The sequence below is a fragment of the Rummeliibacillus sp. JY-2-4R genome (assembly GCF_053847205.1).
In genome coordinates, this window is sequence record NZ_CM132623.1 from 2364533 (window position 1) to 2479875 (window position 115343).

The 115343-nt window shown below is 32.2% G+C and carries 121 protein-coding genes, 12 pseudogenes and 1 other annotated feature (2 of these 134 running past the window's edge); of the genes and pseudogenes, 32 read left to right on the forward strand and 101 right to left on the reverse strand.

What is annotated here, in order from left to right; genetic code table 11:
• The 7 genes from ACWV26_RS11430 to ACWV26_RS11460 form a co-directional block, all read right to left on the reverse strand.
• On the reverse strand, positions 1-83 hold the 5' portion of the coding sequence (locus tag ACWV26_RS11430) for a hypothetical protein (RefSeq protein ID WP_455894877.1). Its footprint begins 2917 nt before the window's first position; the window shows 83 of its 3000 coding nt (coding positions 1-83); its start codon is at positions 81-83; the stop codon falls past the left edge of the window.
• A gap of 376 nt (positions 84-459) precedes the next feature.
• Positions 460-1509: a hypothetical protein gene (locus tag ACWV26_RS11435; protein ID WP_455894878.1), complete on the reverse strand. Its 1050-nt coding sequence runs from the start codon at positions 1507-1509 to the stop codon at positions 460-462.
• Positions 1510-2506: 997 nt separating this feature from the next.
• Positions 2507-3982, reverse strand: a complete 1476-nt coding sequence (locus ACWV26_RS11440; protein WP_455894879.1) for a hypothetical protein — start codon at positions 3980-3982, stop codon at positions 2507-2509.
• Positions 3983-4375: 393 nt separating this feature from the next.
• Positions 4376-4999: a hypothetical protein gene (locus tag ACWV26_RS11445; protein WP_455894880.1), complete on the reverse strand. Its 624-nt coding sequence runs from the start codon at positions 4997-4999 to the stop codon at positions 4376-4378.
• 294 nt (positions 5000-5293) lie between these two features.
• Positions 5294-6034: a class I SAM-dependent methyltransferase gene (locus ACWV26_RS11450; protein WP_455894881.1), complete on the reverse strand. Its 741-nt coding sequence runs from the start codon at positions 6032-6034 to the stop codon at positions 5294-5296.
• Positions 6035-6221: 187 nt separating this feature from the next.
• Positions 6222-6911 (reverse strand): VOC family protein, encoded by a 690-nt coding sequence (locus ACWV26_RS11455; RefSeq protein WP_455894882.1) that lies wholly within the window; start codon positions 6909-6911, stop codon positions 6222-6224.
• Positions 6912-6972: 61 nt separating this feature from the next.
• Positions 6973-7800, reverse strand: coding sequence for an MBL fold metallo-hydrolase (locus tag ACWV26_RS11460; protein ID WP_455898236.1), 828 nt, complete (start codon positions 7798-7800; stop codon positions 6973-6975).
• Positions 7801-8211: 411 nt separating this feature from the next.
• Here ACWV26_RS11460 and ACWV26_RS11465 point away from each other — a divergent pair, with 411 nt between their 5' ends.
• Complete coding sequence (locus tag ACWV26_RS11465) at positions 8212-8631, forward strand: SMI1/KNR4 family protein (RefSeq protein ID WP_455894883.1); 420 nt, start codon at positions 8212-8214, stop codon at positions 8629-8631.
• Between the two features lie 46 nt (positions 8632-8677).
• Here the strand turns inward: ACWV26_RS11465 and ACWV26_RS11470 are convergent, their stop codons facing one another.
• From ACWV26_RS11470 to ACWV26_RS11485, 4 genes are all read right to left on the reverse strand, one after another.
• Positions 8678-8929 carry a hypothetical protein gene (locus tag ACWV26_RS11470; RefSeq protein WP_455894884.1) on the reverse strand — a complete coding sequence of 84 codons (252 nt, stop codon included), beginning with the start codon at positions 8927-8929 and terminating at the stop codon, positions 8678-8680.
• A 124-nt stretch (positions 8930-9053) separates the two neighbouring features.
• The gene (locus ACWV26_RS11475; RefSeq protein WP_455894885.1) at positions 9054-9509 is read right to left on the reverse strand and encodes a DinB family protein; all 456 of its coding nucleotides are present in this window, start codon (positions 9507-9509) and stop codon (positions 9054-9056) included.
• Positions 9510-9522: 13 nt separating this feature from the next.
• Positions 9523-10296 (reverse strand): Cof-type HAD-IIB family hydrolase, encoded by a 774-nt coding sequence (locus tag ACWV26_RS11480; RefSeq protein ID WP_455894886.1) that lies wholly within the window; start codon positions 10294-10296, stop codon positions 9523-9525.
• A 108-nt stretch (positions 10297-10404) separates the two neighbouring features.
• Entirely contained in the window at positions 10405-10884 is a 480-nt protein-coding gene (locus tag ACWV26_RS11485) for a hypothetical protein (RefSeq protein WP_455894887.1), read from the reverse strand.
• An 808-nt stretch (positions 10885-11692) separates the two neighbouring features.
• Between ACWV26_RS11485 and ACWV26_RS11490 the strand changes: the two genes are divergently transcribed.
• Entirely contained in the window at positions 11693-12187 is a 495-nt protein-coding gene (locus ACWV26_RS11490) for a hypothetical protein (RefSeq protein WP_455894888.1), read from the forward strand.
• A 349-nt stretch (positions 12188-12536) separates the two neighbouring features.
• On the opposite strand, the gene ACWV26_RS11495 is transcribed toward ACWV26_RS11490, so the two are convergent.
• Positions 12537-13106: a hypothetical protein gene (locus ACWV26_RS11495; protein WP_455894889.1), complete on the reverse strand. Its 570-nt coding sequence runs from the start codon at positions 13104-13106 to the stop codon at positions 12537-12539.
• 285 nt (positions 13107-13391) lie between these two features.
• Between ACWV26_RS11495 and ACWV26_RS11500 the strand changes: the two genes are divergently transcribed.
• Positions 13392-13910 (forward strand): N-acetyltransferase family protein, encoded by a 519-nt coding sequence (locus ACWV26_RS11500; protein WP_455898237.1) that lies wholly within the window; start codon positions 13392-13394, stop codon positions 13908-13910.
• Positions 13911-14448: 538 nt separating this feature from the next.
• Here the strand turns inward: ACWV26_RS11500 and ACWV26_RS11505 are convergent.
• The 8 genes and pseudogenes from ACWV26_RS11505 to ACWV26_RS11540 all read right to left on the reverse strand — a co-directional run bounded on the left by ACWV26_RS11505 (position 14449) and on the right by ACWV26_RS11540 (position 21596).
• Positions 14449-14946: pseudogene (locus ACWV26_RS11505) on the reverse strand (kinase).
• Between the two features lie 1506 nt (positions 14947-16452).
• A complete protein-coding gene (locus ACWV26_RS11510; RefSeq protein WP_455894890.1) occupies positions 16453-16650 on the reverse strand; it encodes a hypothetical protein in 198 nt (65 codons plus the stop codon).
• A gap of 450 nt (positions 16651-17100) precedes the next feature.
• Positions 17101-17598 (reverse strand): hypothetical protein, encoded by a 498-nt coding sequence (locus ACWV26_RS11515; protein ID WP_455894891.1) that lies wholly within the window; start codon positions 17596-17598, stop codon positions 17101-17103.
• A 122-nt stretch (positions 17599-17720) separates the two neighbouring features.
• Positions 17721-18140 (reverse strand): hypothetical protein, encoded by a 420-nt coding sequence (locus tag ACWV26_RS11520; RefSeq protein WP_455894892.1) that lies wholly within the window; start codon positions 18138-18140, stop codon positions 17721-17723.
• A gap of 168 nt (positions 18141-18308) precedes the next feature.
• Positions 18309-18650, reverse strand: coding sequence for a hypothetical protein (locus tag ACWV26_RS11525; protein ID WP_455894893.1), 342 nt, complete (start codon positions 18648-18650; stop codon positions 18309-18311).
• Positions 18651-18878: 228 nt separating this feature from the next.
• Positions 18879-19316 (reverse strand): N-acetyltransferase family protein, encoded by a 438-nt coding sequence (locus ACWV26_RS11530; protein ID WP_455894894.1) that lies wholly within the window; start codon positions 19314-19316, stop codon positions 18879-18881.
• A 230-nt stretch (positions 19317-19546) separates the two neighbouring features.
• Positions 19547-19918, reverse strand: a complete 372-nt coding sequence (locus tag ACWV26_RS11535; RefSeq protein WP_455894895.1) for a hypothetical protein — start codon at positions 19916-19918, stop codon at positions 19547-19549.
• A gap of 646 nt (positions 19919-20564) precedes the next feature.
• Complete coding sequence (locus ACWV26_RS11540; RefSeq protein ID WP_455894896.1) at positions 20565-21596, reverse strand: S66 family peptidase; 1032 nt, start codon at positions 21594-21596, stop codon at positions 20565-20567.
• Between the two features lie 220 nt (positions 21597-21816).
• Between ACWV26_RS11540 and ACWV26_RS11545 the strand changes: the two genes are divergently transcribed.
• On the forward strand, positions 21817-22200 hold the full coding sequence (locus ACWV26_RS11545) for a VOC family protein (RefSeq protein WP_455894897.1): 384 nt from the start codon (positions 21817-21819) through the stop codon (positions 22198-22200).
• A 173-nt stretch (positions 22201-22373) separates the two neighbouring features.
• On the opposite strand, the gene ACWV26_RS11550 is transcribed toward ACWV26_RS11545, so the two are convergent.
• From ACWV26_RS11550 to ACWV26_RS11595, 10 genes and pseudogenes are all read right to left on the reverse strand, one after another.
• Positions 22374-22703, reverse strand: coding sequence for a GrpB family protein (locus ACWV26_RS11550; RefSeq protein ID WP_455894898.1), 330 nt, complete (start codon positions 22701-22703; stop codon positions 22374-22376).
• A gap of 5 nt (positions 22704-22708) precedes the next feature.
• Entirely contained in the window at positions 22709-22894 is a 186-nt protein-coding gene (locus ACWV26_RS11555; protein WP_455894899.1) for a GrpB family protein, read from the reverse strand.
• A 141-nt stretch (positions 22895-23035) separates the two neighbouring features.
• On the reverse strand, positions 23036-23503 hold the full coding sequence (locus tag ACWV26_RS11560) for a GNAT family N-acetyltransferase (protein WP_455894900.1): 468 nt from the start codon (positions 23501-23503) through the stop codon (positions 23036-23038).
• Positions 23504-23740: 237 nt separating this feature from the next.
• The gene (locus ACWV26_RS11565) at positions 23741-24553 is read right to left on the reverse strand and encodes a class I SAM-dependent methyltransferase (protein WP_455894901.1); all 813 of its coding nucleotides are present in this window, start codon (positions 24551-24553) and stop codon (positions 23741-23743) included.
• 148 nt (positions 24554-24701) lie between these two features.
• Positions 24702-24932 carry a DinB family protein gene (locus tag ACWV26_RS11570; RefSeq protein WP_455894902.1) on the reverse strand — a complete coding sequence of 77 codons (231 nt, stop codon included), beginning with the start codon at positions 24930-24932 and terminating at the stop codon, positions 24702-24704.
• A 224-nt stretch (positions 24933-25156) separates the two neighbouring features.
• Positions 25157-25705: a GNAT family N-acetyltransferase gene (locus tag ACWV26_RS11575; RefSeq protein ID WP_455894903.1), complete on the reverse strand. Its 549-nt coding sequence runs from the start codon at positions 25703-25705 to the stop codon at positions 25157-25159.
• 221 nt (positions 25706-25926) lie between these two features.
• Positions 25927-26163, reverse strand: a pseudogene (locus ACWV26_RS11580) (GNAT family N-acetyltransferase); the annotation flags it as partial.
• A gap of 343 nt (positions 26164-26506) precedes the next feature.
• Entirely contained in the window at positions 26507-27481 is a 975-nt protein-coding gene (locus tag ACWV26_RS11585; RefSeq protein WP_455894904.1) for a TIR domain-containing protein, read from the reverse strand.
• Between the two features lie 15 nt (positions 27482-27496).
• Positions 27497-29899 (reverse strand): sacsin N-terminal ATP-binding-like domain-containing protein, encoded by a 2403-nt coding sequence (locus ACWV26_RS11590; RefSeq protein ID WP_455894905.1) that lies wholly within the window; start codon positions 29897-29899, stop codon positions 27497-27499.
• A gap of 346 nt (positions 29900-30245) precedes the next feature.
• Positions 30246-30497 (reverse strand): hypothetical protein, encoded by a 252-nt coding sequence (locus tag ACWV26_RS11595; protein WP_455894906.1) that lies wholly within the window; start codon positions 30495-30497, stop codon positions 30246-30248.
• Positions 30498-30671: 174 nt separating this feature from the next.
• Between ACWV26_RS11595 and ACWV26_RS11600 the strand changes: the two genes are divergently transcribed.
• Both ACWV26_RS11600 and ACWV26_RS11605 read left to right on the forward strand, forming a co-directional pair.
• Positions 30672-30920 carry a hypothetical protein gene (locus ACWV26_RS11600; protein WP_455894907.1) on the forward strand — a complete coding sequence of 83 codons (249 nt, stop codon included), beginning with the start codon at positions 30672-30674 and terminating at the stop codon, positions 30918-30920.
• Between the two features lie 193 nt (positions 30921-31113).
• Positions 31114-31272 carry a hypothetical protein gene (locus tag ACWV26_RS11605; protein ID WP_455894908.1) on the forward strand — a complete coding sequence of 53 codons (159 nt, stop codon included), beginning with the start codon at positions 31114-31116 and terminating at the stop codon, positions 31270-31272.
• A gap of 481 nt (positions 31273-31753) precedes the next feature.
• On the opposite strand, the gene ACWV26_RS11610 is transcribed toward ACWV26_RS11605, so the two are convergent.
• The 5 genes and pseudogenes from ACWV26_RS11610 to ACWV26_RS11630 all read right to left on the reverse strand — a co-directional run.
• Positions 31754-31903, reverse strand: coding sequence for a hypothetical protein (locus ACWV26_RS11610; protein ID WP_455894909.1), 150 nt, complete (start codon positions 31901-31903; stop codon positions 31754-31756).
• Positions 31900-32556: a hypothetical protein gene (locus ACWV26_RS11615; RefSeq protein WP_455894910.1), complete on the reverse strand. Its 657-nt coding sequence runs from the start codon at positions 32554-32556 to the stop codon at positions 31900-31902. The genes ACWV26_RS11610 and ACWV26_RS11615 overlap by 4 nt, the downstream gene beginning before the upstream one ends.
• Positions 32557-32701: 145 nt before the next feature.
• A complete protein-coding gene (locus tag ACWV26_RS11620; protein ID WP_455894911.1) occupies positions 32702-33199 on the reverse strand; it encodes a GrpB family protein in 498 nt (165 codons plus the stop codon).
• A gap of 895 nt (positions 33200-34094) precedes the next feature.
• A complete protein-coding gene (locus ACWV26_RS11625; protein ID WP_455894912.1) occupies positions 34095-34346 on the reverse strand; it encodes a hypothetical protein in 252 nt (83 codons plus the stop codon).
• 282 nt (positions 34347-34628) lie between these two features.
• Positions 34629-34688: pseudogene (locus tag ACWV26_RS11630) on the reverse strand (hypothetical protein); the annotation flags it as partial.
• A 287-nt stretch (positions 34689-34975) separates the two neighbouring features.
• Here ACWV26_RS11630 and ACWV26_RS11635 point away from each other — a divergent pair.
• Together ACWV26_RS11635 and ACWV26_RS11640 are read left to right on the forward strand one after the other, a co-directional pair.
• Positions 34976-35104, forward strand: a pseudogene (locus ACWV26_RS11635) (YmaF family protein); the annotation flags it as partial.
• Positions 35103-36839: a GMC family oxidoreductase gene (locus ACWV26_RS11640; protein ID WP_455894913.1), complete on the forward strand. Its 1737-nt coding sequence runs from the start codon at positions 35103-35105 to the stop codon at positions 36837-36839. The pseudogene ACWV26_RS11635 and the gene ACWV26_RS11640, both read left to right, overlap by 2 nt.
• A gap of 595 nt (positions 36840-37434) precedes the next feature.
• Here ACWV26_RS11640 and ACWV26_RS11645 read toward each other — a convergent pair.
• A pseudogene (locus tag ACWV26_RS11645) lies at positions 37435-37569 on the reverse strand (sporulation protein); the annotation flags it as partial.
• A gap of 97 nt (positions 37570-37666) precedes the next feature.
• A pseudogene (locus ACWV26_RS11650) lies at positions 37667-37930 on the reverse strand (MerR family transcriptional regulator); the annotation flags it as partial.
• Between the two features lie 428 nt (positions 37931-38358).
• Between ACWV26_RS11650 and ACWV26_RS11655 the strand changes: the two are divergent.
• On the forward strand, positions 38359-38487 hold the full coding sequence (locus ACWV26_RS11655; protein ID WP_455894914.1) for a YjcZ family sporulation protein: 129 nt from the start codon (positions 38359-38361) through the stop codon (positions 38485-38487).
• Between the two features lie 201 nt (positions 38488-38688).
• Here ACWV26_RS11655 and ACWV26_RS11660 read toward each other — a convergent pair whose 3' ends face one another.
• On the reverse strand, positions 38689-38889 hold the full coding sequence (locus ACWV26_RS11660) for a hypothetical protein (protein ID WP_455894915.1): 201 nt from the start codon (positions 38887-38889) through the stop codon (positions 38689-38691).
• Positions 38890-39420: 531 nt separating this feature from the next.
• On the opposite strand from ACWV26_RS11660, the gene ACWV26_RS11665 reads away from it, so the two are divergent.
• The 3 genes and pseudogenes from ACWV26_RS11665 (at position 39421) to ACWV26_RS11675 (ending at position 42075) form a co-directional block, all read left to right on the forward strand.
• Positions 39421-39813: a YmaF family protein gene (locus tag ACWV26_RS11665; protein WP_455894916.1), complete on the forward strand. Its 393-nt coding sequence runs from the start codon at positions 39421-39423 to the stop codon at positions 39811-39813.
• A 193-nt stretch (positions 39814-40006) separates the two neighbouring features.
• Positions 40007-41604 (forward strand): annotated as a pseudogene (locus ACWV26_RS11670) (GMC family oxidoreductase).
• A 348-nt stretch (positions 41605-41952) separates the two neighbouring features.
• On the forward strand, positions 41953-42075 hold the full coding sequence (locus tag ACWV26_RS11675; protein WP_455898238.1) for a YjcZ family sporulation protein: 123 nt from the start codon (positions 41953-41955) through the stop codon (positions 42073-42075).
• 190 nt (positions 42076-42265) lie between these two features.
• Here the strand turns inward: ACWV26_RS11675 and ACWV26_RS11680 are convergent, their stop codons facing one another.
• Both ACWV26_RS11680 and ACWV26_RS11685 read right to left on the reverse strand, forming a co-directional pair.
• A complete protein-coding gene (locus ACWV26_RS11680) occupies positions 42266-42685 on the reverse strand; it encodes a hypothetical protein (RefSeq protein ID WP_455894917.1) in 420 nt (139 codons plus the stop codon).
• A gap of 1 nt (position 42686) precedes the next feature.
• Positions 42687-44171, reverse strand: a complete 1485-nt coding sequence (locus tag ACWV26_RS11685) for an FTR1 family iron permease (protein ID WP_455894918.1) — start codon at positions 44169-44171, stop codon at positions 42687-42689.
• A 755-nt stretch (positions 44172-44926) separates the two neighbouring features.
• On the opposite strand from ACWV26_RS11685, the gene ACWV26_RS11690 reads away from it, so the two are divergent.
• Positions 44927-45244, forward strand: a complete 318-nt coding sequence (locus ACWV26_RS11690; RefSeq protein ID WP_455894919.1) for a YmaF family protein — start codon at positions 44927-44929, stop codon at positions 45242-45244.
• Positions 45245-45648: 404 nt separating this feature from the next.
• On the opposite strand, the gene ACWV26_RS11695 is transcribed toward ACWV26_RS11690, so the two are convergent.
• Entirely contained in the window at positions 45649-45945 is a 297-nt protein-coding gene (locus ACWV26_RS11695; protein ID WP_455894920.1) for a hypothetical protein, read from the reverse strand.
• A gap of 475 nt (positions 45946-46420) precedes the next feature.
• On the opposite strand from ACWV26_RS11695, the gene ACWV26_RS11700 reads away from it, so the two are divergent.
• Complete coding sequence (locus ACWV26_RS11700; RefSeq protein ID WP_455898239.1) at positions 46421-47317, forward strand: DUF1259 domain-containing protein; 897 nt, start codon at positions 46421-46423, stop codon at positions 47315-47317.
• 175 nt (positions 47318-47492) lie between these two features.
• Here ACWV26_RS11700 and ACWV26_RS11705 read toward each other — a convergent pair whose 3' ends face one another.
• On the reverse strand, positions 47493-48044 hold the full coding sequence (locus tag ACWV26_RS11705; protein WP_455894921.1) for a hypothetical protein: 552 nt from the start codon (positions 48042-48044) through the stop codon (positions 47493-47495).
• Between the two features lie 350 nt (positions 48045-48394).
• Between ACWV26_RS11705 and ACWV26_RS11710 the strand changes: the two genes are divergently transcribed.
• Positions 48395-48709 (forward strand): YmaF family protein, encoded by a 315-nt coding sequence (locus ACWV26_RS11710; protein ID WP_455894922.1) that lies wholly within the window; start codon positions 48395-48397, stop codon positions 48707-48709.
• Positions 48710-49478: 769 nt separating this feature from the next.
• Here the strand turns inward: ACWV26_RS11710 and ACWV26_RS11715 are convergent.
• The 7 genes and pseudogenes from ACWV26_RS11715 to ACWV26_RS11745 all read right to left on the reverse strand — a co-directional run bounded on the left by ACWV26_RS11715 (position 49479) and on the right by ACWV26_RS11745 (position 54008).
• Complete coding sequence (locus ACWV26_RS11715; protein ID WP_455894923.1) at positions 49479-49868, reverse strand: barstar family protein; 390 nt, start codon at positions 49866-49868, stop codon at positions 49479-49481.
• A 526-nt stretch (positions 49869-50394) separates the two neighbouring features.
• On the reverse strand, positions 50395-50823 hold the full coding sequence (locus ACWV26_RS11720) for a hypothetical protein (protein ID WP_455894924.1): 429 nt from the start codon (positions 50821-50823) through the stop codon (positions 50395-50397).
• A 153-nt stretch (positions 50824-50976) separates the two neighbouring features.
• On the reverse strand, positions 50977-51462 hold the full coding sequence (locus tag ACWV26_RS11725) for a hypothetical protein (RefSeq protein WP_455894925.1): 486 nt from the start codon (positions 51460-51462) through the stop codon (positions 50977-50979).
• Between the two features lie 305 nt (positions 51463-51767).
• Positions 51768-52070 (reverse strand): annotated as a pseudogene (locus ACWV26_RS11730) (HAD family hydrolase); the annotation flags it as partial.
• Between the two features lie 12 nt (positions 52071-52082).
• The gene (locus ACWV26_RS11735; protein ID WP_455894926.1) at positions 52083-52385 is read right to left on the reverse strand and encodes an HAD hydrolase-like protein; all 303 of its coding nucleotides are present in this window, start codon (positions 52383-52385) and stop codon (positions 52083-52085) included.
• Between the two features lie 238 nt (positions 52386-52623).
• A pseudogene (locus ACWV26_RS11740) lies at positions 52624-52794 on the reverse strand (DUF255 domain-containing protein); the annotation flags it as partial.
• 620 nt (positions 52795-53414) lie between these two features.
• Positions 53415-54008, reverse strand: coding sequence for a hypothetical protein (locus tag ACWV26_RS11745; protein ID WP_455894927.1), 594 nt, complete (start codon positions 54006-54008; stop codon positions 53415-53417).
• 618 nt (positions 54009-54626) lie between these two features.
• Between ACWV26_RS11745 and ACWV26_RS11750 the strand changes: the two genes are divergently transcribed.
• Positions 54627-54971, forward strand: coding sequence for a DUF4367 domain-containing protein (locus tag ACWV26_RS11750; RefSeq protein WP_455894928.1), 345 nt, complete (start codon positions 54627-54629; stop codon positions 54969-54971).
• A gap of 152 nt (positions 54972-55123) precedes the next feature.
• Here the strand turns inward: ACWV26_RS11750 and ACWV26_RS11755 are convergent, their stop codons facing one another.
• The 8 genes from ACWV26_RS11755 to ACWV26_RS11790 all read right to left on the reverse strand — a co-directional run bounded on the left by ACWV26_RS11755 (position 55124) and on the right by ACWV26_RS11790 (position 61708).
• Complete coding sequence (locus ACWV26_RS11755) at positions 55124-55228, reverse strand: DinB family protein (RefSeq protein WP_455894929.1); 105 nt, start codon at positions 55226-55228, stop codon at positions 55124-55126.
• 32 nt (positions 55229-55260) lie between these two features.
• A complete protein-coding gene (locus ACWV26_RS11760; protein WP_455898240.1) occupies positions 55261-56049 on the reverse strand; it encodes a lipid II flippase Amj family protein in 789 nt (262 codons plus the stop codon).
• Between the two features lie 664 nt (positions 56050-56713).
• Positions 56714-56854 (reverse strand): hypothetical protein, encoded by a 141-nt coding sequence (locus ACWV26_RS11765; RefSeq protein WP_455894930.1) that lies wholly within the window; start codon positions 56852-56854, stop codon positions 56714-56716.
• 125 nt (positions 56855-56979) lie between these two features.
• A complete protein-coding gene (locus ACWV26_RS11770) occupies positions 56980-57207 on the reverse strand; it encodes a hypothetical protein (RefSeq protein ID WP_455894931.1) in 228 nt (75 codons plus the stop codon).
• 43 nt (positions 57208-57250) lie between these two features.
• Positions 57251-58363, reverse strand: coding sequence for a GerAB/ArcD/ProY family transporter (locus tag ACWV26_RS11775; RefSeq protein WP_455894932.1), 1113 nt, complete (start codon positions 58361-58363; stop codon positions 57251-57253).
• 17 nt (positions 58364-58380) lie between these two features.
• A complete protein-coding gene (locus ACWV26_RS11780) occupies positions 58381-59604 on the reverse strand; it encodes a Ger(x)C family spore germination protein (RefSeq protein ID WP_455894933.1) in 1224 nt (407 codons plus the stop codon).
• Positions 59601-61235 (reverse strand): spore germination protein, encoded by a 1635-nt coding sequence (locus ACWV26_RS11785; RefSeq protein ID WP_455894934.1) that lies wholly within the window; start codon positions 61233-61235, stop codon positions 59601-59603. The genes ACWV26_RS11780 and ACWV26_RS11785 overlap by 4 nt, the downstream gene beginning before the upstream one ends.
• 350 nt (positions 61236-61585) lie before the next feature.
• Entirely contained in the window at positions 61586-61708 is a 123-nt protein-coding gene (locus ACWV26_RS11790) for a hypothetical protein (RefSeq protein WP_455894935.1), read from the reverse strand.
• 366 nt (positions 61709-62074) lie between these two features.
• Between ACWV26_RS11790 and ACWV26_RS11795 the strand changes: the two are divergent.
• Both ACWV26_RS11795 and ACWV26_RS11800 read left to right on the forward strand, forming a co-directional pair.
• A pseudogene (locus ACWV26_RS11795) lies at positions 62075-62278 on the forward strand (GRP family sugar transporter); the annotation flags it as partial.
• Positions 62279-62416: 138 nt separating this feature from the next.
• Entirely contained in the window at positions 62417-62800 is a 384-nt protein-coding gene (locus ACWV26_RS11800) for a VOC family protein (RefSeq protein WP_455894936.1), read from the forward strand.
• 92 nt (positions 62801-62892) lie between these two features.
• Here ACWV26_RS11800 and ACWV26_RS11805 read toward each other — a convergent pair whose 3' ends face one another.
• The 3 genes and pseudogenes from ACWV26_RS11805 to ACWV26_RS11815 all read right to left on the reverse strand — a co-directional run bounded on the left by ACWV26_RS11805 (position 62893) and on the right by ACWV26_RS11815 (position 64362).
• A complete protein-coding gene (locus ACWV26_RS11805) occupies positions 62893-63201 on the reverse strand; it encodes a cation:proton antiporter domain-containing protein (RefSeq protein WP_455898241.1) in 309 nt (102 codons plus the stop codon).
• Positions 63193-63514, reverse strand: a pseudogene (locus ACWV26_RS11810) (VOC family protein); the annotation flags it as partial. The gene ACWV26_RS11805 and the pseudogene ACWV26_RS11810, both read right to left, overlap by 9 nt.
• A gap of 446 nt (positions 63515-63960) precedes the next feature.
• Complete coding sequence (locus ACWV26_RS11815) at positions 63961-64362, reverse strand: VOC family protein (protein WP_455894937.1); 402 nt, start codon at positions 64360-64362, stop codon at positions 63961-63963.
• 413 nt (positions 64363-64775) lie between these two features.
• Here ACWV26_RS11815 and ACWV26_RS11820 point away from each other — a divergent pair, with 413 nt between their 5' ends.
• On the forward strand, positions 64776-65822 hold the full coding sequence (locus ACWV26_RS11820; protein ID WP_455894938.1) for an NADH:flavin oxidoreductase/NADH oxidase: 1047 nt from the start codon (positions 64776-64778) through the stop codon (positions 65820-65822).
• Positions 65823-67168: 1346 nt separating this feature from the next.
• Here ACWV26_RS11820 and ACWV26_RS11825 read toward each other — a convergent pair.
• The gene (locus tag ACWV26_RS11825; protein WP_455894939.1) at positions 67169-67360 is read right to left on the reverse strand and encodes a hypothetical protein; all 192 of its coding nucleotides are present in this window, start codon (positions 67358-67360) and stop codon (positions 67169-67171) included.
• A 452-nt stretch (positions 67361-67812) separates the two neighbouring features.
• Between ACWV26_RS11825 and ACWV26_RS11830 the strand changes: the two genes are divergently transcribed.
• Entirely contained in the window at positions 67813-68010 is a 198-nt protein-coding gene (locus tag ACWV26_RS11830; RefSeq protein WP_455894940.1) for a YwbE family protein, read from the forward strand.
• Positions 68011-68108: 98 nt separating this feature from the next.
• Here the strand turns inward: ACWV26_RS11830 and ACWV26_RS11835 are convergent, their stop codons facing one another.
• The 3 genes from ACWV26_RS11835 to ACWV26_RS11845 all read right to left on the reverse strand — a co-directional run bounded on the left by ACWV26_RS11835 (position 68109) and on the right by ACWV26_RS11845 (position 70392).
• A complete protein-coding gene (locus ACWV26_RS11835) occupies positions 68109-68498 on the reverse strand; it encodes a YidH family protein (protein ID WP_455894941.1) in 390 nt (129 codons plus the stop codon).
• A 350-nt stretch (positions 68499-68848) separates the two neighbouring features.
• Positions 68849-69142, reverse strand: a complete 294-nt coding sequence (locus tag ACWV26_RS11840; RefSeq protein ID WP_455894942.1) for a putative quinol monooxygenase — start codon at positions 69140-69142, stop codon at positions 68849-68851.
• A 65-nt stretch (positions 69143-69207) separates the two neighbouring features.
• Entirely contained in the window at positions 69208-70392 is a 1185-nt protein-coding gene (locus tag ACWV26_RS11845) for an MFS transporter (protein ID WP_455894943.1), read from the reverse strand.
• 108 nt (positions 70393-70500) lie between these two features.
• Between ACWV26_RS11845 and ACWV26_RS11850 the strand changes: the two genes are divergently transcribed.
• Positions 70501-70887, forward strand: coding sequence for a winged helix-turn-helix transcriptional regulator (locus ACWV26_RS11850; RefSeq protein ID WP_455894944.1), 387 nt, complete (start codon positions 70501-70503; stop codon positions 70885-70887).
• 50 nt (positions 70888-70937) lie between these two features.
• Here ACWV26_RS11850 and ACWV26_RS11855 read toward each other — a convergent pair whose 3' ends face one another.
• Positions 70938-71783 (reverse strand): aldo/keto reductase, encoded by an 846-nt coding sequence (locus ACWV26_RS11855; protein WP_455894945.1) that lies wholly within the window; start codon positions 71781-71783, stop codon positions 70938-70940.
• Positions 71784-72326: 543 nt separating this feature from the next.
• Positions 72327-72824, reverse strand: a complete 498-nt coding sequence (locus ACWV26_RS11860) for an AAA family ATPase (protein WP_455894946.1) — start codon at positions 72822-72824, stop codon at positions 72327-72329.
• A gap of 342 nt (positions 72825-73166) precedes the next feature.
• Here ACWV26_RS11860 and ACWV26_RS11865 point away from each other — a divergent pair, with 342 nt between their 5' ends.
• Together ACWV26_RS11865 and ACWV26_RS11870 are read left to right on the forward strand one after the other, a co-directional pair.
• On the forward strand, positions 73167-73487 hold the full coding sequence (locus tag ACWV26_RS11865) for a PadR family transcriptional regulator (protein ID WP_455894947.1): 321 nt from the start codon (positions 73167-73169) through the stop codon (positions 73485-73487).
• A complete protein-coding gene (locus ACWV26_RS11870) occupies positions 73474-74043 on the forward strand; it encodes a DUF2812 domain-containing protein (RefSeq protein WP_455894948.1) in 570 nt (189 codons plus the stop codon). Before ACWV26_RS11865 ends, ACWV26_RS11870 begins: the two co-directional genes overlap by 14 nt.
• A gap of 96 nt (positions 74044-74139) precedes the next feature.
• Here the strand turns inward: ACWV26_RS11870 and ACWV26_RS11875 are convergent, their stop codons facing one another.
• From ACWV26_RS11875 to norA, 3 genes are all read right to left on the reverse strand, one after another.
• A complete protein-coding gene (locus tag ACWV26_RS11875; protein WP_455894949.1) occupies positions 74140-74565 on the reverse strand; it encodes a PH domain-containing protein in 426 nt (141 codons plus the stop codon).
• 184 nt (positions 74566-74749) lie between these two features.
• Positions 74750-75364, reverse strand: a complete 615-nt coding sequence (locus tag ACWV26_RS11880; RefSeq protein ID WP_455894950.1) for a hypothetical protein — start codon at positions 75362-75364, stop codon at positions 74750-74752.
• A 161-nt stretch (positions 75365-75525) separates the two neighbouring features.
• On the reverse strand, positions 75526-76722 hold the full coding sequence (gene norA / locus ACWV26_RS11885) for a multidrug efflux MFS transporter NorA (protein ID WP_455894951.1): 1197 nt from the start codon (positions 76720-76722) through the stop codon (positions 75526-75528).
• Between the two features lie 94 nt (positions 76723-76816).
• Between norA and ACWV26_RS11890 the strand changes: the two genes are divergently transcribed.
• Positions 76817-77650: a MerR family transcriptional regulator gene (locus ACWV26_RS11890; protein ID WP_455894952.1), complete on the forward strand. Its 834-nt coding sequence runs from the start codon at positions 76817-76819 to the stop codon at positions 77648-77650.
• Positions 77651-77974: 324 nt separating this feature from the next.
• Here ACWV26_RS11890 and ACWV26_RS11895 read toward each other — a convergent pair whose 3' ends face one another.
• From ACWV26_RS11895 to ACWV26_RS11905, 3 genes and pseudogenes are all read right to left on the reverse strand, one after another.
• Positions 77975-78493 carry a hypothetical protein gene (locus tag ACWV26_RS11895; RefSeq protein WP_455894953.1) on the reverse strand — a complete coding sequence of 173 codons (519 nt, stop codon included), beginning with the start codon at positions 78491-78493 and terminating at the stop codon, positions 77975-77977.
• Positions 78494-78572: 79 nt separating this feature from the next.
• A pseudogene (locus ACWV26_RS11900) lies at positions 78573-78653 on the reverse strand (YjcZ family sporulation protein); the annotation flags it as partial.
• A gap of 156 nt (positions 78654-78809) precedes the next feature.
• Complete coding sequence (locus ACWV26_RS11905; protein ID WP_455894954.1) at positions 78810-80120, reverse strand: MFS transporter; 1311 nt, start codon at positions 80118-80120, stop codon at positions 78810-78812.
• Positions 80105-80368 (reverse strand) — a binding site (T-box leader). It overlaps the preceding gene by 16 nt.
• A 560-nt stretch (positions 80369-80928) precedes the next feature.
• Here ACWV26_RS11905 and bluB point away from each other — a divergent pair.
• Complete coding sequence (gene bluB / locus ACWV26_RS11910; protein WP_455894955.1) at positions 80929-81603, forward strand: 5,6-dimethylbenzimidazole synthase; 675 nt, start codon at positions 80929-80931, stop codon at positions 81601-81603.
• Between the two features lie 303 nt (positions 81604-81906).
• Here the strand turns inward: bluB and ACWV26_RS11915 are convergent, their stop codons facing one another.
• The 10 genes from ACWV26_RS11915 to ACWV26_RS11960 all read right to left on the reverse strand — a co-directional run bounded on the left by ACWV26_RS11915 (position 81907) and on the right by ACWV26_RS11960 (position 89489).
• The gene (locus tag ACWV26_RS11915) at positions 81907-82443 is read right to left on the reverse strand and encodes an HXXEE domain-containing protein (protein WP_455894956.1); all 537 of its coding nucleotides are present in this window, start codon (positions 82441-82443) and stop codon (positions 81907-81909) included.
• A gap of 258 nt (positions 82444-82701) precedes the next feature.
• Positions 82702-83139 carry a VOC family protein gene (locus ACWV26_RS11920; RefSeq protein ID WP_455894957.1) on the reverse strand — a complete coding sequence of 146 codons (438 nt, stop codon included), beginning with the start codon at positions 83137-83139 and terminating at the stop codon, positions 82702-82704.
• Positions 83140-83318: 179 nt separating this feature from the next.
• Entirely contained in the window at positions 83319-83597 is a 279-nt protein-coding gene (locus tag ACWV26_RS11925; RefSeq protein WP_455894958.1) for a hypothetical protein, read from the reverse strand.
• A 161-nt stretch (positions 83598-83758) separates the two neighbouring features.
• Positions 83759-84112 carry a YunG family protein gene (locus ACWV26_RS11930; protein WP_455894959.1) on the reverse strand — a complete coding sequence of 118 codons (354 nt, stop codon included), beginning with the start codon at positions 84110-84112 and terminating at the stop codon, positions 83759-83761.
• 28 nt (positions 84113-84140) lie between these two features.
• On the reverse strand, positions 84141-84422 hold the full coding sequence (locus ACWV26_RS11935; RefSeq protein WP_455894960.1) for a hypothetical protein: 282 nt from the start codon (positions 84420-84422) through the stop codon (positions 84141-84143).
• A gap of 409 nt (positions 84423-84831) precedes the next feature.
• A complete protein-coding gene (locus ACWV26_RS11940) occupies positions 84832-85281 on the reverse strand; it encodes a hypothetical protein (RefSeq protein ID WP_455894961.1) in 450 nt (149 codons plus the stop codon).
• Positions 85282-85737: 456 nt separating this feature from the next.
• The gene (locus ACWV26_RS11945) at positions 85738-86040 is read right to left on the reverse strand and encodes a hypothetical protein (RefSeq protein ID WP_455894962.1); all 303 of its coding nucleotides are present in this window, start codon (positions 86038-86040) and stop codon (positions 85738-85740) included.
• A 932-nt stretch (positions 86041-86972) separates the two neighbouring features.
• The gene (locus tag ACWV26_RS11950) at positions 86973-87923 is read right to left on the reverse strand and encodes a DMT family transporter (protein ID WP_455894963.1); all 951 of its coding nucleotides are present in this window, start codon (positions 87921-87923) and stop codon (positions 86973-86975) included.
• A 1036-nt stretch (positions 87924-88959) separates the two neighbouring features.
• The gene (locus ACWV26_RS11955; protein WP_455894964.1) at positions 88960-89082 is read right to left on the reverse strand and encodes a hypothetical protein; all 123 of its coding nucleotides are present in this window, start codon (positions 89080-89082) and stop codon (positions 88960-88962) included.
• A 260-nt stretch (positions 89083-89342) separates the two neighbouring features.
• A complete protein-coding gene (locus tag ACWV26_RS11960; RefSeq protein WP_455894965.1) occupies positions 89343-89489 on the reverse strand; it encodes a hypothetical protein in 147 nt (48 codons plus the stop codon).
• A 593-nt stretch (positions 89490-90082) separates the two neighbouring features.
• On the opposite strand from ACWV26_RS11960, the gene ACWV26_RS11965 reads away from it, so the two are divergent.
• Positions 90083-90337, forward strand: coding sequence for a GlsB/YeaQ/YmgE family stress response membrane protein (locus tag ACWV26_RS11965; RefSeq protein WP_455894966.1), 255 nt, complete (start codon positions 90083-90085; stop codon positions 90335-90337).
• Between the two features lie 377 nt (positions 90338-90714).
• On the opposite strand, the gene ACWV26_RS11970 is transcribed toward ACWV26_RS11965, so the two are convergent.
• Positions 90715-91425, reverse strand: coding sequence for a DUF421 domain-containing protein (locus ACWV26_RS11970; protein WP_455894967.1), 711 nt, complete (start codon positions 91423-91425; stop codon positions 90715-90717).
• 261 nt (positions 91426-91686) lie between these two features.
• Between ACWV26_RS11970 and ACWV26_RS11975 the strand changes: the two genes are divergently transcribed.
• Positions 91687-92445 carry a CPBP family intramembrane glutamic endopeptidase gene (locus ACWV26_RS11975; RefSeq protein ID WP_455894968.1) on the forward strand — a complete coding sequence of 253 codons (759 nt, stop codon included), beginning with the start codon at positions 91687-91689 and terminating at the stop codon, positions 92443-92445.
• 106 nt (positions 92446-92551) lie between these two features.
• Here ACWV26_RS11975 and ACWV26_RS11980 read toward each other — a convergent pair whose 3' ends face one another.
• From ACWV26_RS11980 to ACWV26_RS12005, 6 genes are all read right to left on the reverse strand, one after another.
• On the reverse strand, positions 92552-93283 hold the full coding sequence (locus ACWV26_RS11980) for a polysaccharide deacetylase family protein (protein WP_455894969.1): 732 nt from the start codon (positions 93281-93283) through the stop codon (positions 92552-92554).
• A gap of 1188 nt (positions 93284-94471) precedes the next feature.
• Positions 94472-94936, reverse strand: coding sequence for a hypothetical protein (locus ACWV26_RS11985; RefSeq protein ID WP_455894970.1), 465 nt, complete (start codon positions 94934-94936; stop codon positions 94472-94474).
• 79 nt (positions 94937-95015) lie between these two features.
• Entirely contained in the window at positions 95016-96383 is a 1368-nt protein-coding gene (locus tag ACWV26_RS11990; protein ID WP_455894971.1) for an ATP-binding protein, read from the reverse strand.
• Positions 96361-97077 carry a response regulator transcription factor gene (locus tag ACWV26_RS11995; protein WP_455894972.1) on the reverse strand — a complete coding sequence of 239 codons (717 nt, stop codon included), beginning with the start codon at positions 97075-97077 and terminating at the stop codon, positions 96361-96363. Before ACWV26_RS11995 ends, ACWV26_RS11990 begins: the two co-directional genes overlap by 23 nt.
• A 26-nt stretch (positions 97078-97103) precedes the next feature.
• The gene (locus ACWV26_RS12000; protein WP_455894973.1) at positions 97104-97340 is read right to left on the reverse strand and encodes a hypothetical protein; all 237 of its coding nucleotides are present in this window, start codon (positions 97338-97340) and stop codon (positions 97104-97106) included.
• A 67-nt stretch (positions 97341-97407) separates the two neighbouring features.
• On the reverse strand, positions 97408-98403 hold the full coding sequence (locus tag ACWV26_RS12005) for a DedA family protein (RefSeq protein ID WP_455894974.1): 996 nt from the start codon (positions 98401-98403) through the stop codon (positions 97408-97410).
• Positions 98404-98750: 347 nt separating this feature from the next.
• Between ACWV26_RS12005 and ACWV26_RS12010 the strand changes: the two genes are divergently transcribed.
• Entirely contained in the window at positions 98751-101864 is a 3114-nt protein-coding gene (locus tag ACWV26_RS12010) for an efflux RND transporter permease subunit (RefSeq protein ID WP_455894975.1), read from the forward strand.
• A gap of 225 nt (positions 101865-102089) precedes the next feature.
• Here ACWV26_RS12010 and ACWV26_RS12015 read toward each other — a convergent pair whose 3' ends face one another.
• From ACWV26_RS12015 to ACWV26_RS12035, 5 genes are all read right to left on the reverse strand, one after another.
• Positions 102090-102695, reverse strand: coding sequence for a YdhK family protein (locus ACWV26_RS12015; protein ID WP_455894976.1), 606 nt, complete (start codon positions 102693-102695; stop codon positions 102090-102092).
• Positions 102696-102751: 56 nt separating this feature from the next.
• Complete coding sequence (locus ACWV26_RS12020; protein WP_455894977.1) at positions 102752-103141, reverse strand: DUF302 domain-containing protein; 390 nt, start codon at positions 103139-103141, stop codon at positions 102752-102754.
• Positions 103142-103451: 310 nt separating this feature from the next.
• Positions 103452-104933 (reverse strand): multicopper oxidase family protein, encoded by a 1482-nt coding sequence (locus ACWV26_RS12025; RefSeq protein WP_455898242.1) that lies wholly within the window; start codon positions 104931-104933, stop codon positions 103452-103454.
• Between the two features lie 94 nt (positions 104934-105027).
• Positions 105028-106071 (reverse strand): sensor histidine kinase, encoded by a 1044-nt coding sequence (locus ACWV26_RS12030; protein WP_455894978.1) that lies wholly within the window; start codon positions 106069-106071, stop codon positions 105028-105030.
• On the reverse strand, positions 106061-106729 hold the full coding sequence (locus ACWV26_RS12035; protein WP_455894979.1) for a response regulator transcription factor: 669 nt from the start codon (positions 106727-106729) through the stop codon (positions 106061-106063). Before ACWV26_RS12035 ends, ACWV26_RS12030 begins: the two co-directional genes overlap by 11 nt.
• A 216-nt stretch (positions 106730-106945) precedes the next feature.
• On the opposite strand from ACWV26_RS12035, the gene ACWV26_RS12040 reads away from it, so the two are divergent.
• Positions 106946-108403, forward strand: coding sequence for an aldehyde dehydrogenase family protein (locus tag ACWV26_RS12040; protein ID WP_455894980.1), 1458 nt, complete (start codon positions 106946-106948; stop codon positions 108401-108403).
• Between the two features lie 231 nt (positions 108404-108634).
• Here ACWV26_RS12040 and ACWV26_RS12045 read toward each other — a convergent pair whose 3' ends face one another.
• The 4 genes from ACWV26_RS12045 to ACWV26_RS12060 form a co-directional block, all read right to left on the reverse strand.
• Positions 108635-108961 (reverse strand): four-helix bundle copper-binding protein, encoded by a 327-nt coding sequence (locus ACWV26_RS12045; protein ID WP_455894981.1) that lies wholly within the window; start codon positions 108959-108961, stop codon positions 108635-108637.
• Between the two features lie 332 nt (positions 108962-109293).
• Positions 109294-110946, reverse strand: a complete 1653-nt coding sequence (locus tag ACWV26_RS12050; RefSeq protein WP_455894982.1) for a catalase — start codon at positions 110944-110946, stop codon at positions 109294-109296.
• Between the two features lie 169 nt (positions 110947-111115).
• Positions 111116-111421: a hypothetical protein gene (locus tag ACWV26_RS12055; RefSeq protein WP_455894983.1), complete on the reverse strand. Its 306-nt coding sequence runs from the start codon at positions 111419-111421 to the stop codon at positions 111116-111118.
• Positions 111422-111592: 171 nt separating this feature from the next.
• Positions 111593-111847: a hypothetical protein gene (locus ACWV26_RS12060; RefSeq protein WP_455894984.1), complete on the reverse strand. Its 255-nt coding sequence runs from the start codon at positions 111845-111847 to the stop codon at positions 111593-111595.
• A 43-nt stretch (positions 111848-111890) separates the two neighbouring features.
• Between ACWV26_RS12060 and ACWV26_RS12065 the strand changes: the two genes are divergently transcribed.
• A complete protein-coding gene (locus ACWV26_RS12065) occupies positions 111891-112373 on the forward strand; it encodes an EamA family transporter (protein WP_455898243.1) in 483 nt (160 codons plus the stop codon).
• 324 nt (positions 112374-112697) lie between these two features.
• On the opposite strand, the gene ACWV26_RS12070 is transcribed toward ACWV26_RS12065, so the two are convergent.
• The 3 genes from ACWV26_RS12070 to ACWV26_RS12080 form a co-directional block, all read right to left on the reverse strand.
• A complete protein-coding gene (locus ACWV26_RS12070) occupies positions 112698-112997 on the reverse strand; it encodes a hypothetical protein (RefSeq protein WP_455894985.1) in 300 nt (99 codons plus the stop codon).
• Between the two features lie 190 nt (positions 112998-113187).
• On the reverse strand, positions 113188-113433 hold the full coding sequence (locus tag ACWV26_RS12075; RefSeq protein WP_455894986.1) for a Gp49 family protein: 246 nt from the start codon (positions 113431-113433) through the stop codon (positions 113188-113190).
• Between the two features lie 36 nt (positions 113434-113469).
• Positions 113470-113643 carry a hypothetical protein gene (locus ACWV26_RS12080; protein WP_455894987.1) on the reverse strand — a complete coding sequence of 58 codons (174 nt, stop codon included), beginning with the start codon at positions 113641-113643 and terminating at the stop codon, positions 113470-113472.
• A 585-nt stretch (positions 113644-114228) separates the two neighbouring features.
• Between ACWV26_RS12080 and ACWV26_RS12085 the strand changes: the two genes are divergently transcribed.
• Together ACWV26_RS12085 and ACWV26_RS12090 are read left to right on the forward strand one after the other, a co-directional pair.
• The gene (locus ACWV26_RS12085; RefSeq protein ID WP_455894988.1) at positions 114229-114831 is read left to right on the forward strand and encodes a hypothetical protein; all 603 of its coding nucleotides are present in this window, start codon (positions 114229-114231) and stop codon (positions 114829-114831) included.
• A gap of 18 nt (positions 114832-114849) precedes the next feature.
• Positions 114850-115343: the 5' portion of a hypothetical protein gene (locus ACWV26_RS12090; protein ID WP_455894989.1), read on the forward strand. Its footprint extends 139 nt past the window's final position; 494 of the gene's 633 nt are visible here — the first part of the coding sequence; its start codon is at positions 114850-114852; its stop codon lies off the right edge, out of view.

Consider the following 115343-nt stretch of genomic DNA (forward strand, 5'->3'; position numbering starts at 1 on the left):
TAATTAACAATCTTTTGAAAAGTTTCTCTATCAATTTTATCCTTTTCACAGAATGCAGTTATTGAAGTGAGTGATTCTAACATATTTTAGCCTCCTTAAAACTCAATATAGCCCAAAACACACATTCTAATACAAAATTTATAGTTTCTACTTTGCTAGACATAATGAATTTTGTAGTATCTTGTGAGTTTTGGGTATTTCAAATTTCATGATTGAGTTTTAAATATTATAGGAGATGTTTGTCAATTTTCGAATAGAAAATATGGGACTTTTTTATTCTTTTTAGGTGGTTCTATTAAAAATAAAAAATCCTAGGTAATTCAAAATTACTTAGGATTTTTCTTTTAATATTAAATTAGCTTTATTATTAATTTTCTACGAGTTTATCCATTTCCAAATTTTCATAGAGTATCCCCCTACTTTGATGACTTGACTTAAAACATGGCTACCTGACTTAGGTTAAATCTCATCCCATTTGCTCTTAATATATACTTTTTTAGTTCCTACAATATTATTTTTTAAAGCCTTATCCATAGATTCCGTAAGTTGATTGCCATTCAATTGATACTTTCGATTGAATTTTCCAGAACAACTACGCGAACAAAATTTACTTTTAAAAAAATATCGCTTTAATTGGCCCATATTTCTTTTTTCAAATGTTTTTATACTATTGCATTCCGGACATTTGTAAATAACAATGTTTTTTCCATATAAATCTCTGCTTAATGATTTATTAATTAAATCACGCTTTCGCTTTAAATACATTGGCGGATTCCATGAATATAACCACTTAGCGATGGTATGAACTGAAGCTGGCCCACTAAAAGTTAATGAATATGTGTTTTTAGTTTTAATGATTTTTACTGATTTTACTTTTAACTCTGATTCGAATATCTCCTTTATTTGTTGAATCATTGATTGTGTGCCGCTAAAATTTAACATTGGCATTCCAGTAGACTTATTAATGCTTATTGATCCATCCCCATCAAATACTCCTAAAATAAAAGCTCGATGATCCCAGACGTGTTCAAGTGGATATTTAAGTTTAAAAGTCTTTCGATTCTCTAGCCCATATTTTAGAAGATCAGAATAAATGATTTTGCTTCCAAAAGTGACCTTATTATATTCTCTTCCATTGGTATAATCAGAGAGTACAGGCACTTCTGATTGAAGTAGTTTTTTAAAATACTCTAAGATATAGGCATCTCTTTTTTGAATCTTTATTTTGAAACCAGCATGGTTCTTTTCATTATATGAAAATACATGACCATCACTATAAATCCAACCTAGTAAATAAAGTTTCTCCATCGAATCTAGCTTTTTAAAGAAATCTTCATTTAATGAATATTTTCTTATTTTATAAGAGAAACCCGCTTTTACTAGGCATCGTTTGATTACCCCATGGGATGTATTGTATTGCTTAGCAATTTCTCTTAAACTTAATCCTTGCTTAAGATGTAATTCATTAAACTTTTTAATGTCAGTCTCTTTAAATTCTCTTTTTACCATTAACTATCTTCCTTTCAATTTTTGTTACTAGTATTTTGGACAGGAAGATAGAGAAATATACTATTAATTTTTTAAAAACTTAATATTCCTATTTTTTCAACAGACTATTAAAAAAATATTCTCTTATATCATTTACGATTGTTAGATCTTTTTCTAGTCTATTTTAGAAGAGTGGACATTTGCTTTTATAACTTTTACCTATCATAGTTGCTGCTTTAAACAACCCTCATTTAGTGCCTCCTAAATATTAATTTCAAATTATATTACAGAAACCATAACAAATCACATATCAAAATTAATAACAAAATATATTAGCGATTTTCAAAATAATAGGTTGAATGATTGTTAAACTATTGATATATATTTGATTTTGAGAGAATTAGTTTTTTTATTCTTTATGAAAATGGAATTGGATAATTGTTTTTCAATCAAGTTAAGTAAAAAAAATAATAAATAAATATTTTTTTGCATATTTAATTGGAATTAGGCTCTTTATAAGCGATAAAAATAAGGGGTTTTTTGGAAAAATAAATAAAAAAAATAACTTAAAACAAAGTGTTTCAAGTTTCTGTAAATAAAAAACGTATTATTATCTATTTTTTGGAAATAAAAAAAATGGTCTGAAAATAACTAATATCAAAAAAATCGATAATCTTATGTGGCAGTTTGCAGTTATACATGCAGTGAATTTCAGTGAATTATACATAGTAATGCAATGTTAAATTACATGATTTAAATTAATGAGACCCGGACCCTCTACATAAACAAGCCCTATAGAAAGCTGACCAAATGCTGGTCCTTCTAGCTAAGGCAAACATGCACATGCACACTTCTTAATCTAAAACACGGTTAAAACACTATGTATTTTTCGACAGCAATTCGCAATTATTTAATTGACTATATACATTTATTTTATATAAGACATTTTTTGTAGTTTAATAAAATTTGCATTATATACACGAAATGTTTTAGTTCATTATCTAGAAGTAACTATTCTTCATATGGTTCTTTTATCTAACCAATTATAGCGAACACATGCAGGTACCTTATCTAAAGCTTCTATATTAGAATCAATCACTATTTTATCTCGTTTACGTAGAAACAATACTTTATCTTTTAAATTTTCAATAGCTTGTTTTAACATTTCCTTTCTTGTTAAAACACCCCTACTAGCCCAATTACGTATCATATTTTTCTTATATTCTACTGAAATATTTTTTGCTTTGAATTCAATATGACCGTAAATAGCCGAAATGTGTTCGCTAAATAATAACCAATGATTTTCTAAAAAGTTTTGTTGAGGTACTGATTGAACTAATGACTCCAAGTCAATTCCGAATTCTTCTAGTTTTTCTTCTAACATTATTTTATGATCATCAGAGGATACTTCAATAAAGTATCTTACTAATTCCTCTAAATTTTCATTGTCTTTGAAATATTCTTCTGCTGAAGACTCAACTTTTTCTTTTTTTAAGACATTTGTAATAATCTGTTCAATATCCTTAATTAAATAAAAATCCATCATGGTGTTAACTGCTTTTGTGTCATTTTCATCTGACATTAAATCATGATAAAGAACATTTTCTTGTTCTTCAGAGAAATAAGAAACAAGAGCATGACGATATAACTCAACACCAACAGTTTCAAATAAATTAAACAATTGGTTTTGAATGTTAATAAATAACGGGATTGTTTTCGGACGCATTACTTCATAGTAAATATGATACTTGTCAGCAAAATATTGAAATTCAGCTTTACTTGATTCATTTGGAGAAATTGAATTCAAGAATCGTTCATGGACTTTAAGACCAATTTTATGCTTTCTAGTTTTGGACATTCTCTTTTTACGAGTATCACAGTCGTACCCACAATATGTATGTAATTGAGCTTCAAAGTCATCGCTTTTATCGTCATAGCGTTTACCATTAATGAATACAACCAAATATCCTTTACTAACAAATTCAATAAGAATTCCCGCTAATTCTTGATAGCTTTCAATATAACTCACCCCGCTATGATATTTGTTACTGTAAAGTGCTTCTACTGATACCGATTTTATTGTTCCTATAGAAGTGAAAGAAGTTGCATAAAGAAAAAGGCGTTTCTTCGTTTTATTTAAAGATAAGAATTCTGATGAAGTAAGTATATTAATATTTCTTACATAAGTTGGATCCTTTTTTCCTCCATTTGATAAAACATGGAAATGAGAATAAAAAAACTCATCCTTTTTTGATAAAAGTTTTAATTCTGTAAGTTCGTTAATTACACGATTAAATGTTTTGTTTTGTAAGAACAATTGCTTTCTAATTGTCTCTTTATCGCAATAAATACGGCCGTCTTTTGCTACCCATTTTATTGTGAAAAGCATAAAGTTAATAGCATTATTTGTAACTTCCAATGTTCCATTAGAAATTTTGAAGAATAATTCTCTATTTAATTTCGCTGTTTTAGCATAATCTTTATCATTAAGCATTTACTATTCACTCCTAAAATAAAAAGAAAAAAGAGTACCCCAAATTCACCATATGCGTTTACATATAGTCATAAATTTGGGGTACTCCCTTTTTAAATATTTAATTTGATTATTGTCTGAATTTAAATTAAATTATAGCATAGTTTAATTATACATACAACTTTCTGAGAAGTAATTTATATAAATGCGTAGATCGTTATTTAAAACTATTTTAAACCAAATAGATTATTTATAGCATCGTGTAAAAGACCACCCCTCATAGTTGAAAATCTAGATAAGCACTTTCATTAGTCTATAATCTTAATTACTCCTGCTTCTTTGCTAATTTAAAAATATTTTTTTACTTCTTATTCTTAATAATGCTGGCGATAAATATTTTAAAACCTTCTCATTTTATTTAGGATTTACAAGATGCTCACCATTCGTGGCATTAAAATAAACAGCCACCATTTTTTTCTGGTCTGCATCCCAACCTATTACTAATATCAAGGTGATTTTTGTCTCAGGGTCTTTTATCATCATAAAGTTATAGCCTTTAGCCCAATCTTTACCTTGATGTACCTCTCCTAATTCTAGTGCTTTTTTAAGTAATTGAGGCGAATCGTAGTTAATATCTCCAAATTTTATAAATGCAGCTACGGGATGGGGAGAAGACCCTTTACCTCCTATATCCTCAGTTGATTCAATTTTCCCTTCATGGATAGTTACCAAAAATTCCTTATTTGTCTCTGGCACCCCAAACAAAATATTCCAATATTTTCTTTTCCCATTGCTTCCAATCAACTTCCCTGGCTTATCTAAGTCTATATTAATTGCCTGTAAAACCTGCGAGTCTTTATCCCATTTCAAAGCAAACGGATATGCAAGTTTAACTGCTTCTAAAATTGTTAATTCAATTTTTAGATTTTCATCTTTAAGAGTTTGCGAATGAGTAGAGTTCTCAAACAGTCTGATACTAACTATAAGTGTAGAAATTAATACAATTAACAAGATCACCATTACTTTTTTCTCATGCATTCACCTCTTTTTAAATTAATATACAGATTAAGATAAAATCCTAAATCGTATATTTATATTTAAGAAATAGCATGGAAAAGTATTTTACATTCTCTATTTTTTCTTTCTCAACAGTATAAGATTTTGATGGATTAATAAGAACATGCCTATTTCTCAAATACGCTTTTTTGTTTAAATACAGTTAATTACAAACTTTACAAACTTCTTATTATTTTGTTTAGTTAAAAAACCAAAAAGAGCCACCAAAACAGCAGCTCAGATGTACCTTAACATCAGTTTATTAATAACGAATCCTTATACTTCACATTCAAATACATTGAAAGAACTACCTTCTCCATATCCATTAATTACTTCATGAACTACTACATTTTTAAATCCGTTTGTCTGAAGTAAATCCTTAAATTCCTTTATCTCGTAAAGACGAATAGGAAAATCCATAGTTTCTATTTTCACTAACTGCTCACCCTGAACCGCTTTATATTTTAATTCAATATTTAATACCTTAGATTTCTGATCATAATTCATTTTCTTATATTCAATAATTTTTTGATCCGCTAATTGTTTCCTATTTGTCTCAATCCAATCAGGAATTTCCTCAACCTCTTTATTTTTTATCATAGCAGTCAAAAGTAGTTTCCCATCTGACTTTAAAACAGACTTTAAATTTTGAAGACTGTCGTACACTAATTTATCAGGTAAAAGTGAAAAGGAACCGAAAGGAATCATAATTAAATCATAGTTTATATTACTCTTAAATTCCTCTATTTTTTCAAGAAAAACAATTGGATTGAGACCAAGTTTTTTTCCTTTTTCTTCACATACATTTATCATTTCTTCTGAGATGTCGAAGCCCTCGATATCAATCCCTCTTTGCAGAAATGGTAAAAGCATTCTGCCATTGCCACACATAGGCTCTAAAACTTTCATATTATTATCTTTAACAAAAGATAGATAAAAATCTAGCTCTACTCCCATTGCAATGGATTTTTCACTTTCATATATTTTTGTACAAAGTTCTCCGTAATAATCCATCATCTTCTATACACCTCCCGAAACTTATCTATAATAGTACATTCAATACACTTTTTTATAATCCTACTCTGATAGTTAAACAATCTCTTCCGTTTTACTTTCCATGGTCAAGTCAATAACTCCTTTAAGTGATAATAATTATTTTTGCAAATAATAGTATTTTAAAAGTAATTAAGTTTCAGGTTTTTACTCATTTCTCCTCGTTCTTATATACCTGAAATTCATGATCTGAGTTAATGATTATTTTACTGTTATTAATTAATCTAATCTCAAGAGGAAAAATAGCAGACACTTTATCAGAAAAAATCCATCTTCTCCCTGGTTGAGCTAAAATAATAAATATACCCTTCTTTCTTTCACCCATGAAATTAAGGAATTTTCTACTGATTTTCTTATTGTCACGTTCAGTAACACCAATCTCGTTTAATTTTTCACTTGTACTTATGGTATCTTCTACAATTAAACCGATTTCGCTAATGTTTAAAATACTTTTAGCCGAAAAAGGCTCGAGGCTATCTTCAGTAATTTCATATCTTGAAATAAATTCTACTATATTACCAGAAGGGTCATGAAAATATAAAGAACGGGCAGGTAAATTAGCAAAATAAGCTTCATCTACCCCCTCTTCAAGAAGTAATTTTACTCTTTCTTTTACCCATGATTTTGCTTCATAAAATTTGTTAGCTGGTATGTTAAAAGCAAAGTGGTAATAGGGGTTACCTTTTACTGATTTAGTGGTAAACCTAAATTCACTTGTACCAACTGCAATTCTAAAGCTATTTATATCCTCATGAAATAATGAAAAACCTAAAGTATCTATATAGAACTCTTTCATTTCCATTAAATTTTCAGTCTGTAATACAATCGATTTAATTTCCATCGAAAATAACACCCCTTTTCGAATGATTACATTAATAGTAACTGCTCTACAGATGACTTATCTAAGTATTAAATAACTCGCCTTCTAAAGCATTTATATACCTAATAGCTGAGTTATGAACACATTGTTTTGCATCTTTTTTTACAACGCGGAGAAAGGCATCATACAATCGATCAAAATGTAAATCTTCTATTTGATTAAAGATTCGTTTCACTGTTTTAGCAGGGAGAGGTATAAAATTTGGATAACTATACATAAATGTCACCCAACGACGGTCAGCAACCACTCGAATGATATCCCCAACAAGTAATATGCCTTTTTGTTGAAATCCATTTTTCCATTCTAATACTGTGGCTCCTTTGAAATGACCACCAGTACGATAAAGGGTTAATCCGTTCTTTAATGTAAGTGACTCACCAGACCAAAAAATAATCTTGTCACTTGGTCTTGTAATCCAATCTTTATCATCCTCATGAATATATATAGATGCGTTAAAAGCTTCCGCCCACTCAACTTGACTTGAATAGTAATGTGGATGAGATAAAGCGATAGCATCAATCCCACCTAATTCCTCTATTTTTTCAATAGTTGTCTGATCAATATATGTAACACAATCCCATAATAAATTAAAATCCTGTTCTTGAATTAAATAAGCTGTTTGACCAATTCCAAACGTTGGAATAGTTTTAATACTAAATAAACCGTTTTCTTCAGAATTAATTTTATTTTCAAATTTTTTAGTTGACACCAACTTTTCTAAAGTTGTCCAAGTCTGCCCGTTTACGCTAACAAATTGTCTTTCTTCTGAGCAAATAGTACATTGCTTTGGCTCTTCAATAGAATGTTCATACTGTACACCACAAGTCATACAAATATAGTAACTCAATATAACTCCCCCTTTATTCCATTGTGATTAAATCTTGACTATATTTTATTACATTCATTATTTTACCAATTAAGTTTAAGGTAATATTTACAACTTTAGGCTGAATTTAACTAGATAAAATAAATTTACTAAACTCTTTCATATGTACAAAAAATTCTAAAATATGAGGAAAGTTTTTCTTTTAGCAAACACTGTCGTTCCTTCAGCCAAAGTTATAGTTTTCTTTAGTGTTATGTATAGATTAATATTAAATTATAAATCCTTAGGGGTTGCTAAAATGTAAAAAAAGGTTGTGCTTGTTTTGTTGAGTAAAGGTTTTTATAAATGAGGAAATTTTTGGAATAAAGATCCTAAAAATAAACGTATCGAGTATCCTATTAACGATGAAATAATAAAGAAAGCTGAAAATATATATTGGATGTTCACTTCCCAGCATCATTTATTGATCTAATGAAACAACAAAATGGTGGTGAACTTAACTATCCTTATTTTACAGAATACAAAGATGCCCTTCCTAGCATAGAACCGATTCATTTTGAAAAAGATGATATAGGTATATTATCCTCCAAAGAATTGTTAGAAGAATCCGGTCTTCCTCAAGAATTAATTGTTCTTTGGACAGATTTTCATGAATGGGTCGTTTTAGATTATCGAATAGGGAACGAACATCCATCCGTTGTATATATTGTCGAGAACTATTTTACAGAGGAAATGGAATGGGAATTTCATAAGATTGCGGACACTTTTGATGTATTATTAAATAAATTGTTTCGAATAAGTCCGAAAAAAGCAAAGAAAATAAATAGATTTTTTAAACGAAAAAGACGAAAATAAAGACGCTACTATTTTGCAAGCAATTAACCCCATAACTAGAAGTAGATTAGGGTTCATTCCAAAAGAAAGTTGTTACTATAAAAGGGAAAATAACTCCAATAAATACGATAACTCCATTCCCTATTAAACCAATCCTTTTATATACACCTTTTTCAGCAAATAATGCCAATAAAAACCCTATTGCAGTTGCAATAACTCCGACTAATAGATAACTGTCCTTTCCAAATAATGCAATAATGTAAGATGCTAACCCTACTATAAATAAAATGGATGAAAACAGACCTATTTTGCTTTTCATTTTAAATTCACCCCAATCAATTTATTCTTATGCTTTAACAAGATACTATTTAAAATATTCCGAATATTTTAGGAGTAAGCATTTGTGTTTTTTCTTCCTCTTAAACGTTATTTAGAATCCATTCTTAAATATCTTTAATTAATAAATCAGAGTTAACAGGAGTAATCCCTAATTCTCTTGACCAAATAGATAGTTGTCCGATATGATGAACCTCATGCGTAATGATATGATATAGAACTTTTTCATAGGAAAATATAAGATTTTGGTTAATAATTAATTCCTTATTTAAATCATATTGAAATTCAGTAAGAAATCTTTCTGTACTTTCTCTAGTAGCTTTAGCATACTCTTTTACTTCTCCTAAAGAGCGAATTGTTAGCATATCCTTTTCATTTACAGGATTACCTAGCATTTGATTAACCCAGATTTGTTCACAATCAATTACATGAAACAGTGTATGTAAAAAGTTTTTCATACCACCAGTTCGTTCTTTTATTAATTCTTCATGCGGAATTTTCTCACACCATTCGATCCATTCTTCACGAACTTTCCAATTATATTTAAATAAATTATCTAGCATAATTCGAGTCTCCTTAAATAATTTCAAATTTTTTCAAAGCATACATTACACCATCTTCTGCACAATCTTTCGTAACAAAATTGGCTATTTCTTTAAGCTTTCGATTGCCATTCCCCATTGCTACTCCTAAATCTGTTAATTGCAACAAATCGATATCATTTTCACCGTCACCAAAAGCAATTGCTTCTGACGAATTGTATCCAAAATAGTTCAATATACTATTCGCAGCAATTGATTTAGAAATGTTTGTTTGTAATACATTTGCGATGTATGGATGCCATTGTTGAAATTGCAAATGCGGAAATATCTCTCTATATAAATTTATGGTTTTGTTATTTCCATAAAGGCACATTAAATAAATTTCTTTATCCAAAATATCTTTGTCAAGCTCAGGGTATTCAGTCAAAGATAATGTTTGTTGAAGTGCCAGACGTGTATGATCATTATAAATACCGTTCATGTTTAGTTTTTCAGTGAAATAAGATAAAGCTTGCCCATTCTGTTGTGCAAATATATGTATATCATTCACAATGTGCTTATCTAAAATAGTTTTATAGATTACTTCGTTCTTATTTTTTACATAAGCGCCATTAGCTGTGATAAAAGTGTCGATTCCAATTGAAATTAATTCCTGGCACATTGATAACGGACGCCCTGTTGCAGCAACCACATGAATCTTTTGATCTTTTAATTTCTGGATTGCTAATTTTGTAGTATCAGAAATTATTCCTGAATTATAATCAATTAGTGTTCCATCTACATCAAAAAATATAATTTTGTAACTCAAATAAACTACGCTCCTTTTCTAAAATAACGATTACACGTTACTTTTGCTGAATAATAAAGGCTGTTTCTTAAAAATTGGAATTTTGCTAATATAAGAAACAGATCCTTTTTAGAAAAATTCATTTCCTATTTTAGTGTCTCTTTCTTCCCAGTCGTAAATTATTTTTTGATCCTTAGTTGTTAGTCGACCACTTTTTTCAACTACATCTGTTGACTTTTCATTTTGAAATTTAAGCCTTAATGTATACGTATAATCTATTGAACCATCGTTATTTTCTTTCTTTTTTTCAAGTTTAATATTTTCTAATTCAATGCTACTTCTTGTTTTTGCTGCAACATCAGGGGCTATTTGAAAAACACGATTAGCCATTTGCTTTTCATATACGTCTGTTGATAGGTACACTTTTAAATTTCCAGCTATTTCTAGTTCTGTTGGAGGATTAGCAGGATCTTTGATATTATATTGTGCTGATTTATAATTTTTTACTAACTCCTCTATATCCTTTTCACTTTTCACGGCTTCATTATTACAACCTATTAAACTTATAATCATAATCAATAAAAGAAACAAATTTAATAATTTTTTCATTGTTTAGTATTCCTCCTATCTATTTAACAGTAGCTAAATACAGAAGCAGGTATATAGTTTAAGCGTTATAAATTATTCATATCCAAATGAATTAAAACACACGATTAAACTATTTATCCTATTTTCTATTTTTTCTTATAAAAAAATAAATAATTAAAATCAAGAAAATAATAAAAACCAGTAAAAATAACAGGTTAGCGTAATTATTGCCTAATCCATATTGTTCTTTATACATGCTATTACCTCACTCACTTAATATTAAAAAGTCAAAAAGTTAAACGTAAAAACAAGATCTGAATTTGAGTAATTAAACTTTTTGGTTTTCGAATTTCTAAAAATAGAGGAATTAATTTAATTGCTCTTTTTCGTCTTGTACTAAACAAAAAAATAATTCCTCCTACAATTGCAAAAAATCCTAGCGTAAATACGTATGATAATATTATATTTGATACAATTGTCAAAACGATAAATAGGACTGTATATGGCTAAATCCTCAATGCACAACTTTTATATCCTTACATCATACAATTTTACCATTATATTCATTAAAAGGAAAAATAATTAAATAGAGGTTGGATAATAGACTCCCACCCAGTTAGGGCAATAGGAACTATACTTGGATCAGTCTATATTCCATTTGACTACCCCCATCGCTCAAATAAAGTCAGATAAAAGTTTGCACTATTTAAGCTATTTCTTTAAGCATCATATTAATAGACAATTTCAAATTATTTTATTATTCGGTTAAAATAAGGCCACAATTTTTGATTTTACCGTAGTATAAAATACTTTCATAAGGATGAATCAGATGAAAAAATTTTGTATAATTTTATTTTCCATTTTAGCTTTTGTAGTTGGTTGTAGCCTACAAGGAAAGACTATACCCGATAAATTTCTTTTAGGGAATTTTGGAATGAATTTTGAAAACAATAAAACTTATTATCTTGTTGTCCCAATAGAATGGACAGGTGAATCATCTGTAACAGTGAAATCAATAGAATTGATGAAAAGAGATGAAATGCCTATCACATATGAGGAAGATGGAATAAATTACGAATTTTTTGGTGCTGATCCATTAAAAAAATCTGGTATTTATGCGGATTCAGATATTGGCGATTTAAAAAATATTAATAATTTAGAAATCAAAGGAAAAGGAAAAGTTGCAATCAAACTTTCCATGAAAGATGTCAAGGAAGATAGTGAACGAAGAGTAAAAATCAAGTTTAACAATAAGGGAAATGAAAGAGAAGAAGTTGTTAAATGGAAAACCCTCGAACAATTATCTACAGATTCTAAGAAGTAAAAGGTGTTACTACTGTATACTTGTGCAGAGTGTATTTGGCTACATAAAGGTACTGATGGTTCTATTAAATAGTCAAGATTCCTATTATGGTGGAATCTTGACTATTTTTCTTATTTAACTTTAACTGTTTCTTATTCTGCAAAAGCTCCCGTTTTTAGGCTTCATAATCACATATATACACTGTTAAAACCTATCATAAGTATGGATTAGGTAGTTTTTCAGATTGTATGACTAATGCAGTCATTCCTTTCTCACTACCAGATAAATGCCCCTCACCCTTTTTCCAGAATAATCACTCTCTTTTTTGTTATTATTTGTTACTTTAAAGCACTAACCACCTCAGATTTCTTTAACAGCTACTAACAATCCTACACAACTTCGAGTTAGTTATCCATATTCTTTTTTCGATAAGATCAAGCCAATACCTAGCCATAAAGAGCATAAAGTTATAGCCTTTAGCCCAATCATTACCTGGATAAATATTTCCTAATTCTAGTGCTTTTTTAAGTAATTGAGGAGAATCATAGTTAATATCTTCAAATCTTATTAGTTCTTCTTCGGGGTATGGAGTTGCCCCCTTTTCCCCTATATCCTTAGTTGAAACAATTCCCCCCTCATGGATCGTGACTAAGAAATCTTTATCAGTCTCTGGCACTCCAAAATCAATATTCCAATATTTTCTTTTTCCATTGCTTCCAATCGACTTTCCAGGCTTATCTAAGTCTATATTAATTGCCTGTAAAACCTGCGCATCTTTATTCCATTCCAAAGCATAAGGATAGGCAAGTTTAACCGCTTCTAAAATTGTTAATTCAGTTTTTAGATTTTCATCTTGAAGAGTTTGCGAATTAATATAGTTCTGAAACAATTTGAAACTGACTATAAGTGAAGGAACTATTACAATTAACAAGAACACCATTACTTTTTTCTCATGAATTCACCTCTTGTAAATTCCTCTTTTTTTATTAAATGTATTGATATTTATGAAGTAGCTTGGGAAAGTATTATACAATCTAAGTGGAAGATTTCAGAAGATTTAAAAGTACATTCCTATTACTCATATGCACCATATTGTTTTATATAGTTAAATACAAGATTCTTCTTTTTATTAGTAGTTAGAATTTTCCGCATACCATATAATCTTAAATATGTATAACCATGAAAAGGACAATAATAGAAATATTAAGGATAGGATGTGCATATGGTGAGAATTAGGAGAGCAAATATTTGGGATGCAGAAGGTATTGCTAAAGTACACGTTGATAGTTGGAAAACGACTTATAAAGGAATAATTCCAGATAATTATTTAGATAGTTTATCTTATGAAAATAGAACAGAACTTTGGAAACAAAACATAATAAAAGACAATTATGTAATTATAGTTGAAAATGGACAAGGAAAAATTATCGGTTTCGCTGATGCGTGGAAAAGAGAAACAAACATTGAAGAAAACACATGTGATTTGACTTCAATTTATTTATTAGAGGAATATCAAGGAACAGGTATTGGAAAGGCTTTATTGAGAGAATTATTCATCCATTTCAAAAAAATGGGCTATTCAAAGATTTTTGTCGATGTTTTAGAAGATAATAAAACAAAATATTTTTATGAATATTATGGTGCCAGATTTGTAAAAAATGTTCAGATTAAAATTGGTGAAAAAGTATTAAATGAATCGAAATATGAATGGTCTTCTGTCGATCAAGTACTTTCAAAACTATAAAAATAATTATAGATTGAGAGTAAAAGTGTAATTATTCTTAATTTTAAAAAGGCAATAGAGTTGTAAAGTGTTGTTGCAACTTCTATTGCTTTGTTTGTTTAATAAGTAATTTAATTATCTCTTACTTTCTCTAAATCTTTGATTTGTCTTTTTATTTCTTTAAGTTCAGTCCTTAAATACTTAACCTGTTTTGAAGTGTCTATGCCAAATCGAACGGCATACGTAATAATAAGAAACAGAATAATTAATCCAGTAATGCTTAATAGGTATATCTCAATCACAGTGTCACTCCCAAAATATCTTTATATTCAACATTAACACAAAAAGTAATTTTGTAATGTGAAATGTAGTTTTCTGTTCATTTATATTTAAACTTTTACATTATTTAATTTTCTTAGTTATATAAACAATCGGGCCTTTAACATTAAGAAAGGGCGTAATTCTTGCTGCAGAATTGCGCTCTGTTGCTAAGATCGTTATTGAAGCAATGCACCCACTAGTTTAATAAGAAAATAAGTATTTCAACCAATCGAAATAATTACTTTAGCAGTTGATTTAAAATAAGTTTCAATACATCGTCCTGTGTCATATCTTTAGTCAGTAATGTTTCTCCATCCACGCCAAGATAATCATTTGGATTCCACCAGGTACGTAACGAATCTTCTCCGAATTCAATCTTTTTCGAACTAGAGTTGTGACGTAATACTGTTTCCTCAAAAGTTAAATCAAAATAATATGTATATGCCTTTTGCTTATAGAACTGGATTAGGTTATTTAACATTTCACCATAACGACTTTTATACAAGATTCCTTCTACAATAATAAATTCACATTTACCTTTACCATATCCTGCTATTTGGCGAATCTATTCGATTGAAAGGTTTCCCTCTAGGTCGTGAACTCTCAACATTTCTCGGCGGACAACATCCTGAGAAACCAATAGCGTTCCACGCCCCAAATAATTTTGAAGATTTTTCGCAGTCGTTGTTTTTCCACTCCTAGAGTTTCCTCATATGATAATTAACTTTGATTCCATATTCTCCCCCTACGCATTTTAATTGCCTCTTATTTTATTTATATAATCTTCCATAAGAATTACAAAGATTTCCTTACTTTTGCATTCGATATAGGAATTAACTATTCCTTCTTCTACTATCCTGCTTAAAGTGCATTACTTCAGAATCTCCATCTATTTGAAATTATATATACTATTATATTTAAGGGAAATTCTCCAGAATACGACCTTTAAATGAAAATAAGGGCTTATCCTTATACAAGGATAAGCCCGATTGTTGAATATAAAAGTTCAAGGTTTATTATCCATTCTTTAGTAGATGCCCTCTATTTTACCATTCGACAAATACTAAACACTCTTTTTATAAAAGGATTTATTCCACAGATTGACGTAAAATTAATTATAATTGTTGTTAATTTCCTACCAAAAAGGAGGCATCTTAGTGACTACAACAAGAAAAGGTTCTTAAAGCAATAATGGTAATTATAGGGGGGATTATGCTTAATTTTACTAGCCATAATTTAGAAGATATAGGAAACAAGTTAATGCATATAACAGGTTCTATATTATTGATATTAGGGGTAATTTTTCCATTTATTAGCAATTCACGCAATAACAAAAAAACATAATAAATGGGGATATCTTATGAAAAAAGTTTAATTCCAGCAGCATTATCATTGTCATTGCTCTCATATTTTTTTGTACTATAAACAATAATAAGAAAATGAAATGAATACAAAAATTTGCATATTACTGTTTTTTGTTTATAATAAAAGTAGAACTTTAACACATATTAAAAAAGATTCTAAGTGCTGTAACACAACGACTCTAACAGCATAACCCGCGAAATAAAGCGGTCTTTGTGAAAAAATTTATGGCATAAAAGATCACCCTAAATCTTCCGACAGAGATTTTGAACGGGTGGTCTTTTATTTTTTATTGATTTTGTCTATTAGTACGATCATGAGGTTAATTAAGGCTACCATGAATAGGCCTGTATTTATAGAGATAAGTATTTCAGACATACGGCTCACCTCCTGCTCTCACAGGAGATTAGACCGCTCCACCCGCTTTGATTGTTGATACATAGAAAAGTCTTTTTCAATAACCAAAAGGCTGTAAAATTATTAGTATTATTTAAAATAAAATAAAAAGCATAAAACTTATAACAATATTATACTATCCGTATCTTTTATTTTGCTACGGGATTAATTGGGGCATAATGATATTAAAACAACCTCTCTTTATACGAATATGGCAAATAAAGATAGTGAAAAAATCTTAAGTAAAATGGATCAACATCGAAACAAACAGTAAATAACCGTAAAAAGGAAGCATCTAATAGTTATATCTAAAATTGTTATGTATTAAACAACTGAATATAATGTCACACATTTTATTCTGAAAAAGAGAGGATAGATGAACAGCTGAAACGCCTGTATTCAACTATCCTTTTTGTATAAGAAATGAACTCATTTACCACAACAACAAAGTTTTTTGCATGTTCAACTAAAGCACCATTCACCCTTACATCAATTTCGATATGACTATGGTAAGTAGAATAATTATAAAAAACACAACTATTATATAGCCGATATACCTGATACCTTTAGGCTGTTGTTTTAAATGCCATCTCTTATTATTAGCTGGAAAGCCCATTGCTTTGTTATCTGATTGTAAAGGATTGAAAATTTCATCTTCACTATTTTCCTCTTTCTCCTTCATATAACTCTCCCCTCTTAAATTTTATTCAATAAAATATTTTACTCTTTGGTAATAATTTCTCTAGCTGTTCAACAATATGCCCCTTTAGCTAAAGAAGGCACGATTCCTTTTTAAGAATTGCGCCCGATTGTTGAAGATTGATTGACATAGGTACGTTAGAGAGTAACGGTTTATAGATATCTTCCTTAGTATCTTTGCAAATGATTCTTTGTTACTTTTAACCATTTACTTAGGCATATTTCGGATCCAAAATATTGTTGTAAATAAGCCAATTACAGCTAACACTATTATTGCTCCCGATTATTGAAAAATTAATAATACTTCTAATAGGAGTACCGTCAGGAAAATGCCAATCTACAACGTTTAGGAAATTTCAATATTAAAAAGCCTAATTTCTCAATTTAACGCGATGAAATTAGGCTTTTTTCATTACTCAATTAAAGCGTCCGATCATTTAACTTCTAGGACAAAAGCATAAAAGGCATCACCATGAGATAAATTTCTATCTTCCTCGTCCATCCACCAGACACCATAGGCATAAATATAAGTACCTTTTTCATTAGGGGCTATAAACTGATTATTATTTACCTCAATTTCCATTTCATTCTCATTTTTTATCTGTGTAAGATGAACTTCGTTGGGCTTCGGTTTGTAATTCATTTTCAATTTGATTTTCTCACCAGCCTGTACTTGTATAGGCTCTTTACCTTTTAGTAATTCTACTGGACCAGCAGTATCAGCACATTCGGCTTTTCCATTAGATTTAGGTCCCCAACAATATGAACCCAGTTTAGTTTCATATGTTTCTCTGTCAATCTCTATCTTTACTTTTGGAGGCTTGTTTCCGGTTAATACTCCATTTCCATCTGTATTTTTGGTAAGTATGCCATTACAACCACTTAATATAAAAACAAACAATAAAACAGCCGTGACTGTAAATTTCCTCATTGATTTCCCTCCTTTTTATAAAAAGTATTTCTTCAGCAAAATGGCCCTTTAATGAAAATAAGCGCAGATCCATTACTCTAGAAATGCGCCCGATTGTGGAATATCGAAAATATATTATCACCTTATCTATTTTTAGATTTTATAAACTGTATTTGATACTCCTTTTGTTCAATAAATTTCTGTTTTTGTTCATCAGTCACGTATTTTTTATCTTGTTGAAGAAAGGCAGCATCTATTATAGTCATATCTGTATAATTTATAGATTCCATTGTATTTTTAAGATAAATTTTCCACCTTAGGTTGAAATCAATATTTTTTTCATGATCAGCATAAAAAGTATTATTAATATAAAGTTCTTCATCAAGGCTTAAATATAGTTCAGCAATAATATCCAATAATAAGAAGATTCTTGTATTATTATCTCTTAAAGCTTTTGAGTCCTCAATGTTATCTAATAGATGTAAAGTTCTGTTTCTATTAAACTCCTTTTTCACACCTTCTTCTGAAGCATTAAACCTTAGATAAAATACTTTTCTAATCATAAAATCAAAATATTTAATTTGATTACTAATCCACTTTTGGATATTGATATTAGAATTACGTTCATTATTTTTTTCGTTTAAATACTTGACTAGGTTTTTTTCAAAAATATATACGCTAAAGTCACCTTTTTTATTTATTGATTCAATCTCATTAGACTTCTCATTAGATCATTTTCTTAATATTGCTTCTACAACCGGCACTAAACTCAAATAGGAACAAATGTAATTTCCTATCATCAAATCATAGGTTGCACTTTCAATTATTTTCATGAAGTCATTAAATATTTTTGTTGGCTTAAATCTATATTCAATCTGAAAGGCTCTTTGCCATGGATTTTTTACCATCCTTAATATTTCTCCATCTAACCCTCCCCAAGCTGGATCTGGATTTTCTAAGCTAGCTAACAATTCTTGTATCCTCTTGCCTGAAACACAAGGGTAAGGAGGAATAGTGAGCAATTTTTCATTTAGATGTTTATCTACTTTCTCATAAGTTTCCCATAAGTTCATGAAATCACCTCAAAATAATTATGCCATACTTGTATACGCTAAAATATAATCCCTAAAAATTACTTATTTAGGATGCAATAATCATTTATTAACTCCGAAAATATATTGTTTCATAAAATGGCCCTTTAATGAAAACGAGCGCTGATCCTTATTACAGAATCGCGCCCGATTGTTGAAGATCATTTAATTAATCTTATTAAAGATTAGCTCCTGGTTAAAGTGAGTTTCTTATAACTTCAAGCTCATAGTAACTGTCCTTATATCAAATCCAAATTTTTCGTACAGTTTAATTGCTTGATTCTCTACAAATGCACTTAGACGGATTTCTGAGTATCCATCTTGTTTTAAATGTTCAATACCTGCTTTCATTAATTGTTTGGAAATCCCATTTCCCCTAAATTTATCTAAAACAAATAGTTCGTAAATAAATCCATTTATTACATCAGTAAATTGGTCCTTGTTTGGTCCTAAAAGAATCCACCCCATCAATTTATCACCTTCTGTTGCTATTAAATAATAGCCTCCTTTTTCCAAAAGTGGTTTAACAAGTTGGTTGATTTTTTCTTTTGTAGGTTCTACTTCACCCAATGTGCCATCAAAAACAGCTTGTGGTGAAAACGTTAATACTTTTCTTAGTTCAAAATCGTTTGGTTTTTTAATGTCCATTAATTAATTCATTCCTTTAACTACTATATATTTTCCCATAGTAAACCAACTTTTTAAGTGCCATGTATTTTAAATTCCGCCTTAACTAAGTGGCCCTTAAACTAAAGAAGGCACAATCCCTTATCAAGAATTGCGCCCGATTGTTGAAGATCGAAGGGTTTAAAAGAGCTTAAAAATTGATCTTTAGTTATTTTGTTAACGCAACCCATCAGTTGAAAAAATATTATAATTCACTTACCGTTTTCTAAGAAAAAGGTTTCTTCATTTTTATCATTCCACTTAATTGCAACCTTTATTGTGGCATCTTTATGAGTTACAGCGCACCCTGAACAAGAAGTTGGTATTTTAACAGTCGCTCCTTTATGATCCTCCTCTCTGTGATGGGTTATTCCGTCATTAATAATAATCTCTAGGTTCTTAAATGCGGTAACGTTTGTGGCATCTTTAAAACTAAAAGTATATTCGCCATTTTCTCTTGAACCATCGACGTTTGTAGCGTATTTTCCTTTCCAATTATTACTTTCTCCAGAAAAAGTGATAAATTCGTTTCCACAGCCAACTAAAAAAAAGGCAAAAACAATTACAGTTAAAAATTTTTTCATTTAAACCTCCATCGAAAACTGGCGTATAATAAAATCTTATTCAACATCTTTTGTAATTAATCCTTCTTCAACAATATGGCCCGATTGTGGAATAAAAGCTAAAAACATTCTTCAACTAGTCCGCCCCTTTAGTTGAGGAAAGCACGAAAAAGGATACCTATAAATGTTAATTTAGCAAAAGTAGTGTTAAATAAACTTTCCTTTCCAATAGGATACAACAAAAAAACGCCATAACCCCTTTAGTACCAATGGTTTTAGGCGTTTTGTGAATTTTGATTTAGTATAGTTAATATGCTGCTACGGGATCAATTGGGGCATAATGATATTAAAACAACATCCCTTTATACGAATATGGCAAATAAAGATAGTGAAAAAATCTTAAGTAAAATGGATCAACATCGAAACAAACAGTAAAAAGGAAGCATCTAATAGTTATATTATCTAAAATTGTTATGTATTAAACAACTGAATATAATATCACACATTTCATTCTGAAAAAAAGGATAGATGAACAGCTGAAACGCCTGTATTCATCTATCCTTTTTGTATAACAAATGAACTCATTTACCACAACAACAAAGTTTTTTGTATGTTCAACCAACGCGCCCGATTGTGGAATAAGTATTATCGATATTCCTTTTTAAATTCATTTAACTCCACTTTCTAAAATTGTGAACGTCCTTTTTTCACAATTGATTTCTGCCAATACACCATATGGCAAAATGAATTTAGGTTCGGTATGACCAAAATTCAAGTTATAAAGAATTGGCAAATCCTCCAAATGAAATTCCTTCATTACTTTTAGAATTTCCTCTTTATATTCCCCGTAATACTCCTCATCTTGCGGCTTACCAAAGATGATACCATTTGCTTTTTGTAGAATGCCTTGTGCAGCATAATTTCGTAACCAATACTTAATAAGCTTTGGTTCTGGTTTTTCTTCGGATGTTTCAAAGAAAAGGATGCTATTCTCCCAGTATTTTTTCTCGGGCCAAAGTTCTGTTCCTTTTGCAAACTCTAGTACTTCGATGCAACCACCAATCAAATGTCCTTGTACAACACCTTTGCCTTGAAGTACCTCATAACCTGAATTCTTCAGCATTGTCCGTCGTCGATTCTTATTCTCTTCTATCCATTCTAAACGCTCACTCGTCCATTGATTAGCCGATGGAACTTCACCGATAATATCATTTGAAAAAAACGTTCGGTTTACCATTTCTATCGTATATGGATCCATCTCCACGTTTTCAGCAAAATCGGTTAAAATTGTTGGACCATAAAAAGAAGAAATTCCGGCTTTATGGCAAAATAAATGTGAAATGGTCACATCTGAGTAACCCATTAAAATTTTTGGGTTTTCACGAATAACATCAAAATCAATATAGGGAAGTAAGCGAATACTATCTTCTCCACCAATATTTGCAATAATTCCTTTTATACTCTCATCCTTAAATGCGGTCATCAAATCTTCAGCACGAGCCTGTGGATTATTATAAAGATATTCTTCCCCTTTCAAACTATTCGGCATGGCGATAACCTTCAGTCCAAAAATTTCTTCTAATCTCTTTACACCTTGTTCATATCGCCATCTAAGTCCTGGTTCACCTGCTCCTCCCCAAGAAGGACTTACTGTTGCAACACAATCTCCCGGCTGCAATTTCTTTGGCTTAATTAACACATTAACGCCCCCTTATTTCACTCGATTTTTTATGTATGGATTTTAATTTCTATATAATCATCAAATTACCTGCTGTTATTCAAGAATTACGCCCGATTGTTGAATAAGATACTGAACAATACCTTCGCACTGCGATATAAACATTTACAACAATATTTAAAGGGATCTCCTCTTTTATGTTGAATTTATAAAATAAATCCCATATAAAGGTGGAATGTTTATGAATTCAATTTCTTCTCCTATCGCTTGCAAAGTAAATAATGTTTTTATTCATGTAAGTAACCTAGCAAAATCATGTGAATGGTACAGTGACTTACTTGGACTACCATTTAATAAGGATAATGTTGAATCACCTGTATACAACATTCCCGTTACTTCTGAAACTGGACTGACATTGGACGACCACACATTTGATCCAGAGTTTAAACTAAGCCCCTCTAACCATGTTTTATTTAATTTTTTTGTTACGGATATCGACGAAGCATATGAATTTGTTAAAAGCAAAGGGATTAAAATTGTTAGAGAAATCGAGCGTATTGGCGATCTTGCCTATTTCAACTTTCAAGATTTAGATGGAAATGTATTAATGATTTGTAATTGTTAATTGTACTGAGCAATGATTAGATTCATATTTCATTGCTCTTTTTCTTAGTTCGCAATTTCCTTCAAATAAGCAATAACATTTTCATGATAACTAAAAAACACTATTCCTTGTACTAGAATAGTGCTCGATTATTGAAGATTGTTTTCCAACTAAAGCCCTCTTTAGTGAAAAAATCATTTCTGTTCATTTTCCTTTTTGGCCTTTTGTAATACATTCTGGATAAATGGAGCTTTAATTGTTGTATAGGAAGCTCTATCAAAACGAAACTTTTCTGCCAAATTAATCTTTAATTTTTGATATTTTTTTAGAACATCAGGATTCACTCTTAAATAATTTCTGAACAAAATTTGATTGTTCCAATGTTCTCCTTCATATTGATAAAAATGTATATGATGAGTCCCAGATCCCCATTGTCCCTTTCTAAAGAAACGCCTTTGAGGAAATTCTTTATGATATACAAATTCATACCCAATTTGTTTTAAAGGCTCAATGAATTCACTCACAATTTCTAATAATTTACTCCAATAGCGATATCTAAAATTGGTTTTGCACATAAACCTTCAACAGATGTACTTCCTATATGTTCAATTGATATATATTTGTCAGTTAATATTTCCTTTAGTTTTTCTTTTTCTTCATCAAATTGTTTGGACCAATTCGGGTTATAATCTTCGATTGTTATTTCCTTTTTCATACTTTGTCTCTCCAACTATTATTTCTAATGTTCAATAGAATTTCCCTTATATTTCAAGTGTTCGATTATTGCTCTCTTTAGCTCAATTGCAATATGTCACATAACAACTTACCTAATTATTTACTCTAACACCGCTAAAAATTATAAATGATAACTCATTATAATAAGTTCACCTTTTTTCCCTATTTTCCGAACACCTTCATCTACAAATCCACATTTTTTATATAGTCCCTGTGCAGCTTCATTTTTACGATTTACAGCTAATACAATTTCATTTATATTGCTAAATTTCTCTTTAACAAACTCTGGTAAAATCTTTAATGCCTTTTTCGCATAGCCCCTTCCCTGTTGACGGGAATCGGTTGAAAATGCTCTCAATAATATTGAATTATTATTGTCAGAGTATGGTTTTACCCCTTCATTTTTATGTAAAACGAAAAAAGTTACAAGTTTATCTTCTTCTATCGCCAAAATTGAATAACGATCAGAATCTTCGTCTGATAATTTTATACAATCATTGGGATGTCCAGTAAAGCGAAGTTGTTCCTCAGTTAATCCATAATATTCGACTGCATTTTTAAATCTATCGTCGTAAAAATTGAGTTGCATTTTAGTCTCCCCTTCAAGAACATTACTTCAAATCTTTATATAATTTTAAGATATTTATCCAAATGATATTTGAATTTATATAGTCCTTTAATGTAAAAAGCGCAGTTCCATTACACTGGAAATGCGCCTGATTCTAGAAAATCGTTGTTTAACTAATGCACTCCTATAGTTCAAGAAATTCTATTTCTTTAATTGCATAAATGATGACGGGTTGATTAAGAAAAAAACAATTTCTTATTATCCAATTTTTCTACCAATATAAAGTAAGTGTGATGATATTCCATGGATATAAGGGTCCGCTGCTTTTTCTATAAGTAAACTTATTATTTTACCAACTTCTTGTTCTCCTTTTTCTCTCCAATAATTCCAGTTTTCCTTCGTTAAAATTGCTCCTACATTTGAACTTATTAATTCTAAACTCTCAAATCCGAATGATTCCATAAATGGTTTGATTTCTTCAATATTAATATAATATGCTTCTGTAAACCGACCTTCATCGGCATGATTAAAGACACCTGATTTATCAAACTGATTGATCATATCAATACTATCGTTAGGTTTCCACGATTCAGGGGAGATAAGTGATGTAAGAATGTGCCTAATTCTGGGCATAAAGGCAACAAAAACAATTCCATCATTTTTTGTCACTCTATATAATTCTTTTACTGCTTTAATACGGTCATTTTCTTCCTGTAAATGATACATTGGACCAAGCATTAATGATCCATCGAACTGTTCATCCTTTATGTTATTAAGTTCTCTAGCATCAGAAACATAAAATCCATTAAAATGCTCTTCTAAATTCAGTTCTTGTGCCTTATTTTCTGCAATTCCAACTAAGTTTGGTGTTAAATCAGTTAATGTTACAGTGTAACCTTCTTTAGCCAATTCCATTGAATACTTCCCCGGTCCTGCACCATTATCCAATATATATCCTGTTTTTGGTAAATGCTTTTTTATATAATGCCAATTTACTTGGAATTCAATAGGTTCTCTATCCAGTCGTCCCCACTCATCAAATTTACTGTAATAATTAATAATGTTACTCACAAAAACACCTACATTCTATTAATTTAATTAATAGTTCTGTGAAATAGAATGAAATTCCTCTTTCAACTAATTTTTCTTCCTCCACAATCTGGCACTTAAATGAAAAATGAGCACTATCCTTATCAAGGATAGCGCCCGTTAATGAATATCATACTTGATTTTCAATTACTTCTTTGGTAAATAAGGGTGTTGATGTTTCTGAAAGTACAAAGGAACCTAACCAAGCATGATAGCAGCCTGCAGCATGAACTAAAGAATCTCTTATACTTTGAGAACCAAATTCAAACTTTTTAGTAAAGTCACCTTCATTTAATTCTCTACATTGGTCTAATAAAATCTGACGTGTATGTTTTACCCATTCATATTCTAGCTTTTCCATAGCATCATCCAACCCCTTTGAATATAAGTTAAATTTTTCCTTTTAATATACACCAACTTACACTATAATTCCATCTAATTTGTTTTTTAGCTCTTCAACAATCTGGCCCTATTGCTGAAAAAGGCACAATTCCTTTTCAAGAATTGCGCCCGATTGTTGAATTAGCACATTATGACTTTAATCGGTTAGATTTGCTTAAAATGATTATGATTCTTATTATTAGATCAGTAATTATGATACTTCTCAAAATCAGATAAAATTAAACTGTAAGAATATGAGTCATAAAAAACATCATCGACACAAGTCCAATGAATTAAGATACCTTCTTTGTTAAAATTAAACTTTTCTAATAACTTACATGAAGGCTCATTTTCTAAAAATACAAAAGCTGAAATTCTTTCTAACCTCCATTTTTTAAATACATCTTCGAGAAAAAGCTTTAACATTTCTGAAGCAAGACCTTTTCTCTGATGTTCTTTTGCCACAATATAATCGATCTCAACCCGTCTATTTCTTGCATCATATCTTTTTAAAGTGATTATACCAACAAAGACATCTGTATCTTTTAAGTACGCTGAATATCTTACTCCTAATCCTTCATCTTTCATACTTATATTTTGTAATATAATTTCTAATGCTTCTTGTTTGTTACTTATTGGCGTTCTTCCGAAATATCTCATAATTTCTGTATCTGAATATAGTGTAAAAATTCCATCAATATCCTTTTCGGATACTTCTTCTAATTTTATTCTTTCAGTCATTATTTGCGACATAGTTACCCTCCCTGACATTGGTAATATTTAACTTATATTATAACATTAGTTGTGAGTTTAAATATAACCCTTCAAATCTTTATTAACGGAAAACCTGTTCAACAATCTCGCCCTTTACATGAAGAAAGACGCTTTCCTTATTTCAGAAAAGCGCCCGTTTGCGGAAGATCGTTCAAGGGCCTTATTAAAGCACCCGTTATCCTAACAAGCTATTTTGTGTTTTAACAGACCTTTTTATAAAATATAAGGGTTGCGTTATCGTTTAATTTCTTGCTAATCCCTGTCTTGCTATAACCCATTTTTTCGTATAAATAACAATTGCGTTCTTCCTCTAATATTGTAGCTAATTCCCACGTAGTTGCTTGTGGGAACATACCTTCAATTAAATTTATAACCTTCTGAGCTATCCCCTTTCCTTGGTGAGTAGGTAAAATAAACATTGGACTAATCCAAAACTTTACGTCTTCTCTCCTCCTTTAAGGTTAATTTATCGACTGGTTTGCTTTTACTCATAATTACTATCTCCTTTATTGCCCATATAACGGATAAATTCCGTACGGTAACATAAAAAACCTTCTTCAAGTAGGGGTACGTTAGCTTATGTTGCATTCTATTAAAGTTCTATTAAAAGCATTTTGCAAACGTTGATTTTATTATAGAAAAAACCCACACATTTTGAACAAAGATTGATCAAAATGCGTGGGTTTGATTTTTATGTGGAGTTTGGTTTTATAAAAAAGATTGATTAAAATATCAATTTTCCACTATGTATATAGCATTAAATGAATTCAAAGCAATCATTTAGTTAACACTTTGGTTAATTTCTTTTATAAAAGCAGTATAGTCAGATGCTTTTAGGTCACTTAAATTAGTATTGTTCCAATCACTTATATCAGATAAAAATTCACTGACGTTATTTGAGATACTCTTTATTCTTTTTAACTCCTGTAAAGGTTCAATCTTATTTGTATCTTGAGTTATTTTCCGAATCATTTCCGAGTATGCCTTTTCTTTCTCTTCCCAATAAGATATATATCCTATCCTTTGCTCAAAAGAATATATATTAGCTGCAATTGTAGTCGGTATCTCTGAAAGTGAAGGTAAAAATTCTTTATCAGAATCTTTTAGTATTACCAATAACATTTTCTCTTTATATTCACGCGAACGCATAACTTCAGATATCTCATACATACAATTTACTGATTTTAAATATTGGTCACTAATAATACTAATAACAAAATCTTGTTTCCCAATAGTTTTCATGAAATCTTTAATACTATCTTTAAACTTAATGTTTCGAACATCTCTAGTCAAAGTATACCCCATAATTTTGAAATCATTATCAATTAAATCAGCAAACGCTACATCATTCCAACAATATGAAATAAATATCTTCTGATTCTTCATCTGTTCAGCCACTCCACTATTACCAATTTTATAAATCGTTTTATTTACTGTTACAAATTCCTCTGCTTTATTAATAGAAATATAATATAACTTAATGCCTTTTAAAGTAAAGTACTCACTTTTAATATCTATAATACCCTCTATCAAATTTTGAACTCTCTCCAAATCAAATCTAAAGGGAAAATTCTTTATTTCTAATCTTTTACCATCATCTCGTATTCCAAAGACTATATCTCCACCGTTACTGTTCGAGTATGCAACAATTAATTTTGCTATTTCTTCATGACTCGCAATTGGGTGTATATATGTTGTATTCTGTCTATTGTTTGTACTTATTTTGTTTTCAATGTCTTTAATTGTTCTAAACACTAAAAATTACCTCTCTTATAACTTAGTCAATGGAATTTTAGATATACCTGTTGTTTTAAGCAAATCACCTAAAGTAACCATTCGTTGTACTTCTCCATCATCCGTCCACAATTGATAGTTGACATCATCTAAAGCCTCTAATTCTTCATCATAATAAAATATTATTTTTTGATAATCACTTGGACGAATAACGATTCTAAAATCATTTCCGTTATACTTAGCTGGAAATACCGTATCAGAATACTTTTCATTCATCCATTCTTCTAAAGTTGCTGGAAGTGTATAATCTTTAAGTCTGCTTAAATATTTAAAAATATTTTCTGTACTTCTTTGTAGTAATTTCTCAACATAGCGTTTCATTTCTTCGGATGAGGTAATAACATGTTTTAATTGATCGATAATATCTTCTTTACTCAGTTCAGAGTTAGTTATAATCTCCATTATTTTATCTCGATTATTAATAATTTCATCTAATTCTTCATACTTAATATTGTTTTCTTCTATTTTCTCGGCTATTTTATATCTTCTTAGATTTTCTTCTGGGGAAGACAGCATCATTCTCTTCGGATATAAATTTTCAAACCACTCTTTTGATTTTTCAGGATTCGATAGGAACCAATTTGTTAATCTATTAAATACTCTTTGAGTAGATTCTTCTCTTTCTGTCCTATCCACAGTTTCCTTACCTAGAATTTCTGATACTTTAGACTCAATTTGATCAGAGCATATTTCATTATTCTTAATTTTTTTTGGGTGTTCTTTAAAATAGTTTTCAAATGAGTTAATTTCTTGATGTAATAACTGCCCTTTAATATTCCCACCCAATAATGTTAAAATCTGTTTTAGTTCATCATCTATATTTTTATCGGAGTAAATCTTATCAAATTTCACAAAATTATTATTTTGATTCGGTATAAATACTGATTCTACAACTTTCTCAAGACCTTCATCCTTAATCCAGAGAGCATAAAAAGCATTCAACCAATCTAAAAATAGGGTTGTATCTTTCAAAAAAGCGACTAATTTATCAATATTTGAATCTTTTAAATAAGTATCGTTTATCCAAGAAAATCGAACATTACCTTCAAACACCGCATCCCAACCTTTATAAGTATCTTTAGTTGGTATCGGAAACGTTTTTAAATTTGATAAAATATCCCAAAATAAGTCTTGATGAATCTTTTCCTCTGTTGATGGTATGCCTATTACCACTTGTCCATCACTATTTTTAAATGCCAATCGCTTTGAACCTTCCATATGATTATGAATAGGAATGATTGCACTCTTATCAATATATTCTTTGATCTCTCTGTAACTATTATCTTGAATAATTGATGAAGTTGATTTTTTTAAAATACATATATTAAATTCATTTCTTGTCATTGCACTTTTTGAACAATAATCTATTAATTCCTTGTATAAAGAGAGAGCTACTTGTATTAATTCGTTATTTAAATGATTGCTATCTCTAATAGCATTTCTATCTCTTTCTACGTCAAATAAATTTGAATTAACGACTATAGGAAAACTAAATTCTTCAGTTCCTAATAGAGGAAATTCACAGAAAACTTTTGGCATAGTTTTGGAAATTGGTAAGAAATATAACTTATCGTCTTTACGCTCAATAGCACAACCAATCGTTACAGTATTTTCATTTAATATTAGCAACTCTTTATTTCTATCAGAAGCGTTAATTTGAACAACTTTTAGCTTGTCATTTTTACTTGAAGTTTTTTCATTTCCCTTCTTGTAACAATTACCATTGTATGTAATAGAGTTGATATTCTCATTAAAAGTTAATACATAAGGTATAGTCTCTTTTAAATCTCCTATCCCTTCCTCTACTGCTTCTCTTATGTCATCATCCTCTATTGAATAAATGAATTTTGTATCCTCATACTTTTCTTGTAATTCCTCTTGGTTTCTGCTTATAAGATCTAATTGCTCTAACATAGTTTTAGTTTTGTTCTTAATATCGCTATATTCATTTCCTGATCTATCAACAGTGAACTCTAATTTTGTATACTTACTATCTTTTTGAATAAACGACCCTTCAATTTGTACAATCTCTGATAATAAATGAGTTGACATAAAGCCAGTTCCAAATTTGCCTGTTTTCTTTTCTTCTGAACTTTGCTTAGAGGAGATTTGTGTGATTAAATCTAATAAATTTTCATACGAAAATGGCAGTCCATTATGACTAAATATAATTTGATTATTAGAGTAATCAATTTTTATATCTATTTTCTTATCTTTCGGTGTACAGTCTGATGCATTTTGAATCAGTTCCCATACCCATCTACGTCTAATAGTCTTTTTTTCTATTTCTGAAGACTCTCTTATCTTTTTCAATTCATCCCAAATTGTATTAGAACTCGCATCTAAAACTTTATTTAATAAAACCTCTTCATTAGACATAGTTATAATCAATCCTCTTTTTCTCTGTTATATCTTCACAATTCCTTCTATATTTTAACATAAATATCCAATTTAATTTAAAGCCTTATGCAAGAATATGGCCAAATTGTTGAATAATGCTAAAGACGATTCTTCAACTAGTCTGCCCCTTTAGTTGAAGAAAGAGTGAAAAAGGCTACCTTTGAATGTTACTTTAGCAGAAGTAGTGTTAAATAAACTTTCAGTGTCATCACAAAAGAAACGAAAAGAGCCTAACCCCTTGAAATACATGAGTTTAGGCGCATTATCTTTAATTAAAAATATCAAGTTAACGTGTTGCTACGGGATCAACTGGGCCATAATGATATTAAAACAACATCCCTTTATACGAATATGGCAAATAAGGATAGTGAAAAAATCTTAAATAAGATGGATCAACATGCCGTTTATGTAAAACAAATTCATCCCAAGGTTTAAAATGTCCAATTATTTCTGCCACTGTCCATTTACCATATTCAATTTGAGTTCTCCATTCCTTTTCACTCAAAGCGTTCAATGACTTTACAAACTCTATTGAATCTAATTGATGCTTAATAATTTCTTCTTTAAACTTATTCACCAAATCACCTCGCTTTTTATGTCCCTTATATGAAATAAGCGCGTTCATACCTCATTTTCCTAACACAATTAATCAGTAATTGCAGCATTGTTACATTATCCAAAAGATATAGTTTTCTTTAGTGCTATGAATAGATTAAAATTAATAAGTAATACATAATTAGGAGTAGCTAAAATGTGGACAAATGTTGTTTTTACGATATTCTCAATAATGGGATTATCTCTTATGTGGTTTGCTATATTTGGAAAGAAAAAAGATTTTAATAATCTTTATACAGGTGGTTCTTCAAGTTTAATTGAACTGATATTATCCCTTACCTATCACCTTTCTCCATTATTAATAAAAAGAATTCTCACATTTCTAATGGGGTTATTTAGTGCGCTATTATTTATGATGCTTTTATATTTTTATAATTTTGGATAGTGATAATGTAATTTAATGGGGGCTATGTAGTGCCTTTTTATTTTTGCTTCAAATAAAATTTTTTACAAATCCTTTTTACACTTTCAGATTAATACCATAGAACCTATGTGTAATTAAAAAAAGCAAGTAAAAAGGAGATTTTTTATTATGGCAAGTAGAATATAATTTTTTAAATGACGAAAGATTTTTTAAAATGGAAAAGTATTTTTTAATTGAAGAAATTCATCAAAAAAAGTTAGAAAAGTTATTAAAAGAAAATCCTATGTATAAAGATTGGATTTTAAAAGATACAATTACATTTAAGTATGAACTTGATGATAAAGAACATACAGTTTCACATATGAAGCTTTGATTGCTTCAAATATACTACCAGCTTTTGATGATTGTATGCCTTATTTTAAAGGATTCCTACAAACATTTAAGCGTTTAGACATTATTGTTTCAATGCAAAATTTAGTTTCTAAAGAATATATTGAAAGTCAAATAGATGATGATTATCGTTATGATAATTAAATTCACCCTGATTTCTAATCATTAACTCAATTTTATATCTAAAGCACTCATTAATTTGAGTGTTTTTTATTTCCACAAAAAACATACGTTCTAGCGTTCTATATACAGGTTTTAAAAATCATTTTAACCTGTTTGTCATACTGAATCTAGAAACCTTAGAAAGGCTATAAATAGGGCATAGATAAAAATGTCTGTGTTATTGACGTTTCTATTTTTCGAATCGCTAATTCCGCCTCATTAAATGGTAGTTTTAACGGGTGATTTCTTTAAAAAAGACGCTAGTAATTATACTAGAGCCTTTCATTTGATAACTACTTATCTTATCTTCTTTTACCATTAATTTTATTGCCATTTGCTAATTTCTTCTCATCATCATATGAGAAACCATCTTGAATCCATCTTATTTCAGATTCTTTTGGTGGTTGTGGTGGCTTGTCTTGATCTTTTTCATTATTAGAATTGAATTTCACTTATCATCACCTCCCTGATTAATGTTCAATAATCTTACTTGAAAGTCCTTGTTATTAATAAAAATATTATTTTCATTACTTTTTACTTGTGTATGATTTGTTTCTTTCTCAATAATTTCTACTTTAATATTATCATCTGTATCCTTTAGCCCTGTAAATATAAAGAAAAAACTTCCGCCTAAAAAAATCGCTGTTATACAAATCATCTTTATTGATTCTATTAATTTTTTTGTTTTATTTTCATTATATATAATGTTATTATCAGTACTTTCAGAAATTTGTTCTGAAATATATTCTTCAATTATTTCATCAGTCAAATTCGGTTCTTTATTTTTATAATAAGCCGATAAGTCATTATAGTACTTAAAGTATCCCGTACTTTTGCCAAAATAACCAAAGTTTCTTCCTTTGAAACATAAATAGATCACTATTCCAGACCAAATTATAAATATAAATGTTGCAATTAGCATAATATTTATTATCGTAGTAAATGAGTCACTAACTTTTAAGTCTAACGATTTATTCAAGCAGTATACAAAACCAGATAATAATATAATCCAAATACTTAAATGGTGCTGTGCCCTACTTTCTAAAGCGTTTTTTCTTTCTATTTCTTTATAGTATCTATCTTGAAGAAATGAAAACATATCCATTATGTACTACAACCCCACTTAATAAAAAATCTTTTTTAATATTGATTCTTTATCTAATTCTACCATAATTACCCTTGCCATTTTAAAATAATATAGTTGCTTTCAACATCATTTTTATTTAACCTTATTATAGAAAGCACCTTATTTAAATATTTTTATATTCTGGAGAAGCCATCACTTTTTCGAAGAACTTATTCTTGGCTTCTCTGTAATCTGCCATTTCCATGCCTTCGTATTTCCTCTTTAAATTATCATATTCCTTTCGGTAATTATCATTCATTAGTAAGACATCGCGAAACTTCCAAAAGAAATCAAAATCCGAATTTATGACAGTTAATTGTACACCTACTGGAGGAACAGTCGAATCATCCTTAAAGGCTCTAAAGGTTTCAGTTTTCACACTGCCCTCATTTGATTCATATAACTTTGCAAGTTCTTTAACTGCATTAGGAAAAATGTTCACATTAACCCTCACTTGAATATCTAAATCTCCTTTTGTAATACTGTTTGGAATAGCTGTACTTCCCACATGCTGCACATCAGCTTCAGGTAGTAGCTTTTCAATTAATGCTTTGTGTTTAAAAAAAGTTTTCTCTGCTTTTTCGTAAAGTGACTTATTATTTAAGAAATTGACTCTTTCCAACGTTATTCCCCTTTCTGCTTCTTCAACTTACCTGTCCATTGGCATAAGAACATATTTTCACAATGTTTCGTAAATTTTAACACAAATATCAGATTTTCTATTAAGGTGTTTCTCCATTATATGGCTCGATTGTAGAATAAGAGCTAAGGACGGTTCTTCAACTAGTCAGCCCTTTTAATTGAAGAAAGAATGAAAAAGCCTATCTTTGAATGTCGCTTTAGCAAGAGTAGTGTTAAATAAACTTTCCTTTCCAATAGGATACAACAAAAAAACGCCATAAACCCTTTAGTACCAATGGTTTTAGACGTTTTATAAATTTTGATTTAGTATAGTTAACATTTTGCTACGGGATCAACTGGGCCATAACGATATTAAAACGACTTCCATTTATACTAATATGGCTAATAAGGATAGTGAAAAAATCTTAAATATGATTGATCAACATCGGATTAAATATTGAAGAATCTATGTGAGCATAACGATTATAATTCTTGTTAATTTGCGAGGATTAACCTAAGTGTATAAGAAATCACTTGGTGACTGCTTCTTTTGTCTTTTCTAATTTAAGTATTCCCTTCTAATTCTAAAAATATGTTTCCAACTTCAAAATTACACTAAAAGAAAAGCCTCTTGTTTCTTTGGAATAAAGTTTGATCAAAAATTTCTCACAAACTAGCATTTTACTATAAATAAAAAGACTCCATTTAAAAAAAGATTGATCAAAATGGAGTCTTTTGATTGATTTTTATAAAAAAGATTAATCATTTTCTCCCAATGTTGTTAAATAGCAATCGCGACCGATGGATTGATTTATTCAAGATGTTTTTTATGAAATTACTTTAATAAAGCATATACCTTATTAATAATGTATTTTTCATCCTTACGGTGCTACTTATTACTGTTCGTCTGAATTCGGGGTTAGTGTGAAGCTGCGACCAGTAAATAAACTAAAAAGAGCAATTATTAAAGCTATACGAATTACCATTCTTACTCTTCTACCTCTTCTTCTAGTTAACAAAATGATGCTATCACTTCCGACATATTCAAGTGTCCCTGTAAATGTCCCATCACTTGTGATAACTTCTACCTCATTACCCACAATCTCAGAAGCAAAGTGTTTAAATTCTTTACTGTTTTTACTGTTCATCTAATACATCAACTCCTCTCAATATATTAAATGAATTCTTCTTATATAAGTTTAGACATTTGTAGGAGAAACCAAAAATATTTAAAGTCGATTTTCAAACGGGAAAACGGCGTTTTGTTTATTTGCAGACTTATTTTCGGTTTATGAAGCCCGTTTGTTCAATAAGAGCTAAAGACGATTCTTCAACTAGTCCGTCCCTTTAGTTGAAGAATGAATGAAATAGGCTACCTTTGTATGTTTCATTAGCAGTTTAATAGGTTTTAAATTAGTAATAATCCTTCTTCATAAAGCTAACACCCCAACAATAATTATTTGAATAAACAGTACAACAATTAAAGTAAATTCATTCTTGTTATCTCTACGCTCATAACCATAACCACAGTAGCTGCTTTTAAATAGTGTACTTAATTTTTTATTTCATTCTAGTCGTTTTTGTTTAAAAGACCGTTTCTAAATAAACTCGCCCTTTATGAAATAACTTAATATGATCTTTATGTGTGAACATGTCAGTAATCATCTATATGCATAGTTATGTTCTCTAATTTTTTTCTTATCTTTTTATTCATAAATCCCCCACCTTATTAATAAGGTGGAACGTAATAATCAATTTAAAAGGAGGCTCAAATTTTATGTTTGAGACACAAACTCATGTACATGAATTCGAAGCAAGTACCAAATTAGCTGAAGAAGGAGAAGATAGACATAACCATCGTTTCGCAGGGGTTACCTCTGAAGTTATTCCTAGGGGTGACAGTCATGGTTGAGGCAAAACAAAAAACACAAAATCTCTATGATTATATAATCATTGGTGCAGGAACTGCCGGGGGTGTTGTCGCGAAAGAACTATCAGATGATTTTGAGACTTCTGTACTCACACTTGAGCCAGGGACTAACATGAGAGATGAGTTAAGCAGTGCTTCCAATGCAGGCTCAGGCCTATTAGCTACTGATAACAGACATTCCTTTAATATCATGTCTACAATAGAACCGAATATAAATAGTCAGCTGCGGATTTCAAGTGGCCGAGCAATTGGGGGAAGCTCTGAACATAATGCCATGTATGCAGTTAGAGGAAGTAGTGAACTTTATGATCAATGGGGAAAACTCGTTGGACCTCAATGGAATTATGATCATATTAGTCCTTTATTCAAAAAGAACGAAACGTATACAGGTGCAACACAAGATGAAGATCAACGAGGAAGAAAAGGACCCATACATGTTAGACAACAAATTATTCCCGAACGCAAAAATGGACTAACGAAAATATTGGCACGGGCAACTTCGGCAGTATTAAATATCCCAATTGTTGAAGATTATAATACAGGCGTAAAAGACTGTACATTTTATAAATCACAGGCTATGAACAAAAAGGTGAAAGGAAAATTTGTTCGATCATCAACAGCAACTGGATATTTAGGTAATGATGTTGTTACACCAGGAAATGAGTACCAGTCTGATGAATTTGGGGTTGGTGGAAGACAGCTAACCATTTTCACAAAAACAACGGTCAATAAAATTCTCTTTAAACAAGTTAGAGAAGTTCAGGTAGCTGTAGGTGTTGAGTATGTCAAAAATGGAATCACGGAAAAAGCTTATGCAAACAAAGGAATTATCCTTTCTGCCGGAAATTTTTCTTCTGTCATCCTTCAACGTTCTGGTATTGGAAGATCTAGTGATCTAGAAAGAATTGGTGTATCAACATTGATAGAGAGTCCAAATGTTGGACATAACTTCCAAGCGCAATTTACTGGTGGAGTCGGAGTTGAAGTAGAAACTAGTCGACTTCTAGAATTGATTCAGGCCGACCCTGACCTTCCATTTCCATTAGGTGCTCATAAAGGAGAAGGGAAAACCGGAGGCAGACGTTTACAAATTTATAGCAGCACAACCCCTTCTTTTCTTCCACAATCAGTTGTTTTCGAGAACAATTGGACATTTGATAGAAATAAAAAGACAAACATTATGAGTATTGGTCCTTTTGACAATAACCCGAGAAGCAGAGGAACGATTTTGGCTGCTCACAGCGACCCTGAAGCATATCCATCCGTTAATCTCAATCCGTTGCAAGATCCGAATGACTTAGAATTTATGATCGATCAGTATATTGAAATTTACAAAATTATGAAGAAAGCTCGAAGACAAGATCCTAACGGTATTTATAAGGTAGTATATCCTTCCGAAGATATCTTTGAAATAAGAAATAGATCGAAAAAAAGAGCAGAGCTTGCTAAATATGTTAGAGCAACGTATCGCAATATTTTTCATTTTGGCGGACAATGTAGGATGGCAAGAAGGATTAAAGACGGAGTGGTTGATGGGTATCTAAACGTTTTTGGGACTAAAAATCTGAAAGTTGCAGACCTTTCTATTTCTCCTATTTTGCCAGATGGTAATACTTCTCTCCCATCACAAATGATTGGTTTAAATTGCGCGCGGTTTATTAAAGAGGAAGCATCCAATTATAGTAAATCTGAGTTTGAAGAAAAATACTGATTGCATAAAAATAGAAGCATGAACATTTCTAGAGATATAAACAAAATATTAAAAAAATATTCAGCATGACTTATTGATTATTAAGGTCTATTCTCTCCTAATTGTTGGTCCTTACAAATTGTTCTAGACCTCTTCATAATATGACCTCTACTGACATTTGATGGTTCAGATACTTATCACTAAGTAAGGCATAAAGAGTACTTCATGTATCCATCAGACCTCCAGGGTAAGAGTGAAATCGTTCCTTCTACGTTCACGGTTCGGGACTGAAACCCTTGAGATTACACCCATGCATGGCGTTACTTAGAAAAGCCTAAATCATAGTGATTTAGGCTTCTATTTTATAGATTATTTCTTATGTTTCTCCATGACAGCGAAACTACCTACATTACTATTCGGCAATCCCCTTTATTTTTTACCAATACTCGTCACCGACATTATAAAAAATATCTCCGAAGTCCTTATCTTCCTCTCCATCCAGAGCTTCTTCCTCAAATCCTACTGCTTCTGTAATGTACTGTTTTAACAACTCAGTCACTTATGATTCATTGTTTAGCACGGATTGTTCCAAAAAGAATTCTCGTTTTTCTTCGATTTAATGGAATCTCTTCCGGCAATCTACCTCCATCCACACACGAACTCCAGATTCTTCGTAAGCAAAGCGAAACTCCACTTCGTTTACTTGTCCTGAAAAAAGTTGAGTTGGGAAGAAGGCGAATTCTTGTCCGAACTGATACGCTTTTACAGATGTATATTTCTCTCACAACCTTAGGTTCCCCAACACTTGGAAGATAAATTGTACTTGTTGCGGAGGCTCAATACTTAGATAGAACAGTAAAATCATATATGTCACGACACTTTGCTTCGTTATGATCGAAAACTCCTAGCAATTTATCAATTTCATTTAAGGTAAATCCCAATTCTTGCAGCCGTTTTATGAATTTCAATCGATCAACCGTTTGTAGGGAATACATTCGGTATCCATTTTCGGTACGATAAGGTTTTGGAATTAAACCTAAACGCTCATAATACCAAATGGTCTCCTTATTAACTTCACACCTTTCAGCCAGTTCCCCAATACGATATAGCATCTATCTAACCTCATATATAGTATAAACCCTGTACCATAGTACAGGGTCAAGGAAAGTATTACTTACTTTCGATCTTACTATCTTAAAAAACTACCATTTTTCAATAATCCTTATTCGGCAATTTGGCCCTTAAATGAAAACAGACGCATTTCATTGTGTTAGAGAATCGCGCTCGATTGTTGAATATAAAGAAGAGATGGGTCTCCCATCTCTTTATCCTGTTAATTATTATTTTCTTTATTAATAGCTTTTATTAAGTGTTCAATCTTTTCATTTTTTTGGTCTAGCTTTATTTTAGTATCCATAAATTTTACTACTTTAATTGCAAAATACTTCCTAATATAATTTTTATTATGATATCCGCACTTATACCTTTTAGGTAGAGTAGAAACTCATAAACTATTATTAACAAAGGAGGTGAATTTATTATGTCTAGCTATGTTGAGGGAAGTTACGATTCTGGTCGCAAAGAAAACAAAAACGAATTTGTTTTAATAGTTGTGCTGTTTATCCTATTAATTATTGTAGGAACAGCGTTCATGAAAGATCATTACTAACTTTAAACATTTCTAACTATCTTGATCCCCCACCTCAAGATATTTTAAAATAACACCTTACTTTCGGAAAATACTAGCCACTAACAGAAAATATATATAAAAAAAGCCCATGATTCTATGTTCATAGGCTTTTTTCGAATGCTTATCTTACCTTTGTATCAAATTCCAATTCTAATATTTTCACTTATTTAAGGTTCTTCCTTAGAAAATACGTCTTCTATTCCTTAACAAAAAAATAGATGCAATTAAAAAGAAGGGAAGGAAAACTCTTCTGTTGAATCGTGTGCGAAGGAACATTCCTCCTCGTGGTGGATCTACCCATTCTATTACGCCAAAGTGTACCCTTCCATGACAATCTCTTACTTCAACTTCCTCACCTTGATATCTATCTAAAGGATACATAATATCACCTCCTTTCTTAAGTAAATTCCATTTCGAAACTATTAGACGCTACTTCTCACTTTTAGTAATAATATATGATTAAAATTAGTGTTGAAATGGACAATAGTGTAGAGTTAAAGAGGTAAAAATATGTAGTATGAATACGATAACGTAGGTGGAAGTTACGATTATTAATCGTACAATATAGAGGACACTATTATCGTAGGAACGTAAAGATAATAAGATGAAATTTAACCTTCCATTTAAATTTAAAGTAAGTTACTCGACAATCTGGCCCTATTCATGAATAAAGACGCTTTCCTTATTTCAGAAAAGCGCCCTTTAATAGACTAACTAAATTTGACCTTATATAAAATAATTATTTTTTTAGTTAATTACAAACTTCGCAAATGAATTATTAATCAAGCATATCAAGTGATAAATCTAGAGGTGTGGAGTATTTTTACTACCTAACCTATTTATTGACATAAGTTAGAAGCATTTTTTCCTCCCATACATATAGTATTAAAAAGGCAAAAAGGAGTTGTACTTTTGGAAATCCCTATTTCTGGATTCATGTATCATTCGGATGATTCAGATCCAATGCATTCTCATCAGCTTTTTATTAATCAATGGGATGGGAGACCTGTCCCTACTCATGTTCACGAATTTAGAGGCGTCACTTCTTTTGAAATAGGACATAATCACAAATATGCCGGAACTACTGAACCAGCTCCAAGTGGTGTACCACACACTCATCGCTATTTTACCTTTACATCTGTCGATGATCAACATCGACATGAGATTCGTGGGGTTACTGGACCAGCAATCCCCCTATCTAACGGCGGTCATTATCATGAGTTTAGTGGCTTTACTACTGTAGACAGCGCTACTACCACTCCTCCCCATAGACACAGTTATAGCGGGAAAACAAGTTTTTCCTGACGCACAATTTAAATAAAATTTTAATTAAAAAACAACTAAAATCTTTTAATTTCAGTCCTAATCAAACTAACCCTTTGGGTATACAAGGGTTAAAACAAAGAACGCACAAATATTTTTTTATTTGTGCGTTCTATTATTTACTTTCCCTCTAATTTTTATAAGATAAATAAAATATAGAAAAGGAGATAGTAAAATGGATTCGAAAGATTCATATAATATGTATGATTTTATTATTGTCGGGACGGGACCAGCCGGTGCAGTTATAGCTAAAGCACTTACAGACGATAAAAAAACTTCAGTATTAATCTTGGAAGCAGGAGAAAATAACGATAGAGATCAGCCAATTCGAAATTCAAGATTTGCTTGAATTAGAAGATCAATTTTTCGCAGAATATTTTTGGCAAGGTGAAGGAGTACCTCAACCTGGGGTAGATGACAGAACATTTGAATGGACGACGGGGAGGCTTTTCTGGGGGCGGTTCTTCAATCAATGGTGAACAGTATGTTAGACCTACATCAGCAGTTTTAAAAGAATGGGAACGTCTTTTAGGTTCCTTATGGTCCCCTGAACAAGCAATTCGTAGCTTTAAACAGTTAGAAAACTTTCATGGTGAAACAAGTAGTTCTGAATTTCATGGCTTCAATGGTCGTTTAAATATCAGGCAAGCCCCTAACGATCCACCAATTATGACGAAAAAATTAGTTTCTGCGATTGAACAAGCTACAGGTTATAAACAAATTCTTGACTATAATAATCCAGAAACCCCCATTGGCCCTTTCACTCAATGGCAACTATATCAAAAGAATAATGAAGAGCGTGAAAGTTCTTCAACCGCATTTTTATCTTCAGACATTGCGACTCCCGATGGACACGGGGTGAATGGACGTAAGTTAAGGGTTATTTATAATTCAACCGTACTTCGTATTTTATTTAGTGAGAAAACGGCAATAGGTATTGAATTTCTAAAGGAAGGTAAAAAAGCCAAGGCTTTTGCCCGTAAAAAAGTAATTATTTCAGCAGGTATAAACAGTGCTCAACTGTTAATGTTATCCGGAATCGGACCTATAAATGACCTACTTCAGATCGGTATCCCTGTTATTTTTAGCAATCCAAATGTAGGGAAAAATTTGACTAATCACACCCTAAACACCGCTACATTTAGTGTGAATCCAAATGATATTCCGCAGCTTCAGAACGATCCATTTTCTCTTTATACAGGGGGTGCCTTTTTACCAAATCCACTAAATAGGAGTAACAATCACCACCGAGGAGTTCAACTCGTTAGGATTGTCTTAGAAGGAAGTTTAAATATTGCTATTTTATTTTTACAACCAAAAAGCCAAGGATCCATTAAAATGCAAAATAACGACCCTTTAAAAATTGTCCTTGCGGATGAAGGTTTCTTAGAAAATGAAAATGACCTAGAAGCAATAAAGGCTATTTACAGAGTTTATATTAAAGGTATTGCGGAAAAACTTTCAAAAATCGACCCAAATTATCAGCTTGTAAATCCAACATTTAAGACTATTGATAATGATGAAGAACTTGAAAACTTTATTAAAGAAAATTTTGATCATAATCACCATCAACAAAGCTCTCTTCGTATGGCCCCTATTGATAAAGGTGGTGTAGTAGATTGTGATGGCAATGTACATGGCGTCAATAATTTAATGGTTGCTGATGCACAAATCATTCCTTTTACAGTTGATGGTAATACGTCTGCATCTGCGTATCTAATCGGATATACCATTGCAAAACGTTTAATGGGGGATAACGCTTTTGAACAATAATCTTATTAACATTTATTACAATTTCCATAATACATGATCATTTGTGAATCTTATCAATAGTTAACCTCCACTAAAAAGTTTCCCTTATAAAAAAATACCCCACTTCGGTAAGAATATGGGTACTAAAAAAGCGATATTTATTTAATCATTGAATTCGATGTATTTCATAACATAACTCTTCTTTTAATTAATTAGTCCTTTAAAGCATAGTTACGTTTGGTTTAACATAAAAATATTCTCTGAAATAAAATCAGAATATACTAACAAGGCTTTCAGAACTGTGTAAACCAACCAAACAAAACCATATACTTAACATATTTTAGTATTAGAACTAAAAAAGGAGGGGACATCATGGATTATGATAACTTTCAAGGTGGTTACGACAATAAAAACAACTTTGCTTTAATTGTTGTCCTATTCATCCTGTTAATTATTGTTGGTACAGCGTTCATGAAAAATAGCCTTTATTAAAGGGAAAAATTCAGTTATATAGCTTTTTGAAGAATACTAAAGACACTCCCAAATAAAATTGGGAGTGTCTTGTTTTACTTTAAAACAAAGCTAATAAATATATAATCCAAAAATCGCAATACTCACAAACTGTAATCTATAGGAAATTATTGAAACAACGTGTAGATCACTCTGTATACTGCTAAATAACTTATTTTAATTTTCCTACTTCAGACAGGACTGAATTAAGTTCATCAGCTGCTTTATTAAGGGTTGTTGCATCAAGTGGTTGAGATTTTACACCTGCTTCAATGAGGTGCAATGGAGTTTCAACTTTCCCATATAAATCTGCATTTTTTTCTTTTACACCATCTTCAAACTTTTGCCAAGTCTTTTCTAGGTTTTCTCCACTTACTTTTGCTTGTGTAGCATCTTTTTTAACAATTTGTGTCTTTAAATCTTTAATAGTTTGTTGCATTTCTTTTGCACCCTCGCTGATTGAAAGAGCTGTATTCGATACATTCGATGACTGTTCTTCTTTCGGTGTATTATTGGTATTGGCTCCATTACATGCAGCCAATCCAAGAGAAGTTGCTATTATTATAGGGAAAATAAATTTACGAGTTTTCATTTTAGTGTCCTCCAGATTTTAATTTGTTATCTTTTATTTTATTGATGATTACAATCATGACAGCAATAACTACTAATAGTAACTGAGGAATAAAACTTTCCCAAGTTGAATAAAGAGCGAAAAAGTCAACATTGGGAATAGGGGCTTGAGTAGCAGGTAATAGACCCGCTAGCTGCAATCCATGAATCCCCATACCAGTGAACTTGATACATAAGTAAAACATTAGAATACTACATACCATGAAAAATGGACGCATTGGAATTTTTAGTCCAAGTTTAAGTATGAGATAAGATACAACAATTAATATTAGTAAACCAATAGCGATACCTATTAATAATGAAGCTAATTTTATGGAAGAAGCCATTCCGATAAAGAATAAAACGGTTTCTGTTCCCTCACGGAAAACAGCGAGAAATGAAAGAAAGGCTAAAGATAATAGGCTCCCCTTTTCCAATGCTTTTGTACTTTGGGTATGAATATATTTTTGCCATTCTGAAATACTTGATTTACTATGTAGCCAATAGCTCATGTATAGGAGCATAACGGCTGCAAAAACGCCTGTCCATCCTGATATTAAGAAATTATTATTTCCAAATGCCCCTGAAGAGAATAATAGGTTTACAATAGTTCCAAGAATAATACTGACTGCAATCCCAGTACCTACCCCTAACCAAATCCACTTACCTTTTTCCGCATAACCTGATTTCCTTAAAAATCCGAGTAATGCAACAACGACAAGCAATGCTTCTAAACCCTCACGCAGAAGAATTGTAATAACATCCATCATGTTATAACTAGTCTTGGAGACAAGTGGTGAAAGATAATCACGCATACCTTCAATCGTTTTTTTAGCTCCTTCAACATTAGCTGGCTTTGATGAAAGCATCGCGTATGACGAAACCATATCTCTTTCCGCGTCAGTATAAACTTTAGAAGATTGAGTAAGGACGACTCCTTCAATATTCAGCCATGATTTCCTGAATTTCTCGATATCTCCTTTTGCTCCCTCAATATCATTTTTGTTTATTTTTGCAAGTGATTGATTTAGTAATGTGACCAAATCAGCTACATTTCCTTTTTGAACTGAATTATCGCCATTTTTAATTGATGTTTCGGGATACTCCCCTTTAATAAACTTATCATTTGTATTTTTTAGCTCTAATAGTGCATTTTTCACTTTGTCTTGATTAATTGGTTGTTGAGCAAAAACAAATTCAACTTGTCCCATCTGATCTTCAATATCACGATATGCATCATGAGATTTGTTTTTAACTCCATCTTCAATTGATAACCAGGTTGAAGTAAATGTTTTAAACTGCTTCGAGGCAACCTCTAATTCTTCCTTGTCCACAGATTGAATACTCTGGTTAAGGATTTCATTTGCATGCTTCATATCATCTATTGCACTTGCTGCAAAACTGTTCAATGGTAAGATGATAAAAGCCATAGTAAAAATCATAAGCGTAGTGACTAGCTTGGTTCTCATATTTCCCACCTTTGTCTAAATAATTTTTTAAATTCTAAATTGATTTCTTCAACCGAAAATGAAAATCATTATCAATTAAATTCGAATAAAGTATATTCCTTTGGATAATGAAAGTCAATACGATTAAAAATATTATTTAGATTGTTTATATGCTATGGCGTTACCCACTATACTGGTGTAGTACATTATCTAATTACATGAATTTACCTAAATCAATCGGTAATCTGCATTTATATTGAAATTAAATGCATTTAATAAGCAGATAATAGATTGTACATTCGGCTATACCTCCCCCTTTCATGTTCTTTTTTTGGGGGTAATAGTATGAATGAAGTACTTCTATCTATAATGAAAAAGGATGTTTAGTGGGCGAGAAATTAACGTACAAAAAGCAATCAAAGTTGTTGAGAAGCTTATTATAGAAACTGAATTCACAAAATTTTCTGAGACTAAAATTAAAAATTTTAATTTCATAGAAAAAATAATTTCTATCCAATAAAAGAGTACTGCATTAATTTGCGGAATATTCTATAATTGTCCTTTTCTGGAGTAAAAAAACCCCGATTTTTAGGTAGGAAATAATCTGACCCCTAAAAGTTGAACATTTTATTCATTTTGCTTAGAAATTTTTATGTGAATATGTCAGTTATCGTCAATACATATAGTTATGTTTTTGAATTTTTTCTTTTAATTCATAAATCCTCCTCCTTATTAATAAGATGGAACGTATCAAAATACAAGGAGGGTCAAATTTTATGTCTGAAACAGAACAAACTCATGTACATGAATTCGAAGCAAGTACCAAATTAGCGGAAGAAGGAGAAGATAGACATAACCATCGTTTCGCAGGGGTAACTTCTGAAGTTATTCCTAGAGGTGACAGTCATGTACATGTATTACTCACTAATACTGACTTTTTAGATCATCATCATGAGGTAGGAATTGAAACAGGTCTAGCTATTGATGTTGGCAATGGGAAACACGTACACTTTGTCTCAGGGACAACTACTCTAGATGATGGACATGTTCATAATCTTGAATTCGCTACTTTAATTCAAAAGCCTCTTGTATAACAGAAATAAAAAAGTTAGCTCTCGAATTATATTAAGTTAGGGTAAACATATTAAAACTAAGAACGCACAACTATTTTCTTATTTGTGCGTTCTATTATTTACTTTTTCCAATAATAAACCCAGCCGTTTTGAAAAAAGATTGGCATTCATGTTTTTACTTAAAAAAGACCAACCTTCATCAGCTAAATTTTTATTTAAGGATGAAGTAACTCATCGATGATATGTACAGCATCTCTTGTTTTGATATATCAACCTTAGAATTGTGTTTTTGTTAATATACGAATTGCCAATAATTTATTTTCATTTTATTATTATTCAACTCTTCTGCCCTTTCCATGAAGAAAGACGCTTTCCTAATTTCAGAAAAGCGCTCGATTGCTGAAGATTAAAAAATTTATATGTCTTCAAAAATTGACCTTTATAGTTATTGTACTACCACCATTCATCATTTCTATGGCATTTTTGGTTGTGAGAACTTGAACTTGATTCTTCTCTATGCCTTTTTTGGTTGTGAGAGCTTGAACTTGATTCTTCTCTATGCCTTTTTTGGTTGTGAGAGCTTGAACTTGATTCTTCTCTATGCCTTTTTTGGTTGTGAGAGCTTGAACTTGATTCTTCTCTATGCCTTTTTTGGTTGTGAGAGCTTGAACTTGATTCATCCCTATGCCTTTTTTGGTTTTGAGAGCTTGAACTTGATTCATCCCTACGATTTGAGTTTCTTCTATTGTTTTCGTTATTGCAACCCAAAGTATTTCCCTCCTTTCTTTTCACTACTATTAATATATTCAAAGGAATTTGATGCATCCGGGCATAACTTTAATAGGTTCTAAATTAGTAATAATCTTTCTTCCAGCGAAATAACCGCAAAAACTAATTACACAGTATCCCTTAAATCTGGTGAAGAAATTCAACTTTATATGATTTTTTGTATTCACTCCATAGGTTACTTTGTGCTTTGACACCAAGCAATTACTCTTCATTCAATCTCCAACAAGACCAGCTGTAAACCATTTGAAATTCCTTCTCCTCGGCTTTGTTGTCTTCTATCTTTAGAGTTTTTTAGAGCAATGATATTATTGACAAAACTCCAAGGGTATATATCTGTACCTCTCCTGTGTCTTCTTGAATACTATACCTAGAAAATTGTATTTGGGAGATGATTTGTAATTGGAAAACATGAACAATATTCATCCAGATAACCTTTGTGAAAAATTTGCTGAAATTCTTGGGGCGGCTCCTTCTATTGTTAATGGTGTTTGTACTGCAACAAGATCTCGTACAAATATTCACCCGGTTGTACTAGGACGGAGAGCTAATTCCTTTATGTTTGTACCACAGGCATATTCTTTTGAAAACCTTGATGAAAATGGAAAAGCCTTGTGTCTTGGCGAAACAGTCCTCCTCCAGGAAGAAGCGAATCCATTTATGGCAAGATTAAGGGAAGAGGGAATCATTGTAACTGCCTTTCATAATCATTGGCAGTTTGAAAATCCGCGATTGATGTATATGCATTTCGAATCTATTGAAAAACCTTTAACTTTTGCCAAGAAAGTAAGAAAAGCATTGAAGGTGTTGACCACTCGTAATATTGGAGGTTACCAAAAAGATCAAAAAACATCGAATAGACGCGAAGAAGAACTTTGTGAAGAGTTCAATCAAATTTTGGCTGGTAGTATGCATTCATTTGAAAATGGTGCTTGTATTGTGATGAAATCCCGAACAAATATTATGCCTGAGGTTCTAGGAAGGAGAGGAAACTCGTTTTTATTAATTCCACAAATGTTTGCCTTTGAATCATTAGGATCAGATAGCAAAGCTCTCTGCAGCGGAGAAACGGTAATACTGCAGGAAGAGATCAATCCATTCATTAGTGAGCTTCAGAAACACAATATCCTTGTGACCGGCTTTCATAATCATTGGTTGTTTGATGATCCAAGGCTGATGTATATCCATTTTGAAAAAATTGAAAATCCAATCCAATTTGCAAAAGATGTAAAAGATGCTTTAAAAGTGCTGACTACTAAGAAGGTACCGGAGAAAAAACAAAAAAAAAGAGATAGTTTTAGCAGTTGACAAAAGTATAATCAGTTCAAGGGTTCCATGATTAATTCTTGTAACGGTTTTCCCCGAGGAAAACCTTTCCTCTTCTTAATCTACCAAATATTTTATGGGAGGGATAACCAAGTTGAAGGGAGTAGCGAATTGCTACTCCTTTTTCTCCAATGGTGTGTATCTGTTTTAAAAAAAATTACGCTACTTCATTTTCTGTGTTATGAGCTTGAACTTGATTCATCTCTATGCCTTTTTTTGTTGTGAGAGCTTGAACTTGAGCTTGAACTCGATTCATCTCTATGCCTTTTTTTGTTGTGAGAGCTTGAACTTGAGCTTGAACTCGATTCATCTCTATGCCTTTTTTTGTTGTGAGAGCTTGAACTTGAGCTTGAACTTGATTCATCTCTATGCCTTTTTTTGTTGTGAGAGCTTGAACTTGATTCATTTTCTCTATGACATTTTTTGTTGTGAGAACTTGAGCTTGAACTTGAACTCGATTTATCTCTATGCCTTTTTTTGTTGTGAGAGCTAGAGCTTGAACTTGATTCATCTTCTCTACGACATTTTTTGCTGTGAGAGATTGAACTTGAACTTGATTCATCTTCTCTATGACATTTTTTGCTGGAAGAGATTGAACTTGAACTTGATTCATCTTCTCTATGACATTTTTTGCTGGAAGAGATTGAACTTGAACTTGATTCATCTTCTCTATGACATTTTTTGCTGGAAGAGATTGAACTTGATTCATCACTACTATTTGATTGCCTTTTATGGCGATTATTTTTCCAACCCAAAGTATTTCCCTCCTTTCGTTTCAAATTAATATATTCAAAGGCGATTGATGCATCAGGGCATAAGTTTAATAGGTTTTAAATTAGGAATAATCCTTCTTCATAAAGCTAACACCCCAACAATAATTATTTGAATAAACAGTACAACAATTAAAGTAAATATATTCTTGTTATCTCTAAGCTCATAACCATAACTACAGTGGCTGCTTTTAAATAGTGTACTTAATTTTTTATTTCATTCTAGTCGTTTTGTTTAAAAGACCGTTTCTAAATAAACGCGCCCTTAATGGCATGACTTACAAATTTTATGTCTGAAACACAAACTCATGTACATGAATTCGAAGCAAGTACCAAATTAGCCGAAGAAGGAGAAGATAGACATAACCATTGTTTCGCAGGGGTTACCTCTGAAGTTATCCCTAGGGGTGACAGCCATGTGCATGTATTACTCACTAATACTGACTTTTTAGATCATCATCATGAGGTAGGAATTGAAACAGGTCCAGCTATTGATGTTGGCGATGGGAAACACATGCAGTTTGTCTCAGGGACAACTACACTAGATGATGGACATATTCATGAACTTGAATTCGCCACTTTAATTCAACAGCCGCTTGTTTAAAAGGAATAAAAAAATTTGCTCTCGAATTCTATTTAGTTAGGGTAAACATATTAAAACTAAGAACGCACAACTATTTTCTTATTTGTGCGTTCTATTATTTACTTTCCCTCCAATTTTCAAAAGATAAATAAAAAACGCTTTTGAACAATAAATTTATTAACATTTATTACAGGTTTTATAATATACGGTATTCTGTAAACATAGCCGCTCACCCCATCCAGTTGGATATCTTTTTCAATCAATCAACTAGTCCGCCCCTTTAGTTGAAGAAAGAATGAAATTGCTACCTTTGAATGTTACTTTAGCAGAAGTAGTGTTAAATAAACTTTCAGTGTCATTACAAAAGAAACGAAAAGAGCCTAAACCCTTAAAATACATGAGTTTAGGCGCATTATCTTCAATTAAGAATATCAAGTTAATATGTTGCTACGGGATCAGTTAGGACATAATGATATTAAAACGACTTCCCTTTATACGAATATGGCTAATAAAGATAGTAAAAAAATCTTAAGTAAAATGGATCAACATCGAAACAGACTGTAAATAAACGTAAGAAGGAAGCATCTAATAGCTATATTATCTAAAATTATTATGTATTAAACATTTTATTCTGAAAAAGAGAGGATAGATGAACAGCTGAAACGCCTGTATATTCATGGTGCAACAAATGAACTCATTTACCACAACAACAAAGCTTTTTGTATGTTCAACTAAAGCGCCCGATTGTTGAAGATTTCTATTCAACTAAAGCACCTTACTTGAATAAGCTTTACTCTAATATCAGCGTTACATTTTCGTTATCAACGATAATTTCTTCTATCCAGTCAAATATTGTAGGACCCTTTTTCAGTTTTGCATCCTTTATTTCTTGGATTACTTCCTCTTCGTTACTTTGATGGCAATTATTCAAAATTTCATTTAGTTTAACTATTGTTTCACTATACCCCAAATCTACTTTAGATTTAGCAGAATTCCTCCAAATAATAGTAAATTGTTCTTCATATTCTATATCTCCGAAACCACCAAACAAAATATCATTAAAAGCATCTAGATTTCCGTGCCATTTATATTTTCCGGAAAGGACTATATCTGAAAACTCCTTACAGAAACCCTTAAAGCTAGAAAATTTATCTCCATCGATAATAAAAACTTTGTTCATAATAGTACCTCACATACATAGTTTTTCTTATATTATCATTTCACTTTATTTTAACAATCTAGCCCTTTAGCTAAAAAAGGCACCATTCTTTTTCAAGAATCCCCCAATTGTTGAAGATCGCTTTTCAACTAAAGCTTGGTGTTTATTCCCCTACCATACCATCACTATCTCGATCATCCATATATGAATATAACCAGTTTTATATTTAGGTTAGTTAAGTGAAACAGGTGAAATTAAAAGGACCACACATATTAGATATGTCTAAGATGGGTAGTCTAATTTTATTCATTCTTCAACTAAAGCACCCGTTAGTTAAATAAGAGAAGGGTACACTTATTCAACAATCGCGCCCGATTTTTGAAGACTAATTCGAAGACATTATTAAGGTAAACCATCCCTCAGTCAAAAATCTTACTTAGTTTTTTTATTATATTCCTCTTCCTAGATTAGAATTGTATTATAATCTCCTTCATAAAACCCCAGATATCTTGTGCCATCAAATAAGTAATGTGTTCTGGAATTACTATTATAGGGACTGCTTTTTAATGATTATTAATAAATCATCAAGTAACTTTTTATCAACAAATTTATAATATTTACTCGATGTTTTATCGAGACGTACAAAACCATCATCCGATACTTCAAATTGGAATGAACCGCCACTCCCGCCGACGTATACTAAATAATCATCTTTTGTTTTTGGAGTCTTTACAACTCCCTTTAACTCAACTTTTTTAAAAATTCGCATAATTTTTTCTGATTCATTTTTATCAAAATCTTGTCTGATATCCGTTTGTCTATCATATACAAATTTTGCTTTAACTTTATCAAAATTAACATCTTTTAATATATCATTAGCTAAAGATTCCGTTTTTAAAGCGTAGGCATAATAAAAACCTGTTAATAATAGAATTATGATTAATAAAACAGAAAAGCCTACTTTAGTTTTACTCATTTACACTCCCCCTGTAACGCAAATACTACCACTTTTATACATTAATCCTATTTATAATCACCTTTTAATTGAAGAAAGACGCCTGTTAGCGAAGGATAGAAAAAGTAAAAATGCTTCAAAATTGGCTTTTTAATTTATTATACTAACGCCACTTCAATAAGCTATTTTAAATTTTTTAAGTAATTCATAGAATGCTTGGATTATCAGACGTGCTAGTGGTACAGTCAATGGAAGCATAATAAAGGCATAAATGGTTCCCCAAATCAAAACACCCTCTACATTAACACCTGTATATCCACCACCTTCTAAAGGAGTTCTAAGCCTGCCTCCCCTTACAACATACTCTCCAGATAAAGCACCAATAGTACCGCTGTATAGTGTGATAAATAATGCCGATAGTAGGCTTAATAGCCAAAGTTCTTTGTTCGAGAGATTTCCTCGATTTGTAAAATAAGATCCTAATATAGCAAAGGTTAATATAAAAGGAATAATCGTTGCGTGATATAACCAACTCTCGCCAGAAAAGGATGTAATGCCACCAGCCAATCCCTGTGCAACCAACATAAACATCAGGGAAATGCAAAATGATAAACCAAAACCATAAATAATTCCAATCATAATTCCTTTTATAATTTTCATAACGATGATTCACCTCCATTAACTCTATTAATGAAAAAATCATCCATTTTATAACTACTTCTTCATCCGAAAGAAACACGCCTCATTTAATCAGTTTATTTCTTCAAGATATCTTTTAAACTTTAACACAAACTTTCGAATTTCTTTTAATGATTTATTCAACAATCTGGCCCTTTTCATGCAGAAAAAGCACAATTCTTGTTACAGAATCGCGCCCTTTAATTGAACAAGGAAAATTACTCTAAGGATGCATCACCTAACAATGGATTTAAATAGCATCCTCAGTTTCGCCAAAGAGATTATTTTTAGAATAAGTCTAAAAGTTCATCAAACCTCTCTAAAATATAATCATATTCACTCACATTCCCAAAACCGTATTTTGCATAGACAAAAGGAATACCTGCATACCTAGCCGCCTTGAGATCACCTTCTGTGTCTCCAATATAAACAGGTTTGGATAGGCAGTTTCTTTTTATTAATAATTCGATATTCTGCCCTTTTGTAAGGCCCGTCCTACTAGGAATTTCATAATCTAAAATAATATTATCTAATTTGTGAAACTGAAAGAACCCATCAATATAGCCCTGTTGACAATTGCTAACAATAAAAAGTTTATATTTCTAAGATAGGCTATGTAATACCTCTTTTACGTTTTCAAAAAGAATGCCACCATACTTCTCAATGTATTTACCTTCAATTTCAAAGCACTGTTTAATAATTTGTGTTCGAATGTTTAAATCTAAGTATGGAAATAACTTACTACTTATGTCGTCCATTTGAAGTCCAATAGTACCTTCAAAGTCTTTTCTTGTTAATTTTTTTTCTACAAGCGGATTTTCTTTAACTATACTATTCCACGCAAGTAATACTGTATCTATAGAATCCCAAATAGTTCCATCTAAATCAAAAATTATACTATCCAAAACTATGTCCTCCTAACTGAACCGCTTGATGTTAGTATAAGTGCTATTCCAAAAAGCGACATTCGCCTTTATGTTTCTCCATGAATATAAAAAGTTATTTGTATTTTAACATAAATATCCAATTTTTATTTGAATGTTATTCAATAATATGGCCCGATTGTTGAATAAGAAAAATAAAGGTTAAAAAGGAGTGGTTTTGCCTATTATGTACTTATAGAAGGACTTTACAAAAATGTCACCAATGACAAGTAGAGTATCCAATGCTGACAAGAACAGGCTTGTCTTCTTCTTTTGCTTTTTGAAACGCTTCTTCACCCCATGGATACCAGTTTACAGGGTTGTATGCGTGTTGTAATAAGTAAGGTGAAGTCTCATCAATGAGTCTATTGGGTTTATTGGTATTTGGCACTGGATTACCCTCTTTTCGTTTTTTATTTGCTTCACGTTTATTTTAACCATATTTTGAAAACATTATAAAGAATTAAGATAGCCGTTTAAACTGCTCCCATCGTATAAACTTAAGTACTTCTATTTAATTTCACCCAAATATTCTGGTTAAAATATAATAAAAATTTTTTGGGAAAACAAAAAGGACACTTCAAGTGTCCTTTAAATCATTATTTTTTCCTCTTCCAGACTGCTTTTTCTGAAGTCACTTACAAGTTGGAGTGTTATCTATCATATGCAACATTTGTCTCTACCTTTTTTTATACCCTATTTTTTCGAATCTCTCTTCTTGCTCTTTTTCATTTTCTTCAGCAAGTATCATTGAAAGAATTAAAGTAACCCATCGTCCATCATCTTCCTCAAAGTTCAATATTTTACAATCAAAGGTCTGACCCTATTTGACTTTTTGAGGTAGCATTTCTGAGCGAGAAACCAATCCATCTACTTCTATTGTTTTGGGTCTAGGGGTTATCTTTTCTACTTTTAAAAAATTTTCCGTTATTAGAGTTACTTTACTTTTATAATTTCATCAATTTTATAACTATGCATATTAAAGCTCTAATTTTCTATTAGTTTCCTACCCTATAAATGAATGAGTACTCGTATTTGTAAAATAGACCTTGCCGCAAATGCCATATTTATTAATAATACAATCCACCAAATTATTTTTATTAATGGATCTATCACTTTCCAATTCCAAATGTGCTCTTTGCAATAAATTATTAAAATAGAGATAAATACATTGACAAATAAGGATACAATTAAGAAAACCATATAGATTGATGGAGTAAATAACTTCCCTGTTACTAATACAATCATAAATAGTGCATATAGAATAGCCAGTACAGATAAAAGTTTGTTAGACATAGAAATGATTTTATACTTATTCTCCATCTTTTTATTTACATAAAGTAAATTTTCAATTCTCTTTTTCTGTAAATCTGTTTTATCTTCATATTTGTTTGATAGCATATTAATTTCTAATCTCGACAGCAATAAAGTAATTCTAGATTGATCGCATTCGCTAAGGACTTTTCTACCTTCTTGCTTTAATAGTAAATTATATAAAGTTTTGCTATCTCTTTTTGATAGATATTCATCCAATAGAGATGGAGTTAGTTCAACCATATTGTCTCCGTCTTTAATTCTAAATACGGTTTTTTGTTTATCGTCCACATTCAAACCCCACTTAATTATAATTACTTAATATGATACATGCGTGTTGGATTGTTGACAATAAGGTTTTCCTTATAAGTAAATTCACTTTTAATAATAATTTATTATATATATCCTTCTGTGAGATTCTTTGTATTTTCAAACTTTTTTCATAGTCATGTTACAACCTTATATGCTTTATTTTTGTTAAAAAATAACTAATTACAATTGATAATTTTATATCCATTATTTCCAATTACTAATTTGAAAAAATTTTAGTGAGAATGAGGTGAGACTTGTACAAAGAATAATTATCGTTTTTTCAATATTTACTCTTGTATTTTCTTTATTTATTGTAAAGGGTAAAGAGGTGGCCCATGCTTATTATTCATACCTAAAAAAAGCGTATGGTGTTTATGGTGATCTAGGGCCAATGACTGAATCCAGATTATACTTAAACAAAACAGAGGGTACAAAATTCGCAAACGATTTAACAAAATACAATCCAAAAACCGACTTTAAAAATACTTCTGTTGGGATATTCTGAGGTTTAATTCCAGGAACATACGGTGGATTTGGTATTGCCTATTCACTGGCAAAACAATCTCAGCAATAAGGAAAGCGGTTGATTTTACCCTTTTGACTCCCACAAATATTCCTAATGATTGGACTTTAGATACCAAAACCACTCCTTGGATCATGCTTCATTATATGGATAGCAAAGATACCAAGCTAATGGTTGCTATTCATCAGAAAAGAGGTTTTCGATTATTCAAAGAAGATTTCCCCTATCGCCAACAGGTAGATATTAAAGGAAACAAGGGATATTTTCAGGGATGGGATGAAAGTAGTGAAGTAGATAAAAACGGAGATACCATTACTGGTGGATTACTTAATTGGATCCAAGACGGCACTTATGTAGAAATGAGTAGTTCAAGATTAATGAAAGAAAGAATGTTAGAAATCGCGAGGTCGATGAAATAACATTTTTACAAGTGCTTAACAGAGCGAAAAATATCCTCTTTGAGTAATCTTGTTTTAACCATAATGAAAAAGCACAATTCTTGTTGCAGAATTGCGCTCTATTGCGGAAGACTTCATTATTATTTTTTAGCGAATTTTTTTAGGCAACCCCACTATATCTGAATTTTAGGTATATGGCTTAACTGACGTAGCATTGCTACAATTTGCCCTTTATGATGAGTTTCATGTGTAATCGAATGATCTGGTCGACATCCCACTAATTTCTATTTAACTTTTGATATATCTTTAACTATGTTATAAACTTCGTAAACCAAGCAATATACTTTGCACCAGGAATGAATAACACCTGTGCTAAGATTGTTCCTAATAATCTTGATGTCACCATCATAATAGAGGCACTTTTTAAGGTGACATATTTCCCTTTCTGGTTTATTACATCATCTGCTAGGATTGAAATTTTTGGATCAATAAAGATTATTAGTAAGATTGTAGCTATTCCATTGATTAAACCAGATGCCATAACAGCAGTCGTTGCTCGCTCAGGTGCAAGTAACGATGCATATAACGCAGAAAAAACTCCTATAGTATAAATAGCTGTAATCAGTATATTAATGCAAAATAATTTTATAGGTATATCCCGCCAGCTCATACCTTTTATATACGCATATCTGGGTAGATGGATATGTTTTTTTGCACGTCTTAAATAAGGAATTGTAAATCCTTTTTTCAATAAAGCAGGAATTGAGCCCCGTTCCTCTGCCAAATGAATGATTGCCCTAGAAAAAATAGCTATAAATGTCGGTAACAAAAGTAAACCAATTATTGTACCTAATGTTGCAGAACCAATCAGAATTCGATATTGTCTCTCGACATATTCTAAAGTATTTCCTTTTGGCGCATTATCTATCAAACTACCTGTAAAAGGTTGTTGCATCATATTCGCAAGCCTTGAAACCATTACCATAACATTGAAAAGTGAAAGTGCCGATGCTAATAGTTTTACTCTTGCCCCAGATAAACGAACTGAATACGCTAATGTTTCGATTGAATGAATGATTAAGATAAATAATGCAATCATTACTAATTGTGTTGTGAAAAATTCCAAAGACATTACCTACTCCACTTTTATTTGTTAGAAAAAGTCCTCAACATCCAGTCTATATCTCCGTTTTACTTATAAACGAGTTTATAGTAGTAATTGTTTCTAATTTTATTAAAATAACACTTATTTGAAAGCTTGCAAGATTCAGCTCATTGCTGAATTATCCAGGTAAATAGTTGTGCATAAAATATTGCAACGTTCTATTGATGTGCTAATTATTATTTGTATCAATCATTTGCTTCATATTTAAAAGGTTAAACAAAATAACCCTACTAGAATAATTAATAATAACATGAAAAAACAGATTGCTATCCACTTCCTATATTAAAAGGAATAAGCCATAAAGCATTAAATAGAGTGTTTAATATAATTAAATCAGAAAATATAGAGCCGCTTAAACCTTCTCCTCAACTTACCCTTTTGGCTTCTTTTCTTTTGACTTTTCATTTTGAAATTTAACCTATACTGTATACTTATAATCTATTGAACCATCTTTATTTTCTTTCTTTTTTTCAAGGTTACTACATTTCCTTCTAATGTTTGAACGCTTATTAAGCGCTGTGCTTCATTATAAGTGTATTTAAAATTTTCATCTTGTACAAGGTTGCCTTATGCATCATATAGGTATGCCACATCATTTTTATTTACAATTTTGATTCGCTTCATTATAAGTGAAAGTGAAATCATTTCCATTAACATGAGCCTTTGTTCGATTTCCGACTCCATCATATTCATACGTATTGGCATCACCATTGAAAATAATTAAGCATCTTTTATCCAAAAATAATAACTACCATGAAACTTATAGAAGAAAAGTAATGACAAATTCAATTCTCCTGTTGTAAATTATAATTATGTTTCTTTACTTTTTATTAAGATTACATATTTTATGGATGGCATTTTCCCCTATTGTTGTTTTTTTCTTCTTTTTATAAAAAATAAACGAATTGAACAAGATACCCAAATAATGATAAGTAAATAAAAAATAATTATTTCAGTTACCTCCATTACCAAAAAAGGATTTACGACATTCTTAAATGAAGTTTTTAAGTCAAATCCTAAAAATCTGTCCATACCAATAGAAAAGCCAGATAAAAATCCCAACATCAAAATAGAAATACCGAAAATTTTCAATCTTTATCACGCTCCACAAGCGAATAATTCCTTTTTCATAAATTCAATTACGACTATGTTTGCTTTGCTTTTTTCTGTTCCTAAAAAAAGCAATAATAAGAAGGAGACCAGGAATAATTACTTGAAAAGGGAGATGCACATATAATGGGACAACCTTTAGTCCTTCATAAACATGTTCTGAAAAATTGCTTGCAATGGTTATAGATAAAACTAAGAGCAGCAACCCTAATGGATACGCCAATTGTGTCGAATTTTTGATATTGAACAAATTTGCAGTGCCTGCCAGGGAAGCATAGAAATAGAGACTGATTTTAAAAAAGCCTCCGATTACCGTGGAAAGCATAAAAGTAATATCCATCCGTTGCAAAAAGCCTGCAAACTCAATGGTTTTTATGGTTGAAAGAAGGGGGAATTGTGAACGCAAAATGAGGTTTACACCGAGAACACTGATATTCATAGCCATGATTAGCGCTATGATCAATCCACTCAGTCCAAGTCCAAGTAACCCGGTTTTCATCGCCTTTGATGCTTGGTTCAAATAGGGCAAAATCATGGTAATTATTATGACTTCGCCAAAGGGAAAATACAAGGTTTCAGTAAATGCTGTTTTTATGACTGGCTTTAATCCTTCTTCGAGGAATGGTTCTAGGTTAGAGATGTCAATAATGCTTGAAATAATAATTAAAATTATGCCACTGATGCCAATCAACATCATGATTATAAATAACAGTTCTCCTGTTCGCGCAATGACCTCAATTCCTTTACGAACTGTATACACAACCACTAAGACCATTAATACATTCATGACAAACAATGGAGTTTCTGGATAAAAGACAATGATTAGCATTTCTCCAAAATCCCTCAAAACCCTTGCCGCAATATACAAAAAGTAAAGCACATAAAAGAAAGCGAAAACTTTCCCTAAAGCGCTCCCTAGTATTCTCTGCATATATTCAGTAAGCGGAATATCCGGATAATATAAATAAAGGCTATGATAAATCCAAAATAAACAACAGCCGCCAGCCAACCCAATCAAAACAGCCAGCCAAGCGTCCTGTTTCGCTTCAATAGCTAGAGGAACTAAAATGGCACTGCCAATTTCAACTAAGAAAATAAGCACTAAAAGTTGGTACGCGCTAATTTTTGCCTTTTCCAATAAATCACCCCTCAATTTCAGTGCTTATTCTTTATTTCCGATAAATATGAATTGTTTCTTAGGCCGCTGCGTCGTACAAAAGCTTCAACTTTAATCTGTACGTTTAAGTTTGGAAAGTAATTATCGTTCCAATCACTCTTTAGTTTTTTCCATTTTTCGGGGTTAGAATGATGAACTTCTTCGCCAAATCCAAAAATATCCGTCTTATTTTGTTGTGTACGCATAACCGTATCCTTTAAAAGTGTCTTGATTTTTTTTTCCAGTTCATTTTCTAATTCCAATATAACTTTCGGATCCTTCAAGTTAATAGGTGTCCTTACTTCACGAATATCACCTTCAGCACGTACATTAATCGTAATAGTGGGGATGTCATTTTTTGTGTCTGCCGAAACTTTTGTTTTTTCCCGAATAACATTGTAAACGATGGCGTTTTTCTTTCCATCCCTGTCCAGTTCCACATCGGTTTCTTTAATTTTATCCAGTATCCATATGACCCCTTTAGCCATATCATCTTGATACCAGTCAATCAACTTTCCTTCTTTGAAAATAGCCAACCCATCTGCTTCCAAAGTGGTATCGAGTTCAGATTTCTGGACATTCTCCATTTTTTTCCCCTTTTCAATATCTCCTTTCATACTAAAACCACTGATTACCGGTTCTTTCCCTTCTGAGGTAAGTGACTTAATAACATCCTGAAGAGTAACTTCGATATTTGCTCCCCTATATTCTTCAGTAAATTTCAAAGTTCCGTTCACTTTTTCAGCTGGAATTTTATCAACTGCTGTTAAAGATTTAAGCAAATCTCCCGCTTTTGTATTATGAGCAATCACAAGCCTTGCTGTCGGCCGAATTTCCGTTTCCCGTTCGAAGGCGTCTAAAACATTTTCTATTCCATCTTCTTTCGCCACCTCTTCACTCAATACAATCAAATTTGAATGAGCATGATACAGCTTTCGGGAGATTTTAGATGAAGCGTTGAAATGGGCTTCAAGTACACTGTCTCCTGCTGCAGAGTAAACGGTAACAGCAGGACTTTGCCCGCCTCCGCCACCCTGAAGTCCCCCCGCTACGCTTGATGGATTGATCAGTTGAATAGTCTTGACGTAATGACCCTCTTCATTTTTATCAATAGAAATGGCAGATATGATTGCCAGCTCATTTAACTCATTCTTATCCCAGCACCCCGATAGAAATGAGATACTTGCTATTATTAAGTAAAGAGAAATCGATTTACGACTCATTCATTTCTATCTCCTTTTTCATAGGCAGAATTCATCATGGTACGAGGTCCTGGAGGGTGTGGTTTCTGATTTTCCCCTTGCTCAACCTTATTTCGGCCGCTGATCATCTTTGGTCTTTTCTTGTAACTCCAAAGTGGTCTTCGGACAAATGTATCCCCAGCTTCTTCCCTAATGGACGGTGCAAGGGGTGACATATATGGAACACCGAATGAACGCAAGCTGGTTAAGTGAACGACAAGGATGATAAACACCAGAATCATTCCGTAAAAGCCGAATGTTGCAGCGCTGACCATAAAAATAAATCTAACCAATCGCGCAGATATGGCAACGGCATAGGAAGGGGTCGCGAAACTGGCAATCGCAGTCATGGAGACAACAATAACCATGACAGGTGAAACAATGCCTGCCTGAATCGCTGCTTGCCCAATGACAAGCGCCCCTACGATGGAAATCGTAGAACCTATCGCTTTTGGCATCCGGATACCGGCTTCTCTTAAAACTTCAAATGTTATTTCCATGATGAGTGCTTCAACAAACGCAGGAAAAGGAACAGATTCCCGCTGAGCAGCAACAATGACAGCCAGTTTTGTTGGAATCATCTCCTGGTGAAAAGTGGTTGCAGCAATATAAACTGCAGGTCCAACTAGGGATATAAAGAAGATGATGGTACGTAATAAACGAATGGCCGTTGAGATGTCAAAACGTTCATAGTAATCATCGACTGATTGAAAAAAGTCAATAAATAAGGCGGGAACCATCAGCACAAAAGGAGTCCCATTTACGAATATGGCAATCCTTCCTTCAAGAAGATTACCTGCCACTACATCGGGCCTGTCTGTGTGATGTATAGTTGGGAAAGTGGTATTTGTCTGATCTTCAATCAGCTGTTCTATAAAACCAGATTCCAGGACGCCATCAATGTCAATTCTTTTTAAACGTTTAAGAACTTCTTCGATGATTTCATTCCTTGCTATGCCATTTATATACATGATAGAAACATCTGTTTTTGTCATTTTGCCAATTTTCATGGTTTCAATCCACAAATCTGGTGTATTAATAATCCGACGTACCATGGCAATATTGGTCTCAATTGATTCAGTAAACGCTTCTTTCGACCCACGAATCGAGACATTGGTAGTCGATTCTTGAATTGAACGTCTCTCCCCACCTTGAGTACTGACACTTAGTGCTACACTAATTCCCTCGATAAATATGATGGTATTACCTGACATCAATTCGGTGAACAGTTCGTCCCAGTCACTTGATTTTTTTATCCCACCGACTGCAACAACATCTTCGGCAATTATATCGATTACCTCTTGTTGAACTATCTGTTCTTGGAGTGCGGGATTATTAATCATCGCTTCAATTAAAAAGTCGTTAACAGTTTGACTGTCTACTAACCCTTTAATATAAACAATGGCCGTTTTAACCTTAGATTGTTTACCGAGTTTAACCGGCCTGATGACAATATCTGTACTATTTCCAGTTCTTTGTTTAATGACTTCCAAATTCAAGGACAATGAGGTATCGATGTTATTTGGCAATTTATTAATAGATTGAACTTGGCTGTTTTCCTGTCGATTGTTACTATTATTCTTTTGCTTTTTCCATTTTAAAAATGAAAACATGGCACCGATACCTTTCTTTTCTAATCATCAAATATTATGTCCATAAAACTGCTCTTTTACACAAGATTTTCTTTCAATCAATACGATGTAGAATTAGAGATGTTGCATTAAAGAGCTATGTAGATTTAAAAAGAAAAAATAACAGTTAGGATAAGTAACCCTAAAAATACATATTTGTGACATTACCGACTTTTCTTTCTTAATGAGCTGATTTTGATAAGATTAAAAAACGAAGTCAAATCTACTATAAATGGATTAACAGTGCTAGCAGCCATGAAGTACAATCATCGCTATATTCTGGATGCCCAAAATATTAGGCGGATTTAAAAAACTATACACCAGGACATCAATCATCTTGTTCCAATCATCAATCTTTTCTTGCATAGAAATGAATGTTGCATTACTTCGGCATTATTGACTAATACATCGATTTCCTCAAACTCTTCAAGAGCAAGATCAGCGAGTTCCTCCATTTGTTCATACGAAGTCACATCTGTAATTTATAAATCGCATGACCGCCAATATCTTGGATGTCTTGTTGTACCTTTTTTAAACGATCTTCACGCCGGGCTGCGAGAACAAGTAGAAAGCTAAGATTAAATTGCTCCTTATTCAGAAATACAACGCAAGATTTAAATTCTTAATTTGGTACATCTAATACTGTCTTAGTAACATCCAAAAAATTAAGAATCTATGGATAGCGCTGGTTACGTTTAATCGTCATCAAGACATTATTTTTGACGAAAAAAATTAGGCATATTCTATATAACGTTGTCTATTTTAGCAAAGCTAATAATTGGCAATCTCATCAAGAATTTGAGAAAGGAGGTTAGTATCAAATGAATATCCTTTTGGCCATACTTCCCGCCGTTTTCTGGGGAAGCATCGTCTTATTCAATGTTAAGTTAGGTGGAGGTCCATACACTCAAACGCTTGGGACTACAATAGGCGCACTGATTTTTTCAGCTGTTATTTATATAGTAGTTCACCCACCATTAACACCACTTATTTTTATTGTAGGAATTGTTTCTGGTTTGTTTTTCCTTGTTACAGAAAACGCCCGATCATGGAACAAGCTACTGTATAATCTCTTCGGATTTAACATACTTTTTTAATAATTTAGAAGGTATTTTTTCTCTTTTGTCGAATATTAAATTTCATAAAAAAAAAGGTGGGATGTTATGAATCCGATTGCTTCTCCCATTGCCCGTAAAGTAAATAATGTTTTCATCCATGTTAGTAACCTCAGAAAATCAGCTGAATGGTACAGTGACTTACTTGGGATTCCATTTGATACAAATGTTGTTAAATCTCCCGTTTATAATATCCCTATTACAGCTGAGACTGGATTAACTTTAGATGACCACACTTTTGATCCAAACTTTACGTTAAACCCTTCGAACCATGTATTATTCAATTTTTTCGTCAAAGATATCGATGAAGCATATAATTTTATCAAAAACAAAGGAATAGAAGTGGTTAGAGAAATAGAGCGTATTGGTGATTTTGCCTATTTTAACTTTCAGGATTTAGATGGAAACGTATTAATGATTTGCAATTGTTAAATATTTTGAGCAAAGGTTAGATTTATCTACCATTGCTCTATTTTCTTATTAAATTGTTTGTTTCAAGAAAGCAATACCACCTTTTGAAGATGCTATCTAAAAAAGACACAATTCCTTGTCCATGAATTGCGTCCGGTTATGAAGATAATACCTAACCAAGATTGTAAGTTAGTTAAATCAATTATTATCCCTGTAAAATAGCCTAAAAATAATGGAACGCTAATTCCGCTTAAACCTATAAAGGTTGACGATCTTCTAGATCCTTTAAATTCCTCAAGATTTGTTTCTAATCCGGAGAGGAACATAAGCAATATAACACCAATCGTCCTAATTGTTGATAAGGAATCTGTTCCACTAATTAGTCCTAATAAAGATGGGCCTAATAATACACCTACAATAATTCCCTCTGGACCAAAAACGTAGCATAACTTATAATTTTCTTCATATTGCTGTATCTCACTAAAGATTTCCATGCCTTTCTTTTTCAATTTTGCAACAATAGCTTCAATATCTTCAACAGCAAAGCAAATATGTCGGATACCCAGCGTATTTGCAAAAGGTTGCCGAATATCTTTTTCATCTGAGGGCGTTTAAAATTTGACTGGCTCTGTCCATGCCTGACCATCTGGCATTCCCATTCCCATGTCGTTTTAACATCATTAAGCCTAACTATTCGTCCAACTGTTTTCCATCCAATTCCCATTCTGCTTGCACTTCAAGTCCTTAATCAAGAAAAAACACTTTAGCCTCTGAAAGATCATTTACGTTTATACTCCTCACATGATTTATTCTATTGATCTTCATATCTTATACCTCCTATGTTCCTGTTATTTTCAATACCTGTATTCGTGTAAGGTTTGTTTGAAATGATTCTAATTCGCTTAAAACAGAAAATACCATTCTTCAACTAACCTGACCCTTTAGTTGAACAAGAAAAGGGCTGCCTAAGCACCCCTTATTCTTTATTTCTTGCCCCCTTTAGTTTATGTAAAAAAAACACTATCTTTTTACTTGTCAAAATCCTATCTCTCAAAGTGTAAGGGCAATCAGAAAGACGCCTTCTTATTCAAGAAAAACGTCCTATAATTGAATAAGGATTAGCTTCTATTAACTACTTTAGTTAAAGATGAAGAGGTTTTTCTATTTTAGAGATGGATATATCATTCGTTAAAGATTGGACTTAACTCACTCCATACATCAAATTTATTTTCATCTAAATCATAGAAAACAAAATTTCTTCCTGAATGCCCTCTATCCTCCATTTCGCCGACTCTTATCTGCTTCTCAATAAAATCTATATAAATCATTTCAAGAGCATTTATTCCATCTACTTCGAATGTCATTGAAAAGCGCTCTTGACCATATATATCATAGAAATTCGAGCTTTGGTTTTCTTTAGATTTCACTAGAAAAAAACTTTGATTTGCAAAATTTAGAATTGCTTTATCTTCGTCCTTATAACTTAATTCTGCCCCCAATTTGTTTAAATACCATTCAGAAGAAAGCTCTACATTTTTAACAGGAATATAAGTAGTACCAACTCTTAATAATTTTCCACTCATTTTATTATCTTATCTCCTTTCGAAGCCAATAATAAATACTTCTCCTTTTAGCGGATAAGTCCTCTAAAAAATCCCCTTCCTTATTCAAGTATCTTGCCCTATATTTTAAGTGCAATTTTCATAAACACCGTTACTAGCATTACTATAGGTATGACAATTTTCTTGATATTCTCACTCCATTAAATAGCCGTTATATGAAAAATGTCACTTTATAGTGATAGCGCCCGATTGTGGAAGATCAAGATAAATATTATGAGTGCTACTTAATTCCCACCTTTACTTTAAATATACTCTCTCACAAACAAGCATTTGATGTAATTTGTGTTCCTTTACGTTTGCTTATATTTAATTAATGTTATATCTTACAATTAACGTATGCGACATGCATATAATTTTCCGGGAGTGAAACTATAATGAAAACGATTGATACTCCTTTTAAAGTTAAAGGATTGCAACTGAAAAATCGAATTGTAATGGCACCTATGTGTCAATATTCTGTGGATAAAGAAGATGGAATACCGAACGATTGGCATTTTGTTCATTATGTATCCAGGGCAGTCGGGGGTACTGGGTTGATTATCATGGAAATGACGAGTGTAACCCCTGATGGAAGAATTACCAATCAAGACTTAGGATTATGGGATGAAGCTCAAATCCCTGCCTATAAGCGTATTGTATCCGAAGTGCATAAATATGGTTCAAAAATAGGTATACAAATAGCTCATGCTGGCAGAAAAGCAAAAGATACAATCCAGCCTGTTGGACCATCTACTATAAATGATGAAGCCTTGCTGGAAGAAATAAAAAATGGTGAACTTAAACAACCTCGTGAGTTAACCATTCAGGAAATTAAACAGGCAATTGAGCAGTTTAAGAATGCTGCCAGAAGAGCAGTCGATGCAGGATTTGATACCATAGAACTTCATGGAGCACATGGCTATCTCCTCCATCAATTTATGTCTCCTATTATTAATAATAGAAACGATTCATATGGTGACGACTTATCAAAATTTGCTGTAGAAGTAATCCGCGCAGTGAAATCTGTCATGCCAGAGGATATGCCTCTAATTATGCGAATTTCTGCTATTGAATATATCGACGGTGGATATGGGTTAGAACATTCACTTCGTATGGCTGAAAAGTTCAAATCTGCTGGCGTGGATATCTTCCATGTTTCAACGGGAGGAGAAGGAGTCCCTGGTACATTAAAACCTGGTAATTATCCTGGTTATCAAGTTCCTTTTGCTCGAGCCTTCAAAGAGAAACTTGGAATCCCTGTCATAGCAGTTGGCATGTTAGAAAATCCGCAACTAGCAGAGGCGACCTTATCAAATCATGATGCCGATTTAATTGCAGTTGCCAGAGGTATGTTAAATGATCCATATTGGAGTATACACGCAATTAAAGAAGTAACACGGAATGTCAATCCGCCAATTCAATACAGAAGAGGAATCCGATAATAGAGAAGGATAAAATAGGCATAGTATTTTCGAGAGGAGATGGCTATGAATCAACCAGAGCAATTAATACCAAACTTGGATAGGTTTTTCCAAAAAATCCATAATCAAATTATACAAACATTAGATTATTTTCTTTTACAAAAATACCATCTGAGTTTGTATGAGTTTTATGTTTCTTCATGATTCTCAATGATTACAGTGAAACTACCGCTATCGCAGTTTTAGAATATAATTGGTATGTTGAGGATAAACGTAGTGTTTATGTCGTACTGACTCCAAGTGGTCAACAGCATATACATGATCTATTGAGTGAGGTAAATAGTATATTATAACAGTCTATTTCGTAAAAGGATATTAGTAACATAATATTTATTTGCTGAATTGACCTACACACGAAATGCATTGCCTAATTTTCTTCTAAGAAGATACTTAGGTAATGCATTTTTTAAATCCTTGGTGAGCTTAGTAGACTAGCCTATGAACATCTCTACCAGGTTCTATAAGTCTAATTTTCTTAACGATATTGCTCAACAATCTGGCCCTTAAATGAAAATAAGAGCTTATCCTTTTTCAAGGATAGCGCCCTATATCTCTAATTCCGAAAGAAACTTCGGAATTCTTTTACCCAATTATGGCTCTTTCAATTTAGTAGCAGGATTCTTTGGAATACAACAGTCTTCATGTGTCCATTTAAATAATGATTTAACGCAACGAATCCTGTGTCCTAAACTTGATGGCTTTAAATGATCTCCTGACTGTCATAGATATTCTTTTAATTTCTCTGTACTAAATTCACTCAGATCTATATCACCAATAAATCGTAATAAAAGATTATATTGAAAACAATATGTTTTTAATGTAAATGACGAATATATCCCTCAAATTTTTTATATTGTTGATATCTCTTCCATGCGTCGGATAATAACGTAATTCTTTCTCTCCCCTACTAATTATATATATTAATCTAGAATCTATTATGTTCAAGGAAGCTCTTCTCTATACAAAGATATTCAAGAATATAAGATAATGAAGAATTAAGAAATATAAGTATCCTTAAAATATAGGAAAGGACGCTTTCCTGTTTCCAGGAAAGCGTCCGATTGCTGAAGATGGAAAAGATGGAAAATATGAAAAGCTACAAAGTGACACCTCAATTATTTTACAAAGGCACCCCTAAACAAGGTCAGCATCCCAACCAATTACTAATACCAAGGTTATTTTTGTCCCCAGGTCTTTAATCAGCTTAAAATTATAGCCTTTAGCCCAATCCTTACCAGGATGAATTTTTCCTATTTCCGGTTCTTTTTTAAGTAATTAACATTAGTGCAAATTAATAAAAAGATTACTTACCCTTTGGGCGAGTCAAGTTTTTGGTATGCTAACTGATACTTTCCTCCTTCGGCAACTTCTGAATGGTACAAAGCCTTAAGTGCATAGTTTTCCTCAAGGTCAAGTTTTTTCATCAACTCTTTTAAGCGAATTTGCAATTCTTTATTTTCTTTTATCAGCTGTTTCATTTGAGATTTCATATATTTCATAAGATATTTTCAAACTCCTTTCAGTTATCCACAAGTATAGCATTAATTAGAGCATTTCGATTACAGAATAATCTTCGTTTTAGTAACAACCACAATTTCAAAATCGTCTTGGTTCCTGTCACCAAATATTATCAGTCATTATTCCAATATAACGGTAATTTACGTAGAGATTTGATTTTGTGAATAATAAATCAGAATAATTTTATACACCTCATTAAAAAAACTGATTGAATTTTTCTCAACTAAAGCCTCGTTAATATAAGTACATTCTTTCACATTTAAAAGATAATATATTATACTGGACTAACTATCCTATTTAATAAGGGGGCAATTCCTATGAACGAGAATAATCATATCGAAGCACCAAAAAAGAAAACCAGCCTGCGCGAGGTAGTGAATCAGCAGCTTCAAATCAAAAAGAACCAATCCTCCTGCAGAAAAATGGGTGTCTAATGAACGGACAAAATCGTAAAGACATATTACCAGGTATCACTGTTGATATTGTTTTAAAAAAGGATCAAAAAACGGGGAAGCTTACTAGAGGCATTGTGAAAGATATTCTTACCAAATCGAACACCCATCCACACGGCATTAAAGTCAGACTAACGGATGGACAGATTGGACGTGTACAGGTCATTCACTCAAAATAAAAGAAGCGAAAAAGCATTCAAGGGACAGTTCCCTGAATGCCTTTTTAATATTTTCTTTTTTCAATTTATAACTTATTCATTTGATAGAATCTTGCCTTTTATAAGATGAAAAAATAAATCGCGAAAATTAATGCAATCACGATAACAAAAGTGCTCAGTGTCACAATGATGGTTTTAGGGGCACGAAATGTTTGTTGATTGATTGTATTTATTTTTTTCAAATAGTCATAGGTAGCCATAATAATTGTAAGAATTCCTAGACCAACAGAAGAAAGTCCAATGATATTAGCTAAAATGTCTCGGGTTGGAGAAAGATTCAATTTCATTGTAAAATGCAGGTTTGTGATAAGAAAGCCGATGCCCATAATTGCAATTCCTGTTCGGAGCCATGCTAAGAATGTACGTTCATTTGCTAAATGCTGCTGTATATATTTAGAATCAATGGTCGGGACGTTTTTCACTAATTCCTTCCCTTTATTATCTTTCATATTATCACTCTCATATTTAAAGTATTCTCCTCATTCTTTATTCCATATTACCACTTTCAGGGAATATGCCATAGTCCAACATACCAAGTTAAGGACTTTGTCACTTTTTAGAATGGTTTCGTCTACCCCCTGGCTAGCGTGTCAATCATGTTTTTACAGACAAAGGGAGTAATATTCTTCCTGCACAGTTGGGATTGATGAAAAGACCGTTTCAGTAGGTAAATGTGAATAGCCGCTTATGGGAGGTTCAGTGGCAAGAATATATTGCCTGAACTTTTCTGTTTATGTAAATATTTATTTATAAAAAAACACCGTTCAGAATATGAACGGTGCAACAAGTTTTGGCGAGATTAAGGCTTAACTATTTGTAAACGATAAAGCTCTTGTTTTTCGAGTAGCTGCTCTGTTTGTTGGCTACAATATTTATAATGGTCACTGTTATTATGAAAGGCAAGTGCTTCTTCATCTTTCCATCTTTCGAAAAAAACAAATGTATCTTTATTTTCAACAGATTCATGAAGAGTATATTGAATACAGCCATCTTCTACTCGAGATGCTTCAACCAAATTTAATAACTCATTTCTTAGCATTTCAGATTTCCCAAATTTAGCTTTTAAAACTGCATTGATTATAATTTCGTTCATTATTCTCCCTATCCTTCACCTTATCAATATACATTCTCTTTTAAAAATGAAGTTCAAAACACTCACTATTGTTTCTTTTTATCGAAAAGTAGCCATAATAGTGTAACAATGGCTGCAAGCATAACCATTAAGAATCCATATAAAGGTGTATGTGTTAACGATTGATGGCGAATAATAAAGCCTCCGATATATGAACCTAAAAATATTCCTATGTTGAAAGCAGAAATATTCAATGCTGAGGCCATTGTAATAGCTGAAGGCACATATTTTTCAGATAGTAGTACAGCATATAATTGCAACCCCGGGACATTCATGAACATAAATAGACCCATTAGCAGTACCATAATTAATCCGATAATTGGTGATTCAATAGCGTAATGAATGCCAAGTACCGCTAATGCAAGACCAACAAAAATAATTAAGATTGAACGAAGCGGATTTTGATTGGCGAAATGGCCACCTAGTGTATTACCAATAGCTACGCAAATCCCATAGACAACTAATATAATGACAACTGCATGTGGCGAATAACCCATATATTGTTCCAAAATAGGTGAAATATACGTATAGACGACGAAGGCACCACCGTATCCAATTGCTGTAATGAAAAGTATTAATAACATACGAAAATTGCCTAATACTTTACCAATATCCCGTAGAGAGATTGGATTACCTTTCGACAATTGGTTGGGTACTAATAAAGCATTACTAATTAAACCGATAATCCCGATAATGACGATAAAAATAAACGACATACGCCAGTCTGTTACTTGTCCAATAAATGTACCTAATGGCACACCAGTCACAGTAGCTAATGTTAATCCTGTAAACATAAAGGCAATAGCACTTGCTCGTTTATTTGGCTCAACTACATCTGCGGCTATGACAGAAGCGATGGACATAAATACGCCATGTGATAATGCAGCAATTATACGCCCTATTAATAAAATAGAAAAAATAGGTGCCAAAGCTGCAGTTAAGTTTCCAACTATAAAAATGGTCATAACAAGCAATAAAACTGTTTTTCGACTAAGGCGAGATGTTAGGGCTGTTAATAATGGCGCCCCAACAGTGACGCCGAGTGCATAAATAGAAACGGTTAAGCCTGCAGTACTTAAAGATATACCAAAGTCATCTGTAATTAATGGTAAAAGCCCAACACTGATAAATTCAGTAGACCCTATACCAAATGCACTGATTGCAAGTGCTAGCAAAGTTAATTTAGCACTTGGCTTTTTTGATTGTGACATACTACTAATATCTCCTTTGATTTTTTTTATCATGTATAGTAATATCCATACATACCTAAAAGATCCCTAGAGTACTTTTAGATACTTTTGAAAATTACGGGGGTTACTATGCAAAAAATTTATAATATTGGTGTTGAGGCAACTCTTGAAGTCATTGGCGGTAAATGGAAACCTGTCATTCTTTGTCACTTAAACCACCATGGTAAAATTAGAACAAATGAGTTTCGACGATTGATTCCAGGTATTTCACAAAAAATGCTCACAAGTCAATTAAGAGAGTTAGAGCGAGATGGATTAATCCTACGAAAAGTCTTCAATCAAGTACCGCCAAAAGTTGAATATTCTTTAACGCCCTATGGACAAGGAATGGAACCCATTCTGAACATGCTTTGCACTTGGGGCGAAAAGCATGTTGAAGTTTTACAGGTTAAAGGCGAAGATGTCGTTTTAAAACAACGTGATGATGAAATAGCCATCCAGCAAACTTCTGAATGAGAGGAGAAAGAGACTGTCAAACACAAGACAGTCTCTTTTCCTTTTAATTCTTATAGAGCAAAGTCGTATTCATCTGGATTTGGTCCAACACGTTGTTCAAGATTCATTGCATTGATCATAGCCATTTCTTCGTCTGTTAGATTAAAGTCGAAAATATCGGCGTTTTGCATCATGCGTTCTTTACGCACAGATTTTGGAATAGTGATAATTCCGTTTTGTACATCCCAGCGCAAAATAACTTGAGCGTTTGATTTTCCATATTTTGTTGCGATTTTAGAAATAGTTTCGTCTTCAAGAAGTCCACCTTGCATTAAGGGTGCCCATGCTTCAAGGTGAATTTGGTGCTTGTCACAGAATGAACGAAGCTCAGTTTGTTGCAAGTGTGGGTGAAGTTCCACCTGATTCACTACAGGTTTAATACGAGCAAATGATAATAAATTTTGTAAGTGTGAAACAGAAAAGTTACATACACCAATTGCTTTTATTTTTCCTTGATCATATAGATCTTCTAGCGCTTTCCAAGATTCAGCATATTTATCTTTACCTGGCCAATGAATAAGATAAAGGTCTAAATAATCTAACCCTAGTTTTTGTAGGCTTTCTTCATATGCAGCAATTGTTTCATCATAGCTTAATCCGTCATTCCATACTTTAGATGTAATAAACAGGTCTTCGCGTCGTAGGCCAGTAGATGCTAGCGCTTGTTTAATACCGTCTCCTACTCCTGCTTCATTGCCGTAAATAGCAGCAGTATCGATGCTTCTATACCCAACCTCTATAGCATTTTTAACCATCTCAGCTGTAGCATCATTCTCTACTTGAAAAACACCTAAACCCATACCAGGCATTTGTAGGCCGTTATCTAATGTGATTGTATCTTGTAAATGATTAATCATAGTGGATCCTCCAATTGTTTGATTGCCTATTGCTCCTTTATTATGATTGCTCTAGAGAGTTAAAAAAAGTACGCACATTTTTGTTACATAGAAACGTTAAGGTAACTTTTGTGAGTCGACAAAGGTTAAAGGCACCTAAATCTTTAATTCAATTTTTCTTGACGCTCTTCGTCCTTTAATTAAATGGCCCTATTCATGAAGAAAGACGCTTTCCTTATTTCAGAAAAGCGCCTGCTTCTAGAAGATTAGTTTTAATTTGTAGTGCAAACTTGAGGTATAATTTTAAAGCTTTTATCTGTCCCTCTGTGTCAGCATCTTTTTCCCAGCAAGATTTGTCTCCAATAAGATACCATCAGTAACATTTATCATAAAGGTGGCAATCATACTAAGTGAGATATGAATAGAGATTGTTTTTTATTGGAGGGGAAAATGACTACTACTTATGTAAATTGGGGAGAATCAAGAGTTAAATTAACTTGGAAAATAGATAGCATACTTCTTGTCTTTTTGCTTCTTTAAGATCCTCCCTTGTTAAACTCCTTATTATTCTTTTCCATTAAACTCTAAAATATTTAAACCCTCGGATGCTTCTGGTGCTTCAAAAAATTTAGTAACATTAATAAACACCGCTTCCGTGTCAAAAATTGCTCTTTCGGGTTGTTCGCTTCGTCTTTGTGCAATTTGACGTAAACATTGCTCGTTATTTAAATTAAGAAAAATTAGTTGATGGTTTGCATTGACCTCTGAGGCCATATCCAAAAACCACTTTCGCAGTTTTTTAGTGTTACCTGGAAAATCCATCACTACATTTGTACCGACACTTAATATGTTTTGAACATGCTTTTTCACCAACGGCTTGAGCTGCGCTGAGAATTTTAGATAGTACTCAAATGATGTGATCTGACTGGGATAAAGAGATGAAAGCCATTCATCCTCAGATAACAGGACCGCAAGTTTATCTATAGCCAACTGTTTTGATTTAGTTGATTTTCCTGCTCCCATTTTTCCACAGAAAAAATATAGCGTCCCCAATTGTTTCATACTTAATCCCCCCTGGATTTTTTTAGTGGTTGTTGCCCCACCCAGTAAAACTATAATTTACAACCTAGGTTATGTAATAGTAAGGTTTTTGGTTATGCTTCTTGACTGATATTACTTTTTTGAAATTTTTGTTAATTAAGTTTACCACAATTTTTTGTTCAACTAAACCTCTTAATAGTTAAGTAAAAACCTTTGTATTCTCTTCAGCATTATCAATTTTAATTAAACATAGTTTTAGCGAATAGTTAAAAAATTTAAAGAAATATGTTCACTTATTCAGTTAAACTGTATATAATAATATTAAGTTCAACTGTACAGTCAAACTGAATAGTAGGTGAGTATATGAAACATAAACTTTTACCATTATCTGAAACCATGCACTATATTTTATTAGCTCTACGTGAACCGCTTCATGGTTATGCCATTATGCAAAAGATTGAAAAAATGAGTAAGGGTACGGTTATCTTGGCTGCCGGAACTTTGTATGGAGCGATTGAAAATTTAAATAAACATGGATGGATTGAGCCAGTATCCGGAGAGACCGGGAGACGAAAAGTTTATAAAATTACTGATAAAGGAATAACAATTTTGAATATCGAGCATCAAAGATTACTCCATATTATATCCCTATATGAAATGAGTGAGTTCGATGAAGAAATTTAAATTGTTTTTTAATATTGTAGAAGAAGAACAATGGCTAAATGAGCAATTACAAAAAGGCTATCGCTGTACTAATATAAGTGGATTAGGAATATATACGTTTAAAAAAACAAGCAATGCCTATATTATACGGTTGGATTATCAGGATTATTTATCAGCGGATAAGTTTAAAGAATACAAAACGATATATGAGGATTTTGGGTGGACACATGTGAAAGGGTCACGACTTGGTAGTATTCATTACTGGCAAAAAACAGCTGATAGTCAAAATGAGATTTTCTCAGATCATCAATCATATGTACAGTACTATAAACGATTAATGAATTACTCATTATCACTAGTTGTAACATTTTTGATGTTTAGCTATATCATCTATAGGGATTCAAGTTTATATGCAACTAAAGGGCTTTGGGATATGGAAGGGTCTTTGTTTTGGAAAGCGTTCTTATTTGAAACACCGTTTGTCATGATCAAATTAATTCCTTTAATCATGCTAATATTGTTTGGTATCAGCTACTTCAAAGCATATCGTCAATACTCAATATTAAAAGAGAAATAGTATTTAATTATTAAAATAAAAAATCTAATCAACCACAACTTTAAAACCCTTCCAATATATCACTTGTTGGAAGGGTCTTTATTTTACAACTCTTGATTATGTCAAGATTTTGACGTGAGGACATTGTTTAGAAAGAACTTTCATGAATCCCTCCCTATCATGAGGAGAAATAAGTATAGAATTATATAGACCGTATGTAATCTCAAGTCTTTTTAATGATAACGCAGGACTTGATAAGGGATTCATCGTTTTCTTAACAGTCCTTATGCTATCAAGTGGAATCGTTTTTTTAAATGGACCAAACTTAATGATTAAATTTTTCTGTCCTATAACATAAAAGGTAGTTAACCACATCCACAAAATAAACATTGGAAGTATAATAGAGGGAGCCAATGTAATTAGAAATTCGCCGATGTTAGGTGTTTTCTCAATAAGTGCATAACCACCACTTCCGATAGCAAACAGCATTGCTCCCCATACGATAATAGTTAACCACCAGTCTTTTCTTGACTTGTATTTCAAAGAATTCACCTCTAAATAATTTTTAGTTTATTATATTTATTACGCTTCACTACCATAAAGTTTTTTTAGCAAATTTGTTCTAAATCCTAGTAATTTGGCCCATATTCAAAAAGAAAGACCCTATCCTTATTCAGAAAAGTGTCCACTAGTTAAAAAACAAATTTAGGTTTCAATAATATAAACTTTACGTACCCAAATTTGGTTCTTTCTTTCTCTTCACATAAACTATGTAAAAAACAATGCTTACAATCGTTAAACAAAAGGTAACATTTTGTGCAATACCTACAATACTTCCCCAGCTACTTGTACCGTATAAAAACATCTGAAAGATTATCCCTACAAATAAGATAAGTAATGCATATGGTGTTTTTTTTACTAAAAAACCTACACTCCCACCAATGAAACCGCCGACAAATGACCCTCCGTACCAACGCGCAAATGAGAAAGCCTGTTCTTTGAAGGATTGTGCTGGTATATCTACTGGTATATCAACATTAAAATATGAAATAATCAAATAAAAAGTCATTGCAACTAATGTATAAATCGTTCCAAGTAATGCTGCTTCCTTAAAACTCCTTGCAAATACATAACCAACAAGCATGGCAAGTATAAACCAAATTGGTAAAGAATTTATCATTACCGCTAAATAGGAAATGACGAATTCAAGAGTTGTTACACCATCCCCTATATTCGGTAAATTATCAGAAATAACTGAGAAGATACCGACAATTAAACCAACAATAAGTGTGAAAATAATAAATCTACTCCAATTTCCTTTATTCCCTTGATTCCCTTTCAACAAAAAGCACCTCCTCCTTTTTCTAAATATTGCGAAGTCTAAACGCCTCAATTTATATTACCATATTATTACATTATTCTTCATTTCTAATTCTACTAAATTGCCCCGTTAGTTTAAGTAAAATGTTTTTACAATTTTCGTAATTATGATTGTTAATTTGCTTAATTAGCTACTCTTGTCTTCACTTCATTTGAAGAATCACTTGCTTGTTTCTTCCAAAACAATGAGATAACTATTCCGAGAGTTAATATCATAGTCGAAAGATAGTAAGGGTAGTTAATATCTATATCAAATAAAAGCCCCCCTAAAATGGGTCCACTAATGTTCGCTAAACTTGTAAACATAGAGTTCATTCCACCAACGAAACCTTGTTCGTTTCCTGCGATATTTGAAAGGTATGAAGTAATTGCTGGCCTGAATAAATCGAATCCTACAAAAACAATAAATGTAACAAGTAAAATAGAGAAATATGAATGAACAACAGCCATTAAAAAGACAAGTACTGCGGATAATAGTAAACTATAACGAATTAGTTTAATCTCACCCAAAATTTTTGTAAGTCGATCAAACAATATAACTTGTGAAACTGCACCAAAAATGGCACCACCTGTGATGATAATGGCAATATCGGATGAATCAAATTGAAATTTATGGTCCACAAATAGACTAAAGAATGATTCAAAAGCAGCTAAACCAAATGAGGCAATAAAAATTAAAAGAAACGCAGTGAAATATTTTGGGGCAAGTATACGTTTGAAACCCATTTTACTATCGTCGATTTGATCAAAATTATTTTCTTCTTTACGATTGGGCTCAGATAATAAAATAGTAGAAAGTATAGCCGCAATGGTACCGAATGCTCCTGCAAAGAAGAATGGTATACGTGTTCCAAATTCCGCTAAAAATCCACCAATACCTGGACCAATAATAAACCCTGTACTAATTGCAGCTGACATATATCCTAGTGCTTTCGGGCGAGTATCGGTATTTGTAATATCAGCAATAAAAGCTGTAACAGCCGGCATAATGAATGCAGCACTAATTCCACCCAAAATACGAGAGATAAATAGCATTTCGATTTCTCTGCCGATTCCAAATAGAAATTCAGAGATACCGAAAATAAATAAGCCAATGACAATCATAATTTTTCTGCCCAATTTGTCTACTGCTTTCCCTGCAAATGGTGAAGCAATCAATTGCGCAATTGCAAAAGTTGCTGTTAAATAACCAATTGTTGTTCCAGTAATGCCTAATTCATTCATCAACGTAGGTAAGACTGGAATTACAAGACCAATTCCCAAAAAAGCAATGAATAAATTCATTAATAATAATCCTAAGGTAACTTTATAAGTCTTCATCTATTACATTCTCCTTACATAACAAATTTCAATTATTTACAATTTCCATCCTAGTGTATATAGTAACTATATAGTCAAGGGCGGTGCTGTAAAAATGGATCAAAAAAATGGAAAGTATTTAACTACTGGGGAATTTGCGAAGCTTTGTAAGGTAAACAAACAGACACTTTTTTATTATGATCAAATTGGGCTTTTGTCTCCTATATGGAAAAATGAAAAAGGTTATCGTTATTATTCAATTCATCAAATAGACCTATTCTTTGTTATTGATTTGTTAAAGGATTTAGGTATGTCGCTAAACGATATTAAACAATATACACAAAATAAATCGCCTGAAAGCTTTTTATTATTAATGCATCAAGAAAAAGAAGAGATTGTGAAAAAGCGAAAGGAGTTAGAAATGAAGGAAAGAATGATTGATGCAAAAATAGCATTAATGGAAGAAGCATCACACCTTGATTTTCAACAAATTACGCTTAAACAACTACCGGAAGCAACACTTTATCTAAGTAGAAACATTGAAAATATAACGGATGAAGAATTTGTAGAAGTGATTTCAGATTTTATTAATGAGTTGAACATATCTCAGTTGGATTCGGGATATCCAATAGGTGTTATAACTAAACGGGAGCACGTAATGAAGGGAGAATTCTCAAATTATAGTTATTTATATATTGAGCAACCACATCCAAAGAAGGGATATCCGTATTTTCAGGCTGTGAAAGGTGATTTTCTCATTGGATTTCATATTGGGGATGAGAAAACAATTCATAAAACATATAAACGACTTTTCTCAGAGATGGAATGTTTAAATTTAGCCTTAGGTGATTATGTATTTGAAGAGTATATTTATGATACAGTCGTAATGAATCATAAGGAACATTACGTCACAAAAATTATGATTCAAGTCGAACGAATAGAAAGTTAATTCTTGTATGATTATTCTTGGAAATTTACCCAAGTTTATTAGATATTACGTGACAGAAGCTCAAATGATTTCGAAAAGACAAATAATAAACCGAATAAAAAAATACCAATTATTTCATATACAACAGACAAACCGCTTAAACGTTGCATCAATCACTCCCCAGCTTACTTATTATACCAATCTAAATTTCCATATCATAAAAATATCTTATTTATTCAACTTAAACTAAAGCACCTATTAGCCTAAGTACAAACTTGGCCAAGTTGTAGGAGTAGCGAATTGCTACTCCCTTTTCTCCAATGATGTGCATCTGTTAAAAGAAAATTACGCTACATCATTTTCTGTGTTAAATGCTTGAACTGCATTCATTATTTCTTTGCCATTTTTGATGATGAGAGCTTGAGCTGGATTCATTTCTATGCCATTTTCTGTGGTGAGACCTTGAACTGCATTCATCACAATGCCTTTTTTGGCGGCGTGAACTCGAGCTGGACTCATTTCTATTCCTTTTTTGGTTGCGTGAGCTTGAGGTGGATTCATTTCTATACCATTTTCGATGGTGAGAGCTTGAACTGCATTCATCACAATGCCTTTTTTGGCGATGTGAGCTTGAGCTGGACTCATTTCTATTCCTTTTTTGGTTGCGTGAGCTTGAGCTGGATTCTTTTCTATGCCATTTTCGGTGGTGTGAACTTGAATTGCATTCATCACAATGCCTTTTTTGGCGGTGTGAGCTTGAGCTGGACTCATTTCTATTCCTTTTTTGGTTGCGTGAGCTTGAGGTGGATTCATCCATACAATCATTGTGCAGTATATTGAGATTGTTATTGCTCCCCAAAGCATTTCCCTCCTTTCGTTTCAATACTAATAAAATATTCAAAGGAGATTGATGCATTAGGGCATAAGATTAATTGGTTCTAAATTAGTAGTGACCTTTCTTCATAAAGCTGGCATCATCAATAAATAGAATAAACAGTACTACAATTAAAGCAAATCCATTCTTGTTTTCTCACAAAATAAGCACAGTAGTACTTCTTTCGTTATTTTAGTCTAATCGTTTTTGAGCGAACCAACTCTGTCTATTTAGTTCCCTTCTTTAACCTTATCCAAAACAAAAGCCCAATGCCGTTACAATATCAAGGGCTTTATCAACTTCTTTTTATAATTTACTGTTAAAAGAAGCACCTTTTTTTAAATATTCCTGCCATTTGGCACCTGATACAGCTTTCATTGCCAATACACCTAATAAGAAGAAGGAAAATGATCCTATTAACCCTACTAGACGGATCGAAGTTAATTCAGCAGCCAAACCTATTAAAACTGTTAAAGCAACAATGAAACCTGCTTCAATGACACTAAAGATACTTTCGAATCTTCCCATCATCCTCACAGGAACATGATTTTGGTAGAAAGTCAAATACCCTGTATTTGCAAACGTTACAGCAAACCCAATTAAAAATACACCATGCGCTACACTAAAAAAGCCACTCGAACTATAAAATACTATATAACCTATTGAGGTAAAAATAGTGCCAATACCTATTAAAAGTTTAACTGCAAGTTGCTTTGAAAATATTGAATTAATAATTGATCCAATTATTATTCCAGCTCCAAATACACTTAATAAAAACCCATAATTGGTGTCTGATATTGAAAGTACTCCTTTAGCAAATGCTGCCTCGAGAGAATCTATTGAAGTCATGAATATAGTAGAACCACTAAATAATAAATATATCTTTGTTACATAGGTATTGCCCTTACTGAAATTAAAAACAATCAGAAAATCATCTTTTATCAAACCCCAAGTAAATCTTTGTCTCTCTGACATTTTGAGTCTTAAATCAACATTAGGTAGCATCATTAAAATAAGTGCCGAAAAAAATAAAGCCACTGCATTTATATAGATAGCAGTAGAAGGCGTACCCCTCCAAAATAAAATCCCAGCAACGGCAGGACCTATTAGTGAACCACAAGAATTGATAAAACTACGTAGTGCATTAAAACGTTGCCGATCTTTTTCAGGTATTAGTTTAGTCATATAAACCATAGATGTTGGTTGAAAAATAGCACTTCCCATATTAATGATAAACGCTAGTACATAAACATAAATAAGTGAAGGTAAAAATGGAATTAACGCTATACATATTGCTCGGAAAACGTCTAATCCCATCATAAGTCGCCGTGTATTTACTCGATCAATTAAACTACCTGCCCAAGCATTCGAACATATAGTTGCAATTGGACGTAGTATATATAATAAAGCAATTGAAAGCGGGGAACCTGTTTCATTCAATATAATTAAATTTAGTGCTATAAGGTAAACCCAAGCACCCACATTTGAAATCCCTATTCCCCCTAATAGTATTAAAGGATACTTCCATCTGGACATAATCACCACTCCCATTTTATTTTTTTGTAAAACAAAATAAAAAAACTCACCCCCAAGATATTTATCTTGGGGGCGAGTCATATCGCGGTGCCACCCCAGTTCATCTCTACATTGCTGCAGAAGCCTTATCGAGTACGGCTTTGTGAATAAATCACCTGCGATACTCTATCTCTTTAACGTGAGAATACGTTGCATTATCATTGTTCCTTCAAACAAATCCAATGCACAGCTCCAAGCCTTGTTTCAACACATTTCCTGCCCCTCTTTTTCAGCTACCAGAGGTCTCTGTAGTTAGTACGTGTGTTTACTCTTCTTTTCATAGCTTTTTATATAGAATTTTGTAAATTTTATACTATTTTAAGCTAAAGTTCAATATTAAAAAAGAAAATAGAAATAGTTCAGTAATCCTTCTTCTAAAAATCGGATAATTGTGTTCTCCATAAAAAATCCCCCTTGTTAGACTATATAATGCTTAAAATAAAATCTTAGTCTAAAAATCATTTAGTCTCCAACTCCCCATTAATTTAAGTACAATCTTTCACAACACCAAACTATCATTATCTTAAGAATTCAATTTTTTGGGGATTCTTCTTCTATAAAATGGGCCTTTTCCTGAAGGAAGACGCTCTCCTAATTCAGAAAAACACCCGATTCTTGAATAAATTGCTTCATTATCTGCCGAATATAACTATTAGAGACATATTCTGATAAAATTTATGAGGAATGGATAAACCTTGAATATCAATTTGTGCAATATACTTTTTCAGGCTTCTAGCTTTATATATTTACGGATATTTTTTATTATTGTTCTAATTGTTCCTACCACTGAAGCTGAGGAGAAGCTGTCATAACCACTGGACAAAATTTCAAGAAATTTGGAGGGGTAGTTTTGTATCAATTAACGAAAGAAGAGCGAAACGGAGTATATAAGGCCATTTATAATAGGAGAGATATAAGGTCCTTTTTAAATATCCCCATACCTGATGACAAATTATATAATTTATTAGAGGCAGCTCACCGTGCTCCATCAGTTGGTTTTATGCAGCCATGGAATTTTATTATTATAAAAAATGATGAGATTAAGAAAGATCTTGCAAAAACCGTTGAAAAAGAAAGACGAGCATTAGCCATACATTATGAAGATACAGATCGTGAGTTGAAGTTTCTTGATCTAAAAATTGCCGGTATTATTGAAGCTCCTGTTACTATATGTGTAACTTGCAATCCTTTTAGCGGGGGTGATCATGTATTGGGGAGAAACTCTATTCCGGAAACTGATCTGATGTCTGTTAGTTGTGCGATTCAAAATATGTGGCTTGCTGCTTACGCAGAAGGATTAGCAATGGGTTGGGTAAGTTTTTATAAAAAGTCCGATGTAAGAAAAATTCTTGAGATACCATATCATATTGATCCCGTAGCATTAATTTCTATTGGGTATACAGATGATTATCCGGATCGACCCATACTTGAAATACACAACTGGGAAAAACGTAAACAACTAAATCCATTGATTTTTGATAATAAATGGGGAACAACTGAAGTAAGAACAGGGCTTAGAGATTAAATGTCGGCAGAATCCTTATACGCAATAAGGAGTACCACCTGTAAAATGAAGATTTACACCAAAGGGAAACCAATACTAAAAAGCCCAACTTCTCCGTAAATTTAATAGAGAAATTGAGCTTTTTTATTACCTCAATAAAGCGCCTGATAATTGAATAACGACTATGTTCTATCAAGTAAGTTTTTATTAATAGAATCAACAAAAAAACAATCTTCTTAGTTTAACGCTCCGTTATTTTAAGAACTCTTTTCCACAAGCTATATCTAATTAACAATCACACTAAAAAAAAGAGAAATTAAATTTTTATACTGCTTTTTTTCCTATCCAATGAGAAAGTAAAGCAATAGGAATTATTAAAAGGACAAATGGCAAGCATCCAATAATTATTTTCCATGTAAGAACTTTATAAAATAATAATGTGTTATACAAAACTAAACTGTATGGAATTATCATAATCATTGATGACAATGAACCTGGAGTAATGGAACGAAGAAATATAGCCTGGCCAATATGAGTAAAGGCATGCAGAAAAAAAGTCAATGTGACAATTGTAAAAATATAAATATTAGCTAGTGATCCTTGAACCACAAATTGGTTTGCCATAATTGTTGAACTACTTACGAATAAGAATATAACTAAAACCGCTACTGCAAATTGTGCTGTGGTCATGGAAAATTGTTTTATTACCCTATCAGCAATTTTTCCTGGTAATCTTTCATAAATAACATCTGAGTTTTTTTTCATCCACTTTTCAACCATGATAATTTCTTCAAAATCATGAATGATAAACATTATCGGAAATAACCAAATAAGTGTTTGGACATTAAGCCATGTTTCCATAATCCCCACCCTTGTGACTTTTTGATTTGCATTCCTTCTTCAACCAGATACTTATGTTAAATTAGATATGATTAAATCGCGACTTTCTCGACAATCTGCCTCTTAAGTGAAAAATGGACGCAATTTCATTTTCAAGAATTGCGCCCTTTAATTGAATAACTAAAATATGGACTCGTCGGTCATTGATCTCCCCTTTATTTCAACTAATTTTGTATATCAAATAACCAACAACATTTTAATAAAGCAAATGCAATTTGATTATTTGATTTGCTCCGCCAACTCTAAAATAATCCCTTCTGGCCCATGAACGTAGCATAATTTATATGCGTTTTCGTAGTTTTGTATCTCACCAAAAAGTTTCGCGCCTTTCTTTTTCAATTTGGCAACAACGGCTTCAATATCTTCAACAGCGAATGCAATATGCTGGATTCCCAAGGTATTTGGCAAGGATTGCTGCATACCTTTTTCATCTGAAAGCGTATGCAATTTGATCAGCTCCAAAGTTGCCTGGCCGTCTGGCATACCTAACCATACAACTGTCTCTCTAACGTCATTAAGACCAATTATCCGCTCCACCCACTCTCCTTTCACTTCTGTTTCCCCTAGCATTTCAAGTCCAAGGTTAAGAAAAAAGTCTTTAGCGGCAGGAAGATCATTTACGATTACACCCACATGATCTATTCTATGGATTTTCATATATCATACCTCCTATTTTCCTCAGTTTATCACATATGTTTCCTAAATATTTCTTTTCGATTGCTTAAAAGCTTGTCCCCTTTATTCCACAATCTGGCCCTTTAAATGAAGAAAGACGCTTTTCTTATTTCAGAAATGCGACCTTTAATGGAATAACTAGATATGATCTTAAACATAAGTTATGGTTCACTAATCCCCATTGCTAATAATAAGAAAAATGTGCACACCAAAACGAACCCGTTCCCTAATAATCCAATAATTAAATAAGTTATACGTTTAGACATCAACCAAGAGAATATTGCAAATAAAAATCCAATAATTGATAAGACGCTAAAAATTTCAATTAAAAAATAAATATCAACATTTGGCCCTCTTGTTATATAGAAAATGATTATACTGATTATCGCTGATAATACGGATAAAACACCAAATATACTCCCTACTTTTCTCTTATCCAAAATTCTCCTCCCCCTGCCCTATTTCCCTATAGTTTATGTACAATCTTTAACAAATTCCACACTAGCATTACAATAAAGATTCAATTGCTTGGCGCTCTTCCTCAATTAAATGGCCCTATTCATGAAGAAAGACGTTTTCCTTATTACAGAAAAAACGTCCTTTAGTTGAATAAAGTATCTAAAACTTTTTGTCTTAAATAGCCATACTGCTTCTCATTAGTATCTGCGTATGCTTCTATTCTATTAGAAGGAATATCCCTATATAAAATTTCCTTTTTAAATTGAGAAGCTGTAAAATCATATCGTTTGTTATTAATGAAATTATAAAAATGCCATCCATCAGGTAGTTTAGTTTTTCTAATCTCTCCACCCAATATATCATTTACAACTAATGTAGTAACACCACATTGGCCGGCAGAAGCGTTATCCTTACTCCATTTAGAGCTTGATTCTAAAGACCAAGATTTAAACAAAGCATTGGTTATTCGCTCTATTTGAAACATATTTGTTTTCATATTAAACCTTCTTTCATAGACTAGTAATTTAAGTGTTATTTTTAAGCCAAGTTAAAATACGAACCACTTCCAAAGGTTTAAACCAGGTTACTAAAAGTAGAATAATAAAAAAAGAAGCGAGGGAAATAAATTTTACACTGCCCACCTCTTTTTTTGAGATAGCGATAAAGCTAAAGACAACTCCTATTAATAAAAAAATAACTCCTATAAGTACAATCGATTCAAAATAATCCTCTATTATCCTATTAAATACATAAGAAAGCACTCCTAAAAACATAAAGAATATTGACCATTCACTAAATGTTTTCATAATATTCTCTCCTCGAATTACTCTTACCTTATGGTACTCACATCTTTGAAACCGTTCCTTTCAATACTGCCCCTTACCCCTTAAGATAATGTAAGGTCTTAATCCTTACTACATAATTAATCCTATTGTTTAAGAAAAAAATATTTTTTATAATCCAATTTTTCTACCAATGTCTTGTGCCTTATTTCAGCAAATTTTCTGAATTTTGTGTTACAAGTTTCCTTGTAACCTTATTTAGCCAATTCCTTTGAATACTTCACCTACATTCTATTAATGTAATTAATAGTTCTGCAAAACAGAATTAAATTCCTTCTTCAACTAATTCTTTACTCCATAATCTGGCAATTTACTTGAAGAAAGACGCTTTCCTTATTTCAGAAAAGCGCCCGATTGTGGAAGATGACTTTTACTAATCATCTGGATTTTCACTTAGAATCCAGGGGATATTAGCAACAAAACTTAACTGTAACACTGGGTGTGGGAATCCTTCTGGTACAAACTCTAAATGCTTAGAAAATCCAAATGTGAAATTCCCTACCTTAAAAGTATTCATTTCATTAAATCTAGAGGATGTACACAATTCTCCATCTAATACTCTCCCAACAATATGATAATCTCCTATGTATAACCGTGTCCCAGTTTCCTCGGTAGGGAATTCTGAAAGCTCTGCTGGTTTTGTAGCAAGGACTCCTAATTTGTTGAATATATCGGATAAAGAAGTATTTAAAAACTTAGATGCTTCAACATAATTTTTACAGTATAAGCAGTTACAAACCTCTATATCTTTGCTATAAAATTCTCGTGTCTTAACAAGATCGACTTCTAATAACCATTTCTCTATTCTAATTTGTTGAAGCATTAAAATGCCCCCTGTAAAATCTCCCTAATTTTCCTTAAATGAATATAAAACTCGGTGACTCGAATTATCAATCTTTATTATGCTAAACTTTCCGTTGTGATCTTTTACAATCTCACGCCAATTTTAACATAAAAGTCTATTTTCATTTGGAAGTCTATTCTATTAAATTGATCTTTTGCGGAAGACTTTTTAAATTTTCTCCGTGAAGAAAAGATTCCGTTATTTCAACAAAGTGAAACGGCAGAACATTATTCCCACTCATAATCAATCACCAGTTCGACCTTGTCTGGCATTATTTTTTGAAGTGAGTCTATCGTTGAAAAGTTTTCATCATTTGAGAACGCGGTAATAAAATCGCCATCATACCCTACCCAAAACATTGTGTAACTTTCAGTTAAAGTTGCTATTGGGGTATTCACTAGCTTTTTTCGTTTAACGAGCCTGTTTCGTTTATTTTTAGTCTTTTTTTACAAGATAAGGTGACTCATATTCTCTTTCCTCTAGTCTGAATACATCCTGTTTTAAGGACCACAATGATAAGTTCAACATGCCTCCATTCCCGTGTAAATAAGGATAATATTCTTTAAATTGTTGCTGACTGCGAATAATTACCTTCACAAAGGATTTGCCCTTACGACTTACCTTCATATAATCGAACTCTATATTTTGGATTTTAAACAACTCTTCGTACTCTGCTAGTTGAAAATCATAGATTTCCACGAGTGAATAAATAGGGTAACCATCTAGACTCTTCTCCAATTGCAAAAGAATTCTTCATGGGAATACGACGAATAATCACCTTCGTTATAACAAGAAAAATCTATGATATATTGGAATTCACCGTTAATCTCAAAATCGTATGTGGTTTCTAGGCCCGGTGTAGTTATTACTTTATTTGGAGGAATGTAGCTAATCTCCACCTTCATTTTAGTCACCTCTCTTAAAAGGTTAGAATAGTTATTTTTGATAGTACCGCGTGAAACCATTTTTTCGCTAGCTTAGTTTTATTAGCTTGTTCAACTGCTTCGATGTTTAAGTACTCTTGCACAACCACTATCCTAGGATTATGTAAATATTCCAAATTTTATTGAGATCCTTACTCCATAAAATGGCCCAATTGTTGAATTAAATCTCCCGGTAGTATTGCAATTATTATTTTTTATCAAGGTTACGTCTTGGAGGATGCTACGTCGTTTGTAAGGATTGATGAAACGGGTTTAAATAATCAAAATACGCGAACCTATTTATAAAATGACCTTTATACATTTTCCACTTCTCCCTATTTTAAACTGTTCAGTATTCACACGGCTTTGCATTTGCACGAATCGTTCGGTATACACTTTATCAATAGAGGTTCGCGCATAACAATGTTAGTTCTTGATACTTTTGTTTTTTATTATGTATTTCTAGCGCCAAGTTTTTTTTCAATATTTTAAAAGGAAAGGAAAAAGTGAAAATTAAAATTCAATTTTAATATGGGAATCCTGAATTCCCGGACAATTTCTCCCCATCCAAGGACTACCAGTTGGGCTTGGTTTGGTGCATACGGAATAAGTAACAATTTTCCAGATCTACAAATCAAAATCCTACCTTTTACTGCTACATATAAAAAGCACCTCCTTTGATTGATACGTTCATCGTACCAGGAGGCGCTTTTCATTTACATGCATTGTTTGATTGAGGGCTTATATTTATTTTCTACCTTTTGGGTTTCTTGAAACGAGGATTGAACCTAAAATGACTATTATAGCACCTATAGCAAATTGTAAGCTAATAGGAGTGCCAATAAATATAATTTCAGTTACTATTGCCCAAAAAACATAGGTATTATTAAGAGATTGACCTTTAGCAGTACCGATTAAATTAATCGATGTGTAGTATAAAGAATAGTTGGCAGTACCTAATAAACCTGCTATAACAATTAGCCATACTATGTTGGATGATGCTACTTGAAATGCTAAAGAATATCCATGTATGAATGGAACAATTAATATTGCATAGCAGAGTGCAGAGGTCATCTGTCTTATATTAACCGCATATAAAGGAACGACTTCTTTTCCTTTCATTCCCCAATCACTAATCACACCTTCTAATCCCCAAAATATGGCAGCACCTAATGCAAACAAAATTCCGATGTAAAAGTGGCGATCAACGTTAAAATCCGATGGAGTATAGGCTAATATAATCACTCCGACTATACTCAAAGCAACCCCGAACCAAGTTCGTCTACTCGCTTTTTCCTTCAAAAAAATGAAAGCAAGCAAAGCACCTATTCCAGGGAATATAGAAGAAATACTTGCCGCATAAGTTACTCCTACATATTGAATACTGAGAAAATAACAGGTCATTGCCAAAGGACCGCCACACAATCCTCCTAAAACTAATATCGCCCCGCTCTTTGTTTTCAGTAATTTTAATACATTTATAAATTCGCCTTTTAAAATCATAAAAAATGATATCCAAAGTGCTGAAAAAAAGTCATGCATGAAAGCTGCTATAATTGGTGCAAATACCACAAACTGTTTAAACTGTGTACTAGCAATTATAATGCCAATTAACACCGTATCGATTCCCCAAGCAATAGCTGAAGTTCCCCCGAGGAATGTACCTATTCTAGCTTTTTTAATCCTTTTTACATTCATTAATTTAACCTCTTTTCCAAAAATCATTTCACTGGAAACCGACCAAATTAATTGTCCACTTTAAATCTGATAAATAATTCCACGTATTAGTAAATTAAACTATCAATCACACTATATAAATAACCTCAGATATGTTAAGTTCCTTATATAGTGAGGATAGAAAAAAGGAATATGCATGTTACGTTTGTTCGCCCGCTCGAAAATACAAAATAGGCGCGTACTGTTCCATTCATATTCCTTCTTTGTGCCGGCTGGAAATGTATATTTAATTTGTCTGAACAGAAAAAACTTTCCCAAATTAAGCAAAATAAGGCTCATAGTGTTAGCCCAACTTTTAATTCCCGTTATAGATTTTCTTGTACCTTTATCAACAGGAATATCATCTAGGAGGGGGCAAAGAGGATTGATTACATAATACAAACGAAGAAAAACACACCTTAATCTAAATGTTAAGTTCATCTATGAATTACCAATATTTTATAAGAAACTTAATTTGAAAGGATATATAAAGACAACCGAGGAAATAAATTTCCGGTAATATGTACCGGGGTTGGGTTTTATATAACAAATGGATGGAATAGTACCCCATTAAAAAATATCCATTTTGGATTTAACCAGGAAAATATAGATCAAGTGAACAAAAGCAAAACAACTTTTGAGAGAGAGTGGCTTTGATGTGGAATTTTTAAATATAACTTTTTTATTTTACATGTTTTTATTTTTTACGTCAAATATTTTGAGTATAAAGTATGCGTCATGTTTTTCTCAACGTTCATTCTAGAACACCCAAATTGTGAATAAACTCTTTAATTTAAACTGACCTAATGTCATGAGTATGGATTAAAGTCATCCTCAGATAGTTCTCTATCAAGAATATCGTAAACCGATGATGTAGAGGTAAAAACATACTTTTTCGTCTTATTTTTAAAAACATGAATAGAGTTAATGCATCAATGGATGAATGCAAATTTGATCAAATATTACATCCCACTTTCAGCCTTCGAATGCTGAATGAAAAGATTCTACTTTATTTTGATTAAAATGGACTGTTTCTATTCCCTCTTGTAGCAACCGTTACCGATACACCATTATCGAGTAAACATTGAACTAGTTTTACTCCAAAAAATCTTGTTCCCCCTAATACTAATGCCGTTTTCATAATGTACTCCTTCTTTCAAAATATAATTATACTGGCTTTCATTCGATAATAATGTTATCTCAAAATTCAAATACTTGCACATTATGTTTCTCCACAATCTGGCCCTTAAATGAAAAAGCGCTAATCCTAATATTCAAGGATAGCACCCTTTAATGGAATAATTACAATAAGTCTTATATCCTAAAATCACTTACTAACGCTCCCGTTAGTTAAAGAGGAAAGTTTATTTATTATTGTTTGGAGAATAACCAGAATCCAATTCAATTCTTATAAAGAAATTCACCGATTGAATAAATTAAAGAAATAAGGGGTAGCACAACAAAAAAGAAAAACCAAAAGAAATCCCCACTTTTTACATTGATTATAGGATGTTTAATTTCTTTTTTTATTTTTACATCAATCTCCATTACTATAACTCCTTTTCTAACAGACTTTATCTATTTTATAAAAAATTTCACTTCTCATTTAACGAAAACTTAGTAAAGAATATACCCTTTCTTGAAGGAAAGCAACCTGTTAATCAAATATTTTAAATGCGTATATTCACTACTTTGATTCTCTTTAAAAAAAGACCCATTTATTCACTGAACTAAACTGGTATTTTTAGTAATTTCTTCATAAACTCACTAAAAACTCAACTGTGATTATCCCTATTTTTTACAGATGTTGTTCCACTAAATGGCCCGTTTGTTGAACACAAGTTCATCTTTAAACATAAGAACAATCTTAAATCTATAAAAAATATCCATAAGTGCTACCTTAGTTTTTTGATCATAAGCCACGAATGAAAAGGAAATAATAACAGGTGCATTGTTTTTTCTCATTTCTCAAGAGGTCATGGATGGGCACTTTGTCATTTAAATGCTTTAGGTATAACAATGTCCGTTATCTCCCTTGAAAATTCCTCTAATTTTTTCCTCCTTAATGTTTGAAGAGATTTAGTAAAGGTTATAAAACACTATAGCGAAATAGCTAAACTACAAAATAGGAGATGGACAGTATGAGTTTCATTTGGTTTTTAATAATTGGCGGAATTATCGGTTGGCTTGCAGGTATCATTTTGGGAAAAGATATTCCAGGTGGAATTATTGGTAATATTATTGCAGGTATTATCGGTGCATGGATTGGTGGTATGCTTCTTGGAAGTTGGGGGCCTAAAATTTCTGATTTCTATATCTTCCCTGCTATCCTTGGAGCAATTATACTTGTGTTCATTGTGAGCTTCATTATGAAATCACTGCGTACAGCTTCGTAATGCTAAATAGATCTTTTAGTTTATTTCTATACGGTTAAGCGAATCATATGTAAGCAACAATAAATGGTGACTGTGTATATAATGAAAAAGCGGCTTTCCACAATCTAATCTGTGGAGGACCGCTTTTTACTTTGTTCTTATTTACTTAACAATCCTCGGTTCCGTTAATTCAAGAAGAACAGAGCGGCTTATTCCACAATCGCGCCCGATTGCTGAAGATCAAGATAATGATGAAGAAATTTTTTCCTTAGTTTGTTTAACTAACGTCCACATAACAAGCCGTCCGATGCTTTTTCAATCAAATAAAATCCATAGTTCCATTGATTGTTTTACTAAAAAACATTCAATTTTCTAGAATAAATCATGAGTTATATCAGTTATTCCTTATCAATTGGTGAATGTATATGATTCTCATATGTATCAACATACATATTTCCATTACCTGACAAAACTGCATATAGTACATCATGTTGAACTAAGTTACGTTTCTTTAATTCTGAATGTAACCATGATTCTGTTAAATTATTCTGTTCTAGATTTTCCTTTATTACTTCTCCATCCATAATTAATTCTATTGGTAACTTAAATTCAGGAGTTATTGGTATCATTAAATCTTGCCTAGTTACATTTCTAAATTGAGGCTTTTTCAAGACTGTTAATGTTCCATTTGTCTCTACAATTGCAAACAAGACCTCTTCAATATTAAAGACATCCTTTTCTCTTAACTGTTGATTTAAATAATCTAACGTATAACGCATCTTATTCATATTTTTCTCTAAAATGTTTCCGTTTTGAATAACAATAGTCGGGTCACCAGCTAAAAACTTTCTGCATTTTCTACTTTTTAAGGAAATGCGCGCAAGCATAAAGATTATAATGACATAAATGACCAATGCAATGATAAAATGATGTACTTTTATAGATGTATTAAAGGCAAAATTTGCTGCTATGCTGCCTAATGAAATGGCTGCTACATAATCAAATATCGTCATTTGAGAGATTGTTTGTTTTCCTAGTATTCGCGTTCCTATTAGTAACAGTCCAAAAGAAGCTATTGACCTCAAAATAACCTCGAAACTTTCAGACATTTCAACACCTCGTTTAACTTCTCTTTTACTAATAGACTTTACTTTTTCTCCCTTTCTAAACCCATATTTTAAGTATTGGTTCTTATTACTCTCGATTGTAAATAAACTGTTTAATTACATGTAAATTAAATCCAAAGAACCCACAACCATATGAAGGAGTGTTAAACGATTTATTCAGCGTAAGATATCAATTCAAAGAAACGACTTGGTATCGCCTAGTTTTTTTCTATGATAAGACTGTAATTTTTAGGGGGAATCCATATGGGTTATTATGGTAAGGTATTGGGAGGTTTTATTGTACTAGATTTGTATTTGAACATTGGAATTGCGAATTCAAGTCAATTTTGGCTACAGGTTTTATTGGTCCTTTTGTTTTTTCCATTATTGAAAGGAATCCTAATGCTAACTAATGCAAAAGAATATAAAAACATCGCAATCAACTTTCATCCAAAATGGGCCAAGAATATGGTACTTGGGTTTGTCATTGGCTTTTCTTTTTGGCTAATCAAATATGGGATACAGTATCTCGTTCATGGCTTTTACATTAGCGGAATAAAACCTTTTCCCCATATGTTATCAACACTATTCATGATCATGCTGACGTTCTTAGTTGGTTCCTTTATAAATGACATTATTGTTCGTGGTTATGTATTCGGACATTTAAAAGGAAAAATGCCGATGAAATGGGTGTTTTTTATCTCTCTTCTGATTTATGCATTAGATGATTCATGGAATGAAGGATTCAGCATATGGAACACTCTTTTTTCTTTTGTTCTTGGATTATCAATTACGTATGCGATTTATAAAACTGGTTCTATTTGGGCAAGTACAGGTATTCATTGGGGACTGAACGTCTGTTACGGAATTTTTAACGGTACACTTGGAAATTCAAATGAAGGAATTCTTGTGACACAAGATCAATCGACAACATTGATTACAGAATCAATCAGTTATATGATTCCCCTTTTCATGTTTCTATTTATATTTTTAATACGAAACAAATTTGAAAAAATAAGCTAGGTTACATGGATATAATTGGCATGCATAATTGAAATATAAGAGAAGTTGAAAAGCACTTTCATTTCTCAAATTATTGATTAAAGAAAGTGCTTATTTTAAAAATATCTTATTTTTTTACAATTTCTTTTTCTTTTAACAATTCCGAAATAGTGACAAATTTATATCCTTTAGCTTGAAGCTCCGGTAAAATTTTTTCTAAAGCTTTAACCGTTTGTTTTCTATTTCCACCACCATCGTGAAAAAGAATTACATCCCCAGGTTTTGTTCCTGTTAGTACAGTATTAACAATTCTATAAACCCCTGGATCTTTCCAATCTAATGTGTCTTGATGCCAAGACCACATCACCACTTTATATCCCTCTTTAACAACTTCATTCACTAAACGATCTGTATATCTGCCCTCTACTGGACGAAATAATGTTGGAGAGTAACCTGTTATACTATAAATTGTCTCGTTCGTTTGTTTCAATTCCTTTAGTATTTGCCACACATTCGCTCTTAAAGGATGAGTATAGGTATGATTTGCTAATTCATGTCCTTCTTCATACATCCTTAAAACAACTTCAGGACTTTTTTCTGCATTTTGCCCTACAATAAAAAATGTGGCCTTTGCATTATACTTTGCTAATAAATCTAAAATTTCAGATGTGTACTTTGGATGAGGTCCGTCATCAAAAGTAAGTGCAACAATCTTTTTTTTCGTTTTAATATCCCAAAGAATCTGTCCAGATTCTTCATAATACTTTCTGCCCTTATCTGCTGAAGCGCTTCTTATAAGAAAGAAAGTAGAAACAAATAAAATACAAATCGCGAATACAATAATATGTTTACTCTTCAATTTTTCACTTCCTGTAAAGATTTTTTTCGGATAAACTACTCTAATTATCATCTACGGAAAGTAATTATTTATGCTATGTGTTGAGTAATATTATATACAATTGAAGAAAATATGTTGTATATGAACAAAAAAAGAAGATGACGCCTTTTAATACAGACATCATCTTCTTTGAATTACTATTTATGTTATATACAATAGCTTCTTTCATTCTATTAACTAATCCATTATAATTTTTTCTAAATAATAAACTGCTACCGCAAATGTTACACCTAGAATAAGATATGAGAGCTTAAAAGAAATGCCCTCTTCTTTGAGTTCTCTAATTTTATTAAGTAGCATAATTATTATTATTATTGACACAATTATGATAATCAATGAAAAAATATGTGGATTATTATATTTAAATTCTTTATTCTTTGATAACTAAAATTAAAATAGTAATAATAAACCAAGAAATAGAGATTGAAGCAACTCCAACATTAGCAACTTTTTTGACGTAAGGTTTATCGTAGCTCATGAAATTTTATGTAAATTTATAGCGAAGAGAATTCAGTGAGTTAATTGAAAATTATCAAAGGTCATTTATAGAAATACTTTGCAAATTATTATTACTACTATTGCAAAAGCAACGAAGCATGAAATCATTTTTATCACCGAGATTGGAAAATATTCTGTAAAAAATCTATCTCTTTTGAACTTCTTGCAAATTAGAAAGCTTAAAGTAGCAAAGACCAGATAAAGTACAAAAATAGCAACTAAATTAATATTGTAGTTAATTAAAAATTTAAAAAGTGAAGTTGAATCATAAATTTTAATATTTTTAATTATCATTTCAACAATGGTTGATATTACATAAATCACTAATGATCCAAGGATTAGTTTAGTAATTTCAATTGCAGTTTTTCTTTTATTAGTCATTTTCTTATGTCTTTTTATGTGTTCCGTAAATTCCAAAAGTAAGAACTCCTTAAAATTAGATATGTATAGTATAACGGAGGATATTATTTTCTATAGACTATTTTTTCTATATACAAGGTTTAGTTATTGTTATTGTTATCAATTTCATATCTCTTAAACGCCCAATTCTTCATAGGGACTGATTTCTAGAAAGCAAAAAGTCCTTAACCCTTATTACAGATTAAGGACTTTATTTCTAAATACATTTTTACTCAAATTTATTGAACAATATCAAAATGTAAGCAAAACTACTTCATCAACATCAAAGCTGAAAACAACAATTTCATTGTTAACCAAGTGTTTCATTTTAATTCTTTCTTGACTAGTCAATGGCAAATCAAAGATGATATCATCTAGTGATTTTATTAAAAAAGCATAAAAACCATTTATATACTCATTTTCTTTAAGGTTCTTTATAATATTATTTATTTCTGTGTTCTTTTTAATACATATGAGTGTGAAAGAGTTATTTTTGACAAGTGTATAATAAGAAATCTTAAGTTTAGCTAAAAATAAATTTGGCACTACAACTAAAATATTATACTGCTTCATCCAAAAATCTTTAAAGAGATGCTCTGTATTTGTTTCAAGCATATGATTTATTTCTTTAGGTTTTTCAAGTGTTAAGAAGGAAAAGGAAAATTCATTTTCATATCGGTCTTCTAACATTTTCAACTCTTTCTGATTATAGATCATCTCTTCTTTCTCCAATCATAACATATTAACTATTGACTAATTAAAGCAGTTTAAATTCCTCTTAGCAAAATCAGCTCTGCTATTTTTGCAAAATTGGTAATAACACCTTTACCTCAGTTCCTATACCTTCCCAACTTTTTATAGTAACTTCACCGTTATGCTGTACAATAATACTTTTTGCAATTGCCAATCCTAGACCTGTCCCACCTGATTCTCGGCTCCGAGCCTTATCAACCCGATAAAAACGCTCAAAAATATTATTAATCTCAGTTTCTGGAATTCCAATCCCATAATCTTTCACGCAAACAATTACAGCTTGTTTATTTTTTTCTAAAAAAACATCTATTCGCTCATTACTATATTTCATTGCATTATCTAACAAAATGACAAGTACTTGTTTTACTTTTAATTCATCAGCATAAATAACAATGGGATCATCTACATAATGGAATATAATTTCTCGCTTTTTTACATACTTCAGTTCATTTATAGTACTAATACACAATTCTACTATATTAACTTCTTTCATTTCTAATTCATTTTCTTTTTCTAGCGTAGCTAATTCTAAAAAAGTATCAGTCATCTTTTGAATTCTAGTAGCCTCTGAATGGATCGACTGAATAGCCTCTCCAGCCATTTGGCTATTCTCCATTCCATGCCGTCTTAAATAATTTGCATAGCTCTTTATGACAGTTAATGGCGTTTTTAATTCATGTGATGCATCAGAAATAAACCTTTTTTGTTTTTCCATATTCGATTGAATTCTATCAATCATCCTGTTAAAAGTGCTAGCCATAATTTGCAGTTCATCGTTTGCTTTATTTTGAGTTATAACTTTTTTAAGAACTCCACTTTGCTCAATTTCTTCTATTGTTTTAATCATATGGGAAATTGGTCGCATAATCGTATTAGCTAGCCATCTACCTCCAAGTAAGGATAATAAAGCAGCTATTATTGTACAAAGCACTAGTATTCCACGAAGAATTTCTTTTCTCGTTTCTAGACCCGATAAACGCTCTGCAATTTCCATACTGCTATTATTTCCATCATTCATTGGAACACGAACAATCAACACTTCCTCTTCCCCATTTTCTGCAGAGATTAAACGTGTTTTAGACTGCTTGGTCTTCGTATATTTTCCATTGATTTTTTTCAAGAGTTTTTGATCATTGGATACTTCATAAATCACCTTGTTTTGCGGTTGTATTATTCTAATATAAGAATGGTCAGTTAAAAAATCTTTTAAATTCAGTTCAATAGGATTAGAGGGGTGATTTTGATTAGCATTGATTACTTTTAGAATATCTTCTGTTTTTTGAAAAAGAACTTGCTCTTCCATATTTACTGTTGTTTTCATAAATAAAAAATAAACTGCAAAATTTATAAGTATTAATATGCAAAGCATCCATGCAGTTGTTAGAAGATTAATTTTTGTTGTTATTTTCATCCTTATTCTCCTTTAAGGTAAAACCAACTCCTCTTATAGTTGTAATTAGATGTGAAGAAAAACCTTCATTAATTTTTTTTCTTAGATGCCCTATAAAAACATCAATTACGTTTGTCTCCCCCTCATACTCATATCCCCAAACGTTAAGGATAATGTTCTCCCGTGTAACAACTTTGTTTTTATTCTTTGTTAAATAAACTAATAAGTCATATTCCTTTGGTGTTAGCGAAATAGATTTTCCATTCCTTTTTACTTCTCTTGCATCTTGATCGATTAACAAATCCTCCACTTTCATGTCGGACTCATCTTCCATTAAACCCATTTTATTAGAAGTATGGCGAATACAAGCACGAATACGGGCTAATAATTCTTCAATTTCAAAAGGTTTTGTTACATAGTCATTAGCTCCCTGATCCAAACCCGTTACTTTATCAATTGTTGAATTTCGAGCGGTTAAAAGAATAACAGGTGTTGTACGGTTTTCCTTTCTTAGTCTTCTTAAAATTTCAATTCCGCTCAGCCCAGGTAACATAATATCCAATAAAATTAAATCAATTCCTGTACGCAAGGCAATCTCTAATCCTGATTTCCCCTCTTGCTCAACTGTCACCTGATATCCTTCATACTCCAACTCAACTTTCAAGACTCGTGCGATCTGTGGCTCATCTTCAATAACAAGAATATGCGTTTTCATCTATTCTCACCTCATCTAATCTTCTACTATAATAGTTCATCTTCAATTCGATACTGATCTAATAAAATTCTCAACATTTCAAACAATAAGAAGTTGAAAAATATCCAGACACTACCATATACATATCCCCCCATAACATCACTAGGCAATAGATGATTCGATGCGATATTGGTAACTGTCAACCCCACTAAAATCAGTAAGCCAATTAAAGAAACAGATATCGATAGAAATTTATTTTTAGAATGGCGAATCAGTAAAAACATGCTTGTTCCAAAAACAATGATGATAAGAGTAGCATTATAATCAGGAAAATTTTTTGAATATTGATTATTACCTGAAACCAATTGTTTGGAGAGAAGAAAAAATCTGCATAATTGCTCTATGATACAATCTAGCTCCTAAAATAGAAACGCTAAGTAGAAAAATTTCAAGTACTCTATTCCTATTCTTTCGCCAAACACGAATAATCGTTACGCCCATGATTGTTCCTAGTACATAAGAGGATTGAAATACTAACAAAACTTTCATCCAGCTTATGTATAAGCACGTCATAACTATATAATCTGTAATCTTATTAAACTTAGTAAATTCATTAAATAAATAATCTTGGGCCATTCCTAACATCAAGGTCACCATTCCAATTAAAACGAATGTGAGAAAAGAAAGGAAAATTTCTGTTTTTCTTATAATTTTTAATTTAACAGTTAACTTATCAATAAAAAGAATAATTATGTTTTTAATTTGAACTTTATAAACTCTAAAAGTGATATATCCAATTACTAATATTGCTAGAATTACAATTAAAACAATTAAATATTTACTTGCTGATTGATGGAAAGAATCCCAGCGAGGTCCCAATACTTTTCCTAAAGTAATAAAACAAAATCCCCATAAAAATGAACCAATATATGCTGGAATAATAAATTTTAGAAAGGACATTTTAGAGATTCCCGAAATATAACCTGTAAAATGCCTTATACCAGGAATGAAATATGCAAAAATTAACAATTTACTTCCCGAACGTTCATACCAAGAGGATACTTTCTTGTATCTTTCTGGCCCCAGATGGATGTACTTTCCGTATTTTTCAATTAGTTTATATCCTCCTGCTTTACCAATCCAATAAGTTACGGTAGTTCCTGCAACACCCGCAAAAAAGGCTGTAAATAATGCCAAAGAATAATCCATTTTTCCTTGAAATATAAAATACCCTGCGTAACTCATTAAAAATTCTCCTGATATTGGTAATGCCACAAGCTCTAGGAAAATGCCTATAAGTAAAATTAGATAGCTGTGCTGTTCAAATAATGTAATTAAATATGACATATAAATGCCTCCGCGTTTTATCAAAAGAAACTTGCAATTAGCAATTCTTTAACATTCAATCTAACTACAATTTATCATGGATAATAAAATTTCTTTCAGTTTTAATAAATTCTTAATCATATATTAATTGAACAAATAGCTCTGAATTTATCCTTTTTTTATAATCTCTTGTTAAAAAATATAATACTTATATCTTTAGGGATTTTTAATTATTTATTCATAGAATATAAAGTTTCCTTTTGTATACTTGGATTACTCATTTTGGGTGACAGTGTTATTCATTATAAATTGATGACTTCATGTTATTGTCCTCTAAATGATAAATTGTAATTCAAGGAGGTATAAAAGTGAAAAAGTTTGTAGAGGCAACCATGCAAAGAGGGATTCTTATGCTTATTTGTGTAGTCATTATTTTGACTTGGGGTGGTATATCCGCATTTCAAATGCAACGCGATTATTTGCCTGGAATTAACAATACGACTCTTTCGGTAAGTATGAGAGTTCCCGGTTTTCAGGCTGCACAAGTAAAACAGCAAGTGACCGATAATTTGGCAAGTGCCGTTAAATCAGTGGATGGTTTAGATAATGTGGAATCCACCTCTTATGACGGTGGTTTATTTATGAGTCTATATTTTCCGATGAATACAGACATGAAGCAAGCAGAAGATCAAGTCAACAAGGCTTTGGCAAATGCAGAACTTCCGCAAACCATAACAAGTTCTCCTTCTGTAACTAGATTAACAACAAGTTCATTCCCAATTTTGACTTACAGCGTGACAAGTTCACAATTGGATGAACAAACACTTCGTTCTACTGCAACACAGGAAATTGCTAAAAAACTAAAATCTGTTCCTGGCGTAGCTGATGTGTCCGTAATCGGAGGAGCAAAAGATGGGTATGTATTAACTATCCGTATGAAAGATCTAGTGAAAAACGGACTAACTTTAGATGATGTAAATAAATCCTTTGCATTAGCTGTTCCATCTATGCCACAGGGCAATATTGTAAACAATCTATTATCCATACCTGTTTCTTTTGATGGGTTACCATTAACTGTGAAACAAATGGAAAGCGCAACAATCAAGAATAAGGATGGAAAAGTAATTCCTGTTTCAGCATTTGGTACCATTACACATTCTTTAAATGATGTGAAAACTATCTCTAGAACAAATGGTGAACCAAGTGTTACTTTAAACGTAATCAAAACACCTTCAGCAAATATTACTGATGTTGCTGATCAAGTCAAAGATCGTGTTTTACATCTTCAATTAGATACAGTAAATCCAAAGAATGTTTCATTTAAAGTTTTACTTGATCGCGAAAAAGAACTAAATAGCTCTCTTTTTGGATTAATTCGAGAAGGTTTACTCGGCTGTTTATTCTCGATGATATGTGTATTTTTCTTTTTCCGAAATGTAAGATCTACCCTATTGATTGCTATTTCGCTTCCTATTTCATTGTTGGCGACAACAGCTTTCTTAAAATCAATGGGTATCACTTTAAACATTTTAACAGTATCTGGTTTGATTGTAGCAATGGGGCGTATCGTCGATGATTCTATTGTTATCTTGGACAATATGTATCGTAAACGGGAAGAAGAAAAAGATAAACCATTGCTCACTATTCTTGCCTCATCCGTAACGGAAATGATACCTGCTATATTAGGTTCAACACTAACAACGATTGCAGTTTACATTCCAATCGCCTTTGTTGGAGGGATAATTAGTTCCTCATACAGTGGATTTGCATGGTCAGTTGTTATTGCATTAATCATTTCCTTCTTGGTAGCGATGCTTGTCATCCCTGCTCTTGCTTTTATGGGATGGAAAGGTGGAAGCAAAGAAAAACGAACAATCAAAATGGATTCAAAAATGAAACCAATCTTGCAATCTGCTTTTAAACATAAAAAAGCAATGATTAGTGCTTCTATCTTAGTTTTCTTAGCTACTGGCGCTTATTCTGCTTTTCTTCCAGTAAGTTTATTACCAAGTGGAAAAATCGGACAAATCGCTATAAAAGCAGAATTACCTAAAGGAAGTACTTTAATTCAAGTAGATTCTGAAGTCCAAAAAATCGAGAAAATATTGAAAACGAATCCTAAAGTCGATGCATATTCATCTAATTTTGGTTCAACCATGACACCACAAAGTGATGATGTTTTCGATCAGGGTGGAGGATTTATCACCTATCCAAATGTCGCTAACCTTTCTGTTGTGTTGAAGAACGAAAAGGACGCAGATTCTGTCATCAAACAATTGCAAAATCAACTACCTTCAATATCAAAAAATGTCACTTATACAGTAACTAGCCAGAATATATCTGGTGATGATTCACAAATGCGAATATTATTTACCGGCTCAGATCAAAAAACATTAGATCAAGTAGCTCAAGAAGCAAGAACAAACTTATCAAAAATTACAAACTTAAGTGTAGATGGGAAAGTTGATTTAACGAACGGTTCACCCAAATATAAAATTACTTTTGACCAAAAAGCAATTCAAAATAAAGGTGTAAAAGTTGAAGATATACTAGCCATCATCAATCGCTATATGTCTCAAACAAAAGATGCAACCATTTCAGTGGATCACAAAGCACTTCCTGTCGACCAATATTTAGATCAAATTGCATCAGGTACAAACTCTACTCTTACTGTAAATGCTTCTGCGGATGATGTTTTATCATCGCTTGCTGCTGAAAAGCTTAATGGAAATAACAGTAAAACGGTCCGTTTTAGTGAAATAGCTAAAATAACAAAAGATTCATCTCCATCAACCATAAGTGAAAGAGATGGTCAACCATTCGCTCTTGTAACAGCACAAATCACATCAAATGATATTAGTAAGATATCAAATGAAGCAGATAAAGCTCTAAGCAATATGAAACTTCCTAAAGATGTAACATACTCATTAGGAGGGATTTCTGCACAAGTTAAAGAAATGATTTTAGATATGTCTGTTGCAATTGCATTTTCTATCCTTTTGGTTTTACTCATTACTTCTTCTATTTTCAAAGGTTGGAAAGCACCATTATCTGTACTTTTAAGTATTCCGCTTGCTTTAAGTGGTGTGGTCATCGCACTTATCCTCTTCCATGGAGAATGGAATCTAGCAGCATTAATTGGAATTCTTATGCTTACAGGTATAGTAGTTACAAACGGAATTGTATTAATTGATAAAATTGAAAGGAATCGAAAAGAGGGAATGCCAATTAGTGAAGCTGTATTAAATGGTAGCCTTTCAAGGATTAGACCCATTTTAATGACAGCGGCAGCAACAATCCTAACTTTGTTACCACTGGCCCTTTCTCATAGTGCTGATACAGTTATTTCTCAAACACTCGGTATTGTAGTAATTGGAGGCATGATTACTTCAACGATAAACAGCTTTATCATAATTCCGATCATTTATGAATGGTTACACAAAAATTCACATAAAAAAATAAATAATAAATCAATCAGTTAATTTGAGAAACTATTATAAAATTGGCTTGGAGAAATTTCCAAGCCAATTTTTATTTATTAGTATTAGAGCTTGTGAAATCATCATAAAATTATTCTTCCCCACCAAATCCTTGCTATGATATTTATTGTTTAAAAATTAAAACGCAGTTTGAAGAATTATCAAGCTGCGTTTTTATATTTATAGTCAGGTAATATTCACTTTTGAGTAGGACTGCTTTCACTTTCTTTATTTAGCTTGTGATAACTCACTTTCTGTTACCCATTTATGATTCTTCACTATTTCTCCACCTGTAGTTGGCTTATAGTCAACCATATAAACTGTAGTCTTTTCAGAAGATTCAATTTTAGCTTTTGCACCTTTCATCCCTGGCATATGATCGGCTTCTAGCGTAACTTCCGTCCCAGGTTGTAGAGTTTTGTCATCTGAGTCCTTTATTTCTTCTTGTATAACCCACTTATGATTTTTAACTTCCTTTCCGCCAGTTGTAGGTGTATAAGATACAACATAAGCAGTCGTATCATACGCGCCTACGATTGTTGCTTCCGCCCCATTCATACCTTTCATATGATTGGCATGTATAATTACTTTACTTCCCTCAGCATATTTAGGATTTCCGGCTTTTTTTAATCCTTTAGGAACTTCACCTGAACTTACATGATTCGTTTGCATATTTTCATTAGTTGTTGCATTATTTGTTACCGTCTTATTAGTAGAACTTGAATTTATATCCGTATTTACATTTTGACTCTTTTCAGCTTGATTACTGCCACATGCAGCCAAACCAAAAGCTGCGACTATAGATAGCATACTCATTGCTAATTTCTTATTCATGCTTTTTTCACCTCAAGTATATTTAATAAATGAATCATTTTTTAATTGTAATTCCATTATTTACTTTTCTCTAGAACACTAATAAGTACTTTTTCGATTTCTTGTGCGATACTTTCTAATTCAGTATCATTTAATAATCCAATCATGGCAGTTGGCTTTGGTAACCCAATTTTTGTTTTTCCATTATCATCATAAATTGTAATTTTACATGGCAGAAAGTATCCTACTAAAGAGTTGTGACTAAGAACTCGTCCAGCTTCAACTGGATTACATACTTCAAGAATTCGGTAAGGCTTTGTATAACTATCTACCCCCTTTTTCTGAAGAGTTTCAGTCAAGTTAAGCTGCCAAAGAACACCAAATTTATTTTCTTTCAAATTATTTTCAATAGCTGAAATAGCCTCATCAATTGTTTTATCCGTTTCAACAGTATAATGAAAATCCATATATACTCTCCTCTTCTTTTGTGATTTCGATTCGCTTTTAAGAAAAATTTACGTATAGACATAGTAGAACATTCGAAAAAGCAATCCCCTTATAACTTAAACAAATTGTTTAGTCGTTATTCAATTCCCTTGTTATTTTGCTTTAAACGATAAAATTGTATCTACATCTTATGACAAACATCAGTACAGCTAAAATATAGAAATGTATCATATGTTAATGTTTTAAATTTAGTCCGTACATACAAAAAAGCTATTTTGAAAAATATACTTCAAAATAGCTTCATAATTCATTTCTATAAATCTTGTTTATTTATTCCACCCTAATTTGTCCCATCATACCATTATCTTCATGTTCAAGAATGTGGCAATGGAACATATAGACTCCTTTTTGCGTAAACTTCACAGCAATTTTTGCTTTTTGTCCTGGTTTTAATGATAATACATCCTTTAGACCTGATAAATTAGCTGGAGGTTCTTTTCCATCAATTGAAATAACTTGGAATTGAGTGCCATGGATGTGGAATGGATGGCTCATTCCGCCCATTGCATCTTTTACGTTTTCTATTTTCCAAACTTCTGTTTCATTTTGTTTTTGCGTGAAATCAATTCTATTCGAATCAAACTTTTTATCATTAATCGTCACATTTTTTCCCATTCCAGCCAATTTGATTGTTTTTGTGACTTTTTTATTTTTCACTTCATAAGAAATTTTAAGGTTATTTAATATTGATAGCATTTTGTTAGATTTTTCTATTGTTCCTTTTAATTGAATTGGAAGAATTGTTTTGTTGTCTTCATTTACTAGAGAAACTTCATTTTCTTTTACTTTTGCTAAGTCTACAATCACTTCAGCTCTCTCTGCAGGTGCAACTTCAATTTCTTTTGTTTTAGTAGGCTCATTTAAGAAACCTCCGTCACTTGCGATTTGTTGGAATTCCATATCATTATTAAAATGTAGTTTATAAGTTCTCATATTCGAACCGTTTAAAATGCGTAAACGAACTTTTTTACGTTCAACTGTTAATTTTGGATCTACAACCCCATTAATTAAAAGGGTATCACCGGTCGTTCCATCTACATTCAATACTTTGTTGTAATCTAGTTGTTTATCTTTCGTAAATGTTTTATCTTGAAGAATTATTGGAAAATCATCTTGTCCATATGACTTTGGAATATCCAATTTTCCACTTTCTTTATCGTCGATATATAACAATCCTGCTAAGCCCATGAATACTTGTTTTCCAGTTTCATGCATGGGATGAGGATGGAACCAAAGTGTCGCTGCATCTTGTTTAACTTTGAAGTGGATGGTTTCTGTTTCTCCTGGCTTTAACACTTTGTGTGGGCCACCATCATCATTACCCGGTATTTCAAGCCCATGCCAATGAAAAGTAGTATCTTCTTTTAAATCGTTTACTAAATGAATTGTGACATTCATTCCATTTTCTACTCGAATTACAGGTCCTAGAAAATCACCATTATAACCGTACGTTTTTGTCTTAATTCCTTTATATATTTCTGTTGTACCTTGTTTAGCTCGAATTGTATAGGATACCGAATTGTTATTCGTTTGATCTGGTTTTAGCAGTTTAGGAAAAGTTAATTTATTTTTTCCAAATCCACTTTTTAATTCTGTCACTGATTCATGGCTCATTTGCATATTCGTATTGTTTATACCATCCATATTCATAGAAGAATAATCCATTCCTTCCATATTCATAGAGGAGTGATCCATTCCCTTCATATCCTTATTGGAGGAATTATCATTATTGGCTTGGCCACATGCTCCCATTAACCCTAGGGTAACTATAATACTTGCAAGTGCCACTTTCTTCATAATTTAACACGTCCTTTCGCAATCATCATACAAAAAAGTTGTGTAGAACTTATGTAGAAAGAGGTAACTTTATATAAAAAGAAGTTCCTTCATTTATATGGCTTTTTACTGAAATTGTACCTCCATGTGCCTCAACGAGCTTTTTAGTGATGGTCATCCCAATTCCACTTCCAACATAGTGTTTTTTTCCTCGATAATTTCGATCAAAAATCTTGTCGCTTGTTTCTTTATCCATCCCTAATCCATTATCATGTATAAGAATTATAAAGTTGTTCGTTTCTTTAAATAATTTAATATAAATAGAACCTTTTTGAGGAACATGATAAATGGCATTTTTTATGATATTATGAAGAATTTGATTCAATCTAAGTTCGTCAACATATGCATGGATCGTTTGATCTAATTGCAAATCAAGTTGAATTTCTTTTTCAAGTAACTCACTAGCTATTCCGATAACGGATTTCTCTATTATATTAGCAATTGTTTGTTCTTTCTTTACTACTTTAAATGTCGGACTATTAATATCGTTTAAGGTATCCAATTCTCCAACAAGAATTATGAGTCGATCAATTTCTTCAACACAAGCCTGCAGTCGTTCTGGAGTAGCTGTCCACACACCGTCCTCAAAAGCACTTAAATAACTTTTAATAGATGCTAGCGGATTTCGAATTTCATGAGCGAGATCTTGTGTCATTTCCTTTCGGCGAAGCTCATAGATTCTTAATGTTTCGTCTAGTTTTAATAAGGATTGTCCCAATTGTCCAATTTGATCATCAATTGTATATTGTATACTTAAGTTACGGTTTCCTTTAACCAATAATAAGGCAAATTTATTCATTTCCTGAATGGGTTTTGTTAATGCCCTTGCAATTAATAAACTTGAAATGAGTATAACAATAAGTAATAGTGCGATAGACCAGAAAGCAGTTTCTCTTAAAGCCATATCAAAATGATGTATGACTTCTACCGAATCTGTGATATGTAGCATCATTAAATGTTCATGACCTTTATAAAGCAAAATACCTGTAATGATAATAAGCATACTTAAGGTGAAGATTGCTATAATCGTTGCAACTTTTATGTTAAATTTCATTTTTGGCTACCTTTTCATTCATTTTATATCCAAGGCCGAAAACAGTTTGAATAAAATTATACTTTATTTTTTTACGTATATTCTTTATATGTTGATCCACAACACGAGGATTGATATCCGTATCAAATCCAAATATTTTTTTTATAATATCATCTCTGCTGAAAACCAATTTAGGATTTTCAACTAATAAAAGCAAAATACTAAATTCATGTTGAGTTAGGAAAATACTTTCATGATCCAGTAATATCCGTCGTTCATTTTTATGAATTTCAAGTTGCTCAAATCGAATTATTTGTTGTTTATGTGTAGTAGGTAATAACCTTTCTGCTCTTACTATTATTTCCTTTGGATGAAATGGTTTTACTACATAATCATCAGCCCCCAACTCGAATCCTTTCAATTTATCATCAATTGAGACTTTTGCAGTTAGCATAATAATTGGAATATCATAATTTAATTTTACATATTGACAAATATCCTCCCCCGCCATATCTGGTAACATTAAATCTAATATCATCATATCCAGAGGTAATTTATCCACTACTTGAATGGCTGATTCGCCAGTATGTGCAACATAAGTGATATCTCCGTTATTTTCAAAATAAGACGCTAATACATTTGTAATCTTTTCTTCATCATCTACGATTAATACCTTCATGCGTAATCTCTACTCACTTTCTAAGAACTTAACGATCTTGTAAGTATTCTACTTTATTTTTATGAAAAATTTAACATGCTGGGTTCTTTGTTAGACCAAATAAGGATTATCCAAATACTTATATTTCAACTGTCAAACTCCTCGAATTTTAACTGAAAATTAACCCATAATAAGAAAGGTTGTAATGAGTCAAAAAACAGTAAAAGAGGGTTTGCGATGAATCAATATACAGCATTAAATAAAAGTTTTATTAATGGTCAGTGGGTTGTAGGAAAGGAAGAGCGAACATTCGATATTGAAAATCCCTTTAATAATGAAGTTCTGGCAACTGTTAAACTTGCTTCACTAGAGCAAGTAAATAATGCATTCGATTATGCATATGAAGCACAAAAAGAATGGGCAAAAGATGCAAATAAACGAAGAGAAGTCATGGAAAAAGCCATTCAATACTTTAAAGATAATAAAGAAGAAATTGTTGACTTACTTGCCATAGAATCCGGAAGCAGTATATTAAAAGGTAATATTGAGCTTGGAAATACCATAGCCGTGATGGAAGAATCGCTAAAAATGGTAGACAAATTAGGGAAAGTTTCAGAAACTGAATCCATGATTCCAGATAAAATTAATGAAGCATACCGTCTGCCACTTGGTGTTATTTCTTCTATTGCGCCATTTAACTTCCCGCTCTATTTATCAATGCGTACAATCGCACCTGCTTTGGCTCTCGGAAATGCAGTCGTCCATAAAGCAGATTTGCAAGTTGGATTAAATTCAGGTTCTCTGATAGCTAAAGCTTTTGAAGAAGCAGGACTTCCAGCTGGGGTATTTCAATCGATTTTAACAAAATCCTCCATCATTGGTGATTTAATGATTGAAAACGAAAAAGTTGTTATGGTTAGCTTCACAGGGTCTACAGAAGTTGGGAAACATATTGGCCAAGTTGCAGGCGGACTATTAAAAGGTGTGGCTTTGGAGCTTGGGGGAAATGGACCTTTTGTTGTGTTAAGTGATGCTGATTTAGAACAAGCAGTAGCAGCTGCCGCATTTGGTAAATTCCTTCATTCGGGGCAGATTTGTATGATCACCAATCGTATTATTGTCCATAAAAATTTATATGATGAATTTGTAGAAAAATTTGTGGCTAAGGTGAAAAACATACCATACGGAGATCCACGTGATTCTAAAAATATTATTGGACCACTGATTAATGAGGAACAAATCAAAAAAGGGTTGGAAAATATCGAAAAAGCAAAAGCAGCTGGAACGGAAGTGCTCTTACAAGGTGAACGAATTGGAAATATTATCACACCAACTATATTTGGAAATGTCAAAAATGATAGTGAATTAGCACAAACCGAATTATTCGCACCAATCGCTCCAATCATCAAAGCGGAGTCTGATGATGAAGCAATTGCCATGGCAAATGATACGCGCTATGGCTTAAGTTCAGCTATCTTCAGTAATAATGTTGAAAAAGCACGTGAATATGCATTAGCAATTGAATTTGGAATGACGCATTTAAATGACCAAACTGTTAATGATGAACCAACCGTTCCATTCGGAGGAATGCGAGAAAGTGGTATCGGCCGGTTTGGAAATCCCTCGATTGTAGACGAATTCACAAAGAAAAAGTGGATTTCTGTTCAAACAAAACCGAGAGAATATCCTTTCTAGTAAAAATATAAAAAGAAGTCACATTTCATTACTTAGAATGTGGCTTCTTTCGTATGTACCTTTTAATTCTTTCGAATAATAATAAACTATTTTCTTTTAACTTTCCCTGCTTCTTACTCCGCCATACATCCTTAAAATAATCGGATAATAAGCCTACTCCTTGAAATCTATCTTCAAGAACAGTTTTTACCTGTAGTATTGCGGTTTTAAGCCCTTTCAAATTAAATCTAATTATGAAGCCATTTTCCGGCAACTTTCTGCACATTTAAAACATGATGCTGCGCATTTTTTGCAATGCTCTGGTTCGTGCTTTTTACATGCATTGCCACATGCTTCACAGATTTCTGCACATAGGTTACAAATTTGTTTGGCAAAAGTACTGTTTGTTTGCATTGATTTTACTGCAAAGGCACAAATATCTGCACATTCTCTATCCAACCGAATACATTCTTCCATCATCTTCACATTATCTTCTTTTAAACAAGCATCATAACATTGGTTGCACGCCTTCATACACGATAGACATGCTTTTATACATTCTTCATAATCCATCTGCATTTAAAAAGTCTCCTATATTATTTTATTTTTGATAAAGATTTTTTTAATTTAATATGCAATACAACTATCGTTTTTCATAATTCAATTCCCTTTCTGATTTACTTTAAACATAAAAATAACACATGATAATATTCTGAAATGGGGCCGCGTTCCCAATATAAAAAAGAAGCTATTTTGAATAAATGCTTCAAAATAGCTTCTTGATTCATTTCATTGTTTATTTTTTTCAACCAATAGTAGATAGTATCTCCCTACACATTTTCTATAGCAGAGCATAATAACGCTAAGTGTCCTAGAATTTCTGGCCATTTCTCTGTATATTTGCTTCATTTTTAATAAGGATCAACTTCGTGGCTTTTCTTCACTGCCTCATCTGTTGCTTCGTTGGCAGCTATTGTTCCTTGACCATATTTTGATTTACCTGATTCACGCCCAGGAACTTGGTCTTCCTTCTTCATTTCATTGATCTCTTTCATTACCTTTTCAGTAGCTTCTTTTACGCGGCGGCCATAGTCTTCATCTGCTTGTGTGAAATGATAAAACATTGCATCTTGAATTCTTTTGTCACAAATTGCAAGTGCTTCGGATAAGTTTTTGATTAATTCATTGCGTTCCCAATCTTCTAGGCTTCGATAGGTGTGACCCGCTTGACCGTAGTCGTTAGGACGATTGATGGGTGCGCTCATGGCTGCAGCATTATACATTGGGTGGTGCGGAACACGCCCATCTACATGACCTGCTTCCTTATAGCCACCTAGCATTGATGGTTCATAGTCAATATGTGGATTTTCTCCAGACTCTTTCGGATTACGTATATCCATTTGACCACGATGCTGGTTGGTACGTACTGGCGCTTTAGGCGCGTTCACTGGCAATTTTAGATAGTTCGCACCTACACGATAACGTTGAGTGTCTGAGTATGAGAAAGTACGACCTTGTAGCATTTTATCGTCTGAGAAGTCCATTCCATCGACAAGAACCCCTGTACCAAATGCAGCTTGCTCAATATCTGAATGATAATCTTCCGGATTACGATTAAGAACCATACGCCCCACTGGCAGCCATGGGAACTTATCTTCTGGCCAAAGCTTGGTATCATCGAGTGGATCAAAATCTAGTTCGGAATGGTAATCATCCTCCATAATTTGCACATATAGCTCCCATTCTGGGTAATCTCCTTGCTCAATCGCTTCATATAAATCTTGTGTCGCATGCCCAACGTTCTTCGCTTGAATAGCGTTTGCCTCTTCTTGTGTCAAGTTCCGAATTCCTTGCTTTGGCTCCCAGTGATACTTTACTAACACTGCCTCACCTTTGTCATTTACCCATTTATAGGTATTTACCCCTGAACCCTGCATGTGGCGGTATGTAGCTGGAATCCCCCATGGAGAGAATAAGAATGTAATCATATGTGTTGCTTCAGGTGAACGGGAAACAAAGTCAAACATCCGCTCGGGATTTGGCACATTTGAAACTGGATCCGCCTTAAATGCATGAATCATATCTGGAAACTTCATCGCATCACGGATAAAGAAAATTTTCAAGTTATTTCCAACTAAATCCCAGTTGCCATCTTCTGTATACATTTTCACAGCAAAACCACGAGGATCGCGTGCTGTTTCCGGTGAATCTTTTGATCCTGCAACTGTTGAGAAACGCACCATAAGTGGTGTTTTCTTCCCAGCACCTGAGAATACCTTCGCACGAGTATACTTCTCGACTGGTTCATCTCCTGCTTTTCCATATGTTTCAAAATAACCAAATGCCCCTGCTCCTCGTGCATGTACCACACGCTCCGGTACCTCTTCCCGATCAAAGTGGGAAATCTTTTCGATGAAATGGTAATTCTCAAGTGTGGCTGGACCACGGTTGCCAATTGTACGGATATTTTGGTTATCTTTCACGGGATGGCCTTGGCGTGTTGTCAATATATCACGTTTAATATCTTGTCCATTAATAGCACTCAGATCTTTATTTTCTTCCATAATAAAGCCTCCTAAAAAATAGTCAGCCTTATCTTTCCAACAAATTTATAATTTCATTCATAATCCGTATATTTTCGTAACAATTGTAGAAATTTCCCTATAAAAAAACCAACTTCTCTTTAAGTTATATTAGAGAAATTGGTCAATTTGTTATTTGATAGTATAAAAATTACTTTACATTATTAAGTGGCATAGATTTTTCTAATGCTTTTTTTAAAAAATCAATATAGACTAGAACCTCTTCTGGCAAAAACACATCTTTTCGCTTCACTAATTCTATTTGAATTATGCTACTTCCTTCCAATGGAATAGAAATAATATTGGGGTTCATGTAATGATCCACAATACACCCTGATCCGAGATTGTAACTATCCGTATTTGACAGGAGATTATTCATGGCCCCTCTATCCCTGACATAGACAAGTTTTTCGATATTGTCTACGTTGATGGATTCTTCTGGGAAATGTAACAACATGTCATCCTGCTGATAAGTTAAATAAGGATAGTCTCATAACTGCTCCAAGGAAATGCATTCGAGATGAGCAAATGGGTGCTCTTTGCGAAGAAAGACATGCGGATTCAATTGGGCAAGCGGAGTAAATAGTAGTGATTTTGAGACAAAATAGCGCTCAAAATAATGCTTATTTTAATCCGTTAGAGATAAAATCCCAAGGATGCTTCTGTTTGCATATACATCATCAATCTCATCAGTTGTCTTTCCTTCTCGAATTGCCAGCTCATATTTCTTCTCTGCAAAATAATCCATTAGATTCGCAACGGCCTCAATGGCAAAACCATAATGTTGAGATGAAATCGTAAACTTTGTTAAATCTTTTTTCTCTTTATGAAAGTGATGGACAACAGTCTCCTTTTGTTCCAGAAGCATTTTAGCGTAAAACAATAGTTCTGTTCCATCTTTAGTAAAAACATTATACTGGAACGCCCTGGATACAGTCTCCTCAATGGAAATCTTAGCTCACCGATTACTGTGGGGATTCATCTTTGTGTATCTAATCATGAGCATTCAGTCCAAAAAGCGAGTTATTTTTTTTACGCCTCTTAAAGAATTTAAAGTAAACTTCAAACAATTTTCATATATCTTTGCGGCATCACTTGCCATTAGTGCAAATTGGCTAATTTTTATTTGGGTAGTGAACAGAGGTTATATTATGGAGGCAAGTTTAGGACTCTATATTACGCCAATCGTTAGTAAGATTTTTGGCGTACTACTATTAAAAGATACTTTACAATCAGGCACTCTTATATCGATGATAATGGCATTTGGGGGAGTAATGTTTCTAACTTATGACTATGGTAAATTCCCATGGGTTGCTATCTCATTCCTTTTGCATTGCTTATACTATTGTTCATACAACGAAATCATAAATTGTATTTTGGTTCAGACATTCATTTATCATTATTATTAATTTTTGGTGGAGTTCTTACTGCTTTACCGTTGTTATGGTTCACTGAAGGGGTAAATAGAATTTCTTTGGCTAACAATTGGATTTTTTCAATATGTTACGCCAGCTATCACTATTCTCCTTGGCATATTTATATTTCATAATACATTCATTTTAATGTATTGGATTTCTTTCAGTTTGATTTGGTTATCGATTGTAGTTTTTACTTTTTCATTGCATACGAGTGGATCAAAAAAGAATTGAATTTAATAAAATTAAATAACGAAAAAGCACATCAATTTTATATCCATTGATGTGCTTATTATTATCTTCTTAAGTAGAGGTAATTTATTTAAACGACCTTAAAAATGAACTTACTTGCATTATCACATTTACTCCATTCTTTATTGTACCCGCATGCCCCATAATTGTATTTATATGCTCTGGTAATCTACCGAATCTAGATACATTGGGCTGTTGAGGCTGTTGAGGCTGTTGAGGTTGTTGAGGTTGTTGAAGTTGTTGAAGTTGTTGATAAGGATTAAAGAAACTTTGCCCCTGTCTCCCTTGATAAGGAGCTCTAAAATTTTGTCTATACATTGGTGGAAATGGTCTTCTTCTAGGATTTGGCTGATAAAATGGCATCATATATTATATTCACCCCCTATCAGGGTTATACTTCTAAATTAGTATATGTATGTACTTTTTAATTGCTTAGACATTCGAGAAGGTAGCAAAAATAATTCCCGTACACATTTTTAGAACGGTCATCAGATATGATATTAATACTTACACAAATCCCTCATTATCGGTCCTTCCTTTACCTTCTTGTGTATTTCTAATTTAAACGCGTCATACATCCTTCGAGCTCGTGCAAACGATTTGCAATTCGGTTAATACAAATTTGAGAACCTAGTAGTTCATCATAATTTTCCTGATCCACACAACTTAAAGACTCAACAATTTCAAGTCCGTTTGGAAGCTTACAACAAACGACCACTGTTTTGTCCATCATTTTAACGATTTCAAATTGTGATTTACTCAATATTTCTTCAGTACGAATCTTTGTTGCATTATTTTCCATGGGAATACCCCCTACTGTTTTCTTCTTAATGTGAAATTAGACAAATCTGTAAATTTCATCTTTTGATAACCTTACTTTATTTCCAGATAACGAAACACCAATAAAGATTGGTTTACGTAAAACTTGATGAAACTCGATTTTTTTACAAATAGCAATTTGCTTTTGTCCATTCCAAGTATAATATTCAAATGCCTTACCAATGTGTTTCACTTGTCCTACTCCTTCAAAAACTATTGCCTATTTGTTCTTCTTTCTTGGAGTCATACTGATTATTGCAACCAAGAGTTGCCCTTCAGCAGCAATAACTTCCTCTTTCACATCAACCAAGAGTTATTTTGTTTTACTGTTTCAACAATGTAAGAATTTAATATTCTCAAATCTCTTTGGTACGCCTTTTGTTCGTTTAATTTTTTAAGTCATATGTTTTGATATAAAGCTTACAATGACCTATGAAAAAGTCTTAGATAATTATCCAACACATCTTCTCCTTCTTCCCTTGTATGAACTGTACCCGTTACATCTTCTAAATAATCATCTTTTATCATAATCCAGTGTGTAGGACAATCAACAAATGAATTAACAAAGGGATATTTTCAGATATTATAGATTGGATGATTGAGCTATAGAATTATGAATAGTTCGTTTTAAATATGCACATAAAAACTTAAGGGAAGGGATAATAACTTGAAAAGAATTACTTTTGCTTTTGATAAGCGTTCTACACCCGGTTTTATTATTTGCTTATTCTTCAATGGGCTATTTAAATATTTGTGATTTTCAAACAGGAGGCTAAAAATGTGTAAATTTAAATTTATTAAGAAACCAATTACCGTACTTTTGTTATCACTATCAATATTATTACTAATTCCACCAACTATATTTGCTGCTTATACCAATTCTGCTGCATTCTTTAAAAGCGGACTTGCTGCTTCTGTAGTCGGAGATTGTCGTGTTTTTGTTTCTGATTCAGTTACTAGTTATGGTTATTCTACAAAAGTATCAAATGCAAAAAGTGGCTGGGGTGGAATCTCAAATGCAAATGTAAATTTTCGGTCTGCTGAAAGTGCAACAAATGCTGATATTCGGGTTTATGCTGGAAACTACGGTTTAGACTATGCCGGTCTTACTCAACTGTATCGCGGAGGTACAACCGTCACAGATCCAGATGCATCAACTACTAATTGGGATTTTGTGAAAATATCCTTAAATGATTACTACATGGATAGTTATAGCTATTCAAGTGCAAACAAAAATAAAACGACAATTCATGAATTTGGTCACGCCTTAGGATTACGTCATCAAACTGATACGTCGGTTGATTCAATAATGCGCCAGGGAAAGTTAACTTATAATGGACCTCAAGCCATAGACAAATCGAATATAGCATATAAATACTAAATACAGGAGAATATCTCTATGAAGAAGAAAGAGCTAATTTGGGGATTTGCACTTATGTCTTCAGCAGTTGCTTTATTAATAAGTTTTTCAGTGTTTTCTAAGACAAAAAACAATGCTGAATATTTAAATGCGAAAGTTGCAATTTTAGAAGCGGATTATGATTTATTAGGCGATATTGATAATTTAAAGGAAAAATCTACTCTTATCGTAAAGGGGAAATTTACCGGTAATAGAACTTTAACAGAATGGAAGGACGAACCAACAAATACAGTTACAGCTACAGGTTCTAAATCAGAAATTCAAATCGTGGAAGTTTTAAAAGGAACATTTCCAAAGAGCCAATCAAAAAAAATTACTGTTTATGAACCAGCATACTTTGAAAATGGGATCTATATAAGTATCGAAGGATATAATCTTATGCATGACGGAAATAATTATTTATTGTACTTAAAACCAATGATTGATGATGACTCATATGTTATTGTTGGAATGTATCAAGGAAAATATGATTT

What these genes read in the sequence shown, in the direction of transcription:
- ACWV26_RS11935 (WP_455894960.1), bottom strand. Translation starts at nt 84,422, where the DNA reads ATGAAAACATTTAGTGAATGGTCAATATTCTTTATGTTTTTAGGAGTG.
- ACWV26_RS11720 (WP_455894924.1), bottom strand. Translation starts at nt 50,823, where the DNA reads ATGAGTAAAACTAAAGTAGGCTTTTCTGTTTTATTAATCATAATTCTA.
- ACWV26_RS12000 (WP_455894973.1), bottom strand. Translation starts at nt 97,340, where the DNA reads ATGTTTTTACTGATTCGCCATTCTAAAAATAAATTTCTATCGATATCT.
- ACWV26_RS11690 (WP_455894919.1), top strand. Translation starts at nt 44,927, where the DNA reads ATGTCTGAAACAGAACAAACTCATGTACATGAATTCGAAGCAAGTACC.
- ACWV26_RS11960 (WP_455894965.1), bottom strand. Translation starts at nt 89,489, where the DNA reads ATGGAGATTGATGTAAAAATAAAAAAAGAAATTAAACATCCTATAATC.
- ACWV26_RS11855 (WP_455894945.1), bottom strand. Translation starts at nt 71,783, where the DNA reads ATGATTAATCATTTACAAGATACAATCACATTAGATAACGGCCTACAA.
- ACWV26_RS12025 (WP_455898242.1), bottom strand. Translation starts at nt 104,933, where the DNA reads ATGGGAGCATGTGGCCAAGCCAATAATGATAATTCCTCCAATAAGGAT.
- ACWV26_RS11780 (WP_455894933.1), bottom strand. Translation starts at nt 59,604, where the DNA reads ATGAGTCGTAAATCGATTTCTCTTTACTTAATAATAGCAAGTATCTCA.
- ACWV26_RS11605 (WP_455894908.1), top strand. Translation starts at nt 31,114, where the DNA reads ATGGAAAAGTATTTTTTAATTGAAGAAATTCATCAAAAAAAGTTAGAA.
- ACWV26_RS11785 (WP_455894934.1), bottom strand. Translation starts at nt 61,235, where the DNA reads ATGTTTTCATTTTTAAAATGGAAAAAGCAAAAGAATAATAGTAACAAT.
- ACWV26_RS11830 (WP_455894940.1), top strand. Translation starts at nt 67,813, where the DNA reads ATGAACGGACAAAATCGTAAAGACATATTACCAGGTATCACTGTTGAT.
- ACWV26_RS11575 (WP_455894903.1), bottom strand. Translation starts at nt 25,705, where the DNA reads ATGTCGCAAATAATGACTGAAAGAATAAAATTAGAAGAAGTATCCGAA.
- ACWV26_RS12020 (WP_455894977.1), bottom strand. Translation starts at nt 103,141, where the DNA reads ATGGATTTTCATTATACTGTTGAAACGGATAAAACAATTGATGAGGCT.
- ACWV26_RS11535 (WP_455894895.1), bottom strand. Translation starts at nt 19,918, where the DNA reads ATGAAAAAATTTTTAACTGTAATTGTTTTTGCCTTTTTTTTAGTTGGC.
- ACWV26_RS11695 (WP_455894920.1), bottom strand. Translation starts at nt 45,945, where the DNA reads ATGAATCAAGTTCAAGCTCTCAAAACCAAAAAAGGCATAGGGATGAAT.
- ACWV26_RS11840 (WP_455894942.1), bottom strand. Translation starts at nt 69,142, where the DNA reads ATGAACGAAATTATAATCAATGCAGTTTTAAAAGCTAAATTTGGGAAA.
- ACWV26_RS11685 (WP_455894918.1), bottom strand. Translation starts at nt 44,171, where the DNA reads ATGAGAACCAAGCTAGTCACTACGCTTATGATTTTTACTATGGCTTTT.
- ACWV26_RS11825 (WP_455894939.1), bottom strand. Translation starts at nt 67,360, where the DNA reads ATGAAATATATGAAATCTCAAATGAAACAGCTGATAAAAGAAAATAAA.
- ACWV26_RS11895 (WP_455894953.1), bottom strand. Translation starts at nt 78,493, where the DNA reads ATGCTTTGGGGAGCAATAACAATCTCAATATACTGCACAATGATTGTA.
- ACWV26_RS11915 (WP_455894956.1), bottom strand. Translation starts at nt 82,443, where the DNA reads ATGGAAACATGGCTTAATGTCCAAACACTTATTTGGTTATTTCCGATA.
- ACWV26_RS11715 (WP_455894923.1), bottom strand. Translation starts at nt 49,868, where the DNA reads ATGAACAAAGTTTTTATTATCGATGGAGATAAATTTTCTAGCTTTAAG.
- ACWV26_RS12030 (WP_455894978.1), bottom strand. Translation starts at nt 106,071, where the DNA reads ATGAAATTTAACATAAAAGTTGCAACGATTATAGCAATCTTCACCTTA.
- ACWV26_RS11705 (WP_455894921.1), bottom strand. Translation starts at nt 48,044, where the DNA reads ATGAATCAAGTTCAATCTCTTCCAGCAAAAAATGTCATAGAGAAGATG.
- ACWV26_RS11560 (WP_455894900.1), bottom strand. Translation starts at nt 23,503, where the DNA reads ATGCAACTCAATTTTTACGACGATAGATTTAAAAATGCAGTCGAATAT.
- ACWV26_RS11590 (WP_455894905.1), bottom strand. Translation starts at nt 29,899, where the DNA reads ATGTCTAATGAAGAGGTTTTATTAAATAAAGTTTTAGATGCGAGTTCT.
- ACWV26_RS11680 (WP_455894917.1), bottom strand. Translation starts at nt 42,685, where the DNA reads ATGAAAACTCGTAAATTTATTTTCCCTATAATAATAGCAACTTCTCTT.
- ACWV26_RS11930 (WP_455894959.1), bottom strand. Translation starts at nt 84,112, where the DNA reads ATGAAAACAAATATGTTTCAAATAGAGCGAATAACCAATGCTTTGTTT.
- ACWV26_RS11835 (WP_455894941.1), bottom strand. Translation starts at nt 68,498, where the DNA reads ATGAAAGATAATAAAGGGAAGGAATTAGTGAAAAACGTCCCGACCATT.
- ACWV26_RS11520 (WP_455894892.1), bottom strand. Translation starts at nt 18,140, where the DNA reads ATGATTAGAAAAGTATTTTATCTAAGGTTTAATGCTTCAGAAGAAGGT.
- ACWV26_RS12050 (WP_455894982.1), bottom strand. Translation starts at nt 110,946, where the DNA reads ATGGAAGAAAATAAAGATCTGAGTGCTATTAATGGACAAGATATTAAA.
- ACWV26_RS11495 (WP_455894889.1), bottom strand. Translation starts at nt 13,106, where the DNA reads ATGGTGTTCTTGTTAATTGTAATAGTTCCTTCACTTATAGTCAGTTTC.
- ACWV26_RS11940 (WP_455894961.1), bottom strand. Translation starts at nt 85,281, where the DNA reads ATGCTTCAACAAATTAGAATAGAGAAATGGTTATTAGAAGTCGATCTT.
- ACWV26_RS11845 (WP_455894943.1), bottom strand. Translation starts at nt 70,392, where the DNA reads ATGTCACAATCAAAAAAGCCAAGTGCTAAATTAACTTTGCTAGCACTT.
- ACWV26_RS12005 (WP_455894974.1), bottom strand. Translation starts at nt 98,403, where the DNA reads ATGTCATATTTAATTACATTATTTGAACAGCACAGCTATCTAATTTTA.
- ACWV26_RS11600 (WP_455894907.1), top strand. Translation starts at nt 30,672, where the DNA reads ATGTGGACAAATGTTGTTTTTACGATATTCTCAATAATGGGATTATCT.
- ACWV26_RS12045 (WP_455894981.1), bottom strand. Translation starts at nt 108,961, where the DNA reads ATGCAGATGGATTATGAAGAATGTATAAAAGCATGTCTATCGTGTATG.
- ACWV26_RS12070 (WP_455894985.1), bottom strand. Translation starts at nt 112,997, where the DNA reads ATGATGCCATTTTATCAGCCAAATCCTAGAAGAAGACCATTTCCACCA.
- ACWV26_RS11955 (WP_455894964.1), bottom strand. Translation starts at nt 89,082, where the DNA reads ATGAAAACGGCATTAGTATTAGGGGGAACAAGATTTTTTGGAGTAAAA.
- ACWV26_RS11445 (WP_455894880.1), bottom strand. Translation starts at nt 4,999, where the DNA reads ATGCATGAGAAAAAAGTAATGGTGATCTTGTTAATTGTATTAATTTCT.
- norA (WP_455894951.1), bottom strand. Translation starts at nt 76,722, where the DNA reads ATGAAGACTTATAAAGTTACCTTAGGATTATTATTAATGAATTTATTC.
- ACWV26_RS12040 (WP_455894980.1), top strand. Translation starts at nt 106,946, where the DNA reads ATGAATCAATATACAGCATTAAATAAAAGTTTTATTAATGGTCAGTGG.
- ACWV26_RS11920 (WP_455894957.1), bottom strand. Translation starts at nt 83,139, where the DNA reads ATGAAAATCCATAGAATAGATCATGTGGGTGTAATCGTAAATGATCTT.
- ACWV26_RS11760 (WP_455898240.1), bottom strand. Translation starts at nt 56,049, where the DNA reads ATGATTGCATTATTTATCTTAATCATTCATTCAATCGAAACATTAGCG.
- ACWV26_RS11890 (WP_455894952.1), top strand. Translation starts at nt 76,817, where the DNA reads ATGGATCAAAAAAATGGAAAGTATTTAACTACTGGGGAATTTGCGAAG.
- ACWV26_RS11865 (WP_455894947.1), top strand. Translation starts at nt 73,167, where the DNA reads ATGAAACATAAACTTTTACCATTATCTGAAACCATGCACTATATTTTA.
- ACWV26_RS11815 (WP_455894937.1), bottom strand. Translation starts at nt 64,362, where the DNA reads ATGAGTGGAAAATTATTAAGAGTTGGTACTACTTATATTCCTGTTAAA.
- ACWV26_RS11515 (WP_455894891.1), bottom strand. Translation starts at nt 17,598, where the DNA reads ATGAGGAAATTTACAGTCACGGCTGTTTTATTGTTTGTTTTTATATTA.
- ACWV26_RS11820 (WP_455894938.1), top strand. Translation starts at nt 64,776, where the DNA reads ATGAAAACGATTGATACTCCTTTTAAAGTTAAAGGATTGCAACTGAAA.
- ACWV26_RS11700 (WP_455898239.1), top strand. Translation starts at nt 46,421, where the DNA reads ATGAACAATATTCATCCAGATAACCTTTGTGAAAAATTTGCTGAAATT.
- ACWV26_RS11530 (WP_455894894.1), bottom strand. Translation starts at nt 19,316, where the DNA reads ATGGACATTAAAAAACCAAACGATTTTGAACTAAGAAAAGTATTAACG.
- ACWV26_RS11440 (WP_455894879.1), bottom strand. Translation starts at nt 3,982, where the DNA reads ATGCTTAATGATAAAGATTATGCTAAAACAGCGAAATTAAATAGAGAA.
- ACWV26_RS11905 (WP_455894954.1), bottom strand. Translation starts at nt 80,120, where the DNA reads ATGACTCGCCCCCAAGATAAATATCTTGGGGGTGAGTTTTTTTATTTT.
- ACWV26_RS11965 (WP_455894966.1), top strand. Translation starts at nt 90,083, where the DNA reads ATGAGTTTCATTTGGTTTTTAATAATTGGCGGAATTATCGGTTGGCTT.
- ACWV26_RS11490 (WP_455894888.1), top strand. Translation starts at nt 11,693, where the DNA reads ATGAAAAAATTTTGTATAATTTTATTTTCCATTTTAGCTTTTGTAGTT.
- ACWV26_RS11990 (WP_455894971.1), bottom strand. Translation starts at nt 96,383, where the DNA reads ATGAAAATAACAACAAAAATTAATCTTCTAACAACTGCATGGATGCTT.
- ACWV26_RS12015 (WP_455894976.1), bottom strand. Translation starts at nt 102,695, where the DNA reads ATGAATAAGAAATTAGCAATGAGTATGCTATCTATAGTCGCAGCTTTT.
- ACWV26_RS11525 (WP_455894893.1), bottom strand. Translation starts at nt 18,650, where the DNA reads ATGAACTTATGGGAAACTTATGAGAAAGTAGATAAACATCTAAATGAA.
- ACWV26_RS11970 (WP_455894967.1), bottom strand. Translation starts at nt 91,425, where the DNA reads ATGTCTGAAAGTTTCGAGGTTATTTTGAGGTCAATAGCTTCTTTTGGA.
- ACWV26_RS11485 (WP_455894887.1), bottom strand. Translation starts at nt 10,884, where the DNA reads ATGAAAAAATTATTAAATTTGTTTCTTTTATTGATTATGATTATAAGT.
- ACWV26_RS11725 (WP_455894925.1), bottom strand. Translation starts at nt 51,462, where the DNA reads ATGAAAATTATAAAAGGAATTATGATTGGAATTATTTATGGTTTTGGT.
- ACWV26_RS11850 (WP_455894944.1), top strand. Translation starts at nt 70,501, where the DNA reads ATGCAAAAAATTTATAATATTGGTGTTGAGGCAACTCTTGAAGTCATT.
- ACWV26_RS11640 (WP_455894913.1), top strand. Translation starts at nt 35,103, where the DNA reads ATGGTTGAGGCAAAACAAAAAACACAAAATCTCTATGATTATATAATC.
- ACWV26_RS11455 (WP_455894882.1), bottom strand. Translation starts at nt 6,911, where the DNA reads ATGGAAATTAAATCGATTGTATTACAGACTGAAAATTTAATGGAAATG.
- ACWV26_RS11545 (WP_455894897.1), top strand. Translation starts at nt 21,817, where the DNA reads ATGAATTCAATTTCTTCTCCTATCGCTTGCAAAGTAAATAATGTTTTT.
- ACWV26_RS11975 (WP_455894968.1), top strand. Translation starts at nt 91,687, where the DNA reads ATGGGTTATTATGGTAAGGTATTGGGAGGTTTTATTGTACTAGATTTG.
- ACWV26_RS12035 (WP_455894979.1), bottom strand. Translation starts at nt 106,729, where the DNA reads ATGAAGGTATTAATCGTAGATGATGAAGAAAAGATTACAAATGTATTA.
- ACWV26_RS11570 (WP_455894902.1), bottom strand. Translation starts at nt 24,932, where the DNA reads ATGGAAAAGCTAGAATATGAATGGGTAAAACATACACGTCAGATTTTA.
- ACWV26_RS11470 (WP_455894884.1), bottom strand. Translation starts at nt 8,929, where the DNA reads ATGAAAAGCAAAATAGGTCTGTTTTCATCCATTTTATTTATAGTAGGG.
- ACWV26_RS11625 (WP_455894912.1), bottom strand. Translation starts at nt 34,346, where the DNA reads ATGAACAGTAAAAACAGTAAAGAATTTAAACACTTTGCTTCTGAGATT.
- ACWV26_RS11710 (WP_455894922.1), top strand. Translation starts at nt 48,395, where the DNA reads ATGTCTGAAACACAAACTCATGTACATGAATTCGAAGCAAGTACCAAA.
- ACWV26_RS11555 (WP_455894899.1), bottom strand. Translation starts at nt 22,894, where the DNA reads ATGAAAAAGGAAATAACAATCGAAGATTATAACCCGAATTGGTCCAAA.
- ACWV26_RS11860 (WP_455894946.1), bottom strand. Translation starts at nt 72,824, where the DNA reads ATGAAACAATTGGGGACGCTATATTTTTTCTGTGGAAAAATGGGAGCA.
- ACWV26_RS11995 (WP_455894972.1), bottom strand. Translation starts at nt 97,077, where the DNA reads ATGAAAACGCATATTCTTGTTATTGAAGATGAGCCACAGATCGCACGA.
- ACWV26_RS11435 (WP_455894878.1), bottom strand. Translation starts at nt 1,509, where the DNA reads ATGGTAAAAAGAGAATTTAAAGAGACTGACATTAAAAAGTTTAATGAA.
- ACWV26_RS12085 (WP_455894988.1), top strand. Translation starts at nt 114,229, where the DNA reads ATGTGTAAATTTAAATTTATTAAGAAACCAATTACCGTACTTTTGTTA.
- ACWV26_RS11800 (WP_455894936.1), top strand. Translation starts at nt 62,417, where the DNA reads ATGAATCCGATTGCTTCTCCCATTGCCCGTAAAGTAAATAATGTTTTC.
- ACWV26_RS11475 (WP_455894885.1), bottom strand. Translation starts at nt 9,509, where the DNA reads ATGCTAGATAATTTATTTAAATATAATTGGAAAGTTCGTGAAGAATGG.
- ACWV26_RS11450 (WP_455894881.1), bottom strand. Translation starts at nt 6,034, where the DNA reads ATGATGGATTATTACGGAGAACTTTGTACAAAAATATATGAAAGTGAA.
- ACWV26_RS12055 (WP_455894983.1), bottom strand. Translation starts at nt 111,421, where the DNA reads ATGTTGTTACATTTCCCAGAAGAATCCATCAACGTAGACAATATCGAA.
- ACWV26_RS11615 (WP_455894910.1), bottom strand. Translation starts at nt 32,556, where the DNA reads ATGGATATGTTTTCATTTCTTCAAGATAGATACTATAAAGAAATAGAA.
- ACWV26_RS11790 (WP_455894935.1), bottom strand. Translation starts at nt 61,708, where the DNA reads ATGGAGGAACTCGCTGATCTTGCTCTTGAAGAGTTTGAGGAAATCGAT.
- ACWV26_RS11950 (WP_455894963.1), bottom strand. Translation starts at nt 87,923, where the DNA reads ATGAATGTAAAAAGGATTAAAAAAGCTAGAATAGGTACATTCCTCGGG.
- ACWV26_RS11660 (WP_455894915.1), bottom strand. Translation starts at nt 38,889, where the DNA reads ATGTATCCTTTAGATAGATATCAAGGTGAGGAAGTTGAAGTAAGAGAT.
- ACWV26_RS12075 (WP_455894986.1), bottom strand. Translation starts at nt 113,433, where the DNA reads ATGGAAAATAATGCAACAAAGATTCGTACTGAAGAAATATTGAGTAAA.
- ACWV26_RS11870 (WP_455894948.1), top strand. Translation starts at nt 73,474, where the DNA reads ATGAAGAAATTTAAATTGTTTTTTAATATTGTAGAAGAAGAACAATGG.
- ACWV26_RS11655 (WP_455894914.1), top strand. Translation starts at nt 38,359, where the DNA reads ATGTCTAGCTATGTTGAGGGAAGTTACGATTCTGGTCGCAAAGAAAAC.
- ACWV26_RS11985 (WP_455894970.1), bottom strand. Translation starts at nt 94,936, where the DNA reads ATGATCTATAATCAGAAAGAGTTGAAAATGTTAGAAGACCGATATGAA.
- ACWV26_RS11510 (WP_455894890.1), bottom strand. Translation starts at nt 16,650, where the DNA reads ATGAAGGAGAAAGAGGAAAATAGTGAAGATGAAATTTTCAATCCTTTA.